This is a genomic window from Sporocytophaga sp., from assembly GCF_017745095.1.
Lineage (GTDB): Bacteria > Bacteroidota > Bacteroidia > Cytophagales > Cytophagaceae > Sporocytophaga.
Genome location: NZ_JAGHZZ010000021.1, coordinates 1 through 84,647 on the forward strand (window position 1 = coordinate 1; position 84,647 = coordinate 84,647).

General features: G+C 35.7%; 74 protein-coding genes and 1 pseudogene. 32 read left to right on the forward strand and 43 right to left on the reverse strand.

Annotation, left to right across the window (positions count from 1 at the left end; all coding sequences use genetic code 11):
- The 9 genes from J7604_RS21805 to J7604_RS21845 all read right to left on the reverse strand — a co-directional run.
- Positions 1 to 3,682, reverse strand: a 3,682-nt coding sequence (locus tag J7604_RS21805; protein ID WP_293900835.1) for a hypothetical protein, incomplete at its 3' end; no start/stop codon positions are given.
- 298 nt (positions 3,683 to 3,980) lie between these two features.
- Positions 3,981 to 5,567 carry a DHA2 family efflux MFS transporter permease subunit gene (locus tag J7604_RS21810; protein ID WP_293900838.1) on the reverse strand — a complete coding sequence of 529 codons (1,587 nt, stop codon included), beginning with the start codon at positions 5,565 to 5,567 and terminating at the stop codon, positions 3,981 to 3,983.
- Between the two features lie 45 nt (positions 5,568 to 5,612).
- Positions 5,613 to 6,719 carry an HlyD family secretion protein gene (locus J7604_RS21815; protein WP_293900841.1) on the reverse strand — a complete coding sequence of 369 codons (1,107 nt, stop codon included), beginning with the start codon at positions 6,717 to 6,719 and terminating at the stop codon, positions 5,613 to 5,615.
- A 69-nt stretch (positions 6,720 to 6,788) separates the two neighbouring features.
- Positions 6,789 to 8,108, reverse strand: a complete 1,320-nt coding sequence (locus J7604_RS21820) for a TolC family protein (RefSeq protein ID WP_293900844.1) — start codon at positions 8,106 to 8,108, stop codon at positions 6,789 to 6,791.
- Between the two features lie 15 nt (positions 8,109 to 8,123).
- On the reverse strand, positions 8,124 to 8,750 hold the full coding sequence (locus tag J7604_RS21825) for a TetR/AcrR family transcriptional regulator (RefSeq protein WP_293900847.1): 627 nt from the start codon (positions 8,748 to 8,750) through the stop codon (positions 8,124 to 8,126).
- 242 nt (positions 8,751 to 8,992) lie between these two features.
- Entirely contained in the window at positions 8,993 to 9,496 is a 504-nt protein-coding gene (locus tag J7604_RS21830; RefSeq protein ID WP_293900850.1) for a hypothetical protein, read from the reverse strand.
- Entirely contained in the window at positions 9,465 to 9,842 is a 378-nt protein-coding gene (locus J7604_RS21835) for a DUF1801 domain-containing protein (protein WP_293900853.1), read from the reverse strand. The genes J7604_RS21830 and J7604_RS21835 overlap by 32 nt, the downstream gene beginning before the upstream one ends.
- A gap of 12 nt (positions 9,843 to 9,854) precedes the next feature.
- Positions 9,855 to 10,313 carry an SRPBCC family protein gene (locus tag J7604_RS21840; RefSeq protein ID WP_293900856.1) on the reverse strand — a complete coding sequence of 153 codons (459 nt, stop codon included), beginning with the start codon at positions 10,311 to 10,313 and terminating at the stop codon, positions 9,855 to 9,857.
- 19 nt (positions 10,314 to 10,332) lie between these two features.
- Positions 10,333 to 10,536 carry a 4-oxalocrotonate tautomerase family protein gene (locus J7604_RS21845; protein WP_293900859.1) on the reverse strand — a complete coding sequence of 68 codons (204 nt, stop codon included), beginning with the start codon at positions 10,534 to 10,536 and terminating at the stop codon, positions 10,333 to 10,335.
- Between the two features lie 387 nt (positions 10,537 to 10,923).
- Here J7604_RS21845 and J7604_RS21850 point away from each other — a divergent pair, with 387 nt between their 5' ends.
- The 9 genes from J7604_RS21850 to J7604_RS21890 all read left to right on the forward strand — a co-directional run bounded on the left by J7604_RS21850 (position 10,924) and on the right by J7604_RS21890 (position 24,417).
- On the forward strand, positions 10,924 to 13,341 hold the full coding sequence (locus J7604_RS21850; RefSeq protein WP_293900862.1) for a mechanosensitive ion channel domain-containing protein: 2,418 nt from the start codon (positions 10,924 to 10,926) through the stop codon (positions 13,339 to 13,341).
- A 175-nt stretch (positions 13,342 to 13,516) separates the two neighbouring features.
- Complete coding sequence (locus J7604_RS21855; RefSeq protein ID WP_293900865.1) at positions 13,517 to 14,002, forward strand: DUF202 domain-containing protein; 486 nt, start codon at positions 13,517 to 13,519, stop codon at positions 14,000 to 14,002.
- Between the two features lie 221 nt (positions 14,003 to 14,223).
- A complete protein-coding gene (locus tag J7604_RS21860) occupies positions 14,224 to 15,120 on the forward strand; it encodes an AraC family transcriptional regulator (RefSeq protein ID WP_293900868.1) in 897 nt (298 codons plus the stop codon).
- A gap of 83 nt (positions 15,121 to 15,203) precedes the next feature.
- Positions 15,204 to 15,647, forward strand: a complete 444-nt coding sequence (gene cynS / locus J7604_RS21865) for a cyanase (RefSeq protein WP_293900871.1) — start codon at positions 15,204 to 15,206, stop codon at positions 15,645 to 15,647.
- Positions 15,648 to 15,824: 177 nt separating this feature from the next.
- Entirely contained in the window at positions 15,825 to 17,477 is a 1,653-nt protein-coding gene (locus tag J7604_RS21870) for a tetratricopeptide repeat protein (RefSeq protein ID WP_293900874.1), read from the forward strand.
- 200 nt (positions 17,478 to 17,677) lie between these two features.
- A complete protein-coding gene (locus tag J7604_RS21875; protein WP_293900877.1) occupies positions 17,678 to 18,811 on the forward strand; it encodes a phytase in 1,134 nt (377 codons plus the stop codon).
- 41 nt (positions 18,812 to 18,852) lie between these two features.
- A complete protein-coding gene (locus J7604_RS21880) occupies positions 18,853 to 21,648 on the forward strand; it encodes a TonB-dependent receptor (protein ID WP_293900880.1) in 2,796 nt (931 codons plus the stop codon).
- Positions 21,649 to 21,690: 42 nt separating this feature from the next.
- Complete coding sequence (locus J7604_RS21885; RefSeq protein WP_293900883.1) at positions 21,691 to 23,274, forward strand: hypothetical protein; 1,584 nt, start codon at positions 21,691 to 21,693, stop codon at positions 23,272 to 23,274.
- 177 nt (positions 23,275 to 23,451) lie between these two features.
- Positions 23,452 to 24,417, forward strand: coding sequence for a tartrate-resistant acid phosphatase type 5 family protein (locus tag J7604_RS21890; protein ID WP_293900886.1), 966 nt, complete (start codon positions 23,452 to 23,454; stop codon positions 24,415 to 24,417).
- Positions 24,418 to 24,496: 79 nt separating this feature from the next.
- On the opposite strand, the gene J7604_RS21895 is transcribed toward J7604_RS21890, so the two are convergent.
- Positions 24,497 to 25,510 carry an LLM class flavin-dependent oxidoreductase gene (locus J7604_RS21895; protein ID WP_293900889.1) on the reverse strand — a complete coding sequence of 338 codons (1,014 nt, stop codon included), beginning with the start codon at positions 25,508 to 25,510 and terminating at the stop codon, positions 24,497 to 24,499.
- A gap of 182 nt (positions 25,511 to 25,692) precedes the next feature.
- Between J7604_RS21895 and J7604_RS21900 the strand changes: the two genes are divergently transcribed.
- Together J7604_RS21900 and J7604_RS21905 are read left to right on the forward strand one after the other, a co-directional pair.
- Complete coding sequence (locus tag J7604_RS21900; protein ID WP_293900892.1) at positions 25,693 to 26,076, forward strand: hypothetical protein; 384 nt, start codon at positions 25,693 to 25,695, stop codon at positions 26,074 to 26,076.
- A gap of 31 nt (positions 26,077 to 26,107) precedes the next feature.
- Entirely contained in the window at positions 26,108 to 26,569 is a 462-nt protein-coding gene (locus tag J7604_RS21905; RefSeq protein ID WP_293900894.1) for a heme-binding domain-containing protein, read from the forward strand.
- A gap of 89 nt (positions 26,570 to 26,658) precedes the next feature.
- On the opposite strand, the gene J7604_RS21910 is transcribed toward J7604_RS21905, so the two are convergent.
- Entirely contained in the window at positions 26,659 to 29,262 is a 2,604-nt protein-coding gene (locus J7604_RS21910; RefSeq protein WP_293900897.1) for a TonB-dependent receptor, read from the reverse strand.
- 433 nt (positions 29,263 to 29,695) lie between these two features.
- Here J7604_RS21910 and J7604_RS21915 point away from each other — a divergent pair, with 433 nt between their 5' ends.
- Together J7604_RS21915 and J7604_RS21920 are read left to right on the forward strand one after the other, a co-directional pair.
- Positions 29,696 to 30,037, forward strand: coding sequence for a hypothetical protein (locus tag J7604_RS21915; protein WP_028980252.1), 342 nt, complete (start codon positions 29,696 to 29,698; stop codon positions 30,035 to 30,037).
- A gap of 104 nt (positions 30,038 to 30,141) precedes the next feature.
- On the forward strand, positions 30,142 to 30,729 hold the full coding sequence (locus J7604_RS21920) for a phospholipid scramblase-related protein (protein ID WP_293900902.1): 588 nt from the start codon (positions 30,142 to 30,144) through the stop codon (positions 30,727 to 30,729).
- Positions 30,730 to 30,824: 95 nt separating this feature from the next.
- Here the strand turns inward: J7604_RS21920 and J7604_RS21925 are convergent, their stop codons facing one another.
- Genes J7604_RS21925 through J7604_RS21935 form a run of 3 tightly spaced genes read right to left on the reverse strand, consistent with a single transcriptional unit; the run spans position 30,825 to position 33,487 of the window.
- Positions 30,825 to 31,778, reverse strand: coding sequence for a hypothetical protein (locus J7604_RS21925; RefSeq protein ID WP_293900905.1), 954 nt, complete (start codon positions 31,776 to 31,778; stop codon positions 30,825 to 30,827).
- 6 nt (positions 31,779 to 31,784) lie between these two features.
- Positions 31,785 to 33,164, reverse strand: a complete 1,380-nt coding sequence (locus J7604_RS21930; protein ID WP_293900908.1) for an ammonium transporter — start codon at positions 33,162 to 33,164, stop codon at positions 31,785 to 31,787.
- 11 nt (positions 33,165 to 33,175) lie between these two features.
- On the reverse strand, positions 33,176 to 33,487 hold the full coding sequence (locus J7604_RS21935) for a P-II family nitrogen regulator (RefSeq protein WP_293900911.1): 312 nt from the start codon (positions 33,485 to 33,487) through the stop codon (positions 33,176 to 33,178).
- A gap of 293 nt (positions 33,488 to 33,780) precedes the next feature.
- On the opposite strand from J7604_RS21935, the gene J7604_RS21940 reads away from it, so the two are divergent.
- Positions 33,781 to 34,134, forward strand: coding sequence for a hypothetical protein (locus tag J7604_RS21940; RefSeq protein WP_293900914.1), 354 nt, complete (start codon positions 33,781 to 33,783; stop codon positions 34,132 to 34,134).
- Positions 34,135 to 34,137: 3 nt separating this feature from the next.
- On the opposite strand, the gene J7604_RS21945 is transcribed toward J7604_RS21940, so the two are convergent.
- Positions 34,138 to 34,515, reverse strand: coding sequence for a hypothetical protein (locus J7604_RS21945; protein WP_293900917.1), 378 nt, complete (start codon positions 34,513 to 34,515; stop codon positions 34,138 to 34,140).
- A 54-nt stretch (positions 34,516 to 34,569) separates the two neighbouring features.
- On the opposite strand from J7604_RS21945, the gene J7604_RS21950 reads away from it, so the two are divergent.
- On the forward strand, positions 34,570 to 34,824 hold the full coding sequence (locus J7604_RS21950) for a DUF3820 family protein (protein ID WP_293900920.1): 255 nt from the start codon (positions 34,570 to 34,572) through the stop codon (positions 34,822 to 34,824).
- A gap of 34 nt (positions 34,825 to 34,858) precedes the next feature.
- On the opposite strand, the gene J7604_RS21955 is transcribed toward J7604_RS21950, so the two are convergent.
- Together J7604_RS21955 and J7604_RS21960 are read right to left on the reverse strand one after the other, a co-directional pair.
- Positions 34,859 to 36,667 (reverse strand): ABC transporter transmembrane domain-containing protein, encoded by a 1,809-nt coding sequence (locus tag J7604_RS21955; protein ID WP_293900923.1) that lies wholly within the window; start codon positions 36,665 to 36,667, stop codon positions 34,859 to 34,861.
- A gap of 201 nt (positions 36,668 to 36,868) precedes the next feature.
- The gene (locus J7604_RS21960; RefSeq protein ID WP_293900926.1) at positions 36,869 to 37,504 is read right to left on the reverse strand and encodes a hypothetical protein; all 636 of its coding nucleotides are present in this window, start codon (positions 37,502 to 37,504) and stop codon (positions 36,869 to 36,871) included.
- A gap of 200 nt (positions 37,505 to 37,704) precedes the next feature.
- Between J7604_RS21960 and J7604_RS21965 the strand changes: the two genes are divergently transcribed.
- A complete protein-coding gene (locus tag J7604_RS21965) occupies positions 37,705 to 37,992 on the forward strand; it encodes a hypothetical protein (protein WP_293900929.1) in 288 nt (95 codons plus the stop codon).
- A gap of 135 nt (positions 37,993 to 38,127) precedes the next feature.
- On the opposite strand, the gene J7604_RS21970 is transcribed toward J7604_RS21965, so the two are convergent.
- From J7604_RS21970 to J7604_RS21985, 4 genes are all read right to left on the reverse strand, one after another.
- Complete coding sequence (locus J7604_RS21970) at positions 38,128 to 38,511, reverse strand: SRPBCC domain-containing protein (protein ID WP_293900932.1); 384 nt, start codon at positions 38,509 to 38,511, stop codon at positions 38,128 to 38,130.
- A gap of 94 nt (positions 38,512 to 38,605) precedes the next feature.
- Positions 38,606 to 39,865, reverse strand: coding sequence for a hypothetical protein (locus J7604_RS21975; RefSeq protein ID WP_293900935.1), 1,260 nt, complete (start codon positions 39,863 to 39,865; stop codon positions 38,606 to 38,608).
- Positions 39,866 to 40,053: 188 nt separating this feature from the next.
- The gene (gene prfH / locus J7604_RS21980) at positions 40,054 to 40,668 is read right to left on the reverse strand and encodes a peptide chain release factor H (RefSeq protein WP_293900938.1); all 615 of its coding nucleotides are present in this window, start codon (positions 40,666 to 40,668) and stop codon (positions 40,054 to 40,056) included.
- Between the two features lies 1 nt (position 40,669).
- Positions 40,670 to 42,073, reverse strand: a complete 1,404-nt coding sequence (locus J7604_RS21985; RefSeq protein ID WP_293900941.1) for an RtcB family protein — start codon at positions 42,071 to 42,073, stop codon at positions 40,670 to 40,672.
- A gap of 688 nt (positions 42,074 to 42,761) precedes the next feature.
- Here J7604_RS21985 and J7604_RS21990 point away from each other — a divergent pair.
- Positions 42,762 to 44,135, forward strand: coding sequence for an ammonium transporter (locus tag J7604_RS21990; RefSeq protein WP_293900944.1), 1,374 nt, complete (start codon positions 42,762 to 42,764; stop codon positions 44,133 to 44,135).
- A gap of 77 nt (positions 44,136 to 44,212) precedes the next feature.
- Here the strand turns inward: J7604_RS21990 and J7604_RS21995 are convergent, their stop codons facing one another.
- The 5 genes from J7604_RS21995 to J7604_RS22015 all read right to left on the reverse strand — a co-directional run bounded on the left by J7604_RS21995 (position 44,213) and on the right by J7604_RS22015 (position 47,289).
- Entirely contained in the window at positions 44,213 to 44,431 is a 219-nt protein-coding gene (locus J7604_RS21995; RefSeq protein WP_293900947.1) for an RNA-binding S4 domain-containing protein, read from the reverse strand.
- Positions 44,432 to 44,508: 77 nt separating this feature from the next.
- Positions 44,509 to 45,399 carry an alpha/beta hydrolase gene (locus J7604_RS22000; RefSeq protein ID WP_293900950.1) on the reverse strand — a complete coding sequence of 297 codons (891 nt, stop codon included), beginning with the start codon at positions 45,397 to 45,399 and terminating at the stop codon, positions 44,509 to 44,511.
- Between the two features lie 25 nt (positions 45,400 to 45,424).
- On the reverse strand, positions 45,425 to 45,913 hold the full coding sequence (locus J7604_RS22005; RefSeq protein WP_293900953.1) for an SRPBCC domain-containing protein: 489 nt from the start codon (positions 45,911 to 45,913) through the stop codon (positions 45,425 to 45,427).
- Positions 45,897 to 46,247, reverse strand: a complete 351-nt coding sequence (locus tag J7604_RS22010; RefSeq protein WP_293900956.1) for a helix-turn-helix transcriptional regulator — start codon at positions 46,245 to 46,247, stop codon at positions 45,897 to 45,899. Before J7604_RS22010 ends, J7604_RS22005 begins: the two co-directional genes overlap by 17 nt.
- Before the next feature lie 580 nt (positions 46,248 to 46,827).
- A complete protein-coding gene (locus J7604_RS22015; protein ID WP_028980267.1) occupies positions 46,828 to 47,289 on the reverse strand; it encodes an Lrp/AsnC family transcriptional regulator in 462 nt (153 codons plus the stop codon).
- Positions 47,290 to 47,446: 157 nt separating this feature from the next.
- Between J7604_RS22015 and metE the strand changes: the two genes are divergently transcribed.
- Both metE and J7604_RS22025 read left to right on the forward strand, forming a co-directional pair.
- The gene (metE, locus tag J7604_RS22020) at positions 47,447 to 49,783 is read left to right on the forward strand and encodes a 5-methyltetrahydropteroyltriglutamate--homocysteine S-methyltransferase (protein ID WP_293900960.1); all 2,337 of its coding nucleotides are present in this window, start codon (positions 47,447 to 47,449) and stop codon (positions 49,781 to 49,783) included.
- Between the two features lie 330 nt (positions 49,784 to 50,113).
- Positions 50,114 to 50,368, forward strand: coding sequence for a hypothetical protein (locus J7604_RS22025; RefSeq protein WP_293900962.1), 255 nt, complete (start codon positions 50,114 to 50,116; stop codon positions 50,366 to 50,368).
- Positions 50,369 to 50,435: 67 nt separating this feature from the next.
- On the opposite strand, the gene J7604_RS22030 is transcribed toward J7604_RS22025, so the two are convergent.
- Positions 50,436 to 51,881 carry a T9SS type A sorting domain-containing protein gene (locus tag J7604_RS22030; protein ID WP_293900964.1) on the reverse strand — a complete coding sequence of 482 codons (1,446 nt, stop codon included), beginning with the start codon at positions 51,879 to 51,881 and terminating at the stop codon, positions 50,436 to 50,438.
- A 256-nt stretch (positions 51,882 to 52,137) separates the two neighbouring features.
- Between J7604_RS22030 and hrpB the strand changes: the two genes are divergently transcribed.
- Entirely contained in the window at positions 52,138 to 54,294 is a 2,157-nt protein-coding gene (gene hrpB / locus J7604_RS22035) for an ATP-dependent helicase HrpB (protein WP_293900966.1), read from the forward strand.
- Between the two features lie 287 nt (positions 54,295 to 54,581).
- Here the strand turns inward: hrpB and J7604_RS22040 are convergent, their stop codons facing one another.
- Complete coding sequence (locus J7604_RS22040; RefSeq protein ID WP_293900969.1) at positions 54,582 to 56,126, reverse strand: M20/M25/M40 family metallo-hydrolase; 1,545 nt, start codon at positions 56,124 to 56,126, stop codon at positions 54,582 to 54,584.
- A 771-nt stretch (positions 56,127 to 56,897) separates the two neighbouring features.
- On the opposite strand from J7604_RS22040, the gene J7604_RS22045 reads away from it, so the two are divergent.
- Positions 56,898 to 57,833 (forward strand): hypothetical protein, encoded by a 936-nt coding sequence (locus tag J7604_RS22045; protein ID WP_293900972.1) that lies wholly within the window; start codon positions 56,898 to 56,900, stop codon positions 57,831 to 57,833.
- Between the two features lie 97 nt (positions 57,834 to 57,930).
- Here J7604_RS22045 and J7604_RS22050 read toward each other — a convergent pair whose 3' ends face one another.
- The 6 genes and pseudogenes from J7604_RS22050 to J7604_RS22070 all read right to left on the reverse strand — a co-directional run bounded on the left by J7604_RS22050 (position 57,931) and on the right by J7604_RS22070 (position 61,143).
- Positions 57,931 to 58,080 carry a hypothetical protein gene (locus J7604_RS22050; RefSeq protein WP_293900974.1) on the reverse strand — a complete coding sequence of 50 codons (150 nt, stop codon included), beginning with the start codon at positions 58,078 to 58,080 and terminating at the stop codon, positions 57,931 to 57,933.
- 67 nt (positions 58,081 to 58,147) lie between these two features.
- Complete coding sequence (locus tag J7604_RS22055; protein WP_293900977.1) at positions 58,148 to 58,777, reverse strand: SDR family oxidoreductase; 630 nt, start codon at positions 58,775 to 58,777, stop codon at positions 58,148 to 58,150.
- A gap of 132 nt (positions 58,778 to 58,909) precedes the next feature.
- Complete coding sequence (locus J7604_RS22060) at positions 58,910 to 59,329, reverse strand: cupin domain-containing protein (RefSeq protein WP_293900980.1); 420 nt, start codon at positions 59,327 to 59,329, stop codon at positions 58,910 to 58,912.
- A 328-nt stretch (positions 59,330 to 59,657) separates the two neighbouring features.
- Positions 59,658 to 59,921 (reverse strand): hypothetical protein, encoded by a 264-nt coding sequence (locus J7604_RS22065; RefSeq protein ID WP_293900983.1) that lies wholly within the window; start codon positions 59,919 to 59,921, stop codon positions 59,658 to 59,660.
- Between the two features lie 24 nt (positions 59,922 to 59,945).
- Positions 59,946 to 60,175: pseudogene (locus J7604_RS27090) on the reverse strand (class I SAM-dependent methyltransferase); the annotation flags it as partial.
- Positions 60,176 to 60,366: 191 nt separating this feature from the next.
- Positions 60,367 to 61,143, reverse strand: coding sequence for a hypothetical protein (locus J7604_RS22070; protein WP_293900986.1), 777 nt, complete (start codon positions 61,141 to 61,143; stop codon positions 60,367 to 60,369).
- A gap of 341 nt (positions 61,144 to 61,484) precedes the next feature.
- On the opposite strand from J7604_RS22070, the gene J7604_RS22075 reads away from it, so the two are divergent.
- On the forward strand, positions 61,485 to 61,949 hold the full coding sequence (locus tag J7604_RS22075; protein WP_293900989.1) for a ribonuclease H: 465 nt from the start codon (positions 61,485 to 61,487) through the stop codon (positions 61,947 to 61,949).
- A 104-nt stretch (positions 61,950 to 62,053) separates the two neighbouring features.
- On the opposite strand, the gene J7604_RS22080 is transcribed toward J7604_RS22075, so the two are convergent.
- Entirely contained in the window at positions 62,054 to 62,221 is a 168-nt protein-coding gene (locus tag J7604_RS22080; protein WP_293900992.1) for a hypothetical protein, read from the reverse strand.
- A 396-nt stretch (positions 62,222 to 62,617) separates the two neighbouring features.
- Here J7604_RS22080 and J7604_RS22085 point away from each other — a divergent pair, with 396 nt between their 5' ends.
- A complete protein-coding gene (locus J7604_RS22085; RefSeq protein WP_293900994.1) occupies positions 62,618 to 62,875 on the forward strand; it encodes a hypothetical protein in 258 nt (85 codons plus the stop codon).
- 71 nt (positions 62,876 to 62,946) lie between these two features.
- On the opposite strand, the gene J7604_RS22090 is transcribed toward J7604_RS22085, so the two are convergent.
- Both J7604_RS22090 and J7604_RS22095 read right to left on the reverse strand, forming a co-directional pair.
- A complete protein-coding gene (locus J7604_RS22090) occupies positions 62,947 to 63,438 on the reverse strand; it encodes a hypothetical protein (protein ID WP_293900996.1) in 492 nt (163 codons plus the stop codon).
- 269 nt (positions 63,439 to 63,707) lie between these two features.
- Positions 63,708 to 64,952 (reverse strand): restriction endonuclease PLD domain-containing protein, encoded by a 1,245-nt coding sequence (locus J7604_RS22095; RefSeq protein WP_293900998.1) that lies wholly within the window; start codon positions 64,950 to 64,952, stop codon positions 63,708 to 63,710.
- A gap of 414 nt (positions 64,953 to 65,366) precedes the next feature.
- On the opposite strand from J7604_RS22095, the gene J7604_RS22100 reads away from it, so the two are divergent.
- The 4 genes from J7604_RS22100 to J7604_RS22115 all read left to right on the forward strand — a co-directional run bounded on the left by J7604_RS22100 (position 65,367) and on the right by J7604_RS22115 (position 67,907).
- Positions 65,367 to 65,642 carry a hypothetical protein gene (locus tag J7604_RS22100; protein ID WP_293901001.1) on the forward strand — a complete coding sequence of 92 codons (276 nt, stop codon included), beginning with the start codon at positions 65,367 to 65,369 and terminating at the stop codon, positions 65,640 to 65,642.
- 454 nt (positions 65,643 to 66,096) lie between these two features.
- Positions 66,097 to 66,432, forward strand: coding sequence for an SDR family NAD(P)-dependent oxidoreductase (locus J7604_RS22105; protein WP_293901004.1), 336 nt, complete (start codon positions 66,097 to 66,099; stop codon positions 66,430 to 66,432).
- Positions 66,384 to 66,881, forward strand: a complete 498-nt coding sequence (locus J7604_RS22110) for a hypothetical protein (RefSeq protein ID WP_293901007.1) — start codon at positions 66,384 to 66,386, stop codon at positions 66,879 to 66,881. The genes J7604_RS22105 and J7604_RS22110 overlap by 49 nt, the downstream gene beginning before the upstream one ends.
- A gap of 180 nt (positions 66,882 to 67,061) precedes the next feature.
- Positions 67,062 to 67,907 carry an MBL fold metallo-hydrolase gene (locus J7604_RS22115; protein WP_293901010.1) on the forward strand — a complete coding sequence of 282 codons (846 nt, stop codon included), beginning with the start codon at positions 67,062 to 67,064 and terminating at the stop codon, positions 67,905 to 67,907.
- A 910-nt stretch (positions 67,908 to 68,817) separates the two neighbouring features.
- Here the strand turns inward: J7604_RS22115 and J7604_RS22120 are convergent.
- On the reverse strand, positions 68,818 to 69,192 hold the full coding sequence (locus J7604_RS22120; RefSeq protein ID WP_293901012.1) for a hypothetical protein: 375 nt from the start codon (positions 69,190 to 69,192) through the stop codon (positions 68,818 to 68,820).
- 157 nt (positions 69,193 to 69,349) lie between these two features.
- On the opposite strand from J7604_RS22120, the gene J7604_RS22125 reads away from it, so the two are divergent.
- Both J7604_RS22125 and J7604_RS22130 read left to right on the forward strand, forming a co-directional pair.
- Positions 69,350 to 69,913, forward strand: coding sequence for a hypothetical protein (locus tag J7604_RS22125; RefSeq protein ID WP_293901015.1), 564 nt, complete (start codon positions 69,350 to 69,352; stop codon positions 69,911 to 69,913).
- Positions 69,914 to 69,987: 74 nt separating this feature from the next.
- Positions 69,988 to 70,848: an SDR family oxidoreductase gene (locus J7604_RS22130; protein WP_293901018.1), complete on the forward strand. Its 861-nt coding sequence runs from the start codon at positions 69,988 to 69,990 to the stop codon at positions 70,846 to 70,848.
- A 121-nt stretch (positions 70,849 to 70,969) separates the two neighbouring features.
- On the opposite strand, the gene J7604_RS22135 is transcribed toward J7604_RS22130, so the two are convergent.
- From J7604_RS22135 to J7604_RS22145, 3 genes are all read right to left on the reverse strand, one after another.
- Entirely contained in the window at positions 70,970 to 71,908 is a 939-nt protein-coding gene (locus J7604_RS22135; RefSeq protein WP_293901021.1) for a DUF4249 family protein, read from the reverse strand.
- Positions 71,908 to 74,274, reverse strand: coding sequence for a TonB-dependent receptor plug domain-containing protein (locus J7604_RS22140; RefSeq protein ID WP_293901024.1), 2,367 nt, complete (start codon positions 74,272 to 74,274; stop codon positions 71,908 to 71,910). The genes J7604_RS22135 and J7604_RS22140 overlap by 1 nt, the downstream gene beginning before the upstream one ends.
- Positions 74,275 to 74,707: 433 nt before the next feature.
- Positions 74,708 to 76,756: a 3'-5' exonuclease gene (locus tag J7604_RS22145; RefSeq protein ID WP_293901027.1), complete on the reverse strand. Its 2,049-nt coding sequence runs from the start codon at positions 76,754 to 76,756 to the stop codon at positions 74,708 to 74,710.
- 460 nt (positions 76,757 to 77,216) lie between these two features.
- On the opposite strand from J7604_RS22145, the gene J7604_RS22150 reads away from it, so the two are divergent.
- From J7604_RS22150 to J7604_RS22160, 3 genes are all read left to right on the forward strand, one after another.
- Positions 77,217 to 77,774: a hypothetical protein gene (locus J7604_RS22150; RefSeq protein WP_293901030.1), complete on the forward strand. Its 558-nt coding sequence runs from the start codon at positions 77,217 to 77,219 to the stop codon at positions 77,772 to 77,774.
- A gap of 507 nt (positions 77,775 to 78,281) precedes the next feature.
- Positions 78,282 to 78,695 (forward strand): hypothetical protein, encoded by a 414-nt coding sequence (locus J7604_RS22155; protein WP_293901033.1) that lies wholly within the window; start codon positions 78,282 to 78,284, stop codon positions 78,693 to 78,695.
- Positions 78,696 to 78,776: 81 nt separating this feature from the next.
- Positions 78,777 to 79,826 (forward strand): WG repeat-containing protein, encoded by a 1,050-nt coding sequence (locus tag J7604_RS22160; protein WP_293901036.1) that lies wholly within the window; start codon positions 78,777 to 78,779, stop codon positions 79,824 to 79,826.
- A gap of 686 nt (positions 79,827 to 80,512) precedes the next feature.
- Here J7604_RS22160 and J7604_RS22165 read toward each other — a convergent pair.
- Together J7604_RS22165 and J7604_RS22170 are read right to left on the reverse strand one after the other, a co-directional pair.
- A complete protein-coding gene (locus tag J7604_RS22165) occupies positions 80,513 to 82,372 on the reverse strand; it encodes a T9SS type A sorting domain-containing protein (protein ID WP_293901039.1) in 1,860 nt (619 codons plus the stop codon).
- 170 nt (positions 82,373 to 82,542) lie between these two features.
- A complete protein-coding gene (locus J7604_RS22170) occupies positions 82,543 to 84,210 on the reverse strand; it encodes a S8 family peptidase (RefSeq protein ID WP_293901042.1) in 1,668 nt (555 codons plus the stop codon).
- Between the last annotated feature and the right edge of the window lie 437 nt (positions 84,211 to 84,647).

Consider the following 84,647-nt stretch of genomic DNA (forward strand, 5'->3'; position numbering starts at 1 on the left):
AATTATAATTACCTGAAAAATTAGTTACATTAGATGTTACAGAACCAATATCATAGTTTGCTGTAACATTGTTGTTACCTTCGCTTTTCCATGCTCCTGAAACATTACGAGCAACAGAGATGACGTTTGGATTGATTGGAGTGCAAGCATCTGCATCCCAGCCAAGAGTGACTGAGAACGGATTTGCTGTAACAGCATTAATATTCCAATATTCGCATTCACTTACATCCATAAGGGGAAGCGTATAAGATGAGCCCGATGGAGATTCGTTAAAATATTCTGCAAATATTTGACTATTCGCTAGTATAGGATCTGAGATTGTTAAAGGTCGGTATTTCCCATTTTTTCCAATAGGAAAAGTAAAAGTGCCTGTTCCAACTCTTCTTACTTTTCCATCTACAAAACTCTGGTTGGAAGCTCCTGTTATGGTTTGATTATAGTCAAATGCTAAATAGTTATTAAGCAGTGTAATAATATTTCCTTTAACAAAAGTTACACCATTTCTGACCAGTACAATACAATTTAAATTGACGTGATTAACAGATTTATCAATCTTAAAGCGATCTATTCGTATCCAGTCTTTATTAGAAAAAATAGTCTGTTGTTTATCTCCTTTAAAAACACATAGTCCATCAAGAAATCCTAAATAATCAGCATTTTGATTAGCCGACGTTACATTATAAACTAAGTCTCCATAAAATTCGCCTGTCCCTGTTTGTACCGGCTTAAGGACTCCAGTACTACCCTTTATAAAGGTACAGTTTTTATAGTAAATATCTCCACCCATTCCCATATCTCCTGTACCCATATTCGCTATTGTAACATCTTCATTAAATACATTACCTCCAGCAATGGAATTCAATGACGATCCAGTTTTTGTAAAAGTTGCTGTCTTTACAAACGTTGAAGCTTGGAAATACATACCGGGAGCTTCTGCTGTAAGTGAACCATTAAAAACACAATTCTGTACCTGAAAGGTTGAAGATTCCAATAACTTGATATTTTGAGGCTGATCTCCTAGTTGAGTGAAATTTCTAAAATAAAGTTGACCGGCAGTAAATGGACCGGCAATAATTCTTTTCCCTGTCGCTAAAAATGAAGTCCCAGCTGAAATTTTCACACCACCAGTTCCTGAACTTTCAACATAAATATCACCTTCAAAATTATGAGGCCCTCCGGACATACAAGTCAAAATACCTCCTGAAGATGTATTAATAAGTTTTACATCTTTAAAATTATCCCCAACCCCATTACCCAGATATAAATACCCAGTTCCCGAATTTTTAATTGTTGTAGTTGTTCCATAGAATTTATTTCCACCCGATCCAGTAGAGTTATCCTCTCCATTTTTCTCGAAATAAGAAACGCCATTAAAAATACTCCCATTGAAATTTAAATTAGGGGCAATTACGTTTAGATTTCCATTAAATATAGAGCCTAGGTCAAAGGTAGCTATTGCTTTTCCAGTTAAAGTTAAATTTTGAGTTGTGGTACCTGTTTGTATACAATTTCTAAACTTCATAGTACCAAAAGAAAATGCATCAGCTGGAACAGAAATTATATTTTCTCCTTCTAATATAACAGAGCCATTTGCTGATCCTGATCCAATGGTTATGGTAGTATTAGCATTATTTGATATTTCAATATTTGATTTGATTCTGGTGATTCCGCTACCCGAAAAAGTAAATGGCCCTGCTACGGAATTATTCAGAGATGAAACATTCACACTTACCTTCTTTTCTGGATTAGTAAATAGTGTAGTATTTCCGCTTAAATTAGCCAAATAAATATTTCCGGTCCCAGTGATATAAAAATAAGTATTTCCTTCAAATGTCCAGGAAGGCGCACCATTTCCCAGGGCAAGATTAGCTGTTCCGGTATTCCTTATATAAGTATCCCCCTTAAATAAAACAGGCTCAGTATTCTGACTATAAAATGTTCCCGCTGCTCCTGAGTAACAGCAGGTAAAATCAGAAGTTCCTTGAAACGTCCCCCCTTGAAACAAAATGGTTGGCGCTGTTGCATTTAAGTTTCCCTTAAAATTGCATCCTGCTTGAAAGTAAAGAGAAGCACTATTAGTAGAGCAATCCAATGTAAGGTTTTGCTCTGTATCTCCTTCCTGAATAAAATTTCTAAAGGCTAATATTCCATTATTGAAACCTAAAGCATTACCGACATAAATTTTTCTGCCTGCTTTTAAATATACCTTTCCTGATCCGCTATAAACAGAATAAATTGAACCATTGGCTGTGGAGTTAACCTCAACATCGCAGTTGAAATTGGTTGTTCCGTTTTCAGCAAACCGGATATTGCTGCGATCCCCACCGACTATAAATTTGGCTTTTGATGAAGTATTATTAAAATTAACTATCGAATTTGAATTATTTGCAATAAGGATATAGCCACCGGATTTATTTTCAAATGTTGTATTTCCTTCAAAAATTATATTACCAGAATTTCCTACATATAAATAACCTGTTCCGATATTGGTAAACGTGACATCTTTCTGGAAAATATCTCCATTAAGAGACCATGTATAAGTGTAAGAATTCGCATTATATGTAAAGTAAGCGTTATCTTCATAAATATTCCCTCCAAGCGATGTAGCAAAAGTCCTAGACGTTAAATTGGCTTCTTTTTTAAACCTAACGCCATTAAGAGATATTCCACCTGCAGAAACAATGAAAGGCCCATTAAATACGGTTTGTGGAGTAGTACTTCCAGTTGTTGATACCAACACAAGATTTGAGCCATTATCCAAACTAATGTTCTGTGTAGTTGTAGGATCAAGTTGTATGAAATTCTTTAATGTAAGCGTTCCTGCTATAAAATTACTTGCCGAAATAGTTTTACCAATTTCTAGGGTAGAGGTAGTTGTACTATTTGTTGCTGTATTTCCAAAGCAAACACCTTGTCCTGTTGATTTTACAACTATATTTCCCTTATAAAAGGTGTCATAATTGTAGGAAGTAAAGATTGATGTACTTGTTATCAAAGTTAAATCATTGTTAAACTTATCTTCTCCTAAATCTGATAACCTTAAGCCAGATGCACTTGTAGATTCAAAAGTAATAGGACCATTAAACGTATTACCTCCTATAGCATTAACATAGTTTGTTGCTCCTGTTGTAACTTTAAAGGACGTTGTAGTATTAATTCCAAATGTGTTGTTTCTCAAGACAAGAGTCCCAACTATAGCATTAACAGAGCAGTTAATAATTGCTCCGGAGATAGCACTACCTATAGTTGTACTCAATGTAGATGCCTGGTTTATATTCAATTGACCTGAACCATTAATTGTAGTGCCCCCTGCAATATTAGTTGTATTTGTCACATTTAAAGTATACCCAAAACCTATTGTAAGGCTTCCAGATGACATAATAAACTGACCTATTATTTGATTTGAATTCAGCTCAGGAATATTATTAGATATTTGGATAATGATATTATCTGTAGAAGTAAATACAACCTTATTATCCCCATCTACTGGCACATTAGTTGCTCCACTATATGACCAGTTTTGAGGATCTTCCCATTTATTATTTGTAGAAGGATTTTTCCAGGTAAAAGTACCAGTGGCATTACAATATCCAGTGAAGACCCAAAAGATTACCGCGAAAGTAATTCTTAAAAAGAATGATCCTTTTTTATATGGATCCAGCAATACCATAAAATTTAACATTGAACTATAAAAATATCCCTATTATCAAAATTAATTCATTTTATCACCAGGAAAAAAGCAGTTCAAATATTCTTTTCCACAATCTTAGTTCAATTCTTACATCCTTTTAAGAATCAATTGTCCAAATAAACAAATGGACCGTTTAAGATTTCTTTCTAAAAAAATAAAAAATCATACTTAAAAGGGCTTATCAACTGGTAACACAACCTATAGAAGAAAGTGTAATTTAAATCACACAAAAAAGGCCTGCTCACTTCTGAACAGACCCCATGAAACATAGCACAAACAAACCTGAAACTTAGTGGGCGCTGGACAAGTCCACATTGGCGCCTTTATTTTTTCTTAATAATATCAATACAAAGGGAACACATATAAGGAAAAGAATTCCAAGGTAGAGGAAGGCATCCATATAAGATAATACCATCGCTTGTTTGGTTATTCCAAGATCCATCAATTTATATCCTTTAGCAAGCGCTTCTTCTGTTGAAAAACCTTTTGCCGCAAAACCTTGCTGTATCTGATGAACTCTATCCATCGCTTTCCCTCCATCAACACTTAAATGAGATACTACATCAGAGCGATGCTGTACACTCTTTCTTACAATGAAAGTATTGATAATAGCAATTCCGAAAGAACCTCCTAGCTGCCTCATCAAACCTGTAAATGCAGCTCCTTGCCCTATTTCCTGCCCTTTTAATCCGGATAAAGACAAATTGGTAATCGGCATAAACAACAAAGCAAGTCCAACTCCTCTTATTACAAGTACCCAGAAGAAATCATCTCCAGATGTATAAGGAGACAATATTGAATAGGCCCAGAAGCTATATATAAAGAACAGAAACATTCCTATTGCCACCAGGTATTGAGCAGGAAATCCCTTTTTCAGCGTGGCTCCCATAATCGGCATCATAAATGCGGTTGCAAGAGAAGCTGGTACCATCAGAAGTCCGGCCTGAGTAGCTGTCCATCCTAATATTGACTGAGTGTATAAAGGAACAATAAATGTTGATCCGAACAAACCAAATCCCAATATAAAAGATAAGATGGTCCCTATCTTCAGATTAAAGTTCCTTAATACTTTAAATGATACGATCGGATTTTTACATACACTTTCTCTCCAGATAAAGAAAAAGAATCCAAATACGGCCAATACAGTGCATATAACGATACTTTCACTGGTAAACCAATCTTCTTCTTGCCCTTTCTCCAAAACATATTGTAGAGATCCGATTCCGATGGCAAGAAATATAATTCCCCACCAGTCAATATCCTTTGCTGCAGTTTTTTCTGCATACTTAGGACTCTTCACAAACTGAATGGTAAGAATTGCTGCAATGATTCCGATTGGAATATTGATATAGAAAATATATGGCCATGAATAATTGTCCACAATATACCCTCCAAGAGGAGGACCTAATGTAGGACCAACAATTACACCAAGACCATAAATAGCCTGAGCCATTCCTCTATCTGCCAAAGGAAAGCTTTCTGTTATGATCGTTTGGGAAGTAACAAGTAAAGCTCCCCCACCTATCCCTTGCAATAAGCGGAATAGTATCAGTTCATTTATAGATGTTGCATTTCCACAAAGAAATGAACAAATAGTAAAGAGAATAATTGATGCTGCAAAGTAATTTCTTCTTCCAAACTGCTGTGATAGCCAGCTGGTCATGGGCATTACGATTACGTTTCCTATGGCATAGGCTGTAATAACCCAGCTAACTTCAGCCGTAGTACAACCAAGGTTACCACCCATTTCATTGAGTGCAACGTTTACAATTGTTGTATCTACCACTTCCAGAAGAGCGCAAAATATTACGGTAATAGTTATGATAACCCGTCGGGCTCCATACTCCACCAGTGAGTCTGACTCTAATAGGGACATTTAGTTAAACTTAAATTTAGTAACAATGGCTAATGCCTTAAAATATTATTCTTTAAAATGTACTTCGGCAATTACGTTCATACCCGGACGAAGCTCTTTCACCATCGGATCATTATTTAAAAGCTCTATTCTTACAGGCACACGCTGTACAACTTTCACAAAGTTACCGCTGGCATTATCCGGAGGAAGCAAAGCAAAACGTGAACCTGTAGCCGGAGAGAATGAAGCTACCTTTGCTTCAAACTTGTGGTGAGGAAAAGCATCTACTTCTACAGTTACACTCTGTCCGATTTTCATTTTCTCAAGCTGTGTTTCTTTGAAGTTTGCTGTTACCCAAACTTTATCACTTACAACGATATTACACAACTGTTGCCCTGCCTGTACCAGCTGACCTGGTTCCAGATTGATTGCAGATACTTGTCCGTCTGCCTGAGCTGTAATTACTGTATAAGACAAATTCAACAATGCATTGTCAAGGTCTGCTTCTCTTTGTTTGATTACAGAAGATGCAACTTTAATCTGCTGCACAGTAGCATTAGATTGAGAAGCTACAGCCTTAGACTGGCTTTCAGTTGATCTTTTCTGATCCTCCAATACTTTCAGTTGACGCTCTGCTGTTTGCTTTTCTGCAAGAGCCTGCTCATATTGTATCTCCGTAATAGAATGATCTTTGATCAGATCTGAATAACGGGCATAGTCCTTCTCTGCTCTCCAAAGACGAACTTTAGCAGCTTCAATATTAGCTTCAGCGGTGCTGATATTAGATTGAGAAGAAACTGTGTTAGCAGCCGCAGCACTAGTATTTGCATGAGCTACAGACAAACTGCTTTTCGCATTATCTAGAGCAGCCTGAGCCTGCATAACCTTAATTTTCATTTCACGGTCATCAAGAATAACCAGGGTATCTCCTTTTTTTACAAGTTGATTATCTTTTATTCTTACAGAAGAAATGTAACCAGCTATACGAGGAATAACCGGGCTTATATTTCCGTTTACCTGCGCATCTTCCGTTTCTTCATTATTTTGACCATGAACATATTTACTAACACCGTAATAGCCTCCAAGTGCTATAAGGACTACAAGGATGACAGCAAAAGTTTTATTTTTCTTTTTAACAGCCACCTGGTCATTAGTGGCATTCTCAATTTTCATTTTTTTCGAAGATTTATTTTCGACAAGGTCTGTAGTTTCCATAATGGAATTGGGAGCTATGTTTAAGATTTATTTTTTAGGTTCGTTATTAGCAACACCTGATGTTTGCAAAAGCTTGCGATATGCAACTGCCGCATCTGCTTTGGAGTTAGCATAGTCCAGATTGGCTAGTAATTGTTGCACAAAAGCATCCAGCAAATCTGTTGTAGTGACCAGGTTATTACGATATTTATTTTTTGTTATTCTATTGTTTTCAGTTGCTTGTTCAAGTGCCTGAGCATACACTTCAATCTTCTTTTTACTCAAAATATAACCTTCAAAGGCCTGAGCAACTTCTATCTTCACTCTATCACTCATCAAATCTTGACTGGCTTTGACCTCAGCCAGGCGGATTTTAGCGGACTTCACTTTTGCTCCTGTCTTCCATAGTGAAGCTACATTATAACTAAGTCCAAGCCCTGCATTCCAGGCATTTGAAATGGAAACAAAATTTGGAATATTTGCGGCAAAATATCCACCTGTTATTTTTAAAGAGGGATAATAATCGGCCTTTGCCATTCTAATCCCCGCTGACGCTGATTGCTCCCTGTATTTAAGAGCTGCAAGATCATGTCTGTTCGTAAGAGCTACCTGTTCAAATTCAGAAAATGTTCTTGCATCAGTAATTTCCATGAAAGAAGTACTATCTAGTTGGAGCTGTGTATTTTCATCAAGCCCCAGCATAATGTTCATATTAAGATTTGCCAATCTCTCATTGCTTTCCGCATCCAGCAGTGCAAGCTGAACGTTTGACTGTTGAAGCTGTACTCTCAGTAGATCGTTTCTAGCTATAACACCATTCTTTTCGAGATTTGCAAAATCAGCAGATCTCAGTTCGGCCTGTTTCAGATTTTCTCTTACTATTGAAACAGTTGAATGAGCTTTATATAGGTTACTATAGGCTGCAACAGTATTTTGAATTACGGCATCCTTATCATTCTCAGCATCAAGTTTTGTCGCTTCCTCAAGGTATTTGGCTGACTCTATGCCACTTTTTGTTCTAAACCCTGTAAACAAAGGGATCGAACCACTAACCATTGCATAAGCTGCCTCATTGATATCCGGAGATGCCGTATTTCCCAAAGGACCACCAATAGTGGGCTTCGTCAGTCGTATATAGTTTGCGGATCCTCCAAGATCAGGAAGTCGCTTTTCTCTTGCTTCTACAGTTGAAGCAGTAGCAGCTTCTACTTTTACTTTATTAAGTTTTAGCTGTTTATTATTCTGCAGACACAATTCTACAGCCTCACTAAGAGTAAGAAATTTTGTACTCTGAGCGAGAGATACCTCTGAACTAAATCCTGCTATGATTAATGCAGCAGCGATCATTCGTTTTTTTAATGGCAGCATTGCTTTCTAAAGTCTTTATTTGTTTTTAAGTATTCCCATAATAAAAATTTCACCCAGGTTTTTGATGCGCTTTCCAATCAAATCAAAGTCGCTTTGCTCAAGCTGATAAGAATCTTTGTTCTTAATTGTAATGCCTCTCAACCCATTCATCGTTGCGATAAACAAATCAGCATATTCAGAGACATCAATATCCCTAAACTCATTATTGTTTATCCCTTCTTTCAAAATATCAGAAACCAATGCTACTTCTGATTGGAAAAAATTGTCCAGGAGATTCCCTAACAAGGGTTTTACATTCTCCATAGACATTTTGATTTTTCCAAGATTCACAAACACTTTCAAAAAATATTCATGCCTTTTATCCACATATTGAACAAGCTTATTTTTTGCTGTGTCTTTACTGTCAACAACTTGCTTTTTAATACCACTAATAAATCCGTCCTGCTCCCTTTTAACTACAGCCTGAAATAAAGCATCTTTATCTGCAAAATAATAGTATATGGACGCCTTGGACAATCCGACATCTGAAGCAATTTCTGTCATGGTCGTCTTCGCAAGTCCATAATAACCAAAGCGTTTCATTGCTGCATCCAGAATTAAATTCACCTTAATATTATCCGTATTTGAAGAAGCTTCGACCATTTGACTTTTTGACTTTCTGACTTAATAAGTCAAATATACAACTAAATTGTTTATGAAAATGCTCCCGAGAGAAGAATTATTTTTTGGATAATTATTAGAATAGAATGGTAAAATTCTGTAGGAATTCTGAAGTTATATTATAAAATTTACCTAATAAAGGTAAAGGCATGTAAGCGGTGCTTTCAAATAGAAAACAATAGTTTGAAGTAGTTGAAATTATAAAATACTCAGGAAAAAAATACTTAATCTCTTTTCATCAGAACATTCACTCCTTTCCCTCTCCTAGTATAAAAGGTATCATCTGCCACCGAATAAAAATAGGCATAATCCATGCTTAGATATAATCGATTATTATTTAGACTGTCAACAATAAAATAGTTGAATATTTCATTTTTATTCATTAAAAATAAAGAATCCCCTTTGATCTTATATTTATCGGAGCGATCAAATCCATTTTTATTAGTTAAATAAAATGTCGAATCTGGGTTAAACTCAATAACGAAATTATTTTCCAAAAATCTTTCAAGAATCGCTCCCCTCTCCGAAAATGGAACATCAAATCCAGAAGACCACCCAGTAAATTTAATATTTTCAATCTTCCATTTCCCCATAAAAAAATCCTGCCCTGAATTCCTGTCCTCCACAACTTTGGAGCAGGATAGACAAACAATGATGATTGTTAACAACAAAAGCACGTTATTCATTATTTCAGGATTACTTTTTCTTCTTCGAAAGTGCTTTTTCATTATTTTCCACAATCCTAAACTTGACAATCTTTGTTATAAGTCCAATTGGCAATGGTTTATCAATGGGGAATTGTATTGCTCCTTTTGAGGTTTTATAATCTGTCAATTCATCCGCGAACTCTGTAATACCGGAAGCTGTTGGATAAAAACCGATGTGCTTTTTATAACCAGCATAATAGACCAACATACCTTTCAATTTAAAAGCAGGCATATTATAACTGATAACCTCTTCTGCTTTGGGAGCAGCTTTACTAATGGTATGTCTCATTTTCTCAAGTATAGGTCTTATTTCCTGAGGAAATGTACTTATGTATTCATCTACTGTTGCAAACTTATGAGCTTCCATATATTAAAAATTTTATTTTCCATGCTTCATAACTTCTGCAGGAAATTTATCCGCAATCAGATTAAGATTGATATTATGTTCCAGATAAGCTTTAAGTCCATCCAGCACTGTCGTAAAGCCCCCGGTTGAGTCTTTGATAGCTTCTAATAATTCATCTCCTGTTTTATTAAATCCAAAGTGTTTAATAGTAACATAAGTAGAACCATCACTCAGAGTTCTAAAATCAAAATCTACAGTTGTTGCCGGTTCATCCCATTCAATAATGATCTTCTTACCAGGCACAATCTCTTTTGCAATAACTTTGGTGGACACTCCATACATCTCCCATTTCCAGGTGACAATCTTACCTACTTCCAGCTTGCCACTTCCATGCGTGAACCAGAAATTCTTTGTAATCTCCGGATCAATAAATGCTTCAAATACTTTATTAGCTGGCTTTCTTACGAGCATTTGACATTCGGAACATTTCATATTCATCTTATTTGACCTATTATTTACCTTTCTTGCGTCTCTCTGTAACCTGCTGACCACCTATTCCCCAGTTATCTGTGGACACTTCATCGATAACAACAACTGTTGTCTCAGGATTTTTATTAAGAACAATCCTAAGTAACTCCGTAACACCTTCGATTAACTCAGCCTTCTGCTGTGATGTTACATTCTCATCGGTAATTTTTATATTGACGTATGGCATAATGTTTTTTGATCTATAAAAATGAATCTATAAAAAGAATATTAATTATTCAAACCTTTCGTTCATAATAGATATCAGTCAAATAGCTATTTACAAATTTCTTAGTGCTAATATTCAGAATAAAGCATTTTCAACTACAAATAAATTCACAATCAAATTGTTTATCACAGCAATATCAATCATTTAGCAGACTTCAACGACTAAATTCCCTCTCGATAAATAAGTAAAAATAGTATGTTCAAAAATTTCTGAACTAAATGAATCTTCATAAAAACCTGAATATAAAAAGCTTCAACCAATAATACTACTTTATATCCTATTCATGCCACCACTCCCTTTTGAAATCCATGCTTACTTGTTTATTTTTACTATACAACAACTATGAACATGCCAAGAATTATTTCCTACTCTTTAATTTTCAGTTTCTGTATCCTATTAATAAACCTGTCCTTTGGCCAAGACACGCTCAAAACCCATTCAGACACGTTAAAACCTCACCAAGACTCACTCAATAAAAAGCGGGAAAGAGGATTCCGAAAGAATCGTGATCTGGCAGCAATTTTCTCTGACTCTGCAAAACTTACAAGCAGTGACTATCAGATTCGCATAGAGAAAAATTATGCTATTCTCTCTATGATTAAAAACAAAAGCGATCTGGGGCCCCGTATTAGCAACATTCAGGTGAAACTTGCCGACAGTGATTCCGCACTGCTTATATTGAAAGAAAACATCTTGAATAACAGTCAGGCACTAGGACTACGCAACCTTCAGATGTTTAGAAGCCTATTAAATGACATTCACAAAGATATAGAAAAACAGAGGCATGTACTTGACAGTGCTGAAGCTACTCTTAGCAGTCTGAAAAATGAATTAAAGGTGATGATGAAAGATACAGTCATCAGGAGCCTGATGAAAGACTCGGTCAACAGACAGCTTTTTGCGCCACAACTTAAGGACATGCGGGAAGCTTGGCGCTCCGGAACTTCCAAATTAAAGGAAAGTATCACCCTCATCAACTTACTCCAGACACATAATTCAGCAAATGCTGTGACGACCGCTGCATTACTCGAAAAGGTTAATAACCTGCTTCTTACTTCATTCTCCAGAGTATTCAGCAAAGAATATAATTACCTGTGGGAACCGTTACAAAACAGATCTCTAGATCAGCTACGTAAATCACATGAGAAAGCACGTAATGGTGAGCACAAAGCACTCAATTATTACTTCAAGGATAGTCTTAACAACAGGCTATTCCTACTTGTTATCGGATTTATTTTTGGGATTTGGCTATACAGAAATATATACAGGCTAAAAAAATCAGATGCATTGGATAAGATTCAATATCTTCAGATTGAATATTTATATCCTCACTTCATTGCATCTTCATTTGTTGTAATATTTACGTTGGCTCCTTTTTTTGATCTGGATGCTCCATCTGTTTATATAGAATCCATGCAGTTTCTGTTAATATTGACACTTACTTTTATATGCTTAAAAAAATGGCCAAGAAACCTCTTTATCTATTGGCTTGCAATGGTTGTCCTTTACATTTGTTTTTCATTTACACATCATATTCTTCTCCCTGGTCTTTTCCAGAGATTCGGACTGATTTTACTTAATGTACTTTCTGTTGTATTCGGATCTTTGTTTCTGAGGGGATTAAAAAATCATTTACAATTGCGTGGATTCCTAAGATTCGTGATCATCCTTCACAATGTAATGAACATCCTGGCAATACTATGCAATATATTCGGTCGATTCTCTCTGGCACAAATTCTTGGCAACACAGCTATATTCTCCTTTACGCAGGCTATCGGACTTGCTGTATTCAGCAAGATATGTATAGAAGCCATTCTGCTTCAGATCGAAACCAGCAGGATCAAGCAAGGCTTTAAAACTACTTTTGATTTTCAATCAGTGATAAAAGACTTTCAGGGGCTTGTAATGTTCACAGTTGTTTTGCTATGGGTGATTGTATTTACAACTAACCTGAATATTTATAATACTTCTAAAGATGCCGTTGCAACCCTTATGACCAAACAACGTGCTATAGGCAGCGCTAACTTTACACTTGGAGGAATAGTACTATTTTTTATTATTATCTGGATAGCTCATTTGCTACAGAAATATGTTGGATATTTCTTTGGTGATACAGGCAATGACGATGTTCAGAACAAAAACCAACGCTCTAGAATGCTTATCGCAAGACTTGTAGTTCTTTGTGCTGGATATCTACTTGCAGTCACAGCTTCAGGCCTTCCTGTTGACAAGATCACGATTGTATTAGGAGCTCTTGGTGTTGGTATCGGTCTTGGCTTGCAGAATATTGTAACAAACTTTGTATCGGGCATTATTCTAATCTTTGACAGACCACTTCAAGTGGGAGATTCTATAGAAATCGGCAATAAAACAGGTAAAGTCAGAGAAATCGGTATTCGTTCAAGCACACTATTAACAAGCGATGGAGCTGAAGTAATTATACCGAACGGTGACATATTATCTCAACACATCACTAACTGGACCTTAAGCAATACTCAGCAAAGATTATCCATTTCTGTCTCCGTTAACGGTAATCAGGATATTGAAAAAATCTCCAATAACATTAAGTCAAGTATATCTTCTTCTTCATATGTTTTGGCCAATACAACTCCAGGAATTGAATTTGTTGCTCTTAAAAAAGATGTATGCGAATTAAAAATACACTTCTGGTGTAAAGATGTTTACAAGGCAGAGGAAGCTAAAAGCAGCATCATATATGATTTATATAAAGAATTTGGAGAAAGCAATATTTCAATAAAGGGATAATCTCTGATCACAAGTTACACTCTATTAATTTTGCCTTCCTTAAGTTTCGAGTTTAAAATTCAAACTTTAGGAAGGTATATTTTTTTTATTATCCCCATTCATTAGATTAAAAACATTCATATAAACGAACAGTTTATATGAAAAAAAATGAAGTCAACGAGACTACAGGGAACCTATGCAAGACGACGATAAATCCCAACTTTCCTTTAACAAGCTTCTTACCAAAAACCCTGTACATGCTTCATTTCTTTTTGCATCTCAGCGGACAGGATTAGCTTTTCAGAGAACACGTCTGAGTGCTGACAGGACATTAATGTCTGTGATAAGGACTTCTCTGTCTCTGATAAGTTTCGGGTTCACAATTTTTCAGATTTTCTTGCACCTAAGAGAGGAATTCCATAAACACTGGAGATCATTGATGCCTAGAACATTAGGGTTTATCCTTGTTATACTTGGCATCTTAATGCTGATCATTGGGATAGCTTATCATGTTAGGTTTATGAAACAAATCCGTATTGAAAGAGAAGAGATGATGAACAAAGGCCTCCTTCCTGATGAGGATAAATTTCCAGTTTCTTTTACCTTAATTGTTGCTACGCTTTTGCTTCTTGCTGGGATTTCTGCTGCAATTTATATGATAATCCAGGCAATGAAAATTTAACCATCCCTACATCAAAACAGACACCCACCCTATAAAAACACAATAAATATAAAAAAATCAATAGAAATTTTAACATAAAAAACTTCTTACGCATACATTTCTACAAACATCCATCAAAATTTTGACCTAAAACCAAAAAGGTTATTTTTATCCTATACAAGGGAATTTTTGTCCTGCAACTTCCCTATGATTAATCTTTACCTTTAAATCAAATAAGCAACATGAAAGATCTGCCTGTCTTGACTATCAGTAATTTTGAAGACTACAATCATTGTCAGCATTGCGGCAATAGTTTCTACATCAGAACTTTTGACAAGCACCTACAGGACAATCTGTTTCTGGATAAGCCCCATGGCCATGATTTCTTTATATTGCTTTTCATAACCAATGGTTCAGGAACGCACAGTATTGATTTTAAAAACTATGAAATAAAGACTGGTAGTTTATTCTTGCTATCTCCGGGACAAGTCCATCACTGGAATTTATCTTCAGACATCAATGGATATATTCTATTCTTTACAAAAGAATACTTTCTATTAGACTTTAACTATAACAAGCTTTTAACACTGCCTTTCTTTTACACTCATATCAATTCGCCTTGTATGGAGATTAAAGTAGAGGATATTGAGCAAGTATCAAACATCTTTAAAAAAATTGATGATGAGTATCTGACCAAAAGAAGGTTTTTCCATGATGTCATTAGGCTCAATCTTAAAATGCTACTGATTGAACTTGAAAGAAAATATACAGCAAATCAACAAACTCCTGGCCTTATGCAATATCAGATCAATCAGTTGCATAAGCTGGAGACATTGATCGATGCACATTATAAAGAGCACAAACAGATTTCTGAATATGCAGACATGATGAATATCTCTCTAAAACAGTTGAACAGTCTATGCAAAAAGGCACTTAATAAAACACCGGGAGACTTACTACAGGAGCGACTCATCCTTGAAGCCAAGAGACTTCTGGTTTATTCGGATAAGTCAGTCAGCTCTATTGCCGCTATTCTAAATTATACTGACAATTCATATTTCATAAGATTATTCAGAAAGCTGACTAGCGTGACACCAGAGCAATTCAGGACAATTCAACTATCAGAATACATTAATTAAAATACCTGTGGCAGACAATTTTGCTTTTGACGCAGACTTGAAATTCGGAATAAAATTATACATAACCCTTTACTATATTAATTATGATCACCAAAATTGAAATGACTGAAGCCATCATTGCAGCAAAAGCAAAAAAGAACACCACATGGACAGAAATCTCCAAATGCATTGGCTTATCTGAAATATTTACTACCTCTGCATGTCTTGGTCAGAACACGCTATCTAAAACAGAAGCGGAACAATTAGGCTCATACCTGGAGCTGAGTCCAGATGTCGTAAAAACGTTACAAGTCTTCCCAAGCAAAGGACCAGGTCAAGAAATATCTACAGACCCACTTATATATAGATTCTTTGAAATCTGTTTTGTATATGGACCAACTCTTAAAGAAGTTATTCAGGAAAAAATGGGAGACGGTATTATGAGTGCAATTGATTTCACTATGAATGTAGATAAAGTAGAAGATCCAAAAGGAGATCGAGTGATCGTTACCATGAACGGGAAATTTTTACCTTATAAGAAATGGTAAAACAATAAATTACAAACAAATTATACTATCCCTGCAATAGATTTAAATCTGGCAGGGATTTTTTTTCAATAAAATAAACCTACAATTATTCTGCACTACGCTTAACACCGCCTTAACATTAAGGTAATAATTAGGAAATAATATTGTATCTGACAATGGATAACTTGCTCAGCATACATGAAAAGATTTACTAAATTCATTTTTTACTTACTTTTTCAACTATCATATATTCATTTACTTGCTTCTCCATCAAACGACACTCCTGAAGAGAAGATAGAAATATTATTAAAACAAGCGGAAGCATTACTACCTTCCAAACCCGACTCATCAATCTTTATAGCAGACCTTATCCTTGAGCTCTCAAAACAGGAGAACTATAAAACAGGACAAGCTAAGGCTCATCAGCTTATAGGATCTGTATTTTATCATCAAGGTGTTTATCATGAAGCTCTCATACACCTCCAGCAGGCAGAAGTTTTATTAAAAGATATCGGAAACGAATCCGGAATAGCTGAAAACCATGGGCAGCTGGGATTGCTGTATGCTACTATCAAACAACCGGAACTTGCTCATAAATATCAGGAAGAGGCTCTTAATATATACGAAAAGCTGGGAGATAAAAAGGGACTTGCCTATGCTTATGGAAATCTTGGAAGGTTATATGAGAAGAAACAGCAATACGTACAGGCAATAAATTATCAGGAGAAAGCACTTAATTTTTATACTGAGATTAATGATTCTGCTGGTTTGGCCACAATAATGGAGAACATCGGTAGTATCTATGAAGACAAGGAGATGTTTACAATTGCCCACTCATTTTTTATAAAATCACTCCATTTGTCTGCTAATAACAAAGATAGCCTCTTAATGGCTATCAACTTTAATAATATAGCTGACATTTATCGCAAAACCGGTATTTATGATTCTGCAATACATTATACAAATCAATCGCTTCAAATTGCAATCAAAATTAAAGACAAATATCAGATTAGCAGTGCTTATAAGGATCTAAGCAAAATATATTCGGGATTAAAAGACTACCAAAATGCATATAAGAATCTTGAGCTTGGAAGAACAATTTATGAAGACATGTATAAATCAGAAACTGCCCGTCAGGTTTCACTTATGCAGAGCCTGTTCCAGATGGAGCGCAAAAACAGCGAAATACAAAAACTAGAACTTGACAGGAAGTTCAATTATCTAATCAAATCTATGCTGATCGCTGGTCTGTTCATAGTAGTTCTTGTAGGAGTCTTAATAATAAGCAGACAGAAAAACAGATTATTAAATAAAGAAAAGCAATTAAAGTCTGACAAAGAACAGTTTGATGCCCATAAAAGCCGCATGAGCAATGAACTTGAGACAATCAACATAAAACAACAACAATTACAAACTGAACTCGACACAAAGGCTAAGTCATTGACAGCACACACCCTACATATTATAGGTAAAAATAAAATGCTGGAAGAAATCAGAGAGATGCTGACCATTACTATTAAAGAAGATCCGAAAGTTCAAAAAATGAATTTGAAAAATCTTATTAAACAGATAGATCAGAGTTTCATTCAGGATAAAGACTGGACTGATTTCAGAACAATCTTCGAACAGGTGCATCAGGATTTTTTTATAAAGCTTCAACAAATAAACGCTGACCTCACCCCTGCTGATTTAAGATTGGCAGCCTTGATTAAACTCAATTTACCTTCAAAGGATATTGCAACTACACTTGGTATATCTCAGGATAGTTTGAGAATTGCTCGATACAGACTCAGAAAAAAAATGAACTTATCAGAAGGTGAAAACCTCATTAATTTTATCCTTAATCTTTAAAGAACATAGATATAACAATTTGATAACACTTCACATTATACTGAACTTTAATCACTTAATTACTAAAAACTCTACTTTGTTGCCCTTCTGTTAACGCCGTCAAACATCAATGTTGCCCAAATGTATACATCAAAATATTGCAGCCCCTGCCCTGTTAAACTAACCTTGCAATGAAATTTTAAAAACACAAAAAGGATTCTATGCAAAAGTTTTTGAACTGGAGTTTAATATTAAGCCTCCTTTCATCCTGTAATACTTCACACCCCTTAAATGAAAAAATTCCGGAACAGCCTATTGTTAGTACTTCTGTTATAAAACCACTTTATATCTCAGAGGCCGTTCAATTTGATACTGATGATCCTGCCATCTGGATCAACAAGGATGATCCAGCCCAAAGTCTTATTATCGGAACAGATAAAAATGAAGATGGTGCTCTTTACACATTTGATCTTAAAGGAAGAATCCATACCAATAAAGTCATAAAAGGCTTAAAACGCCCTAATAATGTGGACATTGAATATGGACTGCCGATTAAAGGAATAACAACTGATATTGCAGTAGTCACTGAAAGATTTACACATAACTTAAGAATATATGCACTTCCATCAATGACACCGGTTGATGGGGGTGGCATTCCTGTATTCGAAGGAGAAACGGCTCCCGAAAGCAGAGATTTGATGGGTATCGCCTTATATAAAGATCCTGTTACTTCTAAAATATTTGCAATTGTTGGCAGAAAGACGGGAACAGATGGCGACTACCTGTGGCAATATGAGCTTTGGTCTGACGAACATGGAATAGTAAAAGCATCACTTGTAAGAAAATTCGGTTCCTACAGTGGCAATAAAGAGATTGAAGCAATTGCTGTAGATGATGAGCTTGGGTATGTATACTATTCTGATGAAGGCGTAGGCGTGAAGAAATACTATGCAAATCCTGCGAAAGGTAATAAAGAACTAGCACTCTTTGCAACAAAGGGTTTTACTGCTGACCATGAAGGTATCTCTATTTATAAAACCAGTGAGAAAGAAGGTTATATTCTGGTTTCTGACCAGGGAGCAAATAAATTTCAGATCTTCTCAAGAGAAGGTACACCCTCCAATCCCAATGAACACAAGCATTTAAAAACCATTCAGGTAGCTGCAATGGAAAGTGATGGTTCTGAAATCACTAATGTGTCATTAAATCAAGAGTTTAAATCCGGCCTGTTTGTGGTAATGTCTACTGACAAAACTTTTCATTATTACCGCTGGGAAGATATCGCAGAAAATGATCTGAAATCGTCTCCCGATACAGTTTACAAGAATGGATCTATATCACTCAAAAGAGAATAATCGAGCATTAAAAACTCTCCAGAAGATTAAAATATTAACTGATGAAACAGATCATTTACTTCAGGAATATCTTATCACTTGCAATATTCTGCTTGTTGATTGCTAAGTATTCTGAAGCTGCTACATTTAAAGGTAAAATCAACGGACCAGATAAGGAACCACTTACCGGCGCTCAGATCTCAATACCTGGTCTTCAGAGTGGAACGATTGCTGGTTTGGACGGCTCATTCCATCTTAGTGATATTCCCATTGGCATACATGAAGTTCGTGTCACATTCATCGGCTTTAAAGATATCATTGATATCATTGAGATTAAACAGAACGACGAAACGATGATCAAGTCATTTCTTATGGAAGCTCATCTCCAAGAGCTCAAAGAAGTAGTCGTTACTGCTCATACTGACAAAGGCACCGATACAGAAGCCAGAAGCATTGAGAAAAAAGCTACACAAACAATGAATGTTGTTTCAGCTAAAACCATTGCCCTTTCTCCTGACATCACTGTTGCCAATGTAATTCAACGCGTTTCCGGATTATCATCTGAAAGAAGCAGTAATGGAGATCCACAGTATGCTATCGTAAGAGGTATGGACAAAAGATATAGTTATACCCTTGTAAACGGATTAAAAATACCCAGCCCTGAAAATAAAAACAGATATGTTCCTTTAGACATCTTTCCTGCTAATCTACTTGAACGGCTTGAAGTATATAAGAGTCTTACCGCAGACCAGGAAGGTGATGCCATCGCCGGAGGTATAAACATGGTTATGAAGAGTGCTCCTGAAACCTTCGAAGTTAAAGGAGATGTACAAACAGGTTATAATTACATCAATAAGATACAGGGCTTTCAAACATATAATGCTTCAGCTATCCAGAAGCTCTCACCTAGAGAATTATATGGCTCAGATTATCAAGCTCAGCCATTGGATTTTACAATTAAGAATCTGGAAACTCAAAAGATAAATCCTATGCCTGACTTTAATGGTTCTTTGTCTGCTGGCAGCAGACTAGTTAATAAACGCCTGGGAATAATGATAGGTCTTAGCGGCCAAAACTCTTATCGTGGTACTAAAAGCACATGGTTTGATGTTGCAACCGATCGCTTTGGATCCAACAGGCCAGCCCTTCAGAGCATGCAGGAAAGGAACTACAGCACCAGACAATTCAGGACAGGAGTACATGGACGAATAGATTTCAGAATTAATGAAAACCATAAAATAGGGAACTACACAGGATTTTATAATCTGAATTTATTCGAAGTAAGAGATATCAGGCAGACTATGCTTGATGGAAGAAACTATGATGACAAAGCAGGAAATGCAATTCTTTCATACAAGACAAGAGTAAAAACTACTTACCAAAAAATTTTCATTACTAATTTCCAAGGAAATCATAAGCTCGCAAAATCATTCAAATTTCACTGGTCAATTGCGCTTTCTCAAGCCAATATGGAGCGCCCGGACAATGCTACATTCCTAAGAAACGGTGAACTTAAAAACTTTGTAGAACAACCACAGAATATAGAAAGAGGTAATTCAAGAAGGTGGGAACACAATCAGGACAAAGATATTTCAGGTTATCTTAATTTAATTTATCAGCCGGAGCAATGGAAGAAAACATTTCTTAAAACAGGCATGATGTTCCGTAATAAAAACAGAGATAATTATTTCAACAAATACGCATTCGACCCTAATCCAAGTCTTCAATTGCAGGGAAAAGACTGGAATAGTTATTCAGATGTTCAATGGGACCTTTTAAATCCTGCCGGAAGTACATCTGATGAGCTTAATTATCAAGCCCGAGAAAACATTACAGCATGTTACCTCCTTGGAAAAAGTGAAGTTTTAAATACAGAAGTTAATATTGGTGTCAGAGTTGAAAACACTAATCAGGGCTATACTTTAAAAAGTCCTAAAGAAAATCAGACAGCTGACAGTTCACAACATTATACTGATGTATTGTCAAGTCTAAGTTTAAAATATAAAATCTCACCAATCCAAAATCTAAGATTAACTTATTACAAAGCTATTTCAAGGCCAGGCTTCTTTGAGATTGTTCCTTATCAGCTAGAAGATGATGATTATAAAGAAGCCGGAAACCCAGGGCTAAAGAGAGTAAAAGCAGACAATATAGATCTTAGATGGGAATTATTTCCCTCTCCTTCAGAACAAATACTTATAGGTGGATTTTACAAAAGAATTAAAGACCCTATAGAATATGCTCTGATAAGAAGCGGAGTCAACAATGCCCCTATGATTGTTCCGGGTAACTATGGTACTGCTTTTAACACAGGAATAGAAGTAGACTTCACAAAGTATTTTAATAAAATAGGTATCAGAGGTAATTACACCTTTACACATTCACAGATCAGTGCGCCAAAAGCTTTACGAACAAGGGAAAACCCTGCAGATCCTACAAGTAATCTTATACTGACGAATGTGATGCAGAAGAGAACATTACAAGGACAGGCCAAACATATTGCAAATATTTCCATACTCTTCAAAGATCTGAAGCATGGTCTCGAAGCTCAACTTTCCGGTATATATACAGGAGAAAGACTTGAGGTCATCTCTCCTTTTCTTGATAATGATATGTATGCTAAGCCCGTCTTTCAGTTAGATTTTTCATTTGAGAAAAAATTATTGAAAAAGTTAGAAGTCCTTCTTAAAATAAATAATCTTCTTAACTCTCCTTATGAAGTATACATCAAGAAGCCTGTATATAAAGACGAAGGAAGCACTCTTAGTTACCCGATGCAGACATCATCCACTAAGACTCTGGTAAGAAAAGATCAGTTTTATCAATCATTCCGATTGGGCATAAGATTCGAATTTTAACAAAAAAACATAACATATACCATTTACTCAAAAGTTAACAACATGAAAAAAGTAACACATTATCTTTTAATGCTTACTGCGGCACTTTTCCTTTTTGCTGCATGTAAGAAGGAGGAAAAAGTAAATCCTACCCCTCCTCAAATTTCATCAGATGTTTCCATGCTTGCGGCAAAGTTCGGAGAGACTAAAACGATTACTATATCTGTATCAGCAGCTGGAAAGTTAAAAGACATTACAGCAACGACAACTATTGGAACAATACAAACTTCCAATCTTACAGGCGTGGGTACTGCCACAGGAACTGTTACTATTACATTCAATGCTCCATTTGAGGAAGGAACAGGTAAAATAACAGTTATCGCTTCAGACGAGGGCGGCCTTACAAAGACTTCAGAAATAGATGTAACTGTTTCAGCAGCAGCACCAGTAGAATTGACCGCCGGAGATGTTGAAGGTGTGTGGGGACCAAATATGACTTATATCGTTCGTGGCAACATTAAAATCCCCAAAGGAAAATCACTGACGATTAAAGAAGGTGTAACTGTAATCGTTGAAGGTGATGGCACACAAGCAAACAGTCCAGAGATCGCTGTTTACGGTAAACTATATAGCTATGGTACAGAGCAGAAACCAATACTTATAACAGTGGCAGAAAGCAAAAGAACAGAAGCAAATATTTTTGCAGGTCTATGGGGTGGAATATGCGGAGTTGAAGATGTAGAAGAAATGGCAATCATTTACACCAGAATAGAATATGCAGGTGCTCCGGCTCCTGCAAACAGCCCAATGGTGACGACAGGAGAAGTTGAAGAAGGAGATCCGAGATATAGCATATATTTCAATAACCCAAATGGAAGATTTGTAATGATGCATTCAACCATTGCTAATTCTAAAGATGATGGAATGAGAATCAATCAGGGACAATTACTAGTAGCTTACAACACATATATCAACACTGGAAAAACAGGTGGCGAGGCTTTAAACGTAAAAAGTGGTTGTATAGGAGATGTTGCGTACAATACAATGGTTAATGCGGCAACAAATGGTTTAAAATGTTCTAACTCAGATGACAGATCACCTCAGACAGATATATACATTTATAACAACACTATAGTAAATTCAGGATGGAGACAAACCAAAGCAGGTCGTGGTGGATCTTTAAATCTTGAAAAAGGCGGAAGAGGAAAAGTATATAACAATATGATTGTGAACTGTCGTTATGGAGTGCGTTTCCCTAAGTCACCAGATAACCCGGATCTAGTAAACTCATACGCAGGATACAACTATTATTTCGGAAACAATGCAGATATCGCAGATCAGTTCTATCCATCAACAGGTTCATTGGTTAAAGGCGACCTAGAAACAGGTAATGATGTATCAGGAAACGCAAATGAAAATGATCCTAAATTCGTTAATTTCAACATATCAGGATTCGATTCAGAAGCAGCTAAAAATTCTGATAACATTAAAGATCCTGGAACTTTTAACCTTAAACTACAGGCGGGTTCTCCAGCATTAGGAAAAGGCAAGGAAGGATTTACTTCCAGACTATCTTCATTGACGATAGATGGAAAGACATATTCAGCTCCTGCACCTTCTTCTTTTATAGGATCATCAGGAAATTAATCTTTAACTTATGAAAAACAGCTCTGCACATTGGTGACAGAGCTGTTTTATTTTGAATTACTAAAGAGATTCCCATCTTCTGAAGGTGGTATTCTATCCGCATTCATCTGTCTTTTCATATCTTTGGTGAATTCCTATAGAAAGATTATTTAATTTATAATAAACTATTAATTTCCAATGCACTTCACAATCCATTTAAATTCCTTACTAAAAAAAACTTTACTGATCCATCTCATTTTAATATCACTATTTGCTTCTACTTGTCTTGCTCAAATAAAAAAAGCTGATAAAATCCCTGTGGAATCCAATGCTATTCGTTTCTTCTTTGTAGGCGATTGGGGAAGAAATGGAGAACATAATCAGCAGGAGGTGGCTGATCAAATGGGAAAAACAGGAGAAACATTTGATCCCAAATTTATTATTTCTGCAGGAGATAATTTCTACTGCTGTGGAGTAGCAAGTACTGAAGATCCACAATGGAAATATTCTTTTGAAGATGTATACAGAGCTCATTCCCTTAATATTCCATGGTTTCCTATTCTTGGTAACCATGATTACCTCGGTAACCCTCAAGCTCAAATAGACTATTCCCAAATCAGCAGAAGATGGAGAATGCCGGCCAGATATTACACGGTGAATATGAAAGATGTTATATTTATTTTTCTTGACACCAATCCTTTTATCAAAAAGCATTATAAAAAACAAGGAGAATATGCGGATGTGGCCCGTCAGGATACATTAAGGCAACTTCAATGGCTGGATAGTACATTAGTCAACAGTAAAGAAAAATGGAAGATCGTTGTGGGCCATCATCCTGTTTATTCCACAGGAAGCAAGCATGGCAGTACCCCAGAACTTATTCAAACATTAAAACCTGTTTTAGAAAAACATCATGTTCAATTATATCTTGCCGGGCATGATCATGACTTGCAATTTCAAAAACCAGTCAATAGCAGTGTAAATTATCTGATCAGCGGAGCGGGTTCAGAAGTAAGACCAAATACTCCTGATCCAGCAATGACTAAATATGCAGCTGCAGTGGCGGGATTTATGGCATTCTCTATACTTGACAATAAACTCATTGTATATTTCATTGATAAAAAAGGAAATGTGATTTATCAAACTGAAATATTACAGAATTAAAAAGTGAATTATGAAAGAGTTGAAAGCCCTAACATTTCAGCTCTTTCATATCAATCTAAGATCAATCATTAAAGGAATTTTAAGGAAAAACACTCGCAAACAACTCATAAGATTTCAATCTGTCTTCAAAATCAAATGCGGCATTTACAGCCATTATTTCATTAACATCATATTCATCGGCAAGTGTTGTAAGTTGCTTCCTGAGTTCTTCCGGAGTGCCAATTGCAAAGCGTTGACTGTTCAAAGCGATCCTTTGCTCCTCAGCCGGACCGTATTTTACATCTTTTATTTCTTCGAAGGTAACAGGATCAAAACGACCTTTTGTTTCTAGCTGCAAAAATCTATAATTCAATACCGCTTTCACTTGTTCATTTCTTTCTTTTGAATCAGAACAAAACATAAAAAGTGCAACCAGTACCCTTGGCATTCTGAGTTGTTCGGAAGGTTTAAAATAGTTCCTGTAAACTTCTACAGCCCTAGCACCTCCATTCGGATTAATAAAATGAGCAAACGCGAATGCCATTCCCAAATGGGCAGCAAATAGACCGCTTTGTCCACTGGAACTTAATACCCACTGTTCTGGAATACCTTTAACTACGGGAGTTGCAAGTACCTTTCCCCTATCAGATTCAGATCTTAGAGAATCATTAAGATAACCTTGAAGATCTTGAAGTTGCTCTATAAAATCCTGTTCACTGAAATGATTATGAGGGTTAAGCAATGAAGCTGTAAGCCTATCCCCTCCGGGAGCCCGTCCAACACCCAAGTCTATGCGTCCAGGAGCAAGAGCCTCCAATATCCTGAAATTTTCCGCTACTTTTAAAGCACTGTAATGAGGCAACATTACACCACCCGACCCTATTCTTATCTTTTTTGTCTGAGCTGCCAGATAACCCAATAATACCTCTGGCGATGAGCCCGCAACAGAATACATATTATGATGCTCTGAAACCCAGAATCTTTGATATCCTAGATTATCTGCAAGCTTGGCAAGCTCAATTGTCGATGCCAATGCCTGCTCTGCTGTTCCACCTTTAGGGATATGAGATTGATCTAATACACTTATATACATTTCGAAAAACTTTTTTTTCACAATCTACTGATATTCAACAACAGTACTACCTAATTTGGTTTCCCTTGTACCACTGGGTATCAAGAAGCCTAATGTAAAACACATAATGTCATTTTTCAACCTATAAACTTTAATTTTAGCAGTCAACTTCAGAATTACAACCAAAAAATTTTCTAACTTTAAATAACCAATATTATTTAAATATGAGAGCATTACATTTAGCTATCGTCTTCATGGTACTTCTTTCGGTTCAATCATTTTCCCAAAGCAATTTTGATTCCTATAAAATGGCCGAAAAGACAGTGCAAGAGCTTAATGATCGCATGCTGCTAACTTCTCAGAAGAAAGATTCTCTCATCCTTATTTTTAACAGATACTATTCTGACAAAAATCTCAATAAAACCAAAGACAACGAAAAATTCGCCAAAGCGATAGAACAGAGTAGAGACATGAGTGTGAAACAAGTGCTATCTCCATTTAGCTATCAGGAGTACTTGAGATATATCGAAGAACAGAAGGGGAAAGTAAAAACAAAAGAAAGATTAAGACACGGAGAAAGAGAATCCACCAATCTAATTGACTTTTAATAAAATATAGGTATTGTATTTATTCGCTTAAATGAAGAAAAAAATTATTTATGGAGCATTGCTCCTGCTTATTGCAATTCAGTTTGTAAGACCAGAAAAAAATGAAGGTATAGCGGATACTCCAAATGATGTAACACATCATGTTGATGTTCCGGAGAGTACATTAAAAATTCTGAAAACCTCTTGTTACGATTGCCATTCTAATCATACCAATTACCCTTTGTATTCGGAGATAATGCCTTTTGGATGGTTCCTTGCAAGCCATGTAAAGGATGGTAAAAGACATTTAAACTTTTCAGACTTTTCAAAATACACAAAAAAGAAAATTGATCATAAACTAGAGGAGACAGCGGAAGAAGTTGAAAAACATGATATGCCTCTTTCAACTTATCTGATCATGCATTCTGAGGCAAAGCTAAATGAAAGTCAGACTCAGGAAATTATTGAGTGGGTAAATAGAGAAAGAGCTAAGCTGCAGGCATCGGGACTTTGATAATAATTTGCTAATAAAAATGCGTAAATAAAAAGGAGTAAGCTTGATGCTACTCCTTTTTAATTATCCCAAATCAAACTCATTTTCGATTATTTACTTCTATTATCTTTCCCACCTTTTCCTCTTACCGGGCCTTGTCTCTGCTCACTTCCTCCCTGACCTCCTGACGGCATATCTGACATGTTTGTACCATCACCACCTCCTCCATCTTTCAGGTCATCATTATTGATAAGCTTCCTTCTCTTTTTAGGCTTAGCATCTTCCATTGACATCTTTCCTATTTTATAAGTGAAGGTTACCTTAAAGTTCATATTATGAAGAACATTGGTACTCTTCTGATTGATGACTGGAGATACTAGTTCACTTCTGATTCTATATGAAGTGTTGAAAAAGTTTTCTGCACCAAATCCGATACTTCCTTTATCATCCTTAAGTTGTTTTCTGAAATTAAGACTATAAATACCAAATCCTCCCTGATAGCCTTGCAACTGTACCTTCCTCCCTCTATAAAAACCAAAAAACTGTACTTCCCAACTTTTAGGTAATTTATAACCTGCCATCATTCTATAATTAGCAACCCATCCCTCATTGCTTGCATTATAAATAGGATCAGGTACATTATTTCTTAATACTGCATAGTACACATCAGTTCCTCCGTTCAAGGTAAACTTATCTGATAACTTAATATTGGCAAAAATACTGAAGCCATAAGTGTTTTCGCTCCCTATATTCTGATATGTAGTAACGATGGTATCTCCCTTTACATTTCTTACACTTTGAATGGCATTGTTAGAGTTTTTTGCAAAAGTTGAAATCGTCAAAGAACTTCTTTTAATATACGCATTGTAAGCCAGCTCAAAGTTGTTGGTATATTCCGGATCAAGATTTGGATTACCAAACGATACATTAAGTGGATTAGATGCCTGAAGATTGGGATTCAAATATCTCAATGATGGTCTCTGAATTCTTCTGTTGTAAGAGGCTTTGACAATATTTCCACTTTTCAGTTTTCTTGATATATTGATACTTGGAACAAGTATTCCATATGATGGAATATCGATAGCATCACCTCCGTTTTGAAGTCTTGCATCAATTGTGGTGTATTCATAACGCAATCCAACTTTCGCACTATACACTTTCTTCAGAGTTACCGTTGCAGCGGAATAAGCAGAAGCAACATTCTGATTATAATTCAGCTTATTACTTAAAGTATTATTACTAAGTTCAGTAAAGCTTCCGTCGCTTCCAGGAGCGGAGAAGTACTTATAGTTACTTGTAACGTTTCTATATATATTTTTCACTCCTGCTTCAAGCATGATCATTGAATCTATCGGAGTCTGATAATCCGCCTGGAAGGTTACTTCCTGATTATAACTATTATTTATGTTCTTTAACCTACTTGTTGTTGAAAGACCTAAACTGTCCATGATGGAATTTGTAAAGTCATTAACACTTTTGTCTCTGCTGTACAATGCCATAAAACTCAACTCTCTCATTGGCTTCTTAAAGAGGTGAGTATAGTTTAAATTCAGGTCCAGGTTGTTATTATTGTTTTTAGTGAATACATTCCTTATTCCTATATTCTCTAAGATTCCACTCTGATAAGTTTCAGTAGTAAGATTATCCTGATAGTTTTTACCATTTCTGAAACCAAACTTGGCAGAGGCTGTAAGCAAGTTATTTTTATCAATATCATAATCCCACCCGAATTGATAATTACCAAATCCATGAAAATTTCTAGTGTTCGCATACTGAACATTTTCATTCACTTCACCTGTTTCACTAACCGTTGTCTGAGTGTTTCTAAAGCTACCTGGTGTATTATAACTCCATCTTCCGTTTCCTCCAAGAGAGAAACCCATCTTCCCTTTTCTATAACTCCCATTTAAACCCAGGCTGGAAGCTCTGAGTCCCGTACTTCCGTCAATGCTAAGCATTGCACCTTGCAAATTATTTTTTTTGGTAATGATATTAATAATACCTGCTGAACCTTCAGCATCATATTTAGCAGAAGGAGAAGTGATCACTTCAACAGACTTGATCATATCTGCTGGTATCTGTCTTAAAGCATCAGCAACACTGGTAGCTGTGATTGTCGATGGCTTATTATTTATGAGTACCTTTACATTTTCACTACCTCTCAAGGAAACATTACCATCAAGGTCTACAGAAAGCATTGGTACCTTTCTTAGTACATCAGCTGCGTCACCACCTTTGTTACCTGCATCATTTTCTGCATTATACACGGTGCGGTCCACCTTTTCTTCAAATAAAGGTTTTTCACCCATCACAGTAACTTCTTTTAATTGCTGAACAGTCTGACTTAATTTAATCTCACCAAGCTCAATATTTTCTTTGCCATCAGATACAGAGATTCCTTTTATTACTTTAGTATCATAACCGATAAAAGAAATTTCAACATTATAAACTCCGGCTTCAATTTTAGTAATTTCAAATTTACCATTTTCGTCTGCCATGGTTCCATTAACCGGATTACCGGATTCCTGGCTTATCAGTGCAACAGTCGCAAAAGGAACAGACGCACTATTGGCAGAATCTTTAATCACACCCTCAATCTTACCTTTACCTTTAGGAACTGTCGGAATAGCATTATTTGCTCCAGATGGAGGAGTTTGGGCTAAAATAATATTTGTAAATGCCAATAGAATGCAAAAAACGATTGAGTACTTCACCTCTTTTAATTTTATTTTAAAAACAGTTTAAAATTAGTATTTATAGTTGAAAGTATATAACCATTCATATTTGAAAATCAGCGGTTGGTATATTAACAGGGCTAAAGATTCTGAAACCCAAAGATCTTTATAAGGTTATGATTGATTAAATCTTCATTAAAACTTTTAATCATACAATCAATGAGACAATTATACTTTACACCTGTCAAAAAAATAATTAACTAAAACAATACAAACCACTAAAAATAAAGCACATACACATAAATATCCTTCTAATTAACATCTTTTCTTACCTCTTTTACTTTTGCAATTACATTTTTGCTAAGTTTGAAGTCTTTAATGTTAAAAAATTGTTAAAACTTAAACATTTTTTAGCTTTCAGAATTAAGGTTAAGTTAGGTCGGGCAAAACAATTGAAATAAAATATAAATTCATGGCGATTTCTAAAGAAGATACCATTCAGGCTATCAAATTATCCCAAATCATTCAAGACCATTTTGACAAAAACAAAAATTGTGGTTCACTTAGTACAAATGACATGTATGAGTTTATCTACAAAAAAGGAATAAGTAACTGGGATAAAAACAGCACTGGTAAATTCAAAGATTTTCTAAAAAAATTATCTAACAACAACGCACTGGACCTGATCCCTCAATGCAGAGCAGAAAGTACTGGCAGATCTGTTAGCTGGTATTTTGAATCTACTCCCGGGAAAGTCATTAAAGCAAGGAAGTTAGTTCCACTTTCTGAAGCAAAAAATGTAGTTGCTAACTAAGACACTTGAGACCTTTAATCGGGTCTCTTTTTTTTGTCTTTAAATATCTTTTTTTCAATAATTTCCGTAATATTTTTACCTTGAAATAAACAAATCAAATACATATGCATCCTATTTTAAATAGAAATTTATTTTTCATAAAGGAAAAAGTCGGCATGTTTAAAGCATCTAATAACTACGACATTTTTAATCCTGAAACACAAGAATTGATTCTAACATGTACTGAAGAGAAACTTGGCTTTTTTACCAAAATTTTCAGATTTACAAAATATAAAAGGAATACTCCATTTAATGTTGTAGTAAAAACGACCTCTGGAGAAACTGTTTTAACAGTTAAAAGAGGTATTTCAATATTCTTATCGAAGGTTGAAGTATTTGACGAAAAGGATAACCTGATTGGTAAATTCAAGCAAAAATTCTTCTCTATTGGAGGAAAATTTGACGTGTTGGATGCCAATGACAACCTAGTTTGTACCCTTAAAGGAAAATGGACAAGCTGGGATTTTAAGTTTATGAAGGAGAATCAGGAGCTTGCTGAAGTGAATAAAAAATGGAGTGGACTTGGTAAAGAATTATTTACTACAGCTGATAACTATATGCTTTGCATCAGCGAAATGCTACCGGAAAATGCTCCTGCAAGAATACTTATTCTTGGAGCTGTGATGTGTATAGATATGGTGTTGAAAGAGTAATAAAAGCTGAAAGCTTAAAGTTTAAAAGTATAGATACAAAAATGCCGGTAATAAAAGCTTGCTTTTATACCGGCAACATTTTTATATAGCCACCTTTAAATTACCTGAAAACTTGTAGCTCCAGAAAGCTTTCCATCTAGATAAACCTGCATAAAGTGTTTGCCTGGTTTGTACTCGCTTCCTTTTTCAAAAACAAAGTTAATATTTTTACTTCCTGAATATTCAAAATCTTTATTAACAGTATAAGGAATTTCCTTTTCTCCAACTTTTAGCATACCTCCTCCTTCAAAAGGGTTGTATAAAGTTTTACCTCCTGGTTCAACCAAACGTACAGTAACCTCTACATGGCCTCTGGATGATTCCGGAAAAGCTGCCAAAGCTATTCTGAATTTAAGCTTATCTTTCGGCTGTAAAGATATTGCGTCTGCTTTTATTTCTTTGCCATTGACAATAGCTACAATATTTATTTCCCTTACTTTTAAAGTTGTTTTTGCAGGTGTTGATCTGGAAGATGATGCATCAGAAACTTCGTCCGGATTCTCGGAATCAAAACCACCAGCTGCATTGGCTTCAAACTCGACACCCGCTTCTGCTTCTTCAGCTTTTTTGGAAATCGAATCTTCAAATTTCACAAGCTCTTTAATCAGATACTTTACATTCGCTTCATTTCGGGCATACTCTTTTTCCTTTAACTTACGAGTAGCCTTCTGTTTTTGAATTTCTTCAAAAATGTATTCAAGTTCAGTTTCTTTTGATCTCAATTCACCCAAAACCAAAGCAAATTTATTTGACTCTTGCTTTACCGAATCTTTCATTACTTCATTCTCCAGTTGCAGTGCAAGCAAATCAGCTTTTAATTTTTCAATTTCGCTTGATTTTTTAACAATAAGGAGACTGTCCTGTAAGATGCGGTTTCTCTGGGACATGATAATTGAATTCTTCTCTACTCCGCTATATATAAAATAAGCAAGAGCAATAGAGATTGATAAAAAAGCTATAAAAATCAGCTTTTTCAAATCACTTTTGGTTGAATTTTCATTAGTGGACATATAAATTTATTTAGGGAGAAAATTGGGATAAGCTTCCATTCCATGCTCCAGAGCATCCAGACCTTCAACTTCTTCTTCTATAGTTATTCTGATACCAATGGTATATTTTAGAGTCAGGAATACAATAAATGAAAAGACAAATGATGCAAAGCCTGCAGCGCACATTCCTATAAGTTGGGCAATTAGCTGATCAACTCCGGCTTTATTTCCAAACAGGCCAACAGCAAGTGTACCCCACAACCCACAGGACAGATGCACTGATAATGCTCCCACAGGATCATCTATCCTAAGTCTATCAAAAACCATAACTGAAAACACCACTACCATCCCTGCCACAGTTCCTATGATGATGCTGTCCAGAACTCCCATTTGATTCGCACCTGCAGTAATACCTACTAGTCCAGCAAGAATACCGTTCAATGTCATACTCAAGTCGAAAGATCTGCTTATGGAATAGATTGTAATACTTGATGCAATACCTCCCGCACATGCCGAAAGGCAGGTCATAACGAGCACCCTCGATACTTCTCCAGGATCTGCTGAAAGAACAGAACCTCCATTAAAACCAAACCATCCCAACCATAACATAAATGTACCAATCACTGCCGATGTCATACTATGGCCAGGAATTGGATAAATATTATTGCCTTCATATTTGCCAAACCTTGGACCTAACAACAATACTGCTGCGAGTCCTGCCCAGCCCCCAACTGAATGGACCAATGTTGAACCTGCAAAATCGTAAAAACCTATTGTATTCAGCCAACCATTTCCCCATTTCCAACTACCGATTATGGGATAGGCAAAACTCACAAATAGAGCAGAAAATATAATAAAACTGATCAGCTTGATCCTTTCAGCAACAGCGCCGGAGACAATTGTAGCACAGGTAGCTGCAAACATTCCTTGAAATAAAAACTCAGTCCAGAACGTGTAACTGGAGCTATAATCGATTCCTTCACCGCCATCCGGAAGGAATATTCCAAATCCTTTAAAACCTATAAAATCATATGAGACCCCTTTCTGAAAGCCTGGATACATTAGGCTATACCCAACTAAAGCAAAAGAAAGCAAACCAATGCAAGGAATAATTACATTCTTAAATAAGATATTGGTGGTATTTTTTGCTCTTGATAAACCTGATTCAAGTGTAGCAAAACCAAGATGCATGATAAATACTAGGCTTGTAGCTATCATCATCCAAAGGTTATTAATTACAAAACCACTTTTCTGAATTTCGCTTGTTTGAGCAAGTTCTGCATTTTTTGCAGCAGCAACAGAATCTTTTATAGATTGAATTGCCTGCAGAAGTTCTGTTCGAATCAGCTCCGTCTGGTAAGAATTTGTTGCAGATCCCTGAATGGTGTCGTAAATAATATCCTGCATATTGTAATAATTTAGATTCTTACTAATTCCGCGACATCGAAAATTACAATTTTTCCGTCTCCAACCTGACCTGTACTCGCTGCCAATTTTATACTTTTTACTACCTCTTCACAATCCTCAGATGGAACTATAATTTCTATAGACCTCCTTAGCACAGAAGCATTATCAACAATAGAAGTACCCCTATAAGCACCTTTACTTTCACGATGAAAAACAGCATCCTTCACATCGTAATAGGTAAAAATCTCTATCCCAGTTTTGTGCAATGCGTTGCGCACTTCTTCAAATTTCGATGCCCTAATAAATGCCTGAATTTTTTTCATGAAGTTAGAATAATCAAAATCTATTCGTTTTCAATTTATATAATTTTTTTTATATTCATAAATTAGACCCAAAAATTTAAATTTTACAAACATCCTCTTTTATATAGTCTTGACCACTTTTTCTGAAATTTTAGCATGATTTTGACCGTATATTTTAACAGAAATTTAATATTTAACCTACTTTTACATTTTAATTCCATTGAAATTAAACAATAAGTCCAATCTTCTTTTTTGAACTAATCCAATATTGAAAATAAAAGAATAATTAAAAATAAAATTAAAATAATCCTAAAATGAAGCAATATAAGCATCATGCAATCCTCATTACCGCAAGGGATAGAAAGCTTATGGATGAATTAAGAATAAAGGCAAAGGATTTTTTTCTAAAAGGTATGCAAGCCAAAACGGGCTATAAATTGATAGGAGAAATCACTTCAAGCATTATTGGTGAATTTTATACAATGGTAATTTTTCCTGATGGAAGTATAGAAGGATATGAAACTTCTGATGAAGCCGATAAGATCAGAGTTAAAATCATTGATGCTATAAAAGAAATCAATCAAAAAAAGGGAAGTCAGGAAATCAGTTATGCAGAAGTATCTTATGGTTCAGGAACAGAATCTCCTGCCATTGAAAATACAAATTAATAGTCAGTTCAGGATATCTACTTCATCTACAATATATTTAGTATCTCCTCTCCAGGCAAACTGAAAAAACTTCTCATCATAATGTACCTTAACTCTTTTTCCTTTAAGCAAAGCTTCCTGCAACTTGCGATGCAACTCATCTTCAGAACCTTTTACAGAAAATTTCCAGATATTTGCAACACTTACACCTGGTTGTTGATCATTAAGGACCATTCCCAGATTGAGTTCCCCTTCATACGTTTTAAATATTACTCCTTTTTTACTGAATTTTATCAACGTTCCGGCCCTATAGCCATCACTGTAGTTGCCAAATAAAAAATATCCTCCTACCCCTACAACTAATACAATAAGAATAAGCGCTATTATCTTAAGTTTTGCCATGTGATCATTGAAATTCCCAAAAAAACTGTTTAGATATACTTTTGTTCTTTAAAGTTGTCTACCTTTGTTCGACCTAAAAATTCTATAGTGCAACCTAATCCGGAAATTCTAATCAAAATTGTAAAGACCAAAATGCCATTTGGCAAATATAAAGGCACTTTGCTTTGTGACCTCCCGGTCTCATACCTTGAATGGTTTCAAAAAGAAGGATTTCCTGACAACAGCCTTGGAATGATGTTAGCTACGGTATTCGAAATAAAAATTAACGGACTTCAGGACATCCTGAATAATCTGAAAAAAATGTATTGAGCCGGTCTACTCAAATCCCGGCCTTACATAAAATTTAAGAAAGCTCAAACTGAAGTTTATTTAGGTTCTTATACAATCCATTATCAATAAGGATTAACTCCTCATGCGTTCCGCTTTCCTTTACAAATCCTTTTTCCAGCACTACAATTTTATCTGCATTGCGAATAGTTGAAAGTCTGTGTGCTATCACTATTGAAGTACGCCCTTTCATCAAGCTATCTAAAGCTTTCTGCACCAGCTGTTCGGACTCGCTATCAAGAGAACTTGTAGCCTCATCAAGAATCAGGATTGCAGGATCTTTTAAGATAGCTCTCGCAATAGCCACCCTCTGTCTTTGTCCACCGGAAAGTTTAACTCCTCTTTCTCCTACTACTGTATTATAGCCTTCAGGGAAGCTGCTTATAAAGCCATGCGCATAAGCTTTCCGGGCTGCCTCTTCAACTTCTTCTTTAGTAGCTTCTGGCTTTCCATAAGCTATGTTTTCAAAAATTGTTCCTCCGAAAAGCAGTACATCCTGAGGAACAAAAGCCATTTGCTTTCTTAATTGAGATAAAGGAAAACTCCCTGCATCTTTCCCATCGAATAACAGCACCCCTTCAGCAGGATTATAAAACCCTAACAGCAGAGATACCAGAGTGCTTTTGCCCGCCCCACTGGGACCAACAATGGCAATCTGCTGACCAAGACCTGCTTTAAAGCTCACATCTTTTAAGATCTGCATTTCAGGACGAGATGGATAGCTGAAAGCAATATGCTTCAACTCTACAGTTCCTTCAATCCTGAAAATATCCTGAATAGGTTCATCCTTGATATTAACATTTTCGGTAACTTCATCAAACAACTCTTTAACTCTTTGTGTAGCTCCCAATGTTTTCTGCAATTGAGAATACAGTTCTGCAAATCCTGCCATAGATCCTCCGATGAATGCAGTATATACCACGAAAGCTGTAAGCTCTCCAAACTGAAGTATACTTGTACCATACCATACAACCATTACAATTGCAGCAAAGACACTGAATATCATAACAGATATAAATATCCCTCTAAGCTGTGCGCTTTTGATGGCAAGCTTTACTACCTTTTCAATACTGCTGCTATAACGTTTCAACTCATAAGCTTCATTAGAGAATGCTTTTACATTTGCTATTCCTTGCAAAGTTTCCTGAACAATCACACCTGAATCGGCAAGCTGATCCTGTGCTTCTTTGGATTCTTTTCTTATTCTTCTGCTGAAGACTACAGCAACCACAACAATCACTGGTACTACGGAAAGCATCACCAGAGTAAGCTTCCATGACAAATAGAAAATCAATCCGATACCAATGATCAGAACGACTACTCCCCTTAGCAACTCTGCAAGCACTGAAGAAACGGTATCCTGTATCTGAGATATATCTGCTGATAATCTATTTGATAGTTCTCCTACCCTTCTTTGAGCAAAAAACTCCATAGGCATCATGATCATCTGCTTGTAAATATCTTTTCTGAGATCAGACACAGCATGCTCTCCAACAAAAGAAAAAAGATAGACTCTTGAAAATGAAAAAAACATTTGAATAGATAGTACACCAAGCATTGTCAGAGCAACGAGTCCAGGAGCAATGGCATCTTCCCCAAGACTTATCTTATGGGCATTATCTATAAGCTCCTTCAGCAGATATGGAAAAGCCATAGTTGTAATTCCAGAAAGCGCTATAAACACCAGTCCTAATATAAACCTTAATCTATAAGGTATGATGTATTTAAATACCCATAAATTTTCCTTGATACTTTCTTTACTTAACTTAACCTTTGGTAATTCTTCTTTAATAGATCCGTTGCTGCTATAATTAGGTCTTGCCATTTTGTTTGATTCTGATTTCTCGATCTTTTTCTTTTAGAGACGATTAAATGGAATAAATATTTTAAAGAAAAGAAAACTAATGTATCTGAAATACCAATTTACAAAAACATTCTGAACACATCCTGTACTTAAAGTAAGCATCTCTACTCAAAGCCCTAAAATTCAGAATACTTTAGCTAGTAGAATGTAGTATTCTGAAAATTAAAATTTATAATTATCAGAGAAGATCCCTTCCGGATAATGCTTATCATATAACTCGATCAGATTCAGTAGAAATCTGAGCCCTACATCCAGCATTTCCTTTATCAGGTTGCCACTTATTTTTATAGGACCACTGTTTTCAGGATCAATATAATTATCAACTGCTAATACTAATTTGGTTTTTGACGTTGTATTTCCTGGAACAATAGAGTTATGATGCACTATTATATTTCTTATTTCTCTATAAATAACTAGTCTTCCCCAATCCTCTGAAATAACCGACTCGCTTAAAGGAAGAATATTCGTAACGAGCGAATGATATTGATAAACTTTATCCATATCGGACAACTTCCTTTTAAAACCCGAATGCTCAGTCACTATGATTTCACAATACTTTCTGAATGAATACTCAAAGAATGAATAAGCTGTAACCAAAAAAGAATTTTTTATAATGGAAGATGTGAAAGAATAAAAATGAACTTCTTCAATAGCATGAGTGTTGACATCATTATTTATAAAAAATCCGTCTTTAAAGTCGGAGAGCGCCTTTCCAGCTTCAATTGCCACTAGTATAGACTTTTCACAATTACTGAATTGAGTTTCTAAAATTTGGCTAAATTGTTGCTTGTAATTCATACTGAAATTTTATCACAAATTACCATTCTTCATAATGGCAATAAAAGTTGCTAAATTAAATAAAGCAATCATATTTAATGAAAGACGAAATGACTATGTGGATAAAATAAAACCCTTGAAATACAATATTTACCCACATATGCTATAATCGTCATAACATTACGAACATAAAGCCGTATAATTATTAAAATTTAAAAGTTATGAGCTCAGCATTAGAAACGATAGCAAAGGAAAAACTTAGCGAAATTCATTTTACTAAAGATGACGTTCTAAGCGATCCAGCAAAGAGAAGGCTTAGAAACATTTACCTAAAAAAAGCGGAGCTTCTTGGAAATGCGTACAAAGGAAAGGTAAAGATGTTTTTCAAAACACTTGAAGGAAATGTGCTTTGTGTTGAAACCACCATTTGGGAAGCAAATGAAGAATATATAACGCTTAAAGGCGGTATTAATATTCCAACCAAGTCGATCTTAGAAATCGAATTTTAATCTGCATCTTAAAAGAAAAAATTTAAACGGCCTCCGATAAGAGGCTTTTTTTATTTCTTCTACACAGTTCATTAGGCTTTAACAATAATTACATCAGGGCCACCTTTACCCTTTTAAAGAACTATAAGGATAAACTTATTCTCCTTCATAAAAATCTTGCAAAGCGCCAAAGTATATCTCATTCCAACCTTCTACAATATCGCTATAATCTTCGTCTGGTATATTCGTATGTCTCAGTTCTGCAGAGGTTCCTTTTTTATCCTGATGTAAAATTATAGTTACTATGGATTGGGCTTTCTGATCTCCGAAATACCACTCCTGCACAATCTTTTTACCTTCTGTAAACTCTATATTTTTTCCGGAAATACTTCCATCCCAAAGAGAAAATTCAGACCCAGGAACAGTTGACATCTCTGCAGGTTCTCCTGACCAAAGCTGAATGGTGGCAGGGTTTGTCAATGCAGCAAACACCTCTTCTGGTTCAGCCGGAATAATAAAGTACTTTTTATAATCTTTCACTTCTTATTAACTTTTATTATTGAATCAATATAAAACTTAAAAAGCATGCCTGAAAGATCAGACATGCTTTTAATATTTTCAGTATCAATGATACTTATTTAGATAACGTTAAAGCGCCTACGCCGATTTTTTTACCATCGCAATAGAATTCGATAGTATATTTACCTGGCTTATATCTGCTCCCTTTCATATAAAGAAAACCAGTTGAGTGCGAAGACTCAAGATCTAAGGTTTGCTTATCAGTATAGAATGTCTTTTTCCCATTAACAAGGAAAGTTTTATCACCTTCAAATAGAGTTGCTCCACCTGGCTCAATAAAGCGCATGTAGATCTCTTTTTTACCTTGAGCAAGGTCATTCTGTGCAAGAGAAATAGACATTTTAACCTGTTGAACTACCATTGCTTTATAAGCTGGAGCTTGTTTAAGCTCTTTACCTCCATGACCCAAAGCTGTAATATGAACTGACTCAACTTTTAATGCAGAAGCTACAGACACTTTCTCAGACAACTCCACTTTTTCAGTTACAAGAGCTTTGATAGAATCATCTTTCTCCTGAAGCTGTTTGTAAAGTGTTTCTTTTTCATATTGCAAGTGCTTGTTTTCAGCGGATAATGACTGAAGGCTTGCACTTGCCATGATATAATCCTTTTTGAAATGTGAGAGCTTTTTGTTCAATTGATTGATTGATACCTGCTTGTTCTGAATCTGTGATTTTAAATCATCAAGTTCAGCAAGCTTAGCTCTCTCTTCACTAAGTTCTAAACCAAGCTTTTGCTTTTCTGCAATTACAATCTTAAGACTGTCCTGAAGTCTAGTTATCTCTGCTAACTTACCGTTAATATCAGATTTAAAAGTTTCTGTAGTGCTTTGAAGCTCAGCTTCAGCAATTTTTGCCTGATCCGCTTTGCTGTAGACAAAAAATGCAAGTGCTCCTAGTAACAAAACGTTAGTAATCAAACTCGCAACTTTTACAAAATCAGTACCTCCTCCATTTGATTTTGGCTTAGCTTCTCTTGAAGCTTTCTCCGGTTTCGATTTCACTTCCGGTTTTGTTTCCTTTGGCTCTGATTTAACAACTGCCTTTACCTCTGGTTTCGCTTCAACTTTAGGCTCTTGTCTTGTCTCAACTTTAGGCTCTTGTTTAGTTTCAATTCTTTCCAAAGGTGTTGATTCTGATTGTACAACCGGAGCTGAATCAAACTTTATTTCGTCAGTTTTTTTTGATTCAATCTTGGTCTCCTTTTTAACATCAGAACTAGCTGCCTGATTTTTTTTGTCATTCGGATCAGCAGGTTTCTTCTTGACTGGTCTCATGATCGGTCTGGGACCATTCATTCTAGGTTCTGGGCTCATGAATTATAAAGCTTTTGTTAATTGTACTAAAATGTGATTTTTTATAAAAAGATTGACAATTTACATAAACTGTGAAACATCTACAATGTTTTTTAAGTATAAATCTTTTTTTTTGATTAAGTAGATTTTTACCCAGCCAAATGCATAAAATGCCTCTATCAAAGTCATTTTTAAAATTTTATTTGACTTTATAACCTTTCATTAAATGTCCTAACAGGGTTACCGCGCTCCAAACAGTTGTGCTGATTCCATTGATTTTGTGTCTTTTTTGCGGCTTCATCAGCATTCCAGGCTAAAACCTTAGTTTTCAATCTCTCCAAAGCTTCAGCTTTATTTTGATGCTGTGATCTTCTTTCTGAGGCAACAACTGATATTCCTGAAGGCAAATGCTTTGCACGAATGGCTGACTCTGTTTTATTGACGTGCTGACCTCCCGGACCAGAAGCTCTGAGACTTTCAATCACTACTTCTTTGTCATTCCAGGCAAAAAAATCAGCTACATCATATGCCTTTATTCCCACAAACCAATTTTTCCTTTTATGAAATTTCCTGTAAGGACTAGGTGAGATCCACAAAATAGAGCCTTCCCAGTTTGTTAAAAACTCTTTTATTTTTCTACCTTTTACCAATACTGAAACCGACAATAAGGTGCCATTCAATGGCCCATTCTCCTTGTCCATGATACTCACAAACAGATCTTCTTTTTTCGCTTCTTTAAGGAAGATTTCCAGCACCTTTGCCACCACCTTCCAGCATTCCTCCGGACCGCGTCCGGAGGAAATTTGTACTAAATATTCATTCATCTTATTCCTTATTCATTCTTACTATTTTTGGAAAAAACTTTCCATGAACATCCACAAGTGATTGCTGAGCAGCCATTACTTTTTCTATATCCTTATAAGCCTGAGGTGTTTCTTCCACAGTACCTCCGAGAAGGGTTACTCCTGCTGAAGAAAGCTGTTTCTTCAATGCAGACATAGTGAAGGTTTCACGGGCCGCGCCTCTTGATAGCCGTCTACCTGCACCGTGTGATGCAGAATTCAGAGAATCATTGCTGCCTTTACCTACAACCAAGTAACCAGGGGAGATCATATTGCCGGGAATAATACCCAATTCGCCTTTACTTGCAGGGGTTGCTCCTTTTCTGTGAACTATTACCTTCTTATCATTATGCCATTCCTCCCATGCAAAATTGTGATGGTTTTCAACTCTTGCTATTGGCTTTTCTCCGATTGCTTTAGCAAGATTATAATGAATGCGGTCATGACAAGCACTTGCATAGTCCCCGGCAAGGTTCATACTAAGCCAATATTCTTGTCCTGCTGAACTATCGAGCGACAACCAGGCCAAATGCTGAGCCTCTTTTGGCAGCTTACAAGTATCCATTGCTACTTTCATATAATGTTTGGCAACCTCAGCACCTAAGCCGCGAGAGCCAGAATGAGAAAGGACCGAAAGATATCGTCCTTCAGGAAGACCGAGTATATTACCGGCAAACAGTTCTATCAGACCAAACTCCACAAAGTGATTTCCACCACCAGAAGATCCGAGCTGCTTCACAGCCTTCCCTTGAAGCTTTTTAAGTAAATCAGTATGACCAAATTCGCTTCTCTCAAGAATTGCATGATCTTGAGCAAAGGCAAGGCCACCATCCATACCAAAATGAGTGTATTCACCCAGTGCCTTTTTCAAACCATAGGCATTCATTTGCAGATATTTTTCAGAAAGATCAAATACCGATAGCGCCATTCTGCAACCTATATCAACACCTACTGCATATGGAATAACTGCATTATCAGCAGACAACACCCCACCAACAGGCAATCCATAACCTGTGTGTGCATCAGGCATTAGAGCTCCTTGAAGCGCTATAGGCAAGCGCATGGCAAGATCTATCTGCCTTTTGGCATTGCCATCTATATCTTTCCCTCCGAAAACTTTATATAATGCAGGCTTTTCAAGCAAATCATAAGATTCAAATGACTTCGCCTTTACCTTTGTGACAAATGTGTTTGCTAATGACCCTAACAAGTCATCATTTAAGTAGTCATCAGGACGCTCTTTTACAAGAGACAGCATCTGCAATATTTCTTCTTTGGCAATGTGTTTAAAATGACGCATTACTACAGCTATTGCCACGCTGCGGGATACATCGTTATGATAACCTATTTTAGTCAGGTCTTTCGTTTTAATAGTTTGTCTTCCCATTTGGGTATTGACTTTTTATAATATTTGAAATAAAAATCTGTTGTGTCCTTGTTGGTACAAGGAGTATATTCTGAAGCCTCTGAGACTAATTCAGAAAAAACACTAAACACCATCATAAAACTTTGGATTTAAAACAGTTAATCATTTAACAAAAACTGAAATTTCAAATTCAGAAGGCACAAAAAGTACCACCCTTCCCGTAGGAAAGTATTTGAAAACAACTTAGCAGGTAAGGAAAACAGGACAAAAACAGGAAATTAATACCGTTTAAAAATCAGTATTAAACTCTATCGTAAAATCATTCTTTAACAAAGTGTATAATAAGACCATACAGAATATGACTTCTTAGCACTTCCGTCTATTGATTTTCTTTTAATAAATAAATGAAGCCCTGAACTTAAAACTAAGCTCTCAGTTGAATGGGTGATATGTATAAAGAGGTTTGCAACATAATATCCTCCTTTCAAAAAATTTAGGAGATTTGCTTTGCAAAGATAAACGTTTTTTTTCAAAGCACATAAATGATCGATATTATTTTACACAATAATCACTTAAAAAACTTCAGCTTCAAATTATGACCAACTTGTAAGAAATATCCGGTTATTCCCCTATAAATACATCGTAATTTTACCTAAATTTGATCCGTTTTTTTACGAAACCTAACCAGGTAACTCAAAAAATTAACCAAATGACCAGAAAATTATCAGTTATTCCATTTATCGTTTTAATTGGCATTGCCTTAATCACTTTATTAATAACAGGCATTCCGAGTGTAAATACAATTGACTATTGGACCAAATACAAAGATCAGTTAAGTGCGGGAGATACGGCCTGGATGCTCACAGCTGCCGCATTGGTTTTATTAATGACACCAGGACTTGCATTTTTCTATGGGGGAATGGTTAATCCGAGAAACGTCATTTCCACGATGCTTCAAAGCTTTATTTGCATGGCTGTCATTTCCGTCCTATGGATTGTTGTAGGCTTTAGCCTTTCTTTCGGTGAAAGTATTGACGGATGGATCGGCAATCCTTTTACGCATTTTTTTCTTAGTGGGGTAGCTGAAGGTAAACCATGGGTAAACGCTCCAACTATTCCACTTCTGTTATTTGCACTTTATCAGCTGAAATTTGCTATCATCACACCGGCTTTAATTACAGGAGCTTTTGCAGAGCGTATTCGTTTTACTTCATATATTCTGTTCATTTGTCTTTTTTCCATTTTCATTTATACCCCTCTTGCCCACTGGACATGGCATCCTGAAGGTATATTGTACAACCTTGGCGTTCTGGACTTTGCAGGAGGGACTGTTGTCCATATGTCTGCAGGTTGGGCCGCTCTGGCTTCTGCCCTATATCTGCATCAGAGGAAAGAAGCAGAACATAATCCAGCCAACATTCCATTAGTTATGTTGGGAACCGGATTATTATGGTTTGGTTGGTTTGGTTTCAATGCAGGATCTGCACTTGGTGCTAATCAGCTTGCAGTATCTGCTGCCATGACTACAACAGGTGCTTCTGCAGCTGCAGCTCTTGCCTGGATTTTCTTTGATTCTGTAAAAGGTAAAAAACCAAGTGCACTGGGAATGTGTATCGGAGCAGTAGTAGGGCTTGTGGCAATTACTCCTGCTGCAGGATTCGTTACAGTTCCACACTCTATTTTCATAGGTGTTATTGCAAGTCTTATCTCCAACAAACTTGTTGACTGGAGAACCAGCAAAACTTCACTTGATGACACTCTTGATGTATTTCCCTGCCATGGTGTAGGTGGAATGGTTGGAATGGTTTTAACCGGCGTATTTGCTACCAGTGCTGTAAATCCAATTATACCCGATGGAGACAATGGTTTATTCTTTGGAGAAACGAAACTATTCCTTCATCATTTGGCTGCCCTCATTGGTGTTTCTGTCTTCGCATTCGGAGGATCTTACCTCCTGTTAATGTTTACCAACTGGATTTCTCCACTTAGAGTCAATGAGGATGATGAAAAAGCTGGCTTAGATGCAAGTCAACACGGGGAAGGTTATTTATCCTGGGTAAAAAATGACTTTGAGCATTCATAAACCTAACATCTCAAAAGGTATTTAAATAAAGAGGGCAGAAGACTTTATCATTTGCCCTTTTTATATTTAACTTGAAGCTAGTAAGCCTTTTTTATTTTCACTTTCTCACCCTGAAATTCTACAACATCCCCATCTCTCAATTTTTTCCTTTTCTGAGTTTCAACTGCACCATTTACAATCACTTCTCCATTAACGATAAATGTATTTGCCTCACCCCCTGTCCCGGTAAGACCGGTAATTTTAAGCAACTTATTCAATTCAATAAATTCGTAGCCTTCTAATTCAAATTCAGTCATATTATTTCTATTAACATCTTCAAAGGTAGTGATTATTAAATAACTTATCCATACCCAAATTTACACCTGTTCAAAAACTACTTTTCGTCTAAAAACTCTTCAATCATTGGAATAGCCAACGGCACACGATGACCCTGATCCTTTATAGTTGTAATTTCTCCAATATATTTTCCATGTCCACCTGGTACAATTGCAAGTTGGCAATTGGGAATTAGCCTATACATTTCAACAGCATGTTCAGGTGTCATCACATCGGTATCACCTATGATCAATAATGTCTTTGCAGTAATTGACTTAAGTTGCTCCTCTTTCCAGTCTTTAAATTCGGCCATTCTTTTTGCGCACTTATCATGCATATTCTGCAAGCCTTGAGGATTAGATGAAACTTTTACATAAGCATCTTTATATTGCTGAGGCATATAATCTAATGTGGCCTTTTTCATAAACTCCCAAAATTCAGGAGGTGCCCCGCTCCTTTTATACAATGCAGAAGCCACAATGATTCTGTTTACCAATTGTGGATGCCGGATGGCTAATTGTAAAGTGGTCATCCCTCCATTACTAAAACCTAAGAAATCAGCCTTAGGTATTCCTAAATTCTTCAGAAGCATAGCAGTATCATCAGCATCTTGTTCGAATGTCAGATCAGTATTTCTATCGCTTGTTCTTCCATGGGCTTGCAATTCAACACCAATTAATTTCCTATGCTTTGACAGCTCCGGGATTACTTGTCCAAAAGTAGTTTGTATAGTCGATCCTCCACCATGAATCAATACGAGCGGCTCTCCTTCTCCATAAATTTCATAATACATCTTTAAACCATTTACTTCAGAATACCCGGTTTTGGGAATAATACTGTCAACACTTGCAATCTTGGAAGAAGCACCTTCGTTGGTTTCATTTTTCCTGACACTGCAGCTGATTAATAATAAAACTATCCCTATAATATATACTGCTAGATGTTTCATTTTAATTCTTTTTATAATGTGGTTACTAAAGCTCTGTTTCTAACCTCTCCAACATTTGTATCCAGCTTGGATAAGCTCCAGTCTTAGTTGCCAGTTGCTGTGAAACCGTTTGACGAAGCACAATAGTAGTTTTACCATCATGTTCAGAAAAGGCAATGGAGACCAGAGTCTCTATTGGCCAATCCGGATCCATTCCAGCCCTTACAGGGTCTACAGTATTCCCATGCTCATCTGACACTACCATAGTAAATTCGATAAGTTCAGGAAAAATCACTTCCTTATAAACACCTTTACACCAGCAGTCTCCATATTGGGGATTATTAATGCAAGACAGATAAGTTCCTCCTTTTCTTATATCCAGTTGTTTATAACTAATAGTGCAATTATGCGGTGCAAACCATTTGACTAATTGCTTTGGATCGGTCCATGCTTTAAAGACCATTTCACGTGGTGCATTAAAAGTATAGGTCAGATATACTTCACGGTCTGTAGTCGCTTTATTTCTTTCTTCCATGTTTTTTCTTTTTAGTTTGTATGTCTTCCAGAAAATTATCTAATGATTTAAACTGGTTTGTCCAGAATACTTTATATTGGTCAACCCAATTTGAAACTTCGCTCAGTTTGTCCAGCCTGGCCTCGCAATAGCGCTCTCGACCTTGCTGGGTAATATTTACCAACCCGCATTCTTCCAAAATTTTTATTTGTTGAGATATTGCTGGTCGACTTATATCAAAGTTCTCTGCAATTGTATTAAGATTCATTGGCTGCTTTGAAAGCAAACTGATAATCTGCCGTCTGGTTGGATCAGCAATTGCCTGAAAAACATCTCTCCTGGCTTCTACAGTCATTATTATAAATTTTCTTAAGCAAAGATATATGTAAGTATTTACTTACGCAATTTTTTACAGGATTTTTTTAATAACAATAAGTGTAAAAAGGTTGGATTAATTATTTAAAATGACCTAATCATACCTGATAACATTGTGGATTTAAAACCTATTCAAATTATGTATTTATCTTTAATCCTCAACCCATAGAAAAAATTCCGAAAAACTGTATCGAAAAATAATAACACTTATCAATCCTGTAATATACAGTATAACAGAAAGCTTATTTAATACAATATTCTTTTCATTGGGAATAGATAATATCGAACCTGTAAATACTGGCCATATTAAGAAAGAAAAAAACGTAAAAAGGCATAAACAACACTCAAAAAAACCAATCCAAGCCAACCCTATGCTATAAGGGTCAAAGTGATTTCCATATTTAGGAATATAACCTAAATAAAAACTACCAATTAATAGAATTATTAAGAGTGAGAAAAGCCAGGCAATAGGAATTGAACTAATAACCAAGTAAAGTATTCTAACATTTTTCATTATAAATTTAAATTGAATACCAATAAACGACGACTACAATACATTCTTATATCGGCAATTCTGTCGAATTCTTAATTTCTCCCATCACGAATACACTATGAGTACTTCCTATATTTTCTATGGAAGCCAATTTATTCATTATGAAATTTTGATATTCGGGCATATCCTTTACCATCACCTTCAACATAAAATCATATTGTCCCGAAACGTTATAGCACTCCGTCACTTCTTTTAGTGAGACTATATCATTTACAAACTTCTTCCCTATACCTTTTTCATGCTGCTTTAAGGTCACATTACAAAAGACAACCAGTCCTTTGTTTAATTTATGGTTATCTAATAAAGCAACATATTTCTTAATATATCCATCACGTTCCAGCCGCTTGATGCGCTCATGAACAGGAGTTGGAGTGAGATTAAGCTTATTTGCCAATTCCTTTGTAGTAAGTGTTGAATCCTTCTGTAGCAATTTCAACAGTCTGATATCCAAATCATCAAGTTCGGTCATAGATAAATTTTCTTTTTAAGATCATTTCGAATAAAAAAAACAGATTTTTATTCCACAAAAATAAACAAAATAGATATTTATTTCAATTTTAAATCAAAATTATAGTATTAAGATCTACAAACATAGATTTGCAAAGAATTTATATCTACAAACAACTATGCTAACACAAAATTTAGGATACCCGAGAATTGGCGCTTTCAGAGAGCTCAAAAAAGCTTCTGAGCAATATTGGTCAGGCAAAGAGAGCCTTCTGAACCTTTTAACAACCGGAAAGAAAATCAGAGAAGCTAACTGGACCCTTCAAAAAGATGCACAGATTGATCTTATCCCTTCTAATGACTTTTCTTATTATGATCAGGTATTAGATATGTCTCTCACCGTAAATGCTATTCCTGAACGCTACCATGATATTGCTGAAGACAGAAATAACACCGAGACAGACTTGTATTTTGCAATGGCCAGAGGCTATCAGAAAGATGGGAAAGATATCATAGCAATGGAGATGACCAAATGGTTTGATACCAACTATCATTATATCGTTCCTGAGTTCCATAAAAATCAAAAGTTCAGCCTGTTTTCAAATAAGATCACTAATGAATACCAAGAAGCTAAAGTATTGGGAATGGAAACCAAACCAGTGATTATCGGTCCTGTATCTTATCTGCTGCTTGGAAAAGAGAAAGAAGACGGATTTCATAGAATAGAACTCATTAAAAATCTTCTACCTGTTTACATAGAAGTCATTGAAAAGCTTGAAAAAATGGGCGCTCAGTGGATTCAGCTGGATGAGCCATTCCTGACAATGGATTTGAATGATGCAGAAAAAAAAGCTTACCATCTCGTTTACGATCAACTAAGAAAGAAATTCCCTTATCTGAAAATTATGGTTGCTACTTACTTTGACTGCACTGGAGACAACCTAGGGCTGGCAGTAGTACTTCCAATAGATGCTTTGCATATTGATCTTGTAAGGTGTCCTTCACAGCTTAATGACATACTCCAGACTTCATTTATACTTTCTAAAACCTGCCTTTCCCTGGGAGTTGTAGACGGTAGAAATATTTGGGCCAATGATTTTGAAAAGTCTTTATCTTTTATTCATAAAGCTGTTGAAATATTAGGAGAAGACAGAGTGATGATTGCTCCATCATGCTCATTGCTGCATTCTCCTTGTGATTTAGAAAATGAAAAAGATGAAACGGTTCTAACCGCTGAAATCAAACAATGGATGGCTTTTGCAAAGCAAAAGATTCAAGAAGTTGCTAATTTGAAAAAGCTAGCATCAATTAAGGATCCTCAACAGCTTGCAATCATAATTAAACCAAACAAAGATATTATCGAAAGCAGAAAGAAATCAACTCTGATTCACAAACCACATGTAAAAGAAAGAGTTAAGAACATTACGGATGCAGACAGCAGAAGGGCCAGCACATTTGATATAAGACAAAAGAAACAGGAAAAAGCATTAAATCTTCCCCTCTTTCCTACTACTACAATCGGTTCATTTCCGCAGACTGATGAGATAAGACAACTCAGAGCAAAGTTGAAGAATGGTACTTTGTCACAAGCAGATTATGAGCAAAAAGTAAAAGCAGAGATTGACCGCTCGATTGTATGGCAGGAAGAAATTGGTATAGATGTGTTGGTGCATGGAGAATTTGAGCGCAATGATATGGTGGAATATTTCGGGGAACAATTAAACGGTTATGTATTCTCGCAGAATGGTTGGGTACAAAGCTATGGCTCAAGATGCGTAAAACCTCCAATCATATATGGCGATATTGAAAGAAGCAAACCTATGACTGTAAAATGGTCTCAGTATGCTCAATCAAAAACCAATCACTATATGAAAGGCATGCTTACCGGTCCTGTTACTATTTCACAATGGTCATTCGTACGCGATGATCAGCCGAGATCCGAAACTACTATGCAGATAGCACTTGCTATAAGAGATGAAGTTACAGACCTTGAAAAAGCAGGCATAAAAATCATCCAGATAGATGAGCCGGCAATTAGAGAAGGGCTACCACTGCATAAAGCGGACTGGGATAGGTATTTGAACTGGGCTGTAACAGCATTTAGAATAAGTGCATCCGGAGTAAAAGATGAAACGCAAATTCATACTCATATGTGTTATTCTGAATTCAACGACATTATCTCACATATTGCTGATATGGATGCTGATGTGATTACGATAGAAACATCAAGATCTCAGATGGAGCTGCTTGATGCTTTTGCTGACTTCAACTATCCAAATGAAATAGGTCCCGGCGTATATGATATTCACTCACCAAGAGTACCAGGAGTTCAAGAGATAGAAGACTTACTAGAGAAGGCTCTTGCTGTAATTCCTGCAAGAAATCTATGGGTGAATCCTGATTGTGGGTTAAAGACAAGAAAATGGGCCGAAACAGAGCTTGCATTAAAGAACATGATGATTGCTACAAAGAAACTTAGGCAAAGAGTAAATGAGCCATCCAGGATTGAAGCTTAAGTTTTTTGGTAAAAAATTTAAAATAGGTCTCATTCATAATCTTTCTATAAAAGGGGAACAACTTTAATTCACAAGAGTTTTGGTGCTGCTCATATGTATGGTGAGTTGCTGTAAGGTCTTTATTGATTTTCAGCAACTCTCACACGTAAAAAGCAAATAGTATTTAGTAAGAAACGGATCCAAAAGTATCATATTTTCCATTGTACTTTTCTGTTTCATTTTATTCTTTCAGGAAAAGACTATCCATTATCTTGCATAAAGCTCAAATAATTTTCCACATACAACAACACTTTTTCTAAACAGTCGTATGTTTCGAAAAATTACAACAATATGAGAAATCGTTTTCTATTTACTTCAGCTTTTATTATTCTGTTTGCAATACTAAGCCAGTTTGCTAACGCACAGACAGTATATGTTACAGAGAAAGGTAAAAAATATCACAAGAAGAACTGCTCCGTTGTAAGTGAAGGCAAAAAAGGCCAGGAACTTGCTGAGGCAAAAAAGAATGGCTACGAGCCTTGTTCCGTTTGCAAACCAGATGAGAAAAAGAAGCAAGAAGCTACAGATCCAAAGAAAAAAAAGTAACCCTAAAATAACCAGAGGCCGGAGCTGCAAAGTTCCGGCCTCTTTTAGTTTTATACTTTCGATAAATTTATTTCACTATAATAGGCACTGACCTTCTCCCTGCCTGATTGTTTACTTCCAGAATATACATACCATCTTCTAATCCTGATAATGAAAGTGTATTCTGAGATCCGTCTAACAACTTAACCACTCTTCCCGACAAATCCATTATACTTACTGCATCACCAGCTTGAAGGCCTTCCACAGATATATATTCCCTCGCAGGGTTAGGATAAACATTAATTTTACCTGCAGCTAACTTTTGCAAAGACGTGATTACATTTTCTACCTCCAGCAAATTAGAACTTAGGTCTACATCTTCTGAAGTACGTGCAGAAGGGAAACAGCTTACCCAGTGCATTTCAATCTGGTAAAACAATTTTTCAGCAACAGGTGGATTTAAATCAGTAAATGAATAAATACCATCAGAAACTGTTGTAACCAATTCCAGAGCATCTTTGGCTGTGCCTCTGTAAATTGCATATTCTGTAATACCAGCACCTTCATAGGCATTCCAGTTAATAGTGATTGCACTTTCTTGTTCATCTTGAGAAAGCAAGACCGTTTTGTGCGCTTGAGCTAATGGCGTCACATTACCATCAAAACCTCTTACTGCAATACTGTAAGAATAAGACTCCGATTCTGGATGTGAACTGTTATCTATAAATACACTATAATCACTTCCTACCATACGCCCTATCTGAAGACCATCTCTGTATACTCTGAAGCTATCAATTACAGGATAATTTTCCGATTTATCCAATGCTATTACAATCACATTCTTTCCAGAACTCTTATCATAGCTTGCCATACATAGAGAAGCTTGATGTACACTAAGCTCTGCAGATGCAGAAGTAATTGTTCCGCAACTTGAGATTACGTCACACGTATAACTCTGCCCCCTTAGATCAGTTCCTACTTTGTTCAATGTTAGTTTTGAAGAATTAGCTCCTTCTATGTATTCAGGACCAGCACCCCTATCTGTAAACCAAGCATATGATAAGCCTCCGCCAGTTGCAGCAACCTCAAAAACTGCTGTTCCATTTTCCCATAGAGAAACAGACTCTGGATCAGAGATAATAGTCGGGTTCACACTTACTGTAAGCTTCCCTGATTCAGAATAAATTTTAGTTTCGCTCCCATCTGTAATGACACATCTGTAAAGGCTACCATTCATTTCAGTTTCTACCGGAGGGGAAAGATATGAATCCGATTCAGCTCCATTTATATCTACATAAGCAAAGCCTGTATAAACCTGCCATTGATAGGATAAATTTTCACCTTCCGCCTGAATATAAAATAATGCACCAGTACCAACACATACAGCAACATCCTCCGGCTGTTTCGTTATCAAGATTTCATTGGCTTTCAGATTATGCTTCGCCGAGGATTTGATTACTTCTGCTTTTACAAATGAGGATACAGAAGTTGATGAAGCTGAAATCAGCAAAGAGAGCAGTAGTTGTTTTTTCATTTAAGAATTCAATAAATAAAAGTGTTTATCATTCACAAAAGTAACCTTAACTTTCTAATTGTCAAAGTGCTTTACTTAAAGCAAGCACCCATATAGCAGAGTATTTTTTATTCTAATGCAGAATTTGTTAAATATTCCCATCAACATATAAACCTGTCGGATTAACATTGAGAAATAAATCATGAGATTTTTTTTCCACTTATCAGACTTTCTCTAATCCTTGATTAACTTTGCTTTTTCAAAAAAACATAATCACTTGTCATTTAATCCATTATCAATAGACCTTCCTGTAAGGGAAATTATTCCTGCTGTACAGGAGCACCTTAGCAAATCAAATACACTTATTGTAAATGCACCTCCTGGAGCGGGAAAAAGTACCTTATTACCATTGGCAATTTTTAATGAGCCATGGCTTGAAGGTAAAAAGGTGCTGATGCTTGAACCGAGAAGACTGGCTGCCAAAACGATAGCAGAACGAATGTCTTCACTGCTTGGAGAAGACATTGGACAAAGCATAGGTTATAGGATAAGGTTTGAAAATAAAGTCAGCAATAAAACAAGAATAGAAGTTCTGACCGAAGGAATTTTAACCCGCTTCATACACAGTGATAACAGTCTTGAAGGCGTAGGTCTTGTAATCTTTGACGAGTTCCACGAGCGCAGCATTCATGCTGATGTTGCAATGGCTCTTTGTAGAGAAGCTCAACAAAGGTTACGTCCTGATCTCCGCATTATGGTAATGTCGGCAACCCTTGATATGCCTCAACTGACTCAGGTCCTTAAAGCTCCTGTTGCACAGAGTCAGGGCAAACAATATCCAGTAGAAATCAAATATACTGGAGAAGCTGATCAGTTTCTGCTTCCGGAAATGACAGCGAAAGTCGTCACCAAAGCTGTGAAAGAAAAAGATGGAGATACACTTGTATTTCTTCCCGGAGAAGCTGATATCAAGCAATGCGAAGGCATTCTAAGAAAAGAACTCAAGGGTTTTGTTATTCATCCTTTGTATGGCATGTTGCCCCCAGGAAAACAATATAGCGCTATTATGCCTGACAAGACCGGAAAGCGTAAGATTGTGCTCGCCACTTCTATTGCAGAAACAAGTTTAACAATCGAAGGCATTAAAATAGTTGTTGACTCTGGTTTTGGAAAGACCTCTAAGTTCGATCCTCAATCAGGACTATCAAGGCTTGTGACTCAAAGAATTTCGAAAGATTCTGCAGCTCAACGTGCAGGCCGAGCAGGAAGACTTAGTCCTGGAACCTGCTACAGAATGTGGTCAGAAAGCATTCAGGAAAATATGACCGAGCACAGGATTCCTGAAATTATGGAGGCTGACTTATCTTCATTGGTGCTGGATATGGCTCAATGGGGAATAGTTGATCCGCATCAGCTCACCTGGCTAACTCCTCCACCTAAAGCAACTGTCGCTCAGGCTGTAGAAACTTTACATCAGCTGAATGCTTTGGAAAATGGCCGTATTACAGAACATGGAAAGAAAATTCACTCACTTCCATGTCACCCGAGAATTGCGCATATGCTTCTGATGGCTGAAGAAGAAAACAGACTTCCGCTTGCTACTGACCTTGCTGCTCTTCTGGAAGAGCGAGATCCATTAAAAAGAGAAGCTGGGATTGACATTAACGTCAGAATTGAAGCACTAAGAAGGTACCGTAAAGAAAAGGGTCAGGGTAAGCAATTGGGAAGGATTGAAAAGGTAGCGGCGTCTTACAGAAAGCTTTTTGATATAAAAGAAGACAATGGCCAGCAAGATCCTTATGAGACAGGTGTCTTATTAGCGCATTGCCATCCGGAACGCATAGCCTTTGCCAGACCTGGTAATAATGCCCAGTTTCAGCTTGCCAATGGTAAATATGCTTCCGCAAGTCATAAAGATGAATTGGCTCATGAATCCTGGCTTGCCATTGCCAACCTTGATGCCAGGGAAGGTATGGGCAAAATATTTTTAGCCTCTCCTTTAAATCCAAAAGATCTGGCACCATTGGTAAAAGAACAGGAAGTCATTTCATGGGATACTGAAGATGGCACCTTAAAAGCTTCTAAAGATTTAAGAATCGGAAGCATCATACTTAAATCAAAGCCTTTGCCTTCGCCTAGTGATAAATTCAGAATTAAAGCTATTTCAGATGCGATCAAAAAAGAAGGAGACTTTTTACTTCCGTTTACAGAAGACGTAAAGGAATGGCAGGAAAGGATATTACATTTAAAAAAATCTGAGCCTCAGGCAGGATGGCCGGATGTAAGTACCTCTACGCTATTACTTACAAACTATGAATGGCTGACACCATATCTTACAGACATTGAACACCCTGATGATCTATATGAACTGGACCTGCTGGAGATCCTTCAAAAGTTCCTGACCAAGGAACAGAAAGAACGGTTACTGAAATGAAAGTGTGTTTTAATTGCGCGAATCTTAAGACCTATAAGGCATTTAAGAAAATTACCGATAGTATCATATTGACTGAAACATAAGCAACAAGGGCTTAACTACTAAATATAAAAGAACTAAAAGTAATGAAAAAGCGAAAAATTGCAAGGGATGCAAACATATTTATAATTTAATTTTATAAAGCTATAAACAGCTTGAACTTCCAATAAATGGATTTGAAGAATAAAAAATTTACTGTTCAGTAAAGAATAGATAATCTTTTAGTTCAGGTAACAAATTACTTTACTTTATTGCTTCTCCATCATTCCCCTGAAGTAATGAATCATCTTTCTATAATTATCAATGCTGATATATTCGTTATAGCCATGAATAATTTTTTGTTCGTTTTCATTAATTTCAAGAGGCAGAAAACGGTAAATATTTTTACTTACTATTTGATACCTGTAAGCATCTGTACCTCCAACAGTCAGATAAGATGTAGTAATAGCAGACGGATAAAGTCTTGATATCTGCTTCTTCATATTATTAAATCCATCCGTATTCTCAGGAGAAATATCTGAAGCTTCCCGTTCGGAAAGGATCTCTATATCTGTATCATACCCCTGGCATATATCTTCTACATGATTTACAACTTGCACCACTTTTGTACCTGGAAGCAAACGGAAATTAACTACCACTTCTGAAACAGTTGGTAAAACATTTGCAGCATCGCTTCCTTTAGCCATAGTAACTGCAGTCGTAGTACGTACCAGTGCATTAGTATTAGCTGATTTTGTTAAAGTACTTGTCAGCAGTGGTTTTAACAGCCATTGATTTGCAATTGCCACTCGGGAAATAAAACTCATTTCACCTCCTACATTCCGTAAAAAATTTTCCATAGGAGGAATAATTTCTGACTTCATTTGATCCTTCTCTAATTGTTGAATAATATTAGCAGCTTGCACGAGTGAAGTATTTTGTGGAGGCATAGATGAATGTCCTCCTGTTCCCTTCACTTTAATTTTTAAAGTAAGAAAACCTTTTTCTGCTGTACCTATCAATGCAATGGATTTTCCTATACCTGCAAGTCCTGGTGCAGCGATAATACCACCTTCATCATATACAGCATCAAACTCAATATTTTTCGATTTAAAATATTCAGCAATTTTGGCAGCTCCATTTAAACCACCTACCTCTTCATCCTGTCCAAAAGCAAAAAAAACATCTCTATCAGGCTGAAATCCTTTGTTTATGAGCTGAGATGAAGCTTCCATCAGTCCAAACAACATACACTTCATATCAAGTGTCCCTCTGCCATATACTCGGCCATTGGTAATAGCACCGGAAAATGGAGGGAAATCCCATTTGGTTTGAATATCTGTAATTGGAGGAGATGGTTTGTCATCAACATTAAATATAACAGGTGCTTTTATTTCTGAAGAAGGATTATAGTTATTTACAGGAACTACATCATAATGCGCTAAATATAAAACTGGTTTTAAGGAGGCGTTTTTTCCTTTCCAATGATAAACAAGGCCATAACCATTGATGATTGCTGTATCCATTGATTTGTAGACTTCAGGATAACTTTGGCGCAGATAGACCTTGAACTCATCAAATGGTTTGAAATTTGTTTGACTGTAATCCGGATTACTAATGGTGGGTATTCTAATGCCACCTGAAAATCTTTTCAGTTCTGCAGAAGAAGTGTCTGTATCTCTATAATCGCTTTGCGTAGCTACGTTTTTTGCAAAAGGATATAGTATTGTTTTTATGAGAATAATTATTGTCAGTATAACTAACAACAATAACATACCAATGAAAATATTCTTAAGCAAACTTAATACACTCATAAAGGAATCATAAAAGATTTAATAATTTAAAATTTAGTAACAGCTTTATTAAATTAATGTTCCTTTATAAAAGCCTCAGGCAGAATTCTGCTAGGTATTACCTTTGTAATTTGGATTAAATGGATTCTATACTTTTATTTCAGTTCCGAAATTTCATCCCTGCATGAAAATAATGGTTTTAAGTGGATTCATATATTTTGAAAGAGGTCTTTGAAGTTGCCGCTGGTGCTCTTTATTGTTCAACAGATATTTAATGGCGGCTTTACTATTACTAGGCCCTGTTGTTGTCAATAATTCTTGTATCTCATCCTTAAAAATCACAGAACCTGTCCAATAGCAATCATCATTTTAGTGCTATATGCTATTTTAATAAAAAATATTTGCCATACTTTAAGATTTATAAAAAGCAAAAGTAGATTAAATGGGAGGCGATTTCAATTAGTAATTTAAATCTTTATAAACTATTAAAACAAGATACTTGGACTTCATTTACTAAATTGATATTATTGTTTATCTCAATATTGTTCATAATACCGAAATTCTGAATTAATTACTCCATTAGTTTCAAACCATCAAGGAGTATTTCTATCATCAAAGTAAGACAATTGATTTTTCCAATAATATAATTGGAAAGTTTACTAGTCTGAAGCAATAACGAAGAGCGAAAATACTCTTCCTGAATTTTACGATATATTACTTTCAAGAAATCACAACAGTTCTCCATCCAAGGAGTTATCTCATTATTCCTAGTTTGTACCTTTTAATGTAGCTATGAAAACTCTTAATTTAAGTATTCTTCTTTGTACACTGATTCTACTAAGCTTGGAATTTCCTTTAAAAGCCGGAATTGAAAATAATGAACAAAAAGAAAGTTACTGGTCAAAATGGAGCAAAGGGAAAAAATCAAATAGATTTAAAAATACTTCCGATACGAACCAAACTTATTATCCCCGACCCTTCCTGACGATACACCTCGGCGTTTCACATACAACAAACTTCGGAAATGTTCGCCTAAATTCTGAACATGGTCAAGGCACTCAGATAAGTTTACGCAAGGATTTAGGTTTTCCAGTAACCACATTTTCACCCAGGTTGAATTTCATTTTTAATTATGGAAACGTTTCTCATATAGCTTTTGATATGTATAGTACCAATCGAAATGAAAGAGAAGTAATCACCAGAGATATAAAGTATGGTAACGCTACTTTCCTTGCTGGAAGCGAGGTCCAAACTACTTTACGCTTAACCTATGCAAGTTTATGCTATTCTAATTTTTTCTATAATAATGGAAGAAGCAGATTAGCATTTCTTGCCGGAGTTGCCGGAATATTCTATCACTTAAATATCAAAAGCACTACAGTTGCAGATTTAATCCAAAAGAAGAGCCTTTTTGTTCCCCTTCCTACCATTGGTCTTAATGGATCTGTTTTTCTGACTAAGAATCTTTTTTTAAGAGGCGTGATAAAGTATTCTGCCTGGTGGTCTAAAAACTATAATTGCAACGTAATAGAGTTTGTTCCATACTTTGAATATTATATTTTCAGAAATTTTGGAGTAGGAATGAGGTATAACTTTGGATACACCAACTTTCAAAACCTTCCTGATAAAAAATTTAACGGAAACATGGAAAACTCCTTTAATGCGATATCAGGAATATTGGTATTCAGATTTCTCAAAAAAGATTCAAAAGTTCTCAATAAATTTTAGGCTTCACACCAGTAAGAGTTTGAACACAGCAAAAGATATTTCTAAAAATCTTCTATAGCTCTTGCCCAACTGCTATTCATAAATTATGGATAAAGGATTAAAATACTTCTTTAAGAAGAGACCAGTAATACCCTACCCTATTATTATCTATATTTTTCTCCTGAAGAGGACCTTTGCTGCATCGGACAATAGTCAGCATTATTATGGTAAATACAAAAAGGGACAAGTACATTTTCCATGTTTTCATTTTATCTGATCTTGTTCCTTTATAAATTGTGATACTAATTAAACTTCCCTTTATACACCATTTGATTTTAATAAAAAGCAGGTTTATCAGCGTCTGTATCTGGTTTATTCACTCCAAGGCTTCTATTGATTGCAGATTCCGGATGTTGGATCAGTTTTACGATTAACTCAGCAACACTCTTTCTCGATACCTCCGTTCCCTTAAAAGGTTCACCCTTTTGAGTAGTTTCATAGTCTATTTCATCATAGTCTGTTAACCAAGCTGGTCTTATTATGGTATAATCCAGACCTGAATTTTCAATAATTTCTGCCGCTTTTCCATATGGACCTAAGTATTGACTGATCATGCTTTTATTCCATTCACCGAAAGCTCCTGGAACCTCATCATAGATACCTAAAGAAGTAATAAAGATTAATCGTTTTACACCAACATCCTTCATTACTTCTATTATGACCTTTGCCATCTTATCCACTTCCCCTGCAAGGTTTGCATATACGATATCCTGTCCGGACATTGCCTCTTTTAATTTCAAATGATCCATCACATCTCCATCGATCACGATTGAAGAGTCTGTCTTTCCAATCCTGCTGGCATTTCTCAGAAATAAAGTTAGCTTCGCATCCGTCTCTTCTAACAATTGATTTATTGCATGTTTTGCAATCCGACCACCTGCTCCTAAAATTAATACTTTAGTCATTATGTAAATCCTCTGTTATAGCTATTGAAACCGCTTTCAGTTATTATTTCAAATCATATAAAAAACTGATATTTCTATTGAAGAGTAAGAGTATAATATGTATATGTATATCCACTCCCACTATGACATCATTTAATTTCCATTGGCTGGCTGGTTATAGACTTCATCAGTTACTCGCTCCATCCATACTACGATTCCGTTCTGTGTATTGGTAGTAATTGCAATATGAGTACACTCACTTTCAGGGGAAGCTCCATGCCAGTGTTCTACATCAGGAGGAATATTAATTACTTCACCTTTTTTGATTATTTGTATTGGCTGCCCTCTCTCCTGGAAATATCCGATACCCTCAGTTACAATCAATATCTGACCACCCGGATGTCTATGCCAGTTGTTTCTGGCCCCTGGCTCAAATACGACATTTCCCACCTGGCAATGCAACATTCCATCATTCGGAACAAGCAATTTCATCCAGGCATTACCAATACAATGTTCTGCCGAAATTTTCCCCCCTTTGGGAAAGATCTCCGTTTGAGTTCCAGTTAAAGTCATAGTTCCCTTATCATTATAATTCAGTTAAATACCAGAAATGAGCCTCTTTGTTAAAAAAAATCACAATCAACTGAATATAAGAGCAATATAACATTTAACTTTCCCATTGAATCGGCAAATTGGCATATCACCAAAAACAAACAAAAAATCCCATTACCACAAATTGACTAAGGGATATTCATCCGTTTATTTCAGAATATTTACCTTGCCTATTCGTAATAATACAGGAAACCTAATCTCTCTTATCTCTTTTGCGTCCCAATATTGCTCAATACTTTGTTTTATATCGTTGCAACCGGATTGCAGTGATTCTGACTACTGTAGTGTTTTACAGCAGACCAGTATTTAAGTAACCTACGAAATATTCTATTGTCCATTGAACCTCATTCACAAAATAAGGCGTTTTGATTTCTTCAAATGGGAACGGAATGTTAGCATAATGCTCATCAACATATTTCCTTTCTTTATCCCAGTAACTTCCGATTGTATTAATGTAAAATTCAGTAATAACGCTGTCTATATGTGGTGATATCTGTATTCTGCCATATCCGATGACGGCTATTATAGCGTTACTTCTTGCTGTGCGTCTCACTTCTGAATAGAATTTATCAAAATCAAACCTGTGAATTGCTTGAGCAACTGTTATCAGATCAAAATGATGAGACGGGAAGCCTGTATCTTCTGCTGACTGAACAGAATAAGCAATATTTGGGCTCTTCTTGCATGATCAATTTGAGATTTGCTGATATCCGTAACAAAAACATTTTCAAAAGTTTTGGCTAATTCATATGCAACTTGTCCGTTTCCCGTTCCACAATCCCATGCATACTCTTTGCTTACAACAATTGAATTTAAAAAATTAAAAGCTCATCCGGATAGGTCGGTCGGTATTTTGCATACTGATCAGATGAGTTGAAAAATTATCTTTCATGCACTTTGATTTAAGCTGCCTGAATAGCTTAATTCATTATATTGAACATTTGAATATGTTTGAATTATTGGCATGTTCTCCTAGAAGAAGATTGCATCATTCCTGCTTATTTAAGATATCTTTCTTCAATAAAATTATGCCATTGCATTTCAAAATCCTTCTGCTCTATCCCAAAAGATGCTTTAATATTTCCATTGTTTACAATCAAAGACCGTAAACCATCATAAGACCATGTATTCACTATAAACTCACTGATACAATATCCCAACGGGTAAATTCTTTGCATGGAGCCTTGTTCCTTACTAAGCTCATCCAATGAGGGATATTCTCCATTCACTATGAAAGAGAATTTTTTGAGATCTGTTTTTTCACCACATTCATATTGAGCAACTGATTCCCATAACCACCGTGGATTATTGGCAATGCTCCCCGAAATGAATAAGGTAACAGCATGAGTGAATTCATGGACAGCACCTCTGAGCATCCCCGGTGCACCAGTATATAATAAACGAACCTCTTCTTTGTCATAAACATATCCTGCGGCACCGGGCGCCCATCCCCCCATATCTTTTTCAAATTGATTCTTTTCAGACCATATAACGATTCTAATTTTCGGTATAGATCCAGGTTTCAGATGATTGATGACAGAATCGTAACTGGCCTCCAATGCTTCCGCTATTAATTGTGCTTTTGAAGTGTCCAATCCATCGTCATAGTAGAATATGAAATGGTCACTTTCACTTTTTTTATTGAAGTAAAGGGCTTTGGCAAAATGTTCCTCTTTATCTTTTTTGCACATCATCATGCTGAAAGCCAGAAAAGGCAATAATACTATCAGGATGTAGGAATGATGTCCTTGTGACAAATTTCTTTTTTGAAGCATAGCTAGGATATCTGATTGTTGGTGTAATTTAAAAATAAGTACCTGATTTTCAACCAGACTCTAAAAATATTCAATTATACAGGAGGTCCATCCCGACACACTCCTCCCTTTATGCATCCGCCTTAATGTTAAAGTATAAATTCAAGGTGAAAACCCCTCTTAAAAGTAATCGTCCCAGCTAAATTATTTTTTATCAATATAGAATATTGTCCGCATGTAATAAAACTTTTCTCTTATGATCAACTATTCTTTTAATAGATGAAAAGATTATCTACCTTCCAATAAACTCATTGATATAAAAAACACCGACAGGTTTATAAATATTTAAAACATACTTATAATTGAACATACCAATCATAGAAATCTTTACTGATGGAAGCTGCCATACAGAATTAAAAACAGGAGGTTGGGCAGCACTACTTTTGATTAATAATAAAGAAATAATTTTAAAGGGAACTGTTATGAATACTAGCCACAATAGAATGGAATTGGTGGCTGTATTAAAAGCATTTGAGTATATAAAAAATCAAAACGTTAATTTTGATAGGGCGCGTGTTTATTCAGATAGCCAGTATGTCGTGAATATCAGTGACAGAAAAGACAAATTAAAAAAAAAGAGCTACTTATCTAACAAAGGTATTCCCATTCAAAATTCAGATCTGGTAAAAGAACTCATACACTTGATTGAAAACAATAACATTGAACTAATAAAAGTAAAAGCTCACCAAAAAAAATCAGATACGGAAAATTATAATCGCAAAGTGGATAAGATCGCCCGCAACCTGGTAAGGGAAGCCATTGCATAATCAAAATTCTGGAGTCGCATAAACCCAGAGACTATTAAAACTATTAATCTTTGAAAGTAAAAATAAAAGCCTATTATTCATAGGCTTTGTATCGTTTCTGTTTATTATTGATCGTTCTCTTTTTCTTTATCTTTATCCTCCTCATGAGGCTCATGTTGTGCAAGAACACTTCCTGCTAATGATTTAGCCCTCTTACTTGAATTTTCATCCTGAAGCACATGGGAGGCCATAGTCGCTAACTTATCACTTGATGCCTTATGTACCTTTTTCATATCAAAATATCGTCTTTTATTGTTCCTTACCATACAGGGTGGAACTATACCTGTTTGCCACAAGAATGCTTTAAGCTATTAATGCCACAAAGCAATCAAGCCCTTTAAAAAGCAACAATGTTAAATTTTGATAAGTTGCAAGGGGTGAATCATTTTATCAAAGGATTCGTTTGTAAACATCCAAGAGCCTCCCATATCAGAGAAAATATTTGTGCATACCAATACTCCCTTAAATAAGATTCAATTTAATTCCGTATATTATCTAAAAATCAAAGCAATTAGACAACTGACAAATTTGATTTTTTGTAATATTGTTGAATACATTATCCCAGTTCATAGACTGACATTTCATGAAACAACTATTAATTATCATAGGCCTCTTATTTGCTACCTCCTGTGAGCCTAAGCTTAAAAATCAAAGGAGGGAAAGCAGATATTCAGAGTATGATTAAAGAAGGAAACTACAAGGTAGAATACAGTTTTTATGGATGTTTTGGCGGCGGAACAGAAACACTTGAGGTTGAAAATAATGAAGATAATAAAGATACCTTTGAATACTTTACAACCACATATGAATATAGATTAGTCAATGATTCCAAGTATGTTGAATTCAAAGAATCACGTGTTGGTTCTAAAAGACTAGCCCCCTGCTGAAATAAATAAGATTAGTGCATTAAGTGTCCTGTATGCATAAACCATGTATGGCGTCTCTATTATGATGAAAATTATTCAATAGAAGCAAGTTTACTGTGATTATTAATAAGCTTAATCTTTGAATAAACTTTTACATTAAAGACCAGATAGTCAACAAAATCTTCATATTGATTATTTTTAATAATATCCTCCAGAGAGTATGAACTCTTTTTGCCGTTATGCTCGATCTTGATAACTATTCCATTTCTTCTTGAAGAATATATGCAAAATCCACCTAATAAAGCAGGTAGAACAGGAACCATCAATTCTTCAATATATATCTTTCTAGTAGACGGATCATTTAAAACATCTATAAGTACAAACGCATAATAAATACTGAATGCGATCAGGCTTATTCCAAAAATGAAAACAAAAATCCAATTTCTTATTAGCTTTCCTCTTCCTATCTCCAGCGATGTAATATCTTTAAAATTTATCGTATTGTAATTAAAATTATTTCTTAACAAATGAATCCCAATATCTGATATACCAAACTCTCTGGTGTAGAACTTATAATGCTTCATAGTATAAAAAAGCTAATTGCTGTTATATAAATATAAGTAAAAAACAGGAGGTTATAAAATATATACGAAGTTTTTCAGGATAAATACGGATCAATAAAAACAAGGTCAATATTCTTTTGCGCTCAATATTGCAAGCGTCCTTCATTGCTTGAGACCTAAAGTATGTCAAGCATCTTTTAACAACGTGTAGCCTAAAATCAGGATACTTTAAATTACTCCTGCTGATTATATTGACTGTTTTGTAGAAAAGGAGATCCCCCATGGCATCTCTAAGATTTTTTCAATATCCTGTATAAATGAATTAACTTATCAATCTCTTTCTGAATGCTGGTAATAATAGTATCAGCAGCTATCTCAGGATCATTAGCAGCATAACTCCTAGCTATGATAAAAGTATATTGAAGATGATCAGCATTAGTAAAATTCCATAAGGCTTGTTCATCTTCAAATGAATCTGCCTGCTTCTTCTCCCCCGCAACCTCTACCCAATAACCTTTACCTAATCCCTTTAACAGATCATAGAATTTTTTTCTGTACTCTTCACTATTCATTTCTTTCTGAAAATATTCACGATCCTCTGATCCGCTATTAGGATTTCCTAACGATAAATTGATCCCAAATTCCTGAGACTTCAGCACTAACTGAATGTTTACAAGATCCGTGAGCTTTGACTTATGATCCTCCAATTCTTTTTTGCTTCTGCCATAAGCCAGCCTCATAGCCTTTACTTTATGTTCATAATGAAACATTGGATCAAGACTACTTACTATTTGCTCCGGATCATCATTCTCATATAATTTCAATTTATGCAAATAAGATTTTAATTGTTCATGCAGCTCCAGCAGCTTATTCCGAAGCATCACCCTTTCATGATGCACTAATTGAGTATTTAAAGAAACTTTGCTATTATGCAGAGTAGAATAATCATCTGTTTGGAAATATTGCTTGGATAATCTCTTATCATCCAAATTAAAGCGTCCTGTAATGAGATCCGTCAATTGCTTCATGTCTTCTTTCATAGCATTGTCCCTTGCAACTATTGAAGGATATAGTATTTCGTATTCCTTAATAATTTTTTCAGAAAGATCTATACCAATATCAAAATAAGATCTGAACCAAGCCTTTAAGTCTTCTACGTTTCTTTCTACATCTATTTTATAAGAAAGCTCTTCATAATCCTTCAACCCTCCCAATGTAAGACTCCCGGAGCCGACAAACGCAGTCCTTTTCCTGAAAGGCAAATCAAAAATATACAGATTGGAATGAAAGACATTTCTGGTAAAGATTCTCAACGTTACTCTACCAGGATATTTTTTGAGGATTTTCCAAAGCACATTCGGATGAATAGGTAAATCAAACCCTGTAACAATATCAACATTACAATGTTTTGGCAGATTACTCATCAGAAGATCGAAAGCAGGCTCTGAAATGGCAGCAGAGGCTATATAACAATGTTCAGCTTCTTTAAGTATTTTATTATTTACTAGTGGAGCAAGTAATTTCTTTATAATCATGTTAAATATTTTAAAAGGAAGAAGTTGTTCGCGATTTACCAAAGCTTTTCTTTCGGGTATCTTAAATGCAACTTCACTGACTATTAACTTATATTATCAAATAATGAATTCATAAGCTAAAAAATGGACATCTATTTCATGACATTCTTTAACAAACGTAAATATACTTAAAAGATAGAGCTATTCAATGCTACTTGATTTCCTATGAGTATTTTCTCCAATTTCTTCCTTCATTATATCTCCATTTAGAGTCAAATACTTTAAAGCTTATTTGCTTTTCTTCATACCTTGCTATGAACTAAAGTAACTTTCATTAAACTCAATTTGAATATTAGGCAAATTAACAATGAAAATAAGTTCAAGGAACGATGGTTACATCGCCTCTGTTTTCTTAAAAGAAAAAATATGATAGTTATGAAGGAAAGCATTGGAACATTCGTAAACGACATCAAAACTAAAATTAATAGTGAAGATTTCAGGGAAGGGAAAATTGCCAAATTTATTGAAACACAAACGGCTAAACTACCATCTGATGTTTATTTATGGGCTGCTATAGGTTCTATGGCAGCATCTTTAACATTAAAACTAAACAGAAGAGAAAAGGATGCTTTGTTTGTAGGCCAATGGGCAGCACCGTTTCTGCTCTTTGGGGTTTACAACAAACTCGTAAAGACTCACGGGCATGAATAATTTATTAACAGGGCAATCCGAACCTATTAAGATTACCTGAACTATATTGAATAGTAGCCGGTTTAGCGGCTACTATTTTTTATTTTTTAAAGAAAGATTGAATTATCTCAAATCTTACTTTTATTCCAAAAAGTTCAAATTGAATCTGAAGCAAAACCCTTACATAGTTTTAACTATTAGTCGCTCTATCTGTTAAGATGTCCGACCTTATTTGTAACACTTAAATCCAGATTGAGATAAGACAATTTATATGATTATACCTTAAAGTTAAAAACTTTTTTGCTAGCCTCACTCCTTCTTGTTATTATGATTTCTAGTAATAGCTGTTCACATAAAACATCCCGTGTTGAAACAAAAAAACTTCAAGGAAAAACATTTGTCATAACAGGGACGAGCAGTGGCTTTGGACAAGGAGTAGCTCTTAAACTCGGAGAACACAAGGCTAATATAGTGCTTGCTGCAAGAAGGCTCAGCGTTGGTTGTAGGAACTGATGTTATCAAATATGAAGATATACTGAGATTAGCTGATACCACACTAAAAAGATTTGGGCATATTGATGCATGGATCAATAATGCCGGTATTGGAGCAATAGGTCCTTTTTGGGACATTCCAATAAATGATCATATACGGATAATAGATGTAAATCTGAAAGGAGTAATATATGGAAGCTATGAAGCTATTAAGATCTTCAAAGCTCAGAAATATGGTATACTTATCAATACCGGATCAATGACAGCGAAGTGCCTCTGGCATATCAGGGCTCCTATTCAGCTTCTAAGGCGGGTGTAAGAAGTTTAGGAGAAGTTATAAACCAGGAACTACGGCTTGCAGGATATAAGCATATAAAAGTTACTACCATTGAGCCATGGGGTGCAGATACTCCATGGTGGGGACATGCAGCAAATTATAGTGGAGGTAAACCTCGTATGAAGGCTATGGATGATCCCTATTTAATTGTAGATGTTATTATCTGGTCTTATTTTCATCCAAGAAAAGAAATTCCTGTAGGCCCAAGGCGAAAGCTTTTTATTTTTCCATCATTTATCTCCCCATTTTACAGAAAAAAATTTCTGCTAACTATGCACACAAGTATCAGATACGCTTTGCACCTCCTGCCAAGGATACCACTGGAACTCTTTATTCTCCTATGCAATCAGGAAGAGGTGTCGACGATGGAGTGGGTCAACGGATTAAAAAAGAAAAGGAAGAAAGAAAAACAAAAGTCAGATAAACTTTGATAAAATAAAATATGGTTAAGAGAGACTGGTATTAACTCTTAAGCAAGAGTTCTACCGAATGCAAGCATTGACCATAATCGAAGTATGTCACAACCTCTAATCTTAGTTTCTAAAAATCAGAGTCTTCTTTTATAACCTTTACTATAATCTGATGTTAACCATTGATACTTTCAATAAACGATGAAGAAAGAACAAATGCATCAGAGCAAGGATAATAAATCCATACCGGTAACATCTATATCTAGCGGAAAAGGCCAAGAACTCAGTGAAGATATTTATTACTATACTGATCAGATCGTGAACTTTATTCTATACGGTTTACCTAAAGAAAAGGAATGGGTACTGATTGATACTGGAATGCCTAATGCTTCTTCAGTGATCTTATCTGCTATCAAAGAAAGGTTTGGAGAAAAACGTAAACCTTCTGCAATCCTTTTAACTCATGGACATTTCGATCATGTGGGAGGTGTGGTAGATCTTCTCAAAGAATGGAAAGTTCCCGTTTATGCGCATCCTCTTGAATTTCCATATCTTACCGGAGAAAAAAGTTATCCTGTCCCTGATCCGACTGTGAACGGTGGCTTACTGGCTAAATTATCCTTTATGTATCCGATAGAACCTATCAATATAAAAGGTGCACTAAAGCCTCTACCCGACGATCACACAGTACCTGGAATGCCTGGATGGCAATGGATTCATACACCAGGACATTCTCCCGGTCATGTATCTTTCTTTCGTCAGAATGATAAAGCTCTTATCGCCGGTGATGCCTTTGTTACCGTGAGACAAGATTCTTTATACAAAGTGATGATGCAAAAGGCTGAAGTGAATGGCCCTCCAAGATATTTAACCACTGACTGGAAAGCAGCATGGGATTCTGTAAAAAAACTTGAAGCTCTTCATCCTGAATTCGTAATATCAGGACATGGAACTGCAATGGAAGGTAAGGAATTAGCCAATGGTCTGGATAAACTGAGTAAAGAGTTTGAAACTATTGCTATTCCGGAACACGGAAAATATGTATAATTTTTTTTCCGATCAGAGCATTTCTCACAATTAAGGGGAATGCTCTGAATTTCGGAAAATTATAACATTCTGGATTAAGACCGATTCAATTGATTCGTGCAAGAAATGGAACACTCCAAATGATTACATAAAACTAAAATTGTTACTAAACGTATATAACCTAACCTTAACTTTTAAAAATAATTTTTAACAAATTAAATTAAACTTTCAAGTACAGTTTTATGGCCCTAATTCATTCATCTTTAACACTATCAGAAAGATTTTCTCCCGCTCTGCTGATTCTTCCCAGCATAAATAAATCAAAATTCAAACTGTAATCCATTAATTATATAAACCTATTTATACTTGATTAAAGCTCTTTAGAAAAATCCAAAGTGTTTTTAAAGAAACCGTCGAATCCTGTTTCAATTTTCAATTATATGTTTACAAATAAAACCTCGGAAAGACAAAAAGCAATCCTACATTTCATTTCACGAATTCAGAAAAATTATTCAGAAATAGGTAATTACAAATCACATATTGAGGATACTATGGGTGTAGATATTGTATTAACTAATGGGAAAATTTTTGTACCCCACATTGCGATAGTAGATAGTGAATTTGCATTTCAAAAGCCCGATATGATAACTTATATAAGGGAATCCTTCATCCCATTAAACCCTCTGTTCCACACTTCTTCGAAACAACCGTTTTGGAAAAAATTATTTACTATGATAAAACTTAATGATAAGGGTACCCGCAAGTATGTATTCGAATAAAGTTTACTTAAGTTGGAACTATATACAATAATTACCTACCATCTTAGTTCAATCAGCATTTAGTTATCAACTAATTTATTTATTGATATCATTGCTCCTTTTCATTTAACAGGAACTTATAAGGGTTGTATTAAATACAATCAAAAGCGTTGCTATTTCCTTAATCTCCAGAATATGATCAGCCAGCTTATCAAAAATAACATTTCAACAAAAGCATCTGCAAGATAAGTTTCTGCAATTACATTTTTAGACACATAGATTACATCCACAAATAAAAGACCGAGAGCCGATCCGAATGCTATAATCATTATTGGAACTTCGGCTTTCTTCATAATTGCAGAAGCCTGTAACCCCAAAGAAATGGACGTAATTAATATACCTACGGTCCTCACCAACCAAATATCAGTTTTAGGTCCGCTTACAACCATAAATGAATAAATATGAACTAAAGGCCAGACACCGGTTATAAAAAAATAACCTCCTTGCATCCATAATAACAACATTAAATACTTATTATTTCCATTCATTTCATTATCCATAACACAAGTAAATAGGGAAAACTATAACTTTTTTATTTATGTTATAAAGTCTGATAAAATAAATGTTTTGTGGTTTGAGAGAGGGATGAAATATACATATGAGATCCTTTTCTAATGATCATAATGTTATTTAAATAATGTGGCTATGCTCAAAAATTTGTATAAAAAAGTAAAGACAGCTTTAAAACTATTTACAGTTTACAGGGAAAATAAATATTTGGTCCGGACTGCTGTGGATGCTACAAATTATATGACCCTATACATGAAAATTGTTTCTGAGATATCAAAGAAACAAATGAGGGTAATAAGGATACTTGGAAGATTACTTACCAACAAAACACATAACGAAAAAGGAGTATTTTCAATTGCCCAAATAAAAGCAACAGGCACTTTGGTACATTATTCAATAGGAATATTCTTTCTCTATTGTTATCACCTTCTATGGAAAAACAGATTCACAAAGCCCAACCTAACAGGAGGTGTAACTTTGGGCTTAACTAACGGATTAATAGCCATTGCTGTTTGGTATGTATATATGAACTTACATCGTAACCCTCCTAAAATTGACAGAAAAAGTTATCTTATAAATCTGGTCATTGCACACATCATTTACGGAACTGTAGCAGCCTTTGAATATAACAGGAGATTACATCTTTCTGAAGGAAAGTCAGTTTACAATCCTCATTCAGGTCTTCAATTCTTGTCATAAGAGCATGATATACTCATTCAAACATTTCTCACATTGTGTTCTTATACTTAACAAGCAGCTAAAAAACTGAAACAATGGAATATAAACCATCATCATTACCGGCGGAACATCTGAATGAACAGCCGGGCTCTGAAGCAGAGATGCAGCTAAAACCAGAGTTTATCCGGAGTGACTATAAAGGCAGTGATAAGCTTAAAGGTAAAATTGCTTTGATCACTGGTGGAGATAGCGGCATTGGAAGATCCATAGCAGTTCATTTCGCTAAAGAAGGTGCGGACATTGCTATTGTATATCTGAAAGAACATACAGATGCAGAGCAAACAAAAAAACTGGTCGAGCAGGAAGGCCGTAAATGCCTTCTGATATCAGGGGACGTTGGTGACCAGAATTTTTGTAATAAGGCTGTAGAAGAAACCCGCAAGCAATTGGGAGGTTTGAATATCCTTATCAACAACGCAGCAGAACAGCACGTAAAAGGATCTCTGGAGGAAATAACAGCAGAACAACTGGAAAGAACTTTCCGCACCAATATCTATTCTATGTTCTATCTTTCTCAGGCAGCATTAAAGCAGTTAAAAGAAGGTGATTGCATCATCAATACCAGCTCAGTTACTGCTTATCGGGGGAAAGAATCACTGCTTGATTATTCATCCACAAAGGGGGCTATTGTTTCTTTTACCAGATCCCTAGCAAGCAGTCTTGCAAAAAAAGGGATAAGAGTAAATGCAGTAGCACCTGGACCTATATGGACTCCATTGATCCCTGCTACTTTTCCACCTGATAAAGTAACAAGCTTCGGGAAACAAGTTCCATTAGGCAGACCAGGACAACCTTCTGAAGTTGGGCCAGCTTATGTATTTCTTGCATCCAAAGATGCTTCTTACATAACAGGTCAGGTCATTCATCCTAACGGTGGTGAACCGGTAGAAAGCTGATAATTTAAGCAGCATACTCAAACCTGATTGTTTGAGTATGCTGTTCTGTTTTATTGAGATATTTAATCAGACTTACTTTATATAAAAAAAGAAGAGATCTTTTCTATCAATTGTACAAAGATCATTTCTCCGCAAAAACTACCTTTTCCTGATACGCTTCAAAAAAGCCTAAACCACCATTTATATTTGAATAGTAATCGTAATATATAGGTTCCGAGAATAAAGGTTCTTCTAATATAGAAGTACTGTCCAAAGACTTAATGGGGTCAACTGGTATTGGTTTATTGGAAGATGATTTACTTAATATATATTCTTTTAATTTTTTATTGAAAGAAATAATATTGAGATGATGACTTAGACCATAACGCACTGATATTTCACCTGAAGCAAATTCTTTTTCATTATAAATGTATGATGTCGTATAAGTGCCATCCGATGGCATAAATTGCCTAGGCACACTAAACATATAAAAAGAATTATGAGTTGTGTCTTTTGAAAAATCCATAACTATCTCATATAGCTTAAAATTCTCATAGAAGTTCAATGCATATTCTGAGTTTAATGATTGATTGACATACTTATATCCATAAATCCAGTCCCTTTCTGTATACATAGAATCGATTCGTGTTGCTATTACATTGATCGTATCAGGAACTATAGTTACAGCATCTACATGTCTTCCGTCCGGAAGATCAACATTGAGATAGATCTTTTGTCCAGGAATAAAATCTAATGGAAGTTTGCCGTAATGACTGTAATAAGAAATTTCACCAAAACCCTGATCATGATAGTACAACTTAACTGTATCCTTCCCTGAAGAAATAGTTACCATGGCATCTTTTATATATTGCTTATCAAAAGAGTATCCATTTTTGTTGAAAAATGGAAAAGTCTGACATAATGAAACCTTTGCTTCATCTCTTCCTACAAAACCATTCACAATAATTTTCATGTCTTTTAAAGAAGTAGGGATTGCCACCTCATCTGCTTCTTTTATACAGGAACTTATCAAAAAAATTGATATAAGGATAAATGCAATTAATAAAGGAGATCGAGTCATCAGAAAATTAATCTATATGAAACTGAAGGAATAATAGGAAACAGAATAACTTTTTTCAATTTATAGTGAGGCAATCTTCTTCCACCGAATACAGTTTTACCATCCCTTGCAAGAAAATAATAATAGGGATTTTCGCGGTTGTATAAATTATAAATGCTTATGTCCCATACCCTGGAGATGCGTTTTTTACTTGATTTGTAAAATTGAGCACCAAGATCGAGTCGGTGATAGGCCGGCATTCTGTAACTGTTTTTTGCGGAATAAACAGTATAATAATCATCCCATGAAATATAATCTGGCATTCCGTTTGAATTACGTGAAATACTCATGGGTAGAGTAAAAGCATTGCCAGAGGAATAAACCCATGTTAAAGACAAAGAAAACTTTTCTTTGGGCTTATAAATAATAACTACAGAAGCATCGTGTCTGTGATCATATTTTGCGGGATATTTTCTACCAAGATTAATTTCCTTAAACTGCATCCAGTTCCAGGATAAAGTATAAGCTAGCCATCCTGACAACTTTCCTTGCCGTTTATGAAGCATCACCTCGCTTCCATAAGTACAACCTTTTCCTTGCGTTACTTGTTCTTCCCAGGTTTGATATACTCCCTTATCATCAGCATCTTTCACAAGGAAACCAGCTCCTTCTTTATATTCAACCAGATTTGAGCTTCTTTTATAATACCCTTCTATGGTTAATGAAATATTATGCTTAAAATCCTGCGCAATGCCCAAAGCTATCTGTTTGGAATTTTGAGGAATAATTTTATCTGTTGCTGGCACCCATAAATCCAATGCAGGTCCTAATATGGATTGGGATAGCATCAATGCATATTGATTCATTTCAGCATAAGATGTTTTGATCGCAAACTTCTTAGTTAAATGAAAAGCCATTGATGCTCTTGGTTCAAACCTGAAATATGCTTTATTCCTTACACTGTATCTTGTAAATCTGCCTCCTAAATTGTAAGAGAACCAGGATGTGAGAATGCCTGTTTCTTCAACATAGGCTGACATCTCCTTCGACTCAATGGACTCAATGGACGCATCTGACATGTCTGAAGTTTTCCCTGATTCTTTTTCAATATAAGCTCCTGGAGTATAATGATGAAAGATCATCTGTAGACCACCATTTATCTTATGCTTATCAGATACCTTATATCCCACTTCGTATTTAAGAGTAATATCTCTGATAGAAGACCTATAATCATAATCATAAGCAGTAGTATCCTCAAATAAATATTGTTTTGTCTTTATATAGAATTTACTGGCACCTACAGAAAGCCTTGAAGATAGATTTTCAGAAATAATGTTATCCCAGACTAGATTACCAAGTAAATTATTCCAATTCAAGTTAACTTTATTCGCAAAATCAATGTCTTTATAATTGCTTTTAAAATTATCCTTACCATTATAAAAGCTCAGACTGAGCTTATTTCGGCAATTGATATCCCAATTCACTTTGGCATTAATATCATAAAAGTAATAAGAAGCATTCATCGTATCAGGAAGGAACGGACTCACCAGGAGGTCCATATAACTTCTTCTTGCTCCTATGATAAAGGAACACTTATCTTTCTTTATAGGCCCTTCGAGCATGATCTTGGAAGAAAGAATACCAATACCAGCCTCTCCATGATATTCTTTTTTATTACCCTCTTTCATGGTCATATCCAACACAGAGGACAGCTTACCTCCATACCTTGCTGGAAAAGCTCCTTTGGTAAATTCTACATTCTGAAGCACATCTGAATTAAAAAGAGAAAAGAACCCGTATAAATGCGAAGCATTATAAAAAGGCATACCATCCAGCATAATAAGATTCTGATCAGGGCCACCGCCGCGGACATACATGGCAGTATTCCCTTCTCTTCCCTTTTGCACGCCCGGCATGAGCTGAAGTACTTTGATCACATCTCTTTCTCCTAACAATGACGGAACACTTTTCACCTGTTTCATCGACAGGTTGATTTTACTCATTTGTACATCACTGCTTAAATAACTTGTATCTTCTCCAAGGATGGTAATCTCTTTCAAAAGGTTATGCTCTGAAACAAGTTTGATATCAAGTACCTGAGAATCCCAGACCATTAATTTCTGTGTATTATATCCCTGCATCAGAAACATGACTTCCAGTGTGTCTATGGTTTCAAAACTCAGAGAATAAAATCCTGAGGTATCCGTCGCTGTTGTCAAATTGATTGCGGGTATGCTCACCACAGCACCTACAATAGGTTCATTGCTTGCAGATTCTTTAATATGACCTTGAATTGAAACATTGCCGGAATTAACCTGAGCTGACAACTCTTGATAAGAAACTGTAATGATTAGTAAAAAGAAAATTAGCTTGCTGAAAAAGTGCATTTATAAAAAATAAACTTACTGTAAAATCAAATTGAACACAATCTATATATAAATATAAGAAATTCTGCTGTAATAATTAATACGTTATCAGGACCATATGAGGTTAAGTTTTAATAAAATCATGTTTTAAAATCACTTTCATATGATTATCAAATATTTGCCTGATATTTAAATTTATGCCACATGATTTTGATAATAAATACTTAAAACTGATAAATTGTAACTTGGAAAAGGAATTTACATATTCTGTCATGGAATTCCCTAAGCGAATCAAAATAGCTATTGATTTAAGGCAATAGTAGAAAGACATTATTTATCAATCATTCAAAGGAATAATAAACTCTTCCTAAGAACTGCAACTTCGCACTTGTCCCCCTTTCTTGTATTACAAAAATTATTATCGAGTAAATCCAACCCAGCTATTGCCCTTTCTTTATTCCAATAAAAAACCCGTTAACGCCCCCGAATAAGTAATTGTCAACTTGTGCATTGTACGTGTACATGCTATATACAACATGCTTTTATCTGCATCCGTTTTATAATTACTTGCTGTCACAAATGGAACAATCACTTCATCAAATTCAAGACCTTTAGCCAAATGAGCAGAACTAATGTTGACCCCTTCTTTAAAAGCGATAGATTCATCAGTAAGCAAATGAACTCCTTCAGCTTTTAGTGCATCATAAGCTTTCTCTGCCTGTTGCTTTGTCTTGCATATAATTCCAAGAGATTGATTTCCTGAACTTCTGAAATCAGCAATCATCTTTTTAATAGCCTCCAGCTCCTCTTCATTGCTATTAAAACCGGAAACAACAGGCTCCTGGCCATGCCTTTCCATTGGGATGATATCAGGATTCGGCACAATACGCTGAGCGAACGCAGTAATCTCCCATGTAGATCTGTAACTTCGATTGAGTTTTACAATATCCGCAGATGGAAAAACACGTTCTATAGTTTCTGCTGATGAAGCACTGTATGGGTTAACCGTCTGGCTGATATCTCCCAGAATGGTCATTCTGCAAGGAAACAATCTTGACAATACTGCATATTGAACAGGAGTGTAATCCTGCATTTCATCTATCAGCAGGTGTTTCACGCGATCAAAAGTACTGATCCCTTCCAGGCGTAAACGGAAATATATTAAAGGAAAGACATCAGCATATTCTAACCCCATATTTTGGTCGGTTTTGAATAGGTCTGGCCTGCCGATCCATTGATAAAAATCCTTATAGAGGTCAAACACGTTGTTATACTTAAACATACGCGGAATAGCTTCCCATATCCGTGCCTTATCTCTTCCTGTAAGCTTCTGTCCTTTTGCCTCTCTGACAAATGTCTGGATGTCTTTCACTACAAGCTCAAACCTTTTTAACATTGGCATTCGATGATACCCCTTAAATTTCTGAAGAATGAAATGACCGGGAACTACCGTTTGACCGATTCTAAGATCTGTAGATTTAAAGTAATTATTCTCTACATGGAGAAGGTATTGATTCAGCTTGCTGAGAAATTCAAACGATGATTTAAACTTAATCCGCTCAATAAAAGCAGGATCGTGGGCATCCAATAAACTAGACACCTGCTCGAAGAATGTTTGAAACTTATATTTCTTTTCAAGTAAGTCTGTAGCCAGCTCTTCCATGACCAACTCGGGAATGTGCTCTTCACCAAGCTCAGGTAAGACGTTTGAAATGTAATCGGCAAAGACCTTGTTGGGAGAAATGATCAATATATCTTTTGCAGCGATGCTATCCCGGAAGCGATATAACAAGAAAGCAATTCTATGCAAAGCAATAGAGGTCTTACCCGATCCCGCCACTCCCTGGATAACCATAATACGAGAAGTGTCATTCCTGATAACAGCATTCTGATCACGCTGGATGGTAGCCACTATGTTCTTCATCTTATCATCAGATGATTTGGCAAGTTCTTTCTGAAGAACATCGTCATGAATATTCACTTCGTTTTCAATCATGAACTCCATACGACCATCTCTGATCTTGTATTGTCGTTTTAATACGATCTCACCCTGAACCGTTCCAGAAGGTGTGGCATAGAATGCTTCACCTAGTTCAAAGTCGTAGAACATGGAGGATATCGGTGCACGCCAGTCATAGATCAGGTTAACACGCTTTTCCATGTCTGCAAAGGAATAAATGCCTATGTATACAGGTACTCTTTCATTATCATTGCCAACGAAATCTATTCGTCCAAAGTAAGGAGATTGACCAAGCTTGATCAGTTTGCGTTTTCTTTCAACTGCTGCTCCTCCTGTAAAGGCCATTCTATTAATTGATTGGTCGGCAGCCACCATTTCAGCTTCGTCCATGCCCGATTTTTGCTCATGGATGTACTGCTTTTTCTGCCTCATCTCTTCTGAGTATCGCTTTACAGTATCATCTATATGTTTAATAGCCAGCGTAAGTTTTTCCTTTATCTCTTCGAGGTACTCTCTTTCTTCTTGCTCTGTCGCGTTAATCATTGGATCTTTTTAGGAAGTGGACCACAAATATAATATCAAAATCCGGTGTCTAGAAGGTAATTAGAATTATAATTTAGGAGGAAGGGGTTTTATAATCAATTATTTATTTATAGCCACCCATTGATGCAATTTTCCCAATCCATGATCTGTAACACCATATTTTTCCATTTAGTAAATCTTTCTTTATGTCATATTGAGCTTGCGAAATATCTGAGCTTTCAAAAAGAATAAAGCTTGAGCTATCTGGCAGACTCACAATTACTTCTATTCCAATAGATGAAACTTAATTAATATTTGAATCTTCTCAAGTTGCCCCTGATAATAATAGTCCCAGGCCACTAGAGAGAGAGACTACATTTGAAGTCTAGTCTCTTTCTAGATCAAACCTGTCAGTTAAATATTCACTTTTTTACTTAAATTTATATAAACAGAGTGGAAACCTCCTCTCCTCAATTAGCATATGAATAAAACCAAAATATTAATATTACTTATTTTTATTGCTGCTGCTTGCCGAGATGTCGCTAATAAAGGAGCTCCAGAGACAGACCTTTCTTATATTGACACAAGATATCACGGTCCCAATGATGTAAAAACAATCATTGACCCTTTAATGAAGACAGAGAACATCACTAAAGATGGCGTTCATAAACTAACTTATTATCTTTATTATGAGAACAAGATTTCCGATTCAATTAAATATTCTTTGAAAGAAGATACTTCCTATAGAGCTAAGATTGAAGTATCTAAAAATACATCCTACCGGATCACATACCAGAGAGACAGGACTTATCTTTTAAATGGCAATAGATATAAGATATATAAATATCTAGTCTCACAAGGAGGATATGATGGAGAGTCCAGTCATTTTTGGAATCCTAACCTTGGCATCATTTTAATAAGATCAAACACCTGGAATAATCAATATAGTATTACTTCAAAAACTGATAGCGTTAACGCCTTATTACAAACGCTCAATCTATTGATATTGCAGGATGATAAGTTTTTAAAAGAGAACTAAATATTACTTTTGAATATGTACATCGGTTGGATACTTTTTTTAGCTTTTTACATTTACTGGCTGGTAAAGAAAAAACCTTATAGAAGAAAAAAGATCTATAAATTTCCATTGTGTAAGTTTTCTATTACACTTAAAAGGTGGTAAAATTCAAAGAAGTGTCGTCCTCATATGTAGAGACGCCATGCTGGCGTCTCTTTATCCGCTGGCACTACAACTTAAATTATCAGAACACAATAATTGCTAAATATTAGTTTCTCCAAATATCCATTGTAATTCATTCTCAAAGCTTTTGAGACGCCAGCATGGCGTCTCTACGATTCGGCACAGAACAAGAATTAGTTTTTATTATCATAAGATATCTGAAAATCAAAACCATTATCAGATACGTCTCCTACCCCCGTACATTTTGATAACCAACCTTCTATGTTCCATAAACATTTACCCCTCCCCCCTTCACTATCTGAGCAGCAAAATTTGTATCTTTGTAAAATTAAACTTAACTAAAACATGAAAACTTTTATTTTACTTTCATCTTTTTGGGTTTTATTTTATACTCATTCAATAGCCGGTGATACTGACAGATCCACTGCTCCTTTGAGAAAAAAAACAAACCTGTCTTTGTCACTTCCTAAAAAACCGCGTGAAACATTTATTTACGTGGCAACTCCTCAGCAAGACAAATACACTCATCCTCTTAAAAAAGTAGGAAAAATTTTAACTTTCTCCGGGTTACCCCTGGTTCTCGCTGGCACAATGATGGTAGCCAATGCAGATGCATTATACTATAACTGCAATAACGGATACTGTGAAGGAGATCCAATGGGAGGATTTGGAGTTGTAATCCTGGCTGCCGGTATAGGCGTAACAACAACCGGAGCGATCTTATGGGGAATCGGTGCTTCAAAATCATCTAATGATTAACAAGTGCATAGAATACCTTTTTATTTATACCGTTTTATTATTTACGCATTTATAAATTTAATTGACTCAGCTTTAAGCTATATGAAAAAACTGAATCTGTTGTTCTTGTTACTAACATGTGGGTCCACATATGCCCAGACATTCATCACCCAGATAAAGACATTTGAAACGGGCAAATGGGGGTACATGAACAATAAAGGTGAAATGATTATTCAACCTCAATATAGCAGGTGCGACGAATTTACAGAAGAAGGCTTTGCCGGAATCGAAGAAAATGGATTCTGGTTTATCGACACCAAAAACCAGGTACTAAAAACAGAGGTTGAAATCGAATTCAGAGACGCGCCTTTTTTTACGGATGTTCACGGTTTTTCGGAGGGACTTGCTCAGGTGATTGTTAAAGATGCCGGCAGATGGGGATATATAGACACCAAAGGAAAACTTGTGATACCCGCCATCTATAAGTTTACCACAGACTTTCACGGTGGATTTGCCATTGCCCAAAAAGCAGGAAATAACTACTATGTGTTGGATAAGACTGGAAAGGAAACTCATATACCCATTGAGAGGATTGAGCATTTCAAATCCTTTTCCGAAGGACTTGCAGAGTTCAAGACTAAAGACGGATTCTACGGTTTCATTGATCCAACAGGAAAAATCGCTATCCAACCTGAATATACAGAAGTAAGCAAATTCCGCGGAGGCCTTGCTGCCGTGAGGTTAAAGGGTGGTAGAAATTGGGGCTATATTAATCATAAAGGAGAATTGGTGATTCCAGCAAAGTACGATGTCGCTAAGAATTTCGATCCCGTAAGTGGTATTGCACGTACCAGGACCAACAATGGTTGGGCATATATCAATCAGAAAGGTGAAGAAACAAAGATCTCCGATACTGAAATCTTTGATGATTTTCGTGATGGTTTATGTAAAGGAAGAAAAGGCGAGAAATTCGGCTTTTATGACAACACAGGCAAGTGGGTGATTGAACCTAAATTCGATGGAGCAAGAGACTTTAAAAACGGCTATGCAGCTGTCAAAGAAAACGGTAAGTGGGGAATGATAGACAGAGCAGGCAATTGGGTTATAAAACCTCTATATGCGGGAATAAGGGATATGGAATTAGTGAAGTAAGACGTTTGACTACAGCTTTACAAAGCAAAAAAGCCCCCGATTTTCGGGGGATTTTTTGTTTGGTAATGGAGACTTTTATTCATACCCATTCGAGAATATTTCTCCGTGGCCTCCACAAGCCATTATCAATGACAGAATCCTCTTCCGTGGCCACAGGCAGGCCCTCAACGGCATAATCTATGCAGCAATACTCTATTTCAACACAAGCTCAGTAAACTAAATTTCCATTTATCACAAAGCTTATTGTGTTTTATAAGATAGGTAACCTATTTATTTACCAGCCTCTAATTGTGTCTTGTCGGGGGACCATGGCCGTCAACTTAAAGAATCTTTACTTTGTTAAGTTAACTATGGTTTTGGAAAGTCCATGGTGCAGGATACCAAAATACTGTAAATTCTAAAATCCTGTAAATCCTGATTCAGACAATCTCACAACCCAGAAGGGATTAAATATTTATAGATAACTGTGCATTGCCTTGGTGCGCCCCCTATAGGGTCGTATGTTCTTGATCTGCTCTTATCTATAACCATTTGACCTCTTCGAGGTCAGGACTTTTCTCAGACTTTCATAGCTTTACTGTATTGCTAGAAATCTTGCCTGTACCCCGATCATGGTCTCCTTAATGAATCTTTACTTGTTTAAATGACAGCCATGGTGGGGACAGGTCATGGAGGAGAAAGTTGTTTTACTCCAGGGATACCTTTTTCTTAATGCTCAAACCATTATCAAGCAATATCTCAAAAATATAAAGACCACTACTATAATGATCCATCGAAATATTTTCGAAACTATGTCTATTCAGACTTTCCAATAAGTTTCCAAATGAATTGTAAATATTAATTTCTGTGATCTTAGAAGTCTGGCCTCCCTTAATCGTAACAGAGCCCCTCGCAGGATTAGGATAAATCGTAAAATTAGCCATACCATCATGATTAGGAGCAATTGTGGAATTTGGCACATCGTCAAGCATTACTTTAAAAGTATCGGTATATGAATAATTGCCGCAATAGTCAAACAGCTGAATCTTATATGTCCCAGTATCCTTTTCAGAACCGGATTTTATATAATAATTTAAATATAAAATGCTCGTGTATAGAGAGTCTGTGTAAATCAATGAATCATTCTTGTACCACATGGCTTTTTTGATATCACCGGATATTGGGAAATACAAATTAAAGGGTGATTTATATGTTAAGTAAAAGTCATGAACCGTCGGGACAGTTCTTTGCGGCTTATGGACATTTATGTTAAAAGAACCAGTGGTATCAATAATATTACAAAGAGTATATTTTCTTTTTATTACAGCTCTATAAACTCCAGATGTATCTAGATTATATAACTTTAAAGTATCATTATTAACTCCCACGATGCCAGTACTTTCTGCAAGTTCAACATTCCCATTAAACCAGGTAATCGTATCTCCAGTCTTAATATCTTTAAGAATTAAAATTGCAGAATCACCTTTACATTTATCTCTGTATTCTGAAGTTGTATTACCCAATTCAACATAACCATACACTATAATTTGATCTTCTTGGTAATCATTGGCTACAGAAAAATAAATCTGATCGTCAAGGACTCGAATTGTACGAAGTTCGTACTCATGATTTATTAAGGGTTGGGAAGCGGAAAAACTTAAATGGTTCCATGCATAAGTCCACTCATTAGTCTTTTCAATATATCTGGAACCAACTATAGTTACTTTATTGTCAGAGTAAGGTGGATATATAAAATATAATTCACCGTTCTTATGCATAAAATCATAAGTATATGAAATTAAATCTTCAGTAGGAGATTTTTCCCATTGGGTATTAAAAAATGACCAAAACTGCATAGACCTATCATATATATCACGTCCTCTATTATAGGCAAGGATTAATTTCCCATTATGCATAGTCATAATAACTTTACAATCTTCATGTACAGGTTCGCCTGAGAAATTCAAATTAGTCACTGTTCCATTATTGATTTTTCTCATTGTTAATTTACGAGTGCCATATTCTACTGTTGCTGCATAAAAAGTATCATTGTCAAAGAAAAGCGAGGTTTTACTATAAGAGCCATCAACAAAACTTGCGATAGTTTGCCACTCCATTCCTACAAGTTTCTGAAGATAATTTGTATTATCAATTTTATAAATAATATAAAAAACATCCTTTGCACAAATCATATCTCCATCAATAAATTCAGATTTACCAGGGATTTTTTTAGAAGCTGGCACCCATGAAGTATTATTAAATTTATATAGTAGAATACTATCACTTAGATTTTCCGGACCACTTGACAAATTGTATAATGTATCCTTCGATAAAAAAGAAGAAATACCCATACTTACATTTCGAACCTTAAGAGATGGCGCTTGTTGCCACTGAGCATTCTTATCCTTTTTAAACAGACCTACTTCGGTCCAGTAAAAACGATTATTAATAGTAATATAAGCACTTGTATCCGACTGCAATGCTGAAAAATAGATAGATGATGAAAAGTCACTATCGATGGTACCACTTGCTTTGTGTCGTAGTACTTCCTGGATTTGTGCGTGCAATGAAAAAGATAAAAAAAATAAATTTATAATAATACCTGTGTATATTTTATGCTGAATCGACATGGAAATGTATAGAATATTAGGTTTGATTTGAGTTTTTGTAAAGTAATCATTAAAACAAATTCATATTTTTTTTAGCGAAGATCATTCACATGCCACGAAGCGAATTCTTAATTATCTAAGGTTTCAATATATGCCTTCCTTTTCTCACTTACCATTTTTTCCGCCATCAGAAGAGCCTGATAGGCATTCACAATACCACCTGTAGATGAAAGACTAGAGAATGGAACTCTCGAAGCATCTGGTTTGCCTCCCGGAATAAGTACTTTCTTTTTATTCAAATTTGTACATGAATTCAATAAAATATTTCTCAATTCAATAGCGGTGAGTTCCGGATAATAAGACCATACTAAGGCTGCAACTCCTGATACTACTGGACCTGCAAAACTGGTTCCACTAACCATGGCATACTTGTTTCCTTCAGTCAGGGAAACAATGTCTACTCCCGGAGCAAACAGAGCAACATTCTTTTTTCCATAATTAGAGAAACTGGCACATAGCTTCTTATTAGCCTTTATGCTGTTAGCTCCGACCTCCAGCCAGTTGCGCACCGAATCCCCATCAACGCAAGTTCTGCTGGGATAATGAATGATATCATCAATATTATAACCGCTGTTACCTGCTGCATGCACCAAAAGAACATTGTGAGCTTCGGCATAACGGATAGCATCGTCCACAAACTTCTTTTGAGGTGAATATTCTTTACCAAAACTCATATTGATCACATTCGCACCATTGTTTACTGCATAGCGAATAGCCAGCGCAATATCCTTATCATATTCATCGCCATTGGGCACAGCTCTTAAAACCATAAATCTGACATCTTCAGCAATTCCGTCAATGCCCTTTCCATTACCTCGTATTGCACCAATCACTCCTGATACCGGCGTACCATGGTCTGCTCTTGGACCTTTCACATCATTGTTACCATAAACACTGTCATTAATATTTTCAATATCATCACCAATGAGCACTCTTGGATTATAACTTAAATTTAAATTCTCTTTCAGTTGTGCTTCATTTCTTTTCTTCATGTTTTCCAACTCATATTTACTGAACCCTTGTTTATACCTATCCAGCAACCAATCGCGTGCATATAAAACCCTCCTGCTTGAAGAGGTAATTTCCTTTAAATCATCTACAGTATACGTGCGGGTTCCAAGGTGGTCAAGAACAATTTGTTCCACATCATGAAGAACTTTTTCAAACTTCTTAAGGCTTTCACTCAACTTAGTTTGTTCCGCTTCTTCTTCTTCATGCTTTGCTTTGACTTTAATGTATAGCTTATAGTCTTTAATCTGATCAGCAGGAACATCTGCCTCTGATTTTATATCCTTAAATACAGGATCATATTTTCTTAAAATCCTTACATATTCATAAGTTTCTGTCTCAATATTTTTGCCTTTATCATTTCCGAGAAATCCCCAGCCATGAATATCATCCACATATCCATTTCCATCATCGTCTATACCATTAGCCGGTATTTCCTTTTCATTGACCCATATCCTACCTTTCAAATCTTCATGATCTATATCTACACCACTGTCTATAATAGCAACGATTACAGTTTTACGAGTCTTTTTTCCTTGCAGTAATAAGTTATATGCTTTATTGACGCTTACTCCTGCTATTTTATCCCCTTTAAGATCAGCATTGTACCAGTTGATATTTTTCTCAGGAAATGCGTTTGCAGAGGATTCAGGCTTGTGCTGTGCTAGAGCAGAAAAAGAAAATAATAAATTTAATAGTAGAAGTTTTACTAAAACTCTGTCTTTCATAAAGAAACTTGTAATGAAATAATTAATAAAAAAAACACTTAAATATTATAGTAATTAAATGGGTCATATTAGAAAACGATATACCCTTCTATAAAAATACTATAAGTTTTGCAATTTTTTGATACTCTTTGACGGCCCCCCTATTACTCCATAACTGGCGAACAATTAACTTACTGAAGTAAAGGCAAATCAGATAATAAAAAAATATTTTACACGAAACATCAAAAATCAGAACCACTGATTATAATGATTATTTTGATTTACATGATTCTTTGAGTCTGAGATTATAATAATTTCATTTTTATCCACAAATATCGTAAAGCAACTGATTTAAAAGGATTATCTTGATTTAAAGGATTCTTCAACTTGCGATTTTAGAAGATTCTGAAAGCTAGATGCTTCACAAGTTCTGTAACCTTCCCATTATTAGGACAGCT

Coding starts and splice junctions, on each gene's coding strand:
- J7604_RS21995 (WP_293900947.1), bottom strand. CDS start 44,431: ATGACTGAATTTGAATTAGAAGGCTACGAATTTATTGAATTGAATAAG.
- J7604_RS21835 (WP_293900853.1), bottom strand. CDS start 9,842: ATGGAAGCTCATAAGTTTGCAACAGTAGATGAATACATAAGTACATTT.
- J7604_RS21905 (WP_293900894.1), top strand. CDS start 26,108: ATGAAGAAAAAAATTATTTATGGAGCATTGCTCCTGCTTATTGCAATT.
- J7604_RS21880 (WP_293900880.1), top strand. CDS start 18,853: ATGAAACAGATCATTTACTTCAGGAATATCTTATCACTTGCAATATTC.
- J7604_RS21825 (WP_293900847.1), bottom strand. CDS start 8,750: ATGGTCGAAGCTTCTTCAAATACGGATAATATTAAGGTGAATTTAATT.
- J7604_RS21925 (WP_293900905.1), bottom strand. CDS start 31,778: ATGTCCACTAATGAAAATTCAACCAAAAGTGATTTGAAAAAGCTGATT.
- J7604_RS22155 (WP_293901033.1), top strand. CDS start 78,282: ATGAAAACTTTTATTTTACTTTCATCTTTTTGGGTTTTATTTTATACT.
- J7604_RS22160 (WP_293901036.1), top strand. CDS start 78,777: ATGAAAAAACTGAATCTGTTGTTCTTGTTACTAACATGTGGGTCCACA.
- J7604_RS21965 (WP_293900929.1), top strand. CDS start 37,705: ATGAGCTCAGCATTAGAAACGATAGCAAAGGAAAAACTTAGCGAAATT.
- J7604_RS21985 (WP_293900941.1), bottom strand. CDS start 42,073: ATGGGAAGACAAACTATTAAAACGAAAGACCTGACTAAAATAGGTTAT.
- J7604_RS21900 (WP_293900892.1), top strand. CDS start 25,693: ATGAGAGCATTACATTTAGCTATCGTCTTCATGGTACTTCTTTCGGTT.
- J7604_RS21960 (WP_293900926.1), bottom strand. CDS start 37,504: ATGAATTACAAGCAACAATTTAGCCAAATTTTAGAAACTCAATTCAGT.
- J7604_RS22090 (WP_293900996.1), bottom strand. CDS start 63,438: ATGAAGCATTATAAGTTCTACACCAGAGAGTTTGGTATATCAGATATT.
- J7604_RS22140 (WP_293901024.1), bottom strand. CDS start 74,274: ATGCACTTTTTCAGCAAGCTAATTTTCTTTTTACTAATCATTACAGTT.
- J7604_RS21850 (WP_293900862.1), top strand. CDS start 10,924: ATGCCAAGAATTATTTCCTACTCTTTAATTTTCAGTTTCTGTATCCTA.
- J7604_RS22070 (WP_293900986.1), bottom strand. CDS start 61,143: ATGCTTCAAAAAAGAAATTTGTCACAAGGACATCATTCCTACATCCTG.
- cynS (WP_293900871.1), top strand. CDS start 15,204: ATGATCACCAAAATTGAAATGACTGAAGCCATCATTGCAGCAAAAGCA.
- J7604_RS21915 (WP_028980252.1), top strand. CDS start 29,696: ATGGCGATTTCTAAAGAAGATACCATTCAGGCTATCAAATTATCCCAA.
- J7604_RS22025 (WP_293900962.1), top strand. CDS start 50,114: ATGAGAAATCGTTTTCTATTTACTTCAGCTTTTATTATTCTGTTTGCA.
- J7604_RS21870 (WP_293900874.1), top strand. CDS start 15,825: ATGAAAAGATTTACTAAATTCATTTTTTACTTACTTTTTCAACTATCA.
- J7604_RS21945 (WP_293900917.1), bottom strand. CDS start 34,515: ATGGCAAAACTTAAGATAATAGCGCTTATTCTTATTGTATTAGTTGTA.
- J7604_RS21810 (WP_293900838.1), bottom strand. CDS start 5,567: ATGTCCCTATTAGAGTCAGACTCACTGGTGGAGTATGGAGCCCGACGG.
- J7604_RS21990 (WP_293900944.1), top strand. CDS start 42,762: ATGACCAGAAAATTATCAGTTATTCCATTTATCGTTTTAATTGGCATT.
- J7604_RS21840 (WP_293900856.1), bottom strand. CDS start 10,313: ATGAAATGTTCCGAATGTCAAATGCTCGTAAGAAAGCCAGCTAATAAA.
- J7604_RS21875 (WP_293900877.1), top strand. CDS start 17,678: ATGCAAAAGTTTTTGAACTGGAGTTTAATATTAAGCCTCCTTTCATCC.
- J7604_RS21935 (WP_293900911.1), bottom strand. CDS start 33,487: ATGAAAAAAATTCAGGCATTTATTAGGGCATCGAAATTTGAAGAAGTG.
- J7604_RS21955 (WP_293900923.1), bottom strand. CDS start 36,667: ATGGCAAGACCTAATTATAGCAGCAACGGATCTATTAAAGAAGAATTA.
- J7604_RS22115 (WP_293901010.1), top strand. CDS start 67,062: ATGAAGAAAGAACAAATGCATCAGAGCAAGGATAATAAATCCATACCG.
- J7604_RS22120 (WP_293901012.1), bottom strand. CDS start 69,192: ATGAATGGAAATAATAAGTATTTAATGTTGTTATTATGGATGCAAGGA.
- J7604_RS21860 (WP_293900868.1), top strand. CDS start 14,224: ATGAAAGATCTGCCTGTCTTGACTATCAGTAATTTTGAAGACTACAAT.
- J7604_RS22170 (WP_293901042.1), bottom strand. CDS start 84,210: ATGAAAGACAGAGTTTTAGTAAAACTTCTACTATTAAATTTATTATTT.
- J7604_RS22015 (WP_028980267.1), bottom strand. CDS start 47,289: ATGACCGAACTTGATGATTTGGATATCAGACTGTTGAAATTGCTACAG.
- prfH (WP_293900938.1), bottom strand. CDS start 40,668: ATGAATGAATATTTAGTACAAATTTCCTCCGGACGCGGTCCGGAGGAA.
- J7604_RS22030 (WP_293900964.1), bottom strand. CDS start 51,881: ATGAAAAAACAACTACTGCTCTCTTTGCTGATTTCAGCTTCATCAACT.
- J7604_RS21890 (WP_293900886.1), top strand. CDS start 23,452: ATGCACTTCACAATCCATTTAAATTCCTTACTAAAAAAAACTTTACTG.
- J7604_RS22145 (WP_293901027.1), bottom strand. CDS start 76,756: ATGATTAACGCGACAGAGCAAGAAGAAAGAGAGTACCTCGAAGAGATA.
- J7604_RS22050 (WP_293900974.1), bottom strand. CDS start 58,080: ATGAAAACATGGAAAATGTACTTGTCCCTTTTTGTATTTACCATAATA.
- J7604_RS22040 (WP_293900969.1), bottom strand. CDS start 56,126: ATGAGTGTATTAAGTTTGCTTAAGAATATTTTCATTGGTATGTTATTG.
- J7604_RS21920 (WP_293900902.1), top strand. CDS start 30,142: ATGCATCCTATTTTAAATAGAAATTTATTTTTCATAAAGGAAAAAGTC.
- J7604_RS22130 (WP_293901018.1), top strand. CDS start 69,988: ATGGAATATAAACCATCATCATTACCGGCGGAACATCTGAATGAACAG.
- J7604_RS22150 (WP_293901030.1), top strand. CDS start 77,217: ATGAATAAAACCAAAATATTAATATTACTTATTTTTATTGCTGCTGCT.
- J7604_RS22000 (WP_293900950.1), bottom strand. CDS start 45,399: ATGAAACATCTAGCAGTATATATTATAGGGATAGTTTTATTATTAATC.
- J7604_RS21855 (WP_293900865.1), top strand. CDS start 13,517: ATGCAAGACGACGATAAATCCCAACTTTCCTTTAACAAGCTTCTTACC.
- J7604_RS22005 (WP_293900953.1), bottom strand. CDS start 45,913: ATGGAAGAAAGAAATAAAGCGACTACAGACCGTGAAGTATATCTGACC.
- J7604_RS22095 (WP_293900998.1), bottom strand. CDS start 64,952: ATGATTATAAAGAAATTACTTGCTCCACTAGTAAATAATAAAATACTT.
- J7604_RS21845 (WP_293900859.1), bottom strand. CDS start 10,536: ATGCCATACGTCAATATAAAAATTACCGATGAGAATGTAACATCACAG.
- J7604_RS21815 (WP_293900841.1), bottom strand. CDS start 6,719: ATGAAAATTGAGAATGCCACTAATGACCAGGTGGCTGTTAAAAAGAAA.
- metE (WP_293900960.1), top strand. CDS start 47,447: ATGCTAACACAAAATTTAGGATACCCGAGAATTGGCGCTTTCAGAGAG.
- J7604_RS21830 (WP_293900850.1), bottom strand. CDS start 9,496: ATGAAAAAGCACTTTCGAAGAAGAAAAAGTAATCCTGAAATAATGAAT.
- J7604_RS22010 (WP_293900956.1), bottom strand. CDS start 46,247: ATGACTGTAGAAGCCAGGAGAGATGTTTTTCAGGCAATTGCTGATCCA.
- J7604_RS22100 (WP_293901001.1), top strand. CDS start 65,367: ATGAAGGAAAGCATTGGAACATTCGTAAACGACATCAAAACTAAAATT.
- J7604_RS22135 (WP_293901021.1), bottom strand. CDS start 71,908: ATGACTCGATCTCCTTTATTAATTGCATTTATCCTTATATCAATTTTT.
- J7604_RS22060 (WP_293900980.1), bottom strand. CDS start 59,329: ATGACTTTAACTGGAACTCAAACGGAGATCTTTCCCAAAGGGGGGAAA.
- J7604_RS22080 (WP_293900992.1), bottom strand. CDS start 62,221: ATGAAAAAGGTACATAAGGCATCAAGTGATAAGTTAGCGACTATGGCC.
- J7604_RS21930 (WP_293900908.1), bottom strand. CDS start 33,164: ATGCAGGATATTATTTACGACACCATTCAGGGATCTGCAACAAATTCT.
- J7604_RS21940 (WP_293900914.1), top strand. CDS start 33,781: ATGAAGCAATATAAGCATCATGCAATCCTCATTACCGCAAGGGATAGA.
- J7604_RS21975 (WP_293900935.1), bottom strand. CDS start 39,865: ATGAGCCCAGAACCTAGAATGAATGGTCCCAGACCGATCATGAGACCA.
- J7604_RS22045 (WP_293900972.1), top strand. CDS start 56,898: ATGAAAACTCTTAATTTAAGTATTCTTCTTTGTACACTGATTCTACTA.
- J7604_RS22125 (WP_293901015.1), top strand. CDS start 69,350: ATGCTCAAAAATTTGTATAAAAAAGTAAAGACAGCTTTAAAACTATTT.
- J7604_RS21885 (WP_293900883.1), top strand. CDS start 21,691: ATGAAAAAAGTAACACATTATCTTTTAATGCTTACTGCGGCACTTTTC.
- J7604_RS21820 (WP_293900844.1), bottom strand. CDS start 8,108: ATGCTGCCATTAAAAAAACGAATGATCGCTGCTGCATTAATCATAGCA.
- J7604_RS22055 (WP_293900977.1), bottom strand. CDS start 58,777: ATGACTAAAGTATTAATTTTAGGAGCAGGTGGTCGGATTGCAAAACAT.